Here is a 112668-nt window from a genome sequence, read left to right on the forward strand (position 1 = left end):
GGACAGGCCCGCGCCGACGAGGGCCAGGACGTCCTTCTCGCGCGGGGTGAGCAGGCCGACCTGGGCGCCGGGCCGGACCGGCGGCGCCCCTTCTCGGTAGGTGCTCAGCACCCGGCCGGTGATGGTGGGGTCGAGCCAGGCGCCGCCGTCGGCGAGGGTACGGACGGCGCGCTGCAGGTCCTCGGCGGGCGCCCCCTTGAGCAGGAACCCGGACGCTCCCGCCCGGATCGAGCCGGCGAGGATCTCCTCCTCGTCGAAGGTGGTCAGCACGAGCACCGGCGGGGCGTCCTCGGCGCGGGTGAGGGCGCGGGTGGCGGTCACCCCGTCCATGCCGGGCATCCGCACGTCCATCACGACGACGTCGGGCCGCACCCGGGCGGCGACGTCGAGGACGTCGGTGCCGTCGGCGAGCTCGCCGACGACGGCGAAGCCGTAGCGCTCGCGCAGGATGCCGCGCAGCCCGGTGCGGACCAGCTCCTGGTCGTCGACGACGAGCACGCGGACGAGCCGGCCGGTCATCCCGGGATCACCGCCTCGACCAGCCAGCCGCCGTCGTCCGGGCCGGCGGTGAGGTGCCCGCCGAGCGCACCGGCGCGTTCGCGCATCGCCACGACGCCCGTGCCGGGGACGCGGTGCGGACGTGCCGGGGCCGCGTTCCGGACGGTGATCCGGGCGCGGCCGCCGGCGACGTCGACGCGCACGCCGATCGGGCTCCCGTCCCCGTGCCGGACGGCGTTGGTGAGGGACTCCTGGACGATGCGGTACGCGGCGAGGCTCCGGTTCGGGCTGAGCGTGCCCAGGTCGCCGCGGACGTCGAGCTCGACCCGCGCCCCGGCCCGGCGGTACCGCTCGACGAGGGCGGCGATGTCGGTGGCGGTGGGCGCCGGGAGCGCGGCCGGCGGGCCGGCGGCGCGCATCAGGCCGACGGCGGCGCGGACGTCGTCCAGGCTGTCCCGGGCCGCGCGCTCGGCCTCGGTGAGGGAGGCCCGGGCGGCGTCGCGGTCGTCGTCGAGGGCGAGGCGGGCGCTGCCCAGGTGCAGCAGGGTCACGGTCAGGCTGTGCCCGACGAGGTCGTGCATCTCCCGGGCGATCCGGTGCCGCTCGTCGGTGCGGGCGCGCTGCGCGAGCTCGCTGTGCGCGGCGTGCAGCCGCTCGACGAGATCGCGCTGGCGGCGGGCGAAGGCGCAGGCGCCGACGGTGAACGTGGTCCCGGCGATCCAGGTCAGCCACCCCGGCTCCCGGCTCACCGTGACCAGCTGGACCACGAACACGGCCGCCGTCGCCGCGCCGGCGAGCACGGCCGGGCGCGGCGGGGCCGCCAGCGCCGCCCACCCGACGACCACGCAGACGCCGAACCAGCCGAGGTTGCGCGGATCGCCCCAGCAGGCGGCGGCGACGCCGGCGGCCGGCACCGTCAGCGCGACCACCACCGGCCACCCGGCGGCCCGGCGCCGGGCGAGCACGGCGCTCGTCGCGAGCACCGCGACCCCGAGCCCGAGCGCGACGGGCAGCGACCGGCCGGCCTGGACCGCGCCGACGCCGGTGAGCACCGCCAGCGCGGCGGGCGCGGTGGGCCAGGGGACGCCGTCGCCGTCGGCCTCGGGACGGTTCACAGGCTGCTCCGGCGGACCGCGAGGACGGTGGCGACGACGGCGACGGCGGTGACGATCGCCAGCGGCACGGTCCCCTCCCCCAGCCCGAGCCACGGGTCGCGGATCGCCTGGTTGACCAGCGCGAGCGGGAGGTGCTCGGCCACTGCGCGCAGCCCGGGCGGCATGACGAAGGTCGGCGGGCCGCCGACGCCGAGCAGCAGCGACGGGAAGTACAGCAGCAGCCCGATCGCCTGCGCGGCCCGCGCGGAGGGCAGCAGGGTGCCCAGCAGCACCCCGATGCTCACGAAGGCGACGGCCCCGACGACCATCCCCGCCGCGACCCGGACCGGGTCCTGCACCGCCGGCACGCCGTAGACCGGGGCGGCGACGACCAGCAGGGCGAGCCCGGCGATCGCGATGGCGATCAGGCCGAGCGCCAGTTCGGCCAGCGCGAAGGACCAGCGCGGGAACCCGGCCGCGGCGAACCGGCGGAGCACCCCGCGCTCCCGGTAGGAGGCGATGTGCACGGGCAGCAGGACGAGCCCGGTGGCGCCGATCATCACCGTGAAGTAGGAGGCGATGTACCAGTGGGACGGGTTGAGCGGGAACCCGTGCGCGGGCTCGCTGCCGAACGCGCCGCCGACGACCAGCATCGCCACGATCGGGAACGCGAGGGTGAAGGCGAGCGTGAACGGGTCACGGGCGACCAGGCGGAGCTCGTGGGTGAGCAGCCGGCGCGTCACCGACCGGGCCCGCCCGGGCCGGTGGTCGCGCGCGGCGGACGTCGTGGCGGCGGTCATGGTGCTGCTCCTGTCGCTGGTCCTGCTGCCGCTCCCGTCGCCTCGTCCGGGCGGGTGAGGAGGGTCAGCAGGGCCGCCTCGAGGTCGGGGAGGTCGACGTCGAGGTCGGGCGGGACCGGGCCCGGCCGGGCGGCCAGCCATCCGCCAACGTGGGCGATGATGGCGCGGCCGCCGCGCACGGTGACGGTGCCGGCGGCGCGGGTCACCGACCGCACCTCGGGCAGCCGGTTCAGCTGCTGCAGGGCCTCGGCAGTCGCGGCGTCGTCGGCCCCCGGGAGGGTGAACCGGACGATCGCCTCGCCGGCGTGCCGGGCGACGAGCTCGGCGGGCGTCCCCTGGTCGAGCACCCGCCCGGCGCGCATCGCGACCACCCGGTCGCACAGCGCCTCGGCCTCGGCGAGCTCGTGGGTGACCAGCAGCACGGTGGTCCCGCTCCGGCGGAGCTGATCCACCGCCGCCCACACGCCGCGCCGGTCGGCCGGGTCCAGGCCCTGGGTCAGCTCGTCCAGGATGACCAGCCGCGGCCGGTTCAGCAGCGCGAGGACGAGGAACAGCCGCTGCCGCTCGCCGCCGCTGAGCACGGCGAACGGGGTCCGGGCGCGGTGGGCGATCCCGAACTGCTCCAGCAGCGCGGCCGGGTCGGCGGCGTCCGGGCCGGCGAACAGGTCGACCGCCTCGCGCACGCGCAGGCGGTCCGGCAGGCCGGAGTCCTGCAGCTGGCTGCCGACCTGCCGCCGCAGCCGCTCCGGCTCGTGCGCGGGGTCGAGGCCGAGCACGCGGATGCGGCCGGTGTCCGGGTGCCGGAGGCCCTGCAGGCACTCGACGGCGGTGGTCTTGCCGGCGCCGTTGGCGCCGATCAGCCCGACCACCTCCCCGGCCCGGACCTCCAGGTCGAGGCGGTCGACCACGCGCCGGCCGCCGTAGGCCTTCGACAGGCCGCGGACGCTCACTACGGGCTCGCCGGTCGGTGCCCGGGGGCCGGGCGCCGTCGCCGGCTCCGTCCGAGGCGGTGGTGCTGCTGCGTTCATGGTGCTCAGCGAACCGGTCCCAGCCGCCGCGGCGCGTCTGCGCGCGGGCGGAGATTCCTCTCTCCCCGGGGCCAGAGGCCCGGGGAGGAGGGCCAGGTGCGCGGGGCGAACTCGGGTGGCGCCCCCGCCCCGCCGTGCGAGCCCGGCGGCATCAGCGGGTCCCTCGCAGCGGGGCCAGGGAGGCCAGACCGGCGACCAGGGCGACGGCGGCGGCGAACCAGTAGCCCGGGGCGAAGGCGGCGAAGCCAGGGTCGAGCAGCGCCGCGGCGGCGACGCTGGAGACCGCCGAGACCCCGGTGGCCGCGCCGAACTCGTGGAACGTGCTGAGCGCACCGGAGCCGACGCCCGCCTCCTGCGGCTGGACCGCGGAGAACAGGCTCCCGGCGGCCGCGACGAACGCCGCGCCGATGCCGAACCCGGCCACGCTCGTGGCCAGGACAAGCACGGTCATGGAGAAGATCCCCGCGGCTGCCGCCAGGCCCGCCGCGGCCACCAGCAGGCCGGCGACCGAGACGGTGCGCACGCCCCAGCGCGGCAGGACCCGCCCGGCCAGGCTCGAGCCGAGGATGGTGCCGACGGCGACCGGCAGGAACGACAGCCCGGTCTCCAGGGCGGTGAACCCGTGCAGCTGCTGCAGGACGAAGGAGCCGAGGAAGAACACCGAGATCATCAGCGCCGTGGCCACGAAGATCAGGCCCAGGCCGCGCAGCACCGGGCGCCGTCGGAGCAGCGCCGGATCGACCAGCGGCGCGGCGGCGGCACGGATCCGCACCGCGAACAGGACGTAGCCGACCAGCCCGACGACGACGGCGACCAGGGTGTCCGCGCTGAGCCACCCGTGGTCGCCCGCCGCGACCAGGCCGTAGACCACCGCGCCGGTCGCGAGGGTGACCAGCGCGGCGCCGGGCACGTCGAGCCGGCCGCCCGAGCCCGGCAGCGGCCGCACCGACCGGATCAGCCCAATCAGCAGAACCGCGCCGACGGGGACGTTGACGTAGAACACCCACGGCCAGCCCGGGCCGGAGGTGAGCACGCCGCCGAGGAGCACCCCGACGGCGGCACCGGCGCCGCCGAGCGCCGACCAGACCCCGAGCGCGCGGCTCAGCTCGGCGCCGGTGAACGTCCGCGCGATCACCGACAGCGCCGCCGGGGACATCGCCGCCGCGCCCACGCCCTGCAGCGCCCGGGCGAGGAGCAGCATCGCGGCGCCCGTTGTCGCCAGCCCGGCCAGCAGCGAGGCCGCGACGAACACGGTGAGCCCGGCCAGCACCACCCGGCGGGGGCCGAGGATGTCCGCCGTCTTGCCGCCCAGCAGCATCAGCCCGCCGAACACCAGTGCGTAGCTGCTCGCCACCCAGGTGAGGCCGGCGCGGTCGAGGCCGAGGTCGGCGCCCATGTCGGGCAGCGCGATGGCGACCACCGTGACGTCGACGATCAGCATCAGCTGCGCCACGCCCAGCAGCGCCAGGGTGCGCCAGCGACGGGGGTCGGGTGCCGCGGCCGCCTCCGCGGCGGCCTGGTCGGGAGCGTGCATCGCAACCATCCTCTCGTCAACCTGAACAGCGATGTACGACAAAGTAAGCCGAACACGGATGTACGACAAGAGGTTTTCGAGGGGAGGATGCCCGCTCCTGGGGGCGGAAGCCCCAGCGAGGTGGGCCGAGCGCGCACGGGCACTTCAGGTGGGTCGAGTGCGTACGGGCGGGTCAGGTCGGCCGAGCGCGCCCAGGCCCGTCAGGGAGAGGGCGCGGCGGCCCGCCCAGAGGTCGTCGGGTCAGGCGGCCAGCGCGGCGAGCACGGTGTCGCGGACGAGCGACGGCGCGTCGTCGGCGGTGATCTCGCCCCGGTGCACCGCTGCCGACGCGCCGTGCAGGATCGCCTGGATCACGCTGATCTGCCAGTCGATCGGCACGTCGGCCCGGAGCTCCCCGGCCTCGCGGCCGCGCTCGAGGAGGGCCCGGACGCGGGCGGCTGGCTCGTCGTGGGCACGGCGCATCTGCTCGGGCGGCAGGGCCTGCGAAGCGGCGACGACGACGGCCCCGAATCGGTGGGTCAGGTGCCAGGTGGCCTCCAGCAGGCGACCGAGCACCTCGCGCGGGTCGCCGTCGAGGTCCAGCTGCCCCAGCGCCTCGTCGGTCCGCGCGATGGCCCGATCGACGACCGCGCGGACGAGCGTCGCCCGGGAGTCGAAGTGGCCATAGAGCGTCACCCTGCCGACGTCCGCGGCCTTGGCGATCTCGTTGATGCTCGCGTCGGGGTCGACGGCGAGCAGCCGGGTGGCGGCGTCGATGATCGCCTCGATGTTGCGGCGGGCGTCGGCACGCTTCGCCCGGACGGGAGAGGCGGCTCCCCCGCGAGCACCCGCTTCGGTCTCGGTCTCGGTCGCGACCATCGGACACCTCCAAGGACAAACAGTCATGTTCATGTTAGCCGGCGCACCTCGCCCCGGCGGCGCGCCGGCTACCGGCGAGGGCTGACGAACCGGTGACAGTCGACCGCCACCGACCCGCCGGGGACGGGCGCCTGGTGGACGAAGGGGCCGTCGTCGACCCAGCCCTGCCGCGCGTAGAACCGGCGGGCACCGGTGTTCCCGGTCGCCACCGCGAGCCAGGCGCGCCGGTGCCCCGCCGCGATCACGGTCCGCTCCGCCGCGTCGAGCAGCGCCGCCCCGATGCCCCCGCCGCGGGCGGCGCGGTCCAGGTACAGATGGTCCACCTGGTCCTCGTCGAGCATCACGAACCCGACGACGGCGCCATGCCGTTCCGCGACGATCGTGTCGACCACGCGGTCGCGGGCCCGCTCGGCGAACGAGGTCGGGGTCCGCGCAGCGACCAGTGCGGCGGGGACGTGACCGAGGTGGGCGTCGACCCACCCCTCCCCCCAGATGCGGGCGACGGCGGCGACGTCGCCCGGGCGTGCCGGGCGGAGGACGGCAGCCTCGGCCGGTGGCGAGGGAGCGTGCCCGCCCGCCGGCTCGTGCGGTGACGTTGGCATCTGCACCACCTTCCTCTAACTCGTACACCGCAGTACAGTATCAGGAAGCCGAACATGCAGGTTCGAGAAGAAGGGGCCGAGATGGACGTCCTGACGCAGGACCAGCGCAACGGCCGGGCCCAGCCGGGCCGCGTCGGCCCGGTGCGGCGGCGGGAGTGGCGACGCGCGTGGCCGGCAGCGCTCGGGGTGGTCGTCGCGGCCGGCACCGCCTACGGCCTGACCGATGGACGGGACATCGCGCCCGTCGTCGCGGCATCCGGCCTGGTGTACCTGGCAGCAGCGGCCACCGGCCGACGGCGGGCGGCATGGGTCGCGTTCGCCGTCACCTTCGCCCTGATCACGCTGGACAAGTTCGCCGGCCTCGACGCCACGCCGTGGCTGCTCGCGATCGCCGTGGTGCTGCTGGCGGTCGGGCTTGCTGGTCGCCGGACCGGGCCCTGGTGGTCGTTGCCGCTGCAGGCTTCCGCGATGCTCGTGCTCGGTGCGACCGCGCTGCTCGCCGTCCGCCTGGACGCGACCGCCGGCGGCCTGCTGGTCGCCGGGGGCACTCCTCGGCCATGCCGCCTGGGACGTCCACCACCACCGCACGGGACGCGTCGTGGACCGCTCGCTCGCGGAGTTCTGCTCGGTGCTCGACGTCCTCGTCGCGGCCTTCGTCGCCGTCGTCGCTCTCGCCTCCTGACCGTCGCCGCGGCGCAAGCGTCACGGCGGCCAGGCCCGGAAGGATCGAGGACACACGTCGTAGACCACGAGTCGTCGGTCCACCCCGCTGGCGACCTGCTCGATATGGGTCCGGTTCGAGGTGGCGACGGCATCGTTGCGGCGTAGCGCTCCCTCGGCAACAGCAAGGTCAACGGTGTCCGCCAGGCCCGACCGGGCAGCGAGCACTCCAACCGCTCGCGCTCGAGTTTCGGTCAGCGGTTCTATGACGCAGCCCTTGAGCAGTCGGGAGAGTTGCGGTTGGGGGCCGCCACGCCACGCCTCGCCAAGAGCCCCGGCGGGGACAGTTGGCGGCAGACCTCGTGCTAGCGCGGCGCGATGCAGCGACCACAGCAGGCGGTCGCTGCGTTCGGCGGCGATCAACGCGCCAGTCTCGTACGTCAGCCCAGCCATCAGCCGGGCAACGTCTCGCTCGGGCCGGACAGCAGCCGGTCCAGCAGGAGCTCACCAGCGGCACGCTCCTCTGCTGTCAGCGGTCCGGCCTCGGCCTCCCACTCGGCCACGCCGCGCAGACCCTCACGCAGCAGCAGCTGACGCTCGGCCGCGAGCGACAGCCACGCGGAGAAGGAGATCCCGTCCTCACGGGCGGCGTGGTCGACTCGCTCGGCCACCTGGTCGTCGAGCGAGACGGATCGCTTCGTGACCCTCATCCCCTGATGGTAATACCACCGGTGCTACCCCGGCTGCCTCGCGGGTCGGCCTTCTCGCCGGGCACAATCGGCGCGCTGTCTCGAGGACATGCAGCGTGAGCACGACGGGGGGTAGTCCTCGGCCTCGACGACGACCGAGAGGCCCTGCGCAGGACGTACGCATGACTGCCTCCGCCCGTCCGTCGGACGTCGTCGCGCGCTCGCCGCCTCGGGGGCTCGGTCACTCCGCCACTCCGCCCGGTAGCTGCCGTCCGCGGCTCGCACAGCGCCGACCGCGGCTCGGCCGCGATGTCGGTGGCCGGTCCTATCGTCGATGACATGGACGGGCAGGACCAGCACGACGCCGCCGACGGCGGCAGTGCGGCGGCGATGTCAGTGGTCGGTCCTACCGTCGGGGACATGGACGGGCAGCCCCAGCACAACGACACCGCCGCCGACGGCGGCCGGGCGGCGATGTCAGTGGTCGGTCCTACCGTCGGGGGTATGGACGGTGAGGGCGCGGAGGTGACCGGGGAGGGTTCGCCGGTCTCGGTCCGGGTGGTCAACGACGCCGCCGTGGGCATGTTCGTGGCGGTGACGGTGCTGTGGTCCGCGGTCGCCACCGCCGAGGCCCGGCTGGCGATGGAGATGGCCGAGGAGGTCGGCGCCGCGCTCGCCGCTGCCGGCGTGGCCGACCCCGCGGAAGCGCAGATCACCGCTGCCCCCGCCGGCGATGAGGTTCCGGCTCCCGCCAGCGATCAGGTTCCGTCCCCCACCCCCACCGGTGATGACGTCCCGGCCCCCGCCTCCGCCGGCGACGAGGCCGGTGGGCGAGAGCCGGCGGTGCAGGCCGCCCAGGCCGGCGAGGGACAGTACGCCCATACCGCCGCGGGGAAGAGCGCGCCGGCCGCCGGGCAGGACGACGCAGACGCAAACGCAAACGCCGACGGCGACGGCGCTGATGACGCTGACGGCGGCGACGGTGCTGGTGCCGGTGGTGCTGGGTCTTCGGTGCGGGGGGTGTTCTCGGCGGCGGCGGTGGCGTTGGAGCGGACCGTTCCCGGGCCTGGGCTGGCTCGGACGCTGGCCGGGGCGAGCCTGGCCGATGCGGATGACGCCACGGTGGTGGAGATGATCGCCGGGTGGGAGCGGCTGGCCGCCTGGGTGACCTCCCAGCAGGCAAGGGCGGTGGCCGAGCTGCACGCCCGCCGCAACCGGGGCCGGCCGGGCAGCAGCATCAGGCACCGGGGCGTGGTCTTCGAGGTGGAGGCCCGCCTGCACACCACCCAGTACGCCGCCGAGTCCAAGGTCGGCCTGGCCCTGACCCTGGAGAGCTTCCCGGCCGTGGCCGACGCCCTCACCCGCGGTGAGATCGACGCGCGCAAGGCCGAGGTGCTCTGCACCGCCGAGCCCGGCCTGCCCGACGCCGACCGCCGCCAGGTCCACCGCCGGGTGCTGCCCGGCGCCGGGGACATGACCGCCCCTCAGCTGCGTGAGGAGATCCGCCGGGCCGCGCTGGAGGCCGACGTCGCCGCCGCCGAGCGGCGGCACCAGGCGGCCTACGCCAAGCGCCGGGTGATGGTCGAGCCGGCCGATGACACCATGAGCTGGGTCAGCGCCTACCTGCGCGCGGACAACGCCGAGGTGGTCCGGGTGGCCCTGGACGCCCTCGCCGCGGCCGCCAAGGCCCCCGGGGAGACTCGCACCCTGGACCAGCGCCGCGCCGACGCCCTCACCGACGTCTTCACCGGCATTCTCAACACCGGCACCAGCCCCGCCGGCATCCCCCTGCCCACCCAGCACGGCCGCCGCCCACACCTGCAGGTCACCGTCGCCGCCGGCACCCTCCTCGGCCTGGACGACCAGGTCGCCGAGCTCGCCGGGTACGGGCCCATCCCGGCCGACCTGGCCCGGCAGATCGCCCAGGACGCCACCTGGCGGGCGCTGTTCACCGACGCCGCCACCGGGGAGTTCCTCGCCCTGGGCACCAAGACCTACCGGCCCGGGGCGGACCTGACCCGCACCATCATCGCCCGCGACGTGACCTGTACCTTCACCGGCTGCCGGATCCCGGCCGGGCGCTGCCAGATCGACCACATCATCGCCTTCAACCATGCGATGGCGGACCTGCTCGAGCAGACCACGAGGGAGAACCTCCACGCCGGTTGCACCGGCCACCACGAGGCCAAGACCTCCGGGGGGTGGTCCGTCTCCCGCGACCCCACCACCGGCGTCATCACCTGGACCGCCCCCACCGGCCACCGCTACCCCCGCCAGCCCGTCCGGCCCCCCGGCCCCTGGCGCAACCAGCCTCACTAGCCCGACCAGGGCGGCCCCGACCCCTACGGCCCCGACCAACCCATCCCCTTCTGAGCCGCACCAGGCTGGCCGACCGTCGCGACTTCGGCCGCCCTGTAGCGCCGCCGGCACCGCTCGACGGTCGATCGTGGACAGCCGTCCCCACGTCCGGCGAACCGGCACCCCCGAAGGGCCCACGATAGAACGGGTTGCGCCGCGGGCCTGGTCCCGCCGTGGGCCCTTCCGTCGGCTCCTGTTCACCCCGCTCCGGTCTCGGGGGTGACCGGTTGCCTGAGGATGGTGCGCCGTCTCTCGGGAGGAACCCGGCGAAAATCGCTGAGGTAGATCTCGTGGTGCTTGCCGACCATGCGCCACCCATGGCCGGGAATGAACTCCTGATGCAGCTTCGCGAGCAGGTTGGCTTCGTCGTCGAAGGAACCGACGTGCAGCGCCTGCACACAACGGCCCTCGGACAGGGGCGCCAGGCGGACGTCATCGAGACGCGCTGGCCGGCGCTGCGTCCCGGTTTCCTCCACCGCGTCCGTGTACATGTCCCTGCCCAGCCAGCCCGGCACCATGAGCATCAGCGTCCAGTCCCACCGCGACTTGTCCCGCGCCGCCGTGAAGGAGTCCATGTCCTTCGCCCACCACAGGCCTTCCAGGGGCGGGACGACGTAGTCGCGCCCGAGCTCTCGCTTGCTGGCGAACTTGAGCGTGAAGGCAACCGGGTAGAGTGTCTCGACCGCCTCGGCGAAGGCCGGCGAGGTGTTGGGATCGCCGTGGCCGTCGATCATCAGGTACTGCATGTCGGGCACGTCCAGGACGCGGAACCGGTCCCGTTGCGCCTGGTAGGCATCGAGAGTCTTCTTGAAGTCGGTCTTGCCGGTCATCGGGCTGGTCATCGGGCACCTGGACTCGACTGGCGAGCAGACGGGGGAAGCGCCGACGCTAGGCCAGTCCCAGGGGTTCGGGCAAGGTCGACCGGCGAGCGCAGTCAGCCGCAGCCGGGGCAGGTAGGCAGCGCGGGCGCTGCGGCCACTGCCCGGCGGTCCAGCAGGGCAGTGGCCGCGGGCGAGGGCACCGAAGCCGATCAAGGTCGGACACCCTCGGAGTCGGAGTCGGAGTCGGAGTCGGTGCACTGCACCGTGGTCGCAGTGCCGGCGATGCACCGGTCGATCGACGGCGACCACGAGCCGCGTGAGCACCTCTCACCGTTCAGACAGCGCAGGACGGTCCAGCTCGGTGGTCTGTCCTGCGGAACGACGAAGGCCCTCCTTGAGCCCGAACCAGCCCACGCAGACGACGAGCGCGACCTGCAACAGGTAGCTCGCGATCACCGCCCAGCGGCCGAGCGCGTCGACCGGAAGGCCGACGAACACGACGATGTAGACGACTCCGACGACCACGACCCACCGGGGCAGCGCTCGCGAGAGGAACGCGCACACGAGTGCGGCCAGCATCGCGACGGCGATGGCGAGCTGGGTGGCGATGATGGTCGGCACCAGTACGTGGATGCCCTCGTTCAGCATGTCGAACCGAGCGCGGGCGTCCGGTTCGGGGTCGGTCAGCGCGAGGGCGAACGGCAGGGCCTCGGCGGTGACCACGAGCGCGAACAGGATGCCGGCGGTGCCCGCGAGGAACCCAGCCGCGACGGTCACCGGGGCGGTCCGACCGCGCGCGAGCAGCACGAGGAAGATTGCGGTCGCGACCCACGACACCGCGTAGCCCGGTCCGTTCAGGTACAGGTTCAGCGGCCAGTAGGTCTCGCCGAGCAGCTGCACGTCGTCGTAGGAGAGCGAGCCGTCGAACGGCGGTTCGAGGGTCGTTGCGATCGTGCGTGCCGTCAGCGCGACGAGCAGGACGACGAACAGAGCGATCAGCGCAGCGCGCATCGCGTGGTGCGAGGTGCCGACCGCGACGCGGGCGGGGGCAAGGCGAGACATGGGTACCTCCGGGGATCCGTGGGTGCCACGTGGCACCGGAGGCCAACGTTTGCCCCGTCACCGTCCTCGCCGCATCGGTGTTTTCACCTATCTGGCGTCGCGGCTCACGTGCTGCGGGGTCCGTCGGCGACGGCGACACGGTCCAGCCAGATCCTGGCGGCGCGCACACGGCGATTGGCTGCCGAGTCACGCTCGAGCCCGAGCTTGGTGAAGATCGACCTCAGGTGCGCGTCGACCGTGCGCTCCGACACCACGAGCGCCGCCGCGATGCCCGCGTTGCTCGCTCCCTCGGCGAGCAGCGCCAGCACCTCGTTCTCCCGGGGGGTCAGCGCGGTCAGCGCGACCTCTGCGCGGTCCTTGTTGTTCCCTGAGGTCGGCGCAGCGGCGGGCGCCGGCCTGACAGGTACCTCGGACGGACCGCCGCCGGTATCCGTCTCCGCGTGGTCGACCACCGCTCGGTCGGTCACCAGCGCACGCCCGAGCGACCCGGCACCAACCCACGCGGCGGCAGCCGCGGCGAGCGTCAGTGCGGCGATCAGGAGCGCGACCGCCGTCGGCGCGAGGTGGAGGGAGGGCGCCGCGATCAGCGTCCCCCCGGCGGCGACGACAAGCGCACCGGCCGCGAGCACGACCCCCCGGACGACGGCGGCCGTTCGCCGCGTGCTCACTGCGCCGCGCGCCGCGAGCACGGCGCACGCCGAGGACATCGCGGTTCCCGCGCCCAGCGCGACGAGGAACGCGACGGAGCCGAGTGCCGGGTCCACCGCCCCCGGTTCGCGGGCGACGGCGAGCAGCAGGCAGAAGGCGATGACGAGCGGGGCTGCCGTCGCACCCGCCGCGGCGACGCCGAGGTGGGCGCGGGCGCTGCCGCGCGACGTCAGAGCGGCCCGCCACAGTGCGATGGGGATCAGCAGGGTCGCGCCCGCGCCGGCGATGGTCGCAGCATCCCCGAGCCCGGAGAGTCGCGTGCGCCAGGCCTCGGGGGCGATCGTGGGAAGGCCGGCGAACGGGTCACCAGGGACGCTGAGCAGGAGATTCGCCAGGGCACTGACGCACACCACGCTGACGAGCACGACGTGCGTCCAGGGCGTGCCCGGGCCACGCACCGCCGCCGAGGCCGTCAGCTGCATGAGCGCTACCGGGGGAATCCACGCGGTGTTCCAGACTGCTACGGCAGCTGTCGCGGCTGGACTCGCCGTCGCAGACAGGAGGACCGCCGCCACGGCGCAGGCGAGGTAGGCCACGAGCGACCACGCCAGCCAGCCGCTCGCTCTCGCCGCAACCGGCGAGAGGTCGGTGAGCCGGGCATGCGCGACGGCGGCGAGGATGGCGCCCGCCGCGAGCGCGCAGGCTCCCACCGGATCGGTCGCGAAGCCCTGGTCCCCCGCCATCGGCAGCCCGATGAGTACGACGGCGCAGGCCGTGCCCGCGACCGCGCCGACCTGCGGGCCCGACCACCGGGGCCGCGGCAGCGGCGCCCGCGTGGCCATTTCGTTCACGACAGTTCCGCCCGCTCGTGGGCTTGCACGACGTTCGACGTACCGTCGAATGATGGATCCGTGCCCCTGGGCTCCGCCACACGAGCATGCTGCGGACGGCAGGACTCGAACCGGCGATGTCGCGGGCTTGGACAACGACCTCCTGGTGGGCCCGGCCGGTCTCGAACCGACGACCTCCGCGGTGTAAGCGCGGCGCTCTACCCAGCTGAGCTACAGGCCCGTGCGCCGCGGCGCGCGGGACAGCCTAGTGCGTCGACGCTCGCGGCCGGCCGTCTGACGAGCAGGATCGCGCGGCGAGGCACCCGCACCGACGTCATCGCGGCGGCGAGGCACCGCATCGACGTCATCGCGCGCCGATGCATCGGCGACCAACGCCATCGCGCGGCGATGCACCCGCAACAACGCCGTCGCGGCGTTGCGACGGCGACCAGCATCGTCGGGACGGCGCCAGCCGCGACGAGCGGGCCGGATGGGGGCACCGGCGACGACGCCGCCGGCGCCGCCGGCCGTCACCGCTGCCGGCTGCGGGCGGCGATCCGGATCCCGGACCACCCGGGGGCGGCGGCCACCACCGAGGTGGCGTGCATGCCGGCCGTGCGGGCGGCCTCCTCGATGTCGGCCGGGCGCACGTGCCCCGGCCGGCCCGGCTTGGGGGTCAGCACCCAGATCAGGCCGCCGTCGTCGAGGTTCGCCTGGGCGTCGACGAGGAGGTCGGTGAGGTCCTCCTCCGCCGCGTCGTCCTCCCGCCACCAGATGAGCGTGCCGTCGCAGACGTCGCCGTAGTCCTCGCCCACGAGCGGCGCGCCGGTGGCCTCGGCCACCGCTTCGCGCACCGCCGGGTCGACGTCGTCGTCGTACCCGAACTCCTGGATCACCTGGCCGGTGGTGAAGCCAAAACCGCTCGCCACCGTGCCCGCGCTGCCTGCCACGTCACTCCTGCCTCTCCTGGGGCACGCCCCGTCCGTGACCGGCCGGGGGCTCCCGGGTCCGGCACTGTGCGCTTACCCCACCGCACCGGCGCCCCCGGGTGCAAGCCCGGCCCCCTCGCCGTCGGTGGGCGGGTACGTTGTCGGGAGAGTCACAAGCCACCGGCCGGTCCGTGCTCGCGTCGGGGATGGTCAAGGGATGACAATGGTCCCGCCCGACGAAGGTACGGCACCGCCAGCGTCGTCACCGTCGACGCCTGATTGCGAGAAGAGGGAAGCGTGAGTTCACGAGACAGCTCCACGCCGCTGATCAACGGCCTGCTCAGCCAGGTCGGCGACATCGACGCCGAGGAGACCCAGGAGTGGCTGGACTCCTTCGACGGGCTCATCGAGGAGCGGGGCGGCCCGCGGGCCCGGTACATCATGCTCAACCTGCTCAAGCGGGCCCGGGAGCGCAGCATCGCCATCCCCACCAGCCTGAACACGCCGTACGTGAACACGATCGGCGTGCACGAGGAGCCCTACTTCCCGGGTGACGAGGCCGCGGAGCGCAAGTACCGCGGCTGGATCCGGTGGAACGCCGCCGTGATGGTCACCCGGGCGCAGCGGCCCGGGGTCAGCGTCGGCGGCCACATCTCCACCTACGCCTCGGTGGCCACGCTGTACGAGGTGGGCATGAACCACTTCTTCCGGGGCAAGGACCACCCGGGCGGCGGGGACCAGGTGTTCTTCCAGGGCCACGCCGCGCCCGGCAACTACGCCCGCGCCTACCTCGAGGGCCGCCTGAGCGAGGAGGACCTCGACGGCTTCCGCCAGGAGTACTCCTCCCCGCACGGCATTCCCTCCTACCCCCACCCCCGGCGCATGCCGGAGTTCTGGGAGTTCCCCACCGTCTCCATGGGCCTGGGCCCGGCGCAGGCGATCTACCAGGCCTGGGTGAACAAGTACCTGCACGAGCGGGGGATCAAGGACACCTCCGAGCAGCACGTGTGGGCCTTCCTCGGCGACGGCGAGATGGACGAGCCGGAGTCGCGCGGGATGCTGCAGCACGCCGTGCAGCAGAACCTGGACAACCTCACCTTCGTCGTCAACTGCAACCTGCAGCGGCTGGACGGCCCGGTGCGCGGCAACGGCAAGATCATCCAGGAGCTGGAGGCGTTCTTCCGGGGCGCCGGCTGGAACGTCATCAAGGTCATCTGGGGCCGGGAGTGGGACCCGCTGCTCAACGCGGACAAGGACCGCGCCCTGGTCAACCTGATGAACAACACCCCGGACGGGGACTACCAGACGTACAAGGCGAACGACGGCGCCTACGTGCGTGAGCACTTCTTCGGCCGCGACCCGCGGACCAAGGAGCTCGTCCGGAACATGAGCGACGACGAGATCTGGGCGCTCAAGCGCGGCGGGCACGACTACCGCAAGCTCTACGCCGCCTACAAGGCGGCCCAGGAGCACACCGGCCAGCCGACGGTCGTGCTCGCGCACACCGTCAAGGGCTACGGCCTGGGCCCGAGCTTCGCGGGGCGCAACGCCACGCACCAGATGAAGAAGATGAAGACCACGGACCTGAAGATGCTGCGGGACTCCCTGCGCATCCCGATCCCGGACGAGCGGCTCGAGGACCCCTACAGCGCCCCGTACTACCGCCCCGACGACTCCGACGAGACGCTGCAGTACATGCTGGAGCGGCGCCGGGCCCTCGGCGGCTTCCTGCCCGAGCGGCGGGACCCGCACAAGACCCTGACCCTGCCGGACGACAAGCCGTACCAGATCCTCGCCAAGGGCTCCGGGCACCAGGAGGTCGCCACCACCATGGCGTTCGTCCGGCTGCTCAAGGAGCTGATGAAGGACAAGGAGATCGGCCGGCGGATCGTGCCGATCATCCCCGACGAGGCGCGCACGTTCGGCCTGGACGCCATCTTCCCCACCGCGAAGATCTTCAACGTCAAGGGCCAGAACTACACCTCGGTCGACCACGACCTGATGCTCAGCTACAAGGAGTCCGAGCAGGGGCAGATCCTGCACACCGGCATCAACGAGGCCGGCTCGGCGGCCGCGATGCAGGTCGTCGGCACGAGCTACGCCGTCCACGGCGAGCCGATGATCCCGGTCTACATCTTCTACTCGATGTTCGGGTTCCAGCGCACCGGCGACCAGCTCTGGGCCGCCGGCGACCAGCTCGCCCGCGGGTTCATCATCGGCGCCACGGCCGGGCGCACCACGCTGGCCGGGGAGGGCACTCAGCACATGGACGGGCACTCCCCCGTGCTCGCCTCCACCAACCCGGCGGTCGTGCACTACGACCCGGCCTACGCCTACGAGATCCGGCACATCGTCCGGGACGGCCTGCAGCGGATGTACGGGGAGGACTCACGGGACCCCAACGTCATGTACTACCTCACGGTGTACAACGAGCCGATGCCGCAGCCGGCCGAGCCGGCCGACCTCGACGTCGACGGCGTCCTGCGGGGCATCTACCGCCTCGCCGCACCGGAGGGCGACGGGCCGCGGGCCCAGCTGCTCGCCTCGGGCGTCGGCGTGCCGTGGGCGCTGCACGCCCGGGAGCTGCTCGCCGAGGACTGGGGCGTTCGTGCCGGCGTCTGGTCGGTGACGAGCTGGTACGAGCTGCGCAAGGACGGCCTGGAGGCCGACCGGCACAACTTCCTCCACCCCGAGCAGGAGCACCGCGAGGCGTACCTGACCACCAAGCTCCGGGACGCTGGCGGCCCGTTCGTGGCCACCAGCGACTACGAGCACCAGGTCCAGGACTCCATCCGGTCCTGGGTCCCGGGGGACTACTACACCCTCGGCGCGGACGGGTTCGGCTACTCCGACACCCGCGCCGCCGCGCGGCGCCAGCTGTTCATCGACGCCCACTCCATGGTGGTCCGCACCCTCCAGGCGCTGGCCGACCGCGGCGAGATCGACGCGGACGTCCCGCGCCAGGCGATCGAGCGGTACGACCTGTTCAACGTCCTCGCCGGACAGTCCGGCACCGCCGGCGGCGAGTCCTGACCCTCCTGCCGCTCGGGCAGCGCTGACGGGCCCCACCCGACGGGTGGGGCCCGTCAGCGCTTGTGGCCGCGACGTCGGGCGCCGTCAGGTCGCGCCGACGACGCGGACGTGTCGGCCACCACCTGCCGGGGCATGGCCGCGGCGGTAGGCGCGCGAACGAAGCGGAAGGGTCCGAAGGGAACGTCGCGGACGCCGGGGCAAGGCGTTGGCGGGCGGGCGCCCAGGGCCAGGTCCTCCGCGGGCAGTCCGCCCAGGGCCAGGTCCCCGGCGCGCAGTCAGCCAGGGGCCACTCTTCCGCGGACAGGTTCCGCGGGCTCAGCCCTGCGGGTGCGCGGCCTCCGCCTCACCCACCACGCGCTCGAGCTCGACGGCGACGGCGGCCGCGCCGGCCTGGTCGCTGGACTGCCGGAGCTCCTCCAGGTGCCGGCGAGCCTCCAGCGGACGACCGGCCTCCACGCACGCCAGGACGAGCTGCCTTCCGGCCTCGACCACGTGCTCCTTGGGGTTCCAGTGCCCCACCCCGAGGCCGATGGCCTCCCCCGGCTGCCCGGCCTCGCGCAGCATCCGGATGCTCTCGGCCACGGCCTGGCCGGTGCTGTCCCGCTCGCAGGCTCCGTTCAGGCGCCGCATCGCGCCGTCGTGGTCGTCCGCCAGGGACAGCCGGGCGAGCTCGATGAGGGCGTACCAGGCGCGGGGGTTGCCCGCGATCTCCTCGGCCAGGGCCCAGACGGCCAGGTTCTCCGCGCGCTCGCGGTCCGCCGGCTCCGGGTCACCCGTGAGCGGGTCCGCCGGCCCCACCCCGGCCGCGCGGCGGCGCACCACCTCGGCGAGCGCGCGGAAGGCCGCGATGTCGTTGGGATCGTCCACCAGCCGGCCGCGGAGGGCGTCCTCGCGCGGGGCGTCGGGAGTGCGCGGCACCGCTGAGGGTCGCCGCAGTCCCACCCGCGTTGCCGGTCGTCGGCGAGCGAGGAGGGAGCGCAGTCGGTCCAGCAGAGCCATGACGATGACAGTAGCCGCAACCACCCCCAGCCGCCGGACTCTGGCTCCGCCGCAGCGCCAAGAACCGCACCACCACGCGGTTTTTCGCGTGTCCGACACGGGGCGCCAGGGGCTCGCTGGCCGTGGTCCCGCTGCCCGCGCAGGCCCGGCGGGCCGCGGTCCCGCAGCCCCCGCAGGCCGGCAGGCCACGGTCCCGCAGCCCCCGCAGGCCGGGTCAGCCGAAGGTGCCGTGCGGCAGGCGTGCGCCGGCCATCCCGGGGCCCGCACCCCACCGCGCCCACCCCCGGCCAGGCCACCCGCAGGCCGTCCTATGCTCCCCCTCATGGGAGCCGGTGAGCGGTCGGGGCGCAACGAGGGGAGCTCCGAGGTCGTCCGGCGGCTGCGCGGCGGCTCGGACATGCTCACCGCCGCGGCCCTGAAGCGTCTCGACGCCGAGGTGGACTGGTACCGGGACCTCGCGGCGGAGGACCGGTCCTGGATCGGGATGGTGGCCCAGGCCGGCATCGCCGCCTTCATCTCCTGGTACGAGCAGCCGTCCGCCGCCTCCTACAACGCCCAGGAGATCTTCCGGGCCGCCCCGCCCGAGCTCACCCGCTCGATCTCCCTCCAGCACACCCTCCAGCTCGTCCGCATCGTGGTGGAGGTGGTGGAGGACAACGCCGTCCAGCTCGCCGAGCCCGGCCACCAGCGCGACCTGCGCGACGCCGTGCTGCTCTACTCCCGGGAGGTCGCCTTTTCCGCGGCGGAGGTCTACGCCCGGGCCGCGGAGACCCGCGGCGCCTGGGACGCGCGGCTGGAGGCCCTGGTGGTGGACTCCCTCGTCCGCGGCGTCGCCGACGAGTCCCTCCGCTCGCGGGTCTCCGCCCTGGGCTGGTCCGGGCGCGGCCGCACGCTCGTCGTCGCCGCCCAGGCCGCCTCGCCGATGGACGAGCGGCGTACCGCCGACCTGCGCCGCGCCTGCCGCCGCGCCGCCCTGGACGCGCTGGTGGGCATCCAGGGCGACCGGATCATCGCCGTCCTCGGCGGCGAGGGCGACCTGCGCGCGGCCGCCGAGGCCCTCCTCCCCCGGCTCGGTCCCGGGCCGGTGGTGCTCGGCCCCCAGGTGCACGGCATCGCCGACGCCGGCCGCTCGGCCCGCGCCGCCGTCGCCGCGCTCCTCGCCGTGCCGGCCTGGCCCCGGGCGCCCCGGCCGGTCCTCGCCGACGAGCTGCTGCCCGAGCGGATGCTCAACGGCGACCCCCTCGCCCGGCGGACCCTGGTGGAGGACCTCTACAAACCGCTCCTGGCCGGCGGCGCGCCGCTGGTGCAGACGCTCGAGGAGTACCTCGCCCAGGGCCGCTCCCTGGAGGGCGCCGCCCGCGCGCTGTACGTCCACCCCAACACCGTGCGGTACCGGCTCCGGCGGATCGGCCAGCTCGTCGGCTGGGACCCCACCGACCCCCGCGAGGGCTTCGTGCTGCAGGTCGCGCTCGCCGTCGGCCGGCTCGCCCAGACGGCCGCACCGCACACCGGCCTCTGACCAACCGCACACCGGTCGCTAGCCAACCGTGCGGGACCCGGTACGCCACCGCGCCGCCCGCTCCCGGCGGCCCGTCCGCCCGCCCCCGGCCGGCCTGGACGAGCGTCTGCCCGCTCCTCGGCGGCCTACGCGCGTCCGACCGCCCCGGCGCGCCCGGCCGAGCCGCCGGACGACCACAGAGGTGACCCACCTCACCGCTTTGTGAGGTCCGCACAACCGGACCCCCGCCGGTTGGTAGGCGTCGGAGGCGGGCCGGGACCGGCCTCCTTGGCAAGGTAGACGGGTGCTCGCCGTCCTGTGCCCTGGTCAGGGTGCCCAGAAGCCCGGCATGCTCACCCCCTGGCTGGCCGACCCGGCGGCGCGGGACCGGCTGGACGGCTACGCCGAGACGGTCGGGCTGGACCTGGTCGCGCTGGGCACCACCGCCGACGCGGAGACCATCCGGGACACCCGGGTCGCGCAGCCGCTGCTGGTGGCCGCGTCCCTGCTCAGCTTCCACGCCCTGGTCGACGGCGGGACCGCGGCCGGCGACGACGTCTCCGGGAGCGCCGGCGGTGGGGTTTCCGACGGCGGCCGCGCACCCGCCGTCGTGCCCGGGCCCGACGTTGTCGCCGGCCACTCCGTCGGCGAGCTCGCCGCCGCCGCGGTCGCCGGGGTGCTCAGCGACGACGACGCCCTCACCCTCGTCCGCGAGCGGGGGGCGGCCATGGCCGACGCCGCCGCCGCCCGCCCCACCGGCATGGCCGCCGTCGTCGGCGGGCAGCCCGCGCAGGTCACCGAGGCCCTCGACCGGCACGGCCTGACCGCCGCCAACGTCAACGGCGGCGGCCAGGTGGTCGCGGCCGGCACGGCCGAGCAGCTCGCCGCCCTGCAGGCCGACCCGCCCCAGCGCGCCCGGGTCGTGCCGCTGCCGGTGGCCGGGGCGTTCCACACCGCGCACATGGCCCCGGCCGTGGACCGGGTCCGGGCCGCCGCCGCCGCGCTGCACCCGGCCGAGCCCGCCGTCACCCTGCTGTCCAACGCCGACGGCGAACCCGTCACCTCCGGCACCGCCGCCCTGGACCGGCTGGTCGCCCAGGTCGCGAGCCCGGTGCGGTGGGACCTGTGCTGCGCGCAGATGCTCGCGCTCGGCGTCACCGGCGCGGTGGAGCTCTGCCCCGGCGGGGTGCTCACCGGGCTGGCCCGCCGTACCCTGCCGGGGGTAGAGACCGTGGCCCTGACGGGGCCGGCGGACCTGCCCGCCGCCCGCGACCTGATGACCCGCCACGGAGGAACCCGATGACCCGACCCGCCCTGCGCGCCCCCGAGCCGGTCCGCCACGCCCGGATCCTCGGCATCGGCGGGGTCCGCGGGGAGCGGGTCGTGCCCAACGCCGAGATCGTCGAGCCGATCAGCTCCTCGGACGAGTGGATCCAGCAGCGCACCGGCATCGTCACCCGCCGGTACGCCGCCCAGGGGACCACGGTCGCCGACCTCGCCGAGGGAGGTGCCCGCGAGGCGCTGGCCGCGGCCGGCGTCGACGGCGCCGACCTGGACGCCGTCATCGTCTCCACCGTCACCCACTTCGAGCAGACCCCCTCGCTGGCCGCGATCCTGGCGGACCGGCTCGGAGCCACCCCGGCGCCCGCCTACGACATCTCCGCCGCCTGCGCCGGGTACGCCTACGGCATCGCCCAGGCCGACGCGCTGGTCCGGGCCGGGACCGCCAGCCACGTGCTCGTCGTCGGCGTGGAGAAGATGTCGGACTTCATCGACCCCACCGACCGGTCGATCAGCTTCCTCCTCGGCGACGGCGCCGGGGCCGCCGTCGTCGGCCCCTCGGACACCCCGGGCATCGGCCGCACCGTCTGGGGCGCCGACGGCTCCGGCGCCGGCCTGATCGACCAGACGCACTCCTGGCTGGACTACCGCGACGCCGACGGCACCGAGGTGCCCTGGCCCACGCTGCGCCAGGAGGGGCCGAGCGTGTACAAGTGGGCCGTCTTCCAGATGACGCCGGTGGCGGAGGCGGCGATCACCGCCGCCGGGCTGGTGCCCGCCGACATCGACGTGTTCGTCCCGCACCAGGCGAACATGCGGATTATCGACCACATGGTCAAGAAGCTCGGGCTGCGCGAGGACGTCGTCGTCGCCCGGGACATCGCCGAGACCGGCAACACCTCGGCCGCCTCCATCCCGCTGGCCACCGAGCGGCTGCTGCGCGAGGGCCAGGCCAAGAGCGGGGACATCGCCCTGCAGATCGGCTTCGGCGCCGGGCTGGTCTACGCCGCCCAGGTGGTCGTCCTGCCCTGACCGTCCGGCGCGCCGCCTGGTGCGCCCGGCCCCGTGCCCACCACACTGTCCCCCGACCACCCCAAAGACCAACGAGAGCGGAGCGACCATGGCGTACAGCGAGCAGGAGATCCTCACCGGCCTGGCGGAGATCGTCAACGAGGAGACCGGCCTGCCGGTGGAGCAGGTGACGCCGGAGAAGTCCTTCACCGACGACCTGGACGTGGACTCCCTGTCCATGATGACCATCGCCACCCTCGCCGAGGAGAAGTTCGAGGTCCGGATCCCGGACGAGGAGGTCGGCAACCTCAAGACCGTGCAGGACGCCGTCAGCTACATCAACGGCGCCCAGGGCTGAACCGCGGCCGGGGGCGCACCGGGTGCGCCCCCGGGTCCCGGCCCGGCAACGAGCGCCGGACCCCCCAACCACGCGCCGCCCGCGGCGCCCGACCCCTGGAGCAGCACATGGCAGGGACCACCGTGGTCGTCACCGGCCTGGGCACCACCAACCCGCTCGGCGGGGACGTGGCGTCCACCTGGTCGGCGGCCCTGGCCGGGAAGTCCGGCGTGCACACGCTGGAGAACGACTGGGCCGAGCGGTACGGGCTGCCGGTGGACTTCGCCGCCGAGGTGGCGGTCAAGCCCGCCGACGTCCTGCCCCGGCCCGAGCTGCGCAAGATGGACCCCTCGGCGCAGTATGCGGTCATCGCCGCCCAGGAGGCCTGGGCCGACGCCGGCAGCCCGGAGGTACCCGGCGAGCGGCTCGGCGCCGTCGTCGCCACCGGCATCGGCGGGGTCTGGACCATCCTGGACGCCTGGGACGTCGTGAAGGAAAAGGGCGCGCGGCGGGTCATGCCGCTGACCGTGCCGATGCTCATGGCCAACTCCTCGGTCGCGAACGTCTCGGTGCGGTTCGGCGCCAAGGCCGGGGCGCACGCCCCCGTCTCCGCCTGCGCCTCCGGCGCCGAGGCGGTGGCCTACGGGGTGGAGATGATCCGCAGCGGCCGGGCCGACGTCGTCATCGCCGGCGGCACCGAGGCCGCGATCCACCCCATGCCGCTGGCCTCCTTCGCCAAGATGCAGGCCCTGTCCACCCGGACCGAGGACCCGGAGGGCGCCTCCCGGCCCTACGACGTCGCCCGCGACGGCTTCGTCATGGGCGAGGGCGCCGGGGTGGTCGTCCTGGAGTCCGCCGAGCACGCCGCGGCGCGCGGCGCCCGGGTGCACGCCACGCTCGCCGGGGTGGGCCTGTCCGCCGACGCCTACGACATCGCCCCGCCGGACCCCACCGGCGGCGGGCAGGAGCGGGCCATGCGAGCCGCGCTGACGGACTCCGGCTTGGCCGCCGACGACGTCGTCCACGTCAACGCGCACGCCACCTCCACGCCCGCCGGGGACGGGGTGGAGGCCGACGCCATCGCCCGCGTGCTCGGCGAGAGCGCGGCCGTCTCGGCGACGAAGTCCATGACCGGGCACCTGCTCGGCGGGGCCGGGGCGCTGGAGCTCGTCCTGACCGTGCTCGCCGTCCGGGAGCGGACCGCGCCGCCGACGATCAACGTCACCGACCCCGAGCCGGGGCTGCGCATCGACCTGGTCCGGGACGCCCCGCGCGACCTGCCCGCCGGGCCGGTCGCCGCGCTGAACAACGCGTTCGGGTTCGGCGGGCACAACGTCGCCCTGCTGGTCACCTCCGCCTGACGCGCCGCCGGCGCCGGACCGCCCCCGCCTGACGGCCCGCGCCTGACGGCCCGCGCGCGGACGCCGGCCCGCGCGCGACGGCGGTCCTTCACACTTCCTGCACGCGGCGCCGACGCCCGCGGCACGCGGCCGCTCCTAGGCTGAGGAGCATGTCCGAGCAGGCCGCGGCGCCCCCGACGATCCTCGTCGTCGAGGACGACCCGACGATCAACCAGGCGCTGGCCGACCGGCTGACCGCGGAGGGCTTCGCCGTCGTCCGGGCCCACGACGGCCCCGGCGCCGTCGCCGCCTTCGGCGCCGCCGCCGTCGACCTCGCCGTCCTGGACCTCATGCTCCCCGGCTTCGACGGCCTGGAGGTGTGCCGGCGCATCCAGGCCACCCGCCCGGTCCCCGTCCTCATGCTCACCGCCCGGGACGAGGAGACCGACGTGCTGGTCGGGCTGGGCGTCGGCGCCGACGACTACGTCACCAAGCCGTTCCGGATGCGCGAGGTCGTCGCCCGGGTCCGCGCGCTGCTGCGACGGGTGGCGCGGGCCGAGCAGCTGGCCCTCGCCGGGGACGGCCGGCTCGCCGTCGGCGACCTGCTCCTCGACCCGGCCGGCCGTCGGGTCACCGTGGCCGGCAGCGAGGTCCACCTCACCCCGCTCGAGTTCGACCTGCTGCACATGCTCGCCGCCCGCCCCGGCACCGTCCGCAGCCGCGAGGACCTCATGCGCGAGGTGTGGGGCTGGGCCGACGCCCGCGGCACACGGACGCTGGACAGCCACGTCCGCACGCTGCGGGCGAAGATCGGCGCCGCGCGGGTGCGCACGGTTCACGGCGTCGGCTACGCCCTGGAGGGCTGAGCGGTGCCGGCTCCGGACCGCCCGCTGGACCCGGTCGGCTCGATCAAGACCAAGATCGGCCTGCTCGTCGGGCTGAGCGTGCTCGCCGCCGTCCTCGTCCTGCAGACCGGCCAGCGCGCCGGGGTGCCGGCCTGGCTGACGGTCCCGGCCACGCTCGCCGCGGCGCTCGGCGTCACCGCGTGGCTGGCCCGCGGGATGACCGCCCCGCTGCGGCAGATGACCGCCGCCGCCGGGCAGATGGCCGCCGGGGACTACTCGGTGCGGGTCGCCACCGGCTCGGCCGACGAGGTGGGCCGCCTCGCGCGGGCGTTCAACACGATGGCGGCGGACATCGCGACGGCGGACGCCCAGCGCCGTCAACTCGTCGCCACCGTCTCGCACGAGCTGCGCACCCCGCTCGCCGCGCAGCGAGCGCTGCTGGAGAACCTCGTCGACGGCGTCCGCACCCCCGACGCCGCCACCCTCGCCGCCGCACTGGCCCAGGCCGAGCGCCTCAGCGACCTCGTCGAGGACCTCCTTGACCTCGCCCGCGTCGACGGCGGTGCGGCGGTGCTCGACCTCGGGCCGGTCCGCGTGGCGGACCTGCTCAGCGCCGCCGTCGCCGAGGCCCGGGTCGGCGGGCGCGACGTCGCGCTGCGCACCGTCGTCGAGCCGCCCAACCTCACCGTCCGGGCCGACGGCGCCCGGCTCGCCCAGGTCGCGGCCAACCTGCTGGACAACGCCGCCCGGCACTCCCCTGCCGGCGGCACGATCACCGTCCGGGCGGCCGGCGAGGACGGGTGGTGGTCGCTGGAGGTGTGCGACGAGGGCCCGGGCATCCCGCCCGGGCAGGAGCAGGCCGTGTTCACCAGGTTCGGCACGGCGGACCCGGCCGGCGGCGGCACCGGGCTGGGCCTGTCGATCGCCGCCTGGGTGTGCGAGCTGCACGGCGGGTCCATCGCCGCCGTCCCGTCGGCCTCCGGTGCCCGCATCCGGGCCGTGCTGCCCCGCGACCCCGAGGCCACCGGTCCCGTCAGGCCTGGGTCCGTCGATCCGGCCTTGGCCGGCCCTGCCCCGGCCCCCGCACCTGCTGGTTCCGACGGGTCCGCCAGCCCCGCGCCTCATCCTGTGTGGTACTTGAAGCGCTTTCCGGGCCCGGCTAAAGCGCTTCAAGTACCACACAGGATGAATCCTGCCGCCGGTCTGGGCCGGCCCGTCGCCCCGGAGGACGGCCCGGGGACAACCGCCCCCACGCCCGCGCCGGCGCTGCCCGCCCGGCCGGGCGCCGTCGGCGCGCTCACGACCGAGCTGTGGCCCGAGCGCGGCCTCACCACGGCGCCGCGCCCGCTGCTCGCCTCCCTCGCCATCGGCGCCCTCGCCGCCGTCGTCCTGCCCGACCGGGAGGTCGGCCTGGGCGCCTTGCTCGTCCTGCTCCTCAGCGGCGCCCTGGTGCTGATGACCGCCCGGTATCGGACCCGGCCGTGGACCCATCTCTCGGCCTACCTGAGCCTGGCCCTCGGCGCCCTGCTCGTGCTGCGGGCGGCCGGGTGGCTCGCGGTGCTGGCCCTCCTCGTCGTCGCCGTCCTGGTCACGACCGCCCTGACCGGCGCCCACCGGCTCCCCGCCATGCTCGCCGGCGCCGCAGCGTGGCCGTTGTCCGCGCTGCGGGGCCTGCCGCTGCTCGGCCGCACCCTGACGGCGATGTCCAGCCGCACGCTGCTGTGGCCGGTGCTGCGCACGGCCGCCGTCTCGCTCGTCGCCCTCGTCGTCTTCGGCGGGCTTTTCGCCTCCGGCGACGCGATCTTCGGGTCCTGGGTCGCCCACCTCGTCCCGGACCTGGCCTGGGACGGGCTGATCCTGCGCACCTTCGTCCTCGTCGTCGTCGCCGGGACCGTCCTCGCCGCCTGCTACCTGGCCCTCAACCCGCCGCGGGTGGACCGGCTCGCCCTGCCCGCCGCCCGGCCGGTGGCGCGGGCGTGGGAATGGCTGGTCCCGGTCGGCCTCGTCCTGGCCGTCTTCGTCGGCTTCGTCGCCGCCCAGGCCTCGGCGATGTGGGGCGGGCACGACTACGTCCGCCGGGTCACCGGGCTGAGCTACGCCGACTACGTCCACCAGGGCTTCGGCCAGCTCACCGTCGCGACCGCGCTGACGCTGGCCACGGTCGCGATCGCGGTGCGCCGCGCACCGCGGGCCACCGCCCGGGACCGGCTGCTGCTGCGGGCGGCCCTGGGCCCGCTGTGCGCGCTCACCCTCGTCGTCGTCGCCTCGGCGCTGTTCCGGATGGCCGTCTACCAGCAGGCGTACGGGTACACCGTGCTGCGCGTCCTCGTCGACGCGTTCGAGCTGTGGCTCGGCCTCGTCGTCGTCCTGGTGCTGGTCGCCGGGGTGCGCTGGTCCGCGGCCTGGCTGCCGCGCGCCGCGCTGGTCTCCGGCGCGGTGTTCCTCCTCGCCCTCGGCCTGGCCAACCCGGAGGGCTGGGTGGCCCGGCAGAACATCGAGCGGTACGCGGACACGGGAAAGATCGACACCTCCTACCTCGCCACCCTTGGCCCGGACGCCGTACCGGCGATCGTCGAGGGGCTCCCGGCCGACCTCGCGCGGTGCGCGCTCCCCGACCCCGCCGACGGCGGCTGGGGCCGTGCCGGGGACGGGGACGTGCTCGAGTGGAACCTCGGCCGGTCCCAGGCGGCCGCGGCCGTCGGGGCGCTGCCCGGTGCGGGGACCAGCACGGACCGCAGCCGCTGCCCCTGACCCGCCGACGGCGCCGCTGGCCTTTCCTGGTCAGGAGCCGCCGCCCCCGGCCGGGTCGGGTCACCCTTCCCTGATCGGGATGCACCGTCCCGGGCCGGGTCGGCGCCGCCGTCGTCGCCCGGGCCGACGACGCCCGGGTCAGCCGATCGTCAGCCCACCCGGTGCAGCCAGCGCACCGGCGCGCCGGCGCCGGCGTACCGGAACGGCTCGAGCTCGTCGTCCCAGGCCTGGCCCAGCGCGAGGTCCAGCTCGTGGCGCAGCCGGACCGGGTCGCCGGCGTGCTCGAGGGCGGCGCGCACCCGGTCCTCCGGCACGACGACGTTGCCGTGCGCGTCCGTCTGCGCGTGGAAGATCCCGAGCTCGGGCGTGTGCGACCAGCGCCCGCCGTCGCAGCCCGGGCTGGCGTCCTCGGTGATCTCGTAGCGCAGGTGGGTCCAGCCGCGCAGCGCCGAGGCCAGCCGCGCCCCGGTGCCCACCGGGCCGACCCAGGAGTGCTCGGCACGCCACAGGCCGTCGGCGGCCGGCTGCACCGTCCACTCCAGCGCGACGCGCACGCCGAGGACGGTGCCGGCCGCCCACTCCACGTGGGGGCACAGCGCCCTGGGCGCAGAGTGCACGAAAATGACGCCGCGGGTGAAGGCACCATTCATGTCGACTCCTCCTGGTCGTTGTCCGAGGTGCGTCTTCCCCTACGACCTCGTGCCTGACCAGGCGTCACATGTACGCGGCGGAACAGGGGCCATCATGCCCGAAACTCCGGCGGCCCGCCACGTCCGCGGCGGCGGGCTCCTCAGAGCTGCTCGCGCACCGCCTTCATGGCCTGCTTCCGCACGCTCGGCTCGAGCCGGTCCAGGTACAGCAGCCCGTCCAGGTGGTCCACCTCGTGCTGGATGCAGCGGGCCATGAGCTCCTCCCCCTCGACCACCACCGGCTTGCCGTCCAGGTTGATGCCCTCGGCTCGCGCGAACCAGGAGCGCCGGGTGGGGAACCACAGCCCGGGGACGGACAGGCACCCCTCGTCCCCGTCCTGGTACTCGTCCTCCGACAGCGCCACGATCCGTGGGTTGAGGATGTACCCGACCTCGTCCTCGATGTTCCAGGAGAACGCCCGCAGGCCGACGCCGATCTGGTTCGCGGCCAGCCCGGCCCGGCCCTCGTCGTCGACGGTCTCCAGCAGGTCCTCCACGAGGGACCGGACACGGGCATCGATGTCGACGATCTCCGCGCACGGGGTGCGCAGGACGGGATCGCCGACGACACGGATCTCACGCATGGCCATGACGCCATCGTTCCACGCCGGCGGACGGGCCCGGACCGGCGCTCGACGCGGCCGGCCGGACGGCCGTCGGCGGTGGTCCCGGTGGGGCGACGTCGGCAGTAACCTCCTGCCCAGGCCGACGGCAGGGCTCCCGTGCCTACGACACCCGCGACCCGGACAGCTCCAGGACTGCCTCGCGGACCGCGGCACCGATCACCGCGGCGCCCTCCGTGGTGGGGTGGACGCCGTCGCTGGCCATGCCCGGTGCGAACCGGTCCCCCGCCCGCAGCCCGGCCGGCGCGTCCACCCAGGTCCAGCCCGCCTTGCCGGCCAGCTCGGCGAGCTGGTCGTTCAGGCGCTCGGCGAGCTCGGGGGCATTGTCGATCGGCGGGACGGCGCAGAGCACCACCTCCGGCGCCCCCACCGTGGCCGCGACCTGCCGGAGGTTGTCCGCCGTCTCGGCGAACGGCACCCCGCTCGTCACGTCGTTGGTCCCGGCGAGGACGACGAGCACGTCGGCCGGCACGGGCTCCACGCCGGCCGCCATCTGCGCGGTCGTCGCGCCCCACTCCGCCCAGCCGCCGGCGAAGGCGACGTCCTCCCCGACGGCGTGGCTCACCCAGGAGGCCGGGCCGAGGTCGCCCCGGGCGAAGTCGGGGCTGTCGGCCTCGGTGATCGAGTCCCCGACGGCGGCCAGGGCCACCGGTCCCGGCGGCGCCTCGTCTGGGCGCGCCGCCGTCGGCTCCTTCGGCGCAGTGGGCGCAGTCGGCACCGGAGCAGTTCCGGAGCAGCCACCGAGCAGGACCACGAGCACGACGGCGACGGCGGGCGCGGCCGCCGGGCGGCGGGGCCCACGACCGGTGCGGACGGCTCGCACGGCACCCCTCCCCGGCGGTGGCAGGACGTCTTGGCGAGTCTGGCACGTTGCCGAGACCCGGGACGAAGGCCGGCTCCCCGTTCCGGCAAACGGCCAGGACCCCGATGGCGGGGGCCAGCACCGTCCTGCCGCTGCATGCCCACCAGCTCCCACCGCAGCGCGTGCTGGCACCGCCACCCGCAAGACGGAAAAGCAGCGAAACACCTGATGAGTCGGCGCGCCGGAGGCAGGCCCGCGAACCGGTCCACGCCCGCCAGGGCGTCCTCGCTGACCCGGGTCAGGATCGCCCCGACCGTGCGCCAGGCGACCCGCAGCAGCTGGGCGACGGTGGACCTGCAGGTGCGTACCGTCAACCAGGCCACGGTGTCGTCGAAGGCCAGCGTGTGCCTTGCGTCGTGCCTCGCCCAGGGCACCGAGGCGACCACGACACCATGCTCCCGGCACCTCACCCGCGGGGCATCGGCCTCGACGAACGTCTTGACCGTGCCCAGGTCCAGCGCCCGCCCCCGGCGCCGATGCCCGGCGTCGTAGCCCGGGCACCTACGCCGGCAGATCCCGCACCGGCCCCGACGCCGGCGGGACACGCGCGCATGGACGACCACGCACTCCTCACCGCCGGACTCATCGAGCTCGACCCGCTCGATGACCACGCCCTGCTCGACCCCGATCAGGGCAGGCCATACCCTGGTGCTCACGCCGTTCTCCGCTCTTCGGTGACTGACCTTGACAGCCAGAAACCTCTAGGCAGAGAGCGGCGTGCCTCGTCAATGCCACGCCAGATCACCCATAGATGGGTCAGGAGAGCCCTTGACAGCGTGTGACGTGCCACGCAGGCTGAGTCTACGGGACTAGCACAGGGTCCTGTGCGGTCACGCACCACCCGTCGCCTACTTACACGGAGATCACCATGCCTACACCATCAGGGTCGTTGTAGCGTCTGAGACCAGGAATATTATCACCGCATTTCCCGAAGGAGTGTAGATGCCGGAGTCGGGGCTGCACGATCGGCTCGTCCGGATGCTCGGGCCTGATAACAGTGCGTACGTGGACGGTCACGGCGATATTGTCCTGACACGGTGGAACGGGACCGACCTCGTCTACCCCGTCGCGCTCTCCCTACCCGCAGGCACGCTGAGCCGTACTGTCGATCAGTATCGGCAGGATGCCGCTACCCTCTGGCCAGATCGCGACCCCGTCGACGCAGTGCTAGCTCTGCTCGCTGTCCATATTGACGAGGCTCTCGCGACGACACCCAACGGCGCTGGGCGAACGTTGGAAGTCCGAGACGGTGGCGTCTGGTTCACCTCGGAGTAACACCGAGCCACGCCAGCTCCTTCGCAATGCTTCTGTCGCTACGCGTCTCAGTTCACACACGGCGAAACAAGCGCCATCGACGTATCGCGGTTGTGGCCGCCGCTCAATGCGTGAACAGGCCGCTTGACGAGCTCGGCACGCAGCTGGGCGGTCTTCGGCGGCGCGAGCTCGGGCAGGCCCCTGACGGGGACCCCGCTGCGACGGCCGGCGGTGTGAGGAGCGGACCTGCAGCCTCCGCACACCTACGAGGTACGGCACCGGGAGTGGTGGGGGAGGAGAGGGTCGTCCGGGCAATCTCGCCGTTCGAGTACGTGCCGATACTCGTCAGCGTCCTGTTGGTGCTAGGAGCGTCGAGCGGGTTCGACGACTGGGTCAGATACGGCTCGAGGCAGGTGGCCGTGCTGTCGGTCGCGCTAACCGTCGCCGCCATGATGTCCGGCGTGCTCGTGTTCTTCGCCGGCCTGGCACTCTACCCTGCGGACGGCGAGCCAAGGCCCGCCGAGCTGCTGCCCATTCTCAACAACGTCGCGGCTGCCGGCCTGCTTGCAGTGGTTCTCGTCGCTCCGCTCGGACGAGCGCTAGGAACTTTGGCGTTCGGCGCAGCGCTCTGGTCGAACTACCAACTGCAGGCGCGTGCACACCCGATCGCCGAGTGATTACCCTTGACGTGGTACTACCATGCAGATTTTACCTTCGACCGCTCCATCCGCTGGGCCTGGCGCGCGGCGTTGTTCATCCTGGCACTGGTTGTCTCCTGGCGAGGGAGATATGCCCGCGTGCCCTTGCTCACCCAACGATGATGCCGAGAATGACAAGACCCAGACCACAACACCTGACCCGGCTTATGGTGATGACTTCTGGTGCCTGTCGGGGTTATTGTTAGGGTCGCGATTCGGTGACCGGTGATGGACGCCGCGGAGACTAGTACATCCCACCTGCTGCTACTGCCCGTCGACCGGCGGCTGAGGTAGCGTTGGCTGTACCTGAGGCGCTCATTCGGTGCCCCCGGCGGGACTTGAACCCGCGACCGACGAATTATGAGTTCGCTGCTCTGACCAGCTGAGCTACAGGGGCTAGTTGGGAAAGCTGCCGTTGGTGTAGCCAACGGTGCAGCCAACGCTAGCCGGGCCACCCAGTCGCCCGGGCGGCCGTGGCCAGCGTACCGGCCGCCGCGACGGCTACCGTGGCTGCCATGATCCGGCGCCGCGCCCCCCGTCTCCCCGCCGACCTCGCCGCGCACCTACCGCACGGGACGCGGACCCTGGCCGTCGCGGAGCTCCTCGACGGGAGCTGGGCGGTCACGGCCCAGGACGCCCTGACCGTGCTCGGTGCCGACGGCGTCCGCACCCGGGCCTCCTGGGACGAGGTGGAGAGCGCGCGGTGGGACGGGGAGACCCGCCAGCTCACCGTCTTCTGGGTCGAGGGCGCGCGCGGCCCGCTCGTGCTCACCACCGCCGACGACGGCGTCGAGCGCTTCACGTCCACCCTGCGCGAGCGCGTGCAGTCCTCGGTCGTGCACAGCGAGACGACGGAGCTCCCCAGCGGTGCCCTGGTGACCGCGAACGTGCGCCGCGGACCCGGCGGCGAGCTGCTCTCGCAGGTCACGGCTCGTGGGCCGCTGGCCGGCGACCGGGCCGAGCAGGACGTCATCGACGAGCTCGAGCGCCGGGTGCGCGACGCTGTGGGTCTTCCCACATGACCGACCTCGCCGGCACCCCCGGCCCGTCGGGAGTGGTTTGCTAGAGTCGCCTCGCGCGATCCCGCGTAGCTCAACGGCAGAGCATCCGACTGTTAATCGGACGGTTGTTGGTTCGAATCCAACCGCGGGAGCTCTGCAACTGGAGCGACGGCGACGGGCCCGCTGCGATGCAGCAGCACCCGGGCATCGACCGCGGAGTCGGCAGCACACAGCCAACCGTCGAAGAATGGGCCAGACGCGGCACCCGTCGACAGCCCCGGGACCGGCGCCGACGGCGCTCGCCGCCCGGTCGCCGTCGACCTCCGCCCCGGCTGCGAGCCCGGCCCGCCTGCCGAGCCAACGGCAGCCGATGGCGCACCATGGGGCCATGGACGAGGAACGCGCCGCCTACCTGGACCTGGTGCTCGTGGGTGGCCGTGAGCCCACCACGATCGTGCAGGTCCCCTACGACCCGCGGTGGCCGCTGCGCTTCCACGACCTGGCCGCCCGGGTCCACCGCGCCCTGGGCCCGGCCGCCCTCGCCGTCGAGCACATCGGCTCCACCGCAGTGGCCGGCCTGCCCGCCAAGCCGATCGTGGACATGCTGCTCCTGGTCGCCGACGTGGGCGACGAGCCGGCGTACGTCCCCGCGCTCGAGGCGTCCGGGTTCGCGCTGCGGGTGCGGGAGGAGCGGCACCGCATGCTCCGCACGGCCGCCCGAGACGTCCACCTGCACGTCTACGAGCCCGGTCAGCCCGACGTCCGGGACTACCTGGACCTGCGGGACTGGCTGCGCGCCAGCGCGGCGGACCGCGACCTGTACGCCGCCACCAAGGCCCGGCTCGCCCGGCAGGCGTGGGTGGACATGAACGAGTACGCCGACGCGAAGACCGACACGGTGCGCCAGATCCTCGGCCGGGCCCGGGCGTGGCGCTGCGGTCCTGGCTGAGCGGCCGAGTCCTGGCTGAGCGGCCAAGTCCCGGCTGAGCGGACCCGTCAGGGCTGAGCCGGTTCAGTCCTGGCTGAGCGAGCGCCGCTGGGCCTCCAGCGCCATGAGCTCGCCGAAGACGTCGCCGTAGGCCGGGTCGGTGGGCTCGGTGCGCTGCAGGCGGCCTTTGACGTCGGCGATCTGGCGGGTCAGGCCCATCCGCAGGAGCGCGGCGAGCACCCCGCGGGCGTAGCCGGCCAGCGCGTCGGGGCGGTCCTCGGGCAGCGGCGCGACGGCGAGCTCGGTGAGCACCCCGGCCACCGGGCCGACGGCGTTCTCCCGGACCTGCTCGGCCCACCAGCCGGCGGCACGGCGGGCGGCCTCGCCGGTGCTCCCCTGCGCGGCGAGCCGCTCCACCTGCTGGCCGTACGCCGTCGTCCCGCCGGCGGCGCGGATGGCGTCGTGCACCCCGCGGTAGGCCGGCACCGTGAAGGTGTCCGGCGCCAGGGAGTCGAACCCGGCGCCGAGAGCGTGCTGGGGCAGCTGCAGGACCACCTCCAGCACCTGCCGCTCGAGCCGTGCGACCGGGTCCTCCCGCCCGGGGCGGGCGGTGCGCGGCCCGCCGACCGGCCCGCCGTCACCCCGCCCGTCCGGCCCACCGCCCCGGTAGCCGGCGTACGCCCCCGCCGGGGCGCCGTCGGGCGCGCCGCCGCCCTGTCCATCAGGCCCGCCCCGGCCACCAGAGCCACCCCGCGGGCCGGGAGCGCCGTCACCGCGCGCAGCCGACCGGCCGCGCTGGCGCTCGGCGGCCTGGACGGCCCGGCGCACCGACGGCTCGTCCATGCCCAGCCAGCCGGCGAGCTCACGGGCGTACTCGGCCCGCAGGGCGCGGTCGCGGATCCCGGCGACCACCGGCGCCCCGGCCCGCAGCGCGGCCACCCGGCCCTCCGGCGTCGTCAGGTCCAGCTGGCGCAGCACCGACCGGATCGCGAAGGCGAACAGCGGCTGGCGGCCGTTGACCAGGTCGCGGACCGCGCCGTCGCCGCGCTGGAGCCGCAGGTCGCACGGGTCCAGCCCGTCCGGGCCGACGGCGACGAAGGTCTGGGCGGCGAAGCGCTGGTCCTCCTCGAACGCGCGCAGCGCGGCCTTCTGCCCGGCGGCGTCGGCGTCGAAGGTGAAGATCACCTCCCCGCCGTGGGTGGCGCCGGAGGAGAAGATGACCCCCGAGGCCGGGTCGGCGGAGTCCCCGAGCAGGCGGCGGACGATGCGGATGTGGTCGGCGCCGAAGGCGGTGCCGCAGGTGGCCACGGCCGTGCCGACCCCGGCCAGGTGCGCGGCCATGACGTCGGTGTAGCCCTCCACGACGACGACCCGGCGCTCCTTGGCGATGGCCCGCTTGGCCAGGTCCAGCCCGTAGAGCACCTGGGACTTCTTGTACAGGGCGGTCTCGGGGGTGTTCAGGTACTTCGGGCCCTGGTCCTCCTCCAGCAGCCGGCGGGCGCCGAAGCCCACGGTCTCGCCGGTGACGTCCCGGATCGGCCAGACGAGCCGGCCGCGGAAGCGGTCGTAGACCCCGCGGCTGCCCTGGGCGACGAGCCCGGCGGCGGTGAGCTCGGCGTCGTGGAAGCCACGGCCGCGCAGGTGCCGCAGCAGGTGGTCCCAGCCCTGCGGGGCGTACCCGACGCCGAAGGCGGCGGCCGCCGCCCGGTCGAAGCCGCGCTCGGCGAGGAACCGGCGGCCCGGCTCGGCGGCGGGGGCGTCGAGCTGCGCGGCGTAGAACTCCTCGGCCACCCGGTGGGCCTCGAGCAGGCGCTGGCGCCGGCCGGGCTCTTCCCGGGGACGGGTGCTGCCGCCGTCCTCGTAGCGCAGCTGGACCCCGACCCTGCCGGCGAGGTGCTCCACCGCCTCGCCGAAGGGCAGGTGGTCGATCTTCTGGACGAAGGAGATGACGTCCCCGCCCTCGTCGCAGCCGAAGCAGTGCCACAGCCCGAGCTGGGGCCGGACGTGGAAGGACGGGGTGCGCTCGTCGTGGAACGGGCACAGGCCCTTCATCGAGCCCACCCCGGCGGGCTTGAGGGTGACGTAGGCGCCGACGACCTCGTCGATGCGGGCCCGCTCACGCACGGCGGCGATGTCCTCGCGCCGGATGAGCCCTGCCATGGGCGTCAGTCTAGGTCGGGGCGGAGCGCGGCCGACGGCGGCTGCACAGGGGGCAGCACCGGGCCGGGCGGGCGTGGGCGGGCCGGGCGTTCGGGGGGCGGGGCCGTCGGCGGCCCGCCCGTCAGTAGACCTCCGACAGCATCCCGCACAGCCGGGCGTGCCACTGCTGGGCGGAGGTGTCGGTGAGCGAGGCGACCTGGTCGATGACCACCCGCAGCCGGGCGCCGTCGTCCGCGGCGGCCCGGTAGTCCGCCGCGAACGGCGGCTCGAGGTGGGCCGGCCCGGTGGAAGCCAGCGCGTCGACCAGGTCGAACAGGATCGTGCGCTGGGCCAGGTAGAGCGGCTCGTGCTCGCGCGGGGCCATGACGTACAGCGCGGCGACGCCCTTGAGCACGAGGATCTCCGCCGCCGTCGCCGCCGGGACCACCAGGTCCGCGGCGTAGCGGGTGAGCGGCCCGGGGCCGTAGGCCTCCCGGGTGGCGGCCTCCGCCGCCCCGCAGAACCGGCCGATGAGCTGGCTGGTCATGTCCTTGAGCCGGGCCAGGTCGCGGCGGGACCCGTCGTAGGAGCGCACCCAGATCGGGTTCGCCAGCAGCCGCTCGAGGGCCGCACCGAGCTCGTCGTCGCTGACGGCCGGGTCGTACCAGGCCCGCACCTGGGCGACCACGCGCTCCTGCTCCGCCGCCCGGCCCAGCGCCATCAGGTCCACCCGGCCGCCGACCACGGCGTCCTCCACGTCGTGCACGGAGTAGGAGACGTCGTCGGAGAGGTCCATCACCTGCGCCTCCAGGCAGCGCCGCCGCTCCGGGGCGCCGCGCCGCAGCCAGGCGAAGGCGGCGGCGTCGTCGGCGTAGACGCCGAACTTCCGGGTGCTGGTGCCGTCGGCGGCGCGCGGCCCGCCGCCGGCCGGCCAGGGGTACTTGGTGGCGGCGTCCAGGCTGGCCCGGGTGAGGTTGAGGCCGACCGGCTCGCCGGTGGCGGTGAAGACCTTGGGCTCCAGGCGGACCAGCAGCCGCAGCGTCTGGGCGTTGCCCTCGAACCCGCCGACGGCGGCCGCGACCTCGTCCAGCGCCCGCTCCCCGTTGTGCCCGAACGGGGGGTGGCCGAGGTCGTGCGCCAGGCAGGCGGTGTCCACCACGTCCGGGTCGCAGCCCAGGGCCTTGCCGAGCTCGCGGCCGACCTGGGCCACCTCCAGGGAGTGGGTCAGCCGGGTCCGGACGAAGTCGTCGCTGGCCGGCCCGAGGACCTGGGTCTTGGCGCCCAGGCGCCGCAGCGCCGAGGAGTGCAGCACCCGGGCCCGGTCCCGCTCGAACGGCGTGCGCCGCGGGTTCTTGCCCTCCTCGGGCCACCACCGCTCCTGGTCCCGGGCGGTGTAGGGCCGCAGCTCCCGGGCGCCGGCCGCGGCCGGCGCCCGGCCGGTGGCGGGGCGGGCGGGCACGTCGCGAGCCTACCGAGCCGGCCGCCGTCGGCGCCGGCATGGGCGACAATGTGGGGATGACGGACGCGCGGGTACCGCAACCCCCGGCCGAGGCCGTCCCGACGGCGGCCGACGAAGCCCCGGCGGAGACCGCCCCGCCGGGCCCGGACCAGACCGCCCCGGCCGTCGCCCCCGGCGAGACCGCGGAGCCCGGCGCCCCGGACGAGACCGCGCCGGCCGGCCCGGCCCTCACCGGCGTGCTGACCACCACCCTGGTCCACCGCCGCTCCCCCAGCCCGGCTCCGTGGTGGCACAGCGCGGTCGTGACCGAGGTCCCCGGCCTCGCCGACGTCCCCGGCCTCGCCGCGCTCGCCGCCGACATGACCCACCTGTCCCGGCTCGGTGTGGACGCCCTGCAGGTGTGGTGCCCCGGCCTGGACCCGGCCGCCGAGCCGGCCCGCGCGGCCGTGACCGAGCTCGTCCGCCGGGCCCACCAGCGCGGGCTGCGCGTCATCGTCGCGCTCGACGCCGCGCCGCCGGAGGACCTCCTCGGGGCGGCCGGGGCGTGGCTGGACCACGGCGTCGACGGCATCGACCTGCGCGGCGCCGACGGGCTGCCGATCGGCGCGCTGCAGGCGCTGGTGGCCGGCCGGTCCGAGGAGGGCGTCCTCACCGGCGCCGCGTCCGGCCGGGACCGGGAGCACCTGCTCGCCCGGCTGCGGGAGGAGTGGCTGCACATCACCCGCGACGACCGGCTCGCCCTGGCCCCGTGGGACGCCGGCGCGCTCCGCGAGGCGGTCACCGACGCCTTCACCCACCGCGACGCCGTCGGGACGACGGGCGGCTGGCAGCTCCACCGGCTCGGGCCGGAGGCGGGCCCGCCTGCGTGGGCGGTCCCGGCCGAGACCCGCGAGCGGCGAGCGGCGGCGATGACCTTGCTCATGCTCGCCCTGCCCGGTGCGGTCTACCTGCGCCAGGGGGACGGCCCCGGCGTCGACCCGGGCCCCGGGCCGGTCGCGGCGGCGGTCGCCCGGGTCAGCGCCGCGGCGCAGGAGCAGCGCGGGGTCCCGGGCAGCCGGTACGAGGTGGTCCGGCGCGCGCTCGGGCTGCGGCACGAGCTGCGGCTGGGCACCGGCCCGCTGGCCTGGGTGGACGACGCCACCGGCCCGGACACGCTCGTCCTGCTCAGCGGCGACCTCATCGCCGTCGTCAACCTCACCGGCGCCAGAGTCTCGGTCGCCACCTCCCGGGAGCTGATCCACGCCAGCGGCCCGGTGCCGCTGGCCGACGGCGACCGGGTGGTCGTGCCGGCCGAGACCACCGTCTGGCTGGCGCCGCGCTGACCCCAGCCGGTCGGCGCTGACCGGGCGGGGGCCGACCGGAGCGGGCCCGGAGCCGGCCGCACCGCCACCAGGCGCCCGGCCGGGATGTGCGCCCCTGTACCGCGTTGCCGTAAGTTGCAGGCAGCAGTTCCACGGGCCGGCAGCAGCGCCGACGAGGGAGCGGCAGGGCCCGGGGAGAAGAAGGTCGGAATGCACGGACGCACGAGGCTGGCCGACGTCGCCGAGCAGGCAGGCGTGAGCACCGCCACCGTCTCCCGGGTGCTCAACGGCAAGGCCGGCGTCGCCGGGCAGACCCGCCAGGCCGTGCTGGCCGCCCTGGACCTGCTCGGCTACGAGCGGCCGGAGAAGCTGCGGTCACGGTCCGCCGGGCTCGTCGGGCTGGTCCTGCCCGAGCTGGACAACCCGGTCTTCCCCGCGTTCGCCCAGGCCACCGAGACCACCCTCGCCACCGCCGGGTACACCCCGCTGCTCTGCACCCAGTCCCCCGGCGGCATCACCGAGGACCAGTACGTCGAGATGCTGCTCGAGCACGGCGTCGACGGCATCATCTTCGTCTCCGGCCTGCACGCCGACACCCAGGCCGACCCGGCCCGCTACCGCCGGCTGCGCGAGCGGGAGGTCCCGTTCGTCCTGGTGAACGGGCACAACCCGGCGGTCGAGGCGCCGAGCTTCTCCACCGACGACCGGGGCGCGATGGACATCGCGGTGCGGCACCTGGCGTCCCAGGGGCACCGCGCCATCGGGCTGGCCGTCGGGCCCTCGCGGTTCGTGCCGTCCCAGGGCAAGCGGGATGGGTTCCGCACGGCGATGGCCAGCTACCTGGAGGAGACCGACCCGCCGGTGGTCACCGCCCTGTTCACCGTCGAGGGCGGCACGAGCGCCGCCGGGCAGCTGCTCGACGCCGGCTGCACCGCCATCATCTGCGGCTCGGACCTGATGGCCCTGGGCGCGGTCCGGGCGGCCCGCAGCCGCGGGCTCGCGGTGCCCGCGGACCGGTCCGTCGTCGGCTACGACGACTCCCGGCTGATCGCCTTCACCGACCCGCCGCTGACCACCGTCCGGCAACCCGTGGAGGCCATCTGCCAGGCCGCCGTCGCTACACTTGTCGCCCAGATCAGGGGGCGGGAGGTCCCGTGCACGGACCTGCTGTTCGTACCCGAGCTCATCGTCCGCGGGTCCACCGGCGCCGCGCCCGGCGTCCGGCACGCCTCGATGTACTGACGGGCGGGTACGCCGGGGGCCGCGGCAGCCGGCACGGACGGCGTCCCGGGACCGGGCACCGGCCTCGCGGCCGGCACCGGGGTCGGGGCGGCCACTGTCCCGGGACGGGCACCAACCTGAAGCGGGCCGCCGGTCGGTCCGCCGGTAGCCTGCCGCGCACTCCCAGCCCGTCCAGCCCGTCCGAGCCGCCTACCCCCAACCGTCCGACGCACCTCAGCCAGCCCCCGGCCGACGACCCCGACCAGCACCAACCCGAGAAGGAGCACCGTGCCCCACGCCACCACCGAGCTGATCACCGCCGCCCCGGACGCCGACGCCGCCGACCGGTGGTGGCGCCACGCCGTCATCTACCAGGTCTACCCCCGCTCCTTCGCCGACTCCGACGGCGACGGCATGGGCGACCTGCCGGGGATCACCGCCCGGCTGGACCACCTGGCCGCGCTTGGCGTGGACGCCCTGTGGCTCTCCCCGTTCTACCGCTCCCCGCAGGCCGACGGCGGGTACGACGTCGCCGACTACCGCGACGTCGACCCCCGCTTCGGCACGCTGGCCGACGTCGACGCGCTCCTCGCCCGGGCCCACGAGCTGGGCCTGCGGGTCATCGTCGACCTCGTCCCGAATCACACCTCGGACGAGCACGCCTGGTTCCGGGCGGCCCTCGCGGCCGGCCCGGGCAGCCCCGAGCGCGACCGCTACATCTTCCGCGAGGGCCAGGGCGAGACCGGCGAGGAGCCGCCGAACAACTGGCAGTCGGTCTTCGGCAGCGGCGCCTGGACCCGGGTGCGGGACCGCGCCGACGCCCCGGGGAGCCCGTGGGCCGAGGACGGGCAGTGGTACCTGCACATGTTCGACACCAAGCAGCCGGACCTGAACTGGGACAACCCCGAGGTGCGGGCCGAGCTGATCTCGGTGCTGCGGTTCTGGCTGGACCGCGGCGTGGACGGCTTCCGGGTCGACGTCGCCCACGGCCTGGTCAAGGCCCCCGGCCTGCCGGACTGGTCCGGCGAGGTGGAGATGGTCGAGGGCGCGGAGGAGCCCGCGGGCGTCACGGCCGACGGCTCGCCCGGCCACGCCCGGCCGCCCATGTTCGACCAGGACGGCGTGCACGAGATCTACCGCGACTGGCGCCGGGTCCTGGCCGAGTACGACGGCGACCGGATCCTGGTGGCCGAGGCGTGGGTGGCCCCCATCGAGCGGCTCGCCCGGTACGTCCGCCCCGACGAGATGCACCAGGCCTTCAACTTCGCCTTCCTGATCGCGCACTGGTCGGCCGAGGAGCTGCGCGGGTGCATCACCCGCTCCTACCGGGCCAACGACGCCGTCGGGGCACCGACGACCTGGGTGCTGTCCAACCACGACGTCGTCCGGCCCGCCTCGCGTCTGGGGCTGCCGGTGACCGGCAAGGGCCCCAACGGCATCGGCGCCGAGGACGTCCAGCCCGACCGCGCGCTCGGGCTGCGCCGCGCCCGCGCGGCGAGCCTGCTCATGCTGGCCCTGCCCGGCTCGGCCTACCTCTACCAGGGCGAGGAGCTCGGGCTGCCCGAGCACACCGCGCTGCCCGACGCCGTCCGGCAGGACCCGGCCTTCGCCCGCACCGGCGGGGCGGAGAAGGGCCGCGACGGCTGCCGCGTCCCGCTGCCCTGGGCGGCCACCGAGCCCGGGTACGGCTTCTCCCCCACCGGGGCGACCTGGCTGCCGCAGCCGGCCGACTGGGCCGGCTACGCGGTCGACGCCCAGACCGGCCGGGCCGGGTCCACGCTGGAGCTGTACCGCTCGGCGCTGGCCCGCCGCCGCGAGCTCGGCCTCGGCGCCGGCACGCTGTCCTGGCTGCCCGAGCACCGCACCGACGACGTGGTGGCCCTGGTCAACGCCCCGGCCGGCGGGCCTGAGCGTCCCGACGTCCTGGTGCTCGCCAACCTCGGGGAGCAGCCCGTCGCGCTGCCGGCCGGGGCCCGGCTGCTGCTGGCGAGCGAGGCCCTGCAGGAGGACGGCGACGGCTGGCTGGTCCCGGCGGACACCACGGCCTGGGCGGTCGTCGACCGGTAGCCGGACGGGCCGCCTGACGTCCGCGTGACCGCCGGATGCTCTCGAGCAAGAGAAGCAAGCAGCGACCCAACAACCAGCGGAGCTGATGGCATGGGAATCTGTATCGGTTCCCGGCCGTCAGCCTCTCTGCCGCTCACAACGTCTCGATGCCACCGGCCTAGATCAGAACGACTTATCGAATGGTGGACCCGTGCGTCGGCTTCCGCCAGCTATACGAAGCCAGTAGGCACACCCCGTCCAGTGCACAAACACCATCCACCAAACTATAAGCCAACCGAAACTCACCCTAGAGCTTTTTCAGTTGGTCCGGTAGACTGGGCGACGAGACCCGAGAGAGGGGAGACCCGAGGTGGCCGCCGAGTTCGACATCGAGGGCAGCTGGCCCGAGCTGTTCGCCCCGCTGAGCGACGCGGAGCGTCGCGAGGTGGTGAGCAACTTCGCCAGCAGCTGGCACGAGGGCTGGGTCCCCAACCGGACTGACGTTGAGGACCTGATCGCGTGGAAGCGTGGCGTCATCGATGACGCCGAGTACGACCGGCGCACCGAGGCCGCGATCGCTCGGGGCAGGGCGCAGGCGATCGCCGGCTGATGGCTGGCCGGTTCGCCAGCTGGGACTCATACTTCTGGGAGCCGGGCGGCACCGTCCTGCGCAATCTCTACGGAGAGCGGGATGCTGGTGTCCTAGCGCGTCGGGAGTACCGCGAGACTGCGCGGCGCTGGGACGAGCTGGTCACCGGACGGGTGCGGGTCCCCAGGACTTATGACGCCGAGCACCTGCGCGCGATCCACCGGCACCTGTTCGGCAACGTGTACGAGTGGGCGGGGGAATACCGGACCGTCGGGATGGCCAAGGGGTGGAGCAACTTTGCCGAACCCTCGCAGATCGACCAGTACCTAGCCGACGCGGCGCGCGTGATCCACCTGACCGACTGGGCAAACCTCGACCGCAGGGAATTCGCCGCCGCGGCGGCAAGGACGTTCGCCTACGTCAATACTGCGCATCCGTTCCGGGAGGGCAACGGCCGCGCCTCGAAGTTGTTCATGCAGCACGTTGCGGAGCTGAGCCGGTGGAGGATCGACTACAGCCCGAAGGTGTCCGGGGTGAGCGCGGAGATCTGGAACCAAGCCTCGATGCTGTCGAGCCCGGACCTGGGCAGCTACGACCCGGTGCCCGGCTCCTTGGTTCCGGTGTTCTACGCGATGACGCAGCCCAGGGAGCGGCCGCCGGCCCCGGCGGACGGGTCGGATGCCGGCGACGGGTCGGATGCCGGCCATGCCGCCGGGCCCGCGTCCTACCCGCGCGGTGCCGGGGAGGCGACAGGCCAGAACCCCGGCAGCTGAGCCCTGCAGAAGAACACCACGACGACGCTGCCGTTGAGCATGCCGTAACAGCTAGGTAGTGCTCGCCATCGGGCCCCGCCGTCGGCGCTGGGCCGGCCGGTACGTGACGGCGGCGATCAGCCGCCCGAGACCGCCAGCTCGGCCTCGGTGAGGACGCCGCGGACCGCCTCGTCCACGTCCTGGCTGGTCAGCCAGCCGTCGGGGAGGTGCGGCTGCCGCGGGCTGCCCGCCCGGCCGCGCGGGCCCTCGGCCGCGGCGCCGGGGTAGGGCTGGTCCAGGTCCAGGGCGGCCAGGCGCTCGTCGAGCTCGGCGCGGGAGGACACCAGGCCCAGGTCGTGCCGGGCCTGGCCGCCGGCGACGTAGCCCTTGAGGTACCAGGCCATGTGCTTGCGCATCTCCCGCAGCGCCCGCCCCTCCTCGCCGAAGTGCGCCACCATGAGCTCGGCGTGCCGGCGGACGACGGCGGCGACCTCGCCGAGCCCCGGCGTGACCCGCCGGGCGGCGCCGTGGCTGGCGGCGACGAGGTCGGTGAACAGCCAGGGCCGGCCCTGGCAGCCGCGGCCGACGACCACGCCGTCGCACCCGGTGACCCGCATCATCTCCAGGGCGTCCTCGGCGGACCAGACGTCCCCGTTGCCGAGCACCGGGACGCTGCGGACCGCCTCCTTCAGCCGGGCCACCGCCGCCCACCGGGCCTGGCCGGAGTAGTGCTGGGCCGCGGTGCGGGCGTGCAGGGCGACGGCGGCCACGCCGGCCCGCTCGGCCAGGCGCCCGGCGTCGAGGTAGGTGAGGTGGTCCTCGTCGATGCCCATCCGCATCTTCACCGTGACGGGGACCTCGTGGTCCCGCCCGGCGGACGCCGCCCGGGCCGCCCCGACGGCGGCGGTGACGATGGCCGCGAAGAGGTCCCGCTTCCACGGCAGCGCCGCTCCCCCGCCCTTGCGGGTGACCTTGGGCACCGGGCAGCCGAAGTTGAGGTCGACGTGGTCGGCCCGGTCCTCCTCGACCAGGATGCGCACGGCGGCCGCGACGGTGGCCGGGTCGACGCCGTAGAGCTGGACGGAGCGGACCGGCTCGTCCGGGTCGGCGGCGATCAGCCGCATCGTCTCCGGGGTGCGCTCGACGAGCGCACGGGAGGTGACCATCTCCGTGACGTACAGCCCGGCGGGCGCGTGCGACCCCGGCACGGCCGGCGCGGCACCGACCGGCAGGCCCTCGACGCCGGCCTCGCGGCACAGCTTCCGGAAGGGCGGGTTCGTCACGCCGGCCATGGGGGCCAGGACCACGGGGCTCCCCACGCTCACCGGTCCGACCTGCAGAACGCTCACCGCGCCATTGTCGCTGCTCTCGGCCCCCGGGACAGCCGACGGCCGGCGGAGCCGTGCCGCATCCGGTGGCGGTCAGCAGGACCCGGCGGCGGTCAGCGGGACCCGGCGGCGGTCACCGCGACCCGGCGGGGACGTCGCGCGCCGCTGCCTCGGCAGGGGCGTCGCCGTCGTCGGCCCGACCCGGCCGGCTGGCGCGGACCAGGGCGGCGGCGATCCCCGTCGTCACCGGGATCGCCAGGACCAGGCCGACCGAGGACACGAGCGTGCGGACGACCTCCTCCGCGATCTCCCCGGCCATCAGGGTGTCGAGGGCGGTGCGGTCCATGAGCGCGGCCGCCATGAGCACCGGCAGCGCGGTGCCCACGTAGGCGAACGCCAAGGTGTAGACCGTCGACGCGATGTGGTCGGCCGATGCGCATGCCGCGCGCGAAGAGGCGCCGGCGGGTCAGGGCGGGGTTCGCGGCGTGCAGCTCCCATACCGCTGAGGCCTGCGTGATCGTGACGTCGTTGAGCGCGCCGAGGCCGGCGATGACCATGCCGCACAGCAGCACGTCGGTCAGCGACAGGTGCGGGAAGGTAGCCAGCAGGATCAGGGACTGCTCCGAGCTGGTACCGGTGAGGTTGGCGGACCGCGTGCCCCACGCCGCCAGGGCCACGGTGAGGCCGAGGCCGACGAACGTCCCGAGCAGCGCCGTCGTCGTCCGGATGGAGACGCCGTGGGCGAGGTACACGGACAGGAACATCATCGCCGCCGAACCGACCAGGGCGACCAGCAGCGGCGGCTGCCCGAGCATGATCGCCGGGATGACGAAGACCACGATGACGCCGAGCGAGCCGGCGAGCCCGACCATCGCGGCGAGCCCGCGCCAGCGCGCGACCGCGAGAACGACCACCGCGTACAGCGCCGCCAACCATGCCACCGGGGCGCCGCGCTCGAAGTCCCAGAAGACGTAGGGGCTGCCGGTCCCCATGGCGGAGGGGCTGAACAGCAGGCGCACCCGGTCGCCGGCCTCCATGCCGTTGGCCATGATCTCCGGCGGCACCTGCACCGGCACCACCTGGCCCGCCTGCTCCCCGGTCGCCAGCTCGGCCCGCACCTGACCGTCCGCGGTGGCCCCGGGCTCCCCGGAGCCGACGACCTCGACGACCGTGCCCGTCTCGATCGTCATCCCGGTGCCGGCCAGCGGGACGGACCCCATCGGGGTTTCGCCGCGCGGCCACATCGCCACCAGCGCGACGACGGTCGCCAGGAGCAGCGGGACAACGAGCGCGGCCAGGATGCGGCGCGCGCGGCGTGCCTCGGCGGGGGCGAGGGTGGCGGCCGCACCGGCGCGCAGGTGGTGGTGTGAGCGGGGCACGCCCCATGCTCGCCGCCGGCCGCCCCGCAGACCGGGAGGACGCGCCGCGCGTCGGGCCCGAGACGGCACACACGGTGGATCAGGGGCAGGAAGCCCTGTGGCCGCGGCGCCAGCGCTCGCCGCGGTCAAGCAGCGGCAGCAGGCGCGGTCAGGCGGGGACTTCGCCGTGGCCGCGTGCCCGCCGTCGGCCGGGTCGGGCTCAGCAGCCGGGCAGGCGCTCGGCCAGGTACCCCCGGACCTGGTCCAGCCCGACCCGGGCCTGGACCATCGTGTCCCGCTCGCGGACCGTGACCGCCTGGTCCTGCAAGGAGTCGAAGTCCACGGTGACGCAGTACGGCGTGCCGACCTCGTCCTGGCGGCGGTAGCGCCGGCCGACGGCGCCGGCGTCGTCGAAGTCGACGGTCCAGTACTGGCGCAGCTCGGCGGCCAGGTCCCGGGCCACCGGGGAGAGCTGCTCGTTGCGGGACAACGGCAGGACGGCCGCCTTGGTCGGGGCCAGCCGCGGGTCGAGCCGGAGCACCGTGCGCTTGTCCACCCCGCCCTTGGTGTTGGGGGCCTCGTCCTCGGTGTAGGCGTCGACGAGGAAGGCCATCAGGGACCGGGTCAGCCCGGCGGCGGGCTCGATGACGTAGGGCACCCAGCGCTCGTTCTTGCCCTGGTCGAAGTAGCTCAGGTCCTGCCCGGAGTGCTTGGTGTGGGTGGACAGGTCGAAGTCGGTGCGGTTGGCGATGCCCTCGAGCTCCCCCCACTCGCTGCCGGCGAAGCCGAACCGGTACTCGATGTCCACCGTCCGCTTGGAGTAGTGGGAGAGCTTCTCCGCAGGGTGCTCGTAGTGGCGCAGGTTCTCCCGGGAGATGCCCAGGTCGGTGTACCACCGGGTGCGGGTGTCGATCCAGTACTGGTGCCATTCCTCGTCGGTGCCGGGCTCGACGAAGTACTCCATCTCCATCTGCTCGAACTCCCGGGTGCGGAAGATGAAGTTGCCCGGGGTGATCTCGTTGCGGAAGGACTTGCCGATCTGCCCGATGCCGAACGGCGGCTTCTTCCGGGCCGAGGTCATGACGTTGGCGAAGTTGACGAAGATGCCCTGCGCGGTCTCCGGCCGCAGGTAGTGCAGCCCGGCCTCGTCCTCGACCGGGCCGAGGTAGGTCTTGAGCATCATGTTGAAGTCGCGCGGCTCGGTCCACTGCCCCCGGGTGCCGCAGTTCGGGCAGACGATGTCGGCCAGCCCGTGCTCGGCCGGGCGGCCCTTCTTCTCCTCGTACTCCTCGAGCATCTGGTCGGCGCGGAAGCGCTTGTGGCAGACCTGACACTCGGTGAGCGGGTCGGTGAACACCCCGACGTGGCCGGAGGCGACCCAGACCTCCCGCGGCAGGATGATCGCGGAGTCCAGCCCGACGACGTCGTCCCGGGAGGTCACCACCGCGCGCCACCACTGGCGCTTGATGTTCTCCTTCAGCTCCACGCCCAGCGGCCCGTAGTCCCAGGCGGACCGGGTGCCGCCGTAGATCTCCCCCGAGGGGTAGACGAAGCCGCGCCGCTTGGCGAGGTTGATGACGTTGTCCAGGCGGGAGGCTGCAGCCACTGATCACTCCGGTCTCGTGCTGACCCGCACCTGGCGGGTGCGGGAGGTCTGGGCAAACCTACCGGGCCGCGGGGAAGGTTCGGTGCGGCAGCCGGACGGCGGGCGCCCGGGACTACCCCGACGACGACGGTGTCCGCGCCTACCCCGCCCGACGGCGGGTGCCCCCGTAGACCCCGCCGACGGCGGGTACACCCGTACACCCCGCCGACGGTGGGTGCTCGGTTCTCCCTTGCCGGCAGCCGTGCCGGCGTTCGGGCCGACGGCGGCCGGTATCTGTCCCCGGTGCCGGCGCTCACCGCCGACGACCGCCGCCGCCAGGCGGCGCACGCGTCTCCGGGACGCCTTGACGCCCCCAGCAAGCAGTGCCACCGTCTGGCCCAGAAACATCATCACCGCGACGAAGGGGCCAATCATGAGGATCACATACGACAGAGACGCGGACGCGGCCTACATCTCGCTCGTGCAGAAGGTCGAGCCGGGAGAGGCGACCCGCCAGGTCCCCTTCATCGAGACGCCGAACAACGAGTCCCAGGTGACTCTTGATTTCGATGTCGAGGGCCATCTTCTGGGCATCGAAGTGCTCGTAGCGTCGCGGGCGCTCACGGCGGAATTGCTGGCTGAAGGTTCACCGGGATGAGATTTTCGGGCTCTTCGCAGTCGTGAACGTAGGCGGCCCCGGAACCCGCCGGCCTCGAGCAGGATCGGGCGATGTCGTGGGTGAGGTTGCGGAAGCCCAGGGCGGAGCGGCGCAGTTCGCGTCGCCCGTCGACCGTCTCGGTCGGGCCGTTGCTTATCCCTGCGCGGCCGACGCGGGCCGGGGTGCCGGTGGCCCGCTCGTGCAGAAGCCGGCACGACGTGCGCACGTCGGTCAAGGCGACGGGCCCACCGGTGCTGGCGCCGTCCGCGGTCACGAGCCGCTCGTGGTGGTTCTCGGATCGCCGCACCGGTGGGCAAGCGGCGACCAGCCCGATCCCGGTGCCGCGGTGACGATGCTCACCCTGACTGGGTTGACACCGATTCTCACCAAACTTGAGAATGTCTCTCATGAAGCGCCGTCTGTTGAGCGGGGCCGTGGCCCTCGCCGTCGCCCTGCCCCTGGCCGCCTGCAGCGCCGACGCGGCGCCGGACAGGAGCCCCGACGGCAAGCTCGAGGTCCTGGCGGCGTTCTACCCGCTGCAGTACCTCGCGCAGGAGGTCGGCGGGGAGCACGTGGAGGTCTCCTCGCTCACCCCGGCCGGCGCGGAGCCCCACGACCTGGAGCTCTCGCCGAACGACGTCACCCGGCTCTCCGGCGCCGGGGCGGTGCTCTACCTCTCCGGCTTCCAGCCCGCCGTCGACGACGCGGTCGCCCAGACCGAGCCGGAGCACGCGCTCGACGTCGCCGGCAGCGCGGACCTGCACGCGGCGGAGGACGGCGAGGACGACCACGCGGCCGAGGAGGACCACACAGCCGAGGACCACGCCGGCCACGACCACGGCAACCTCGACCCGCACTTCTGGCTGGACCCGGCCCGCCTCGCCCGGGTCGCCGAGGCCGTCGGCGAGGAGCTGGGCGCCGCCGACCCCGACAACGCCGACGCCTACGCCGCCGGCGCCGCCGACGTGCGCGAGCGCCTCCTCGGCCTCGACGCCGCCTACCGCGAGGGCCTCGCCCAGTGCCAGACCCGCACGATCGTCGTCGCCCACGAGGCCTACGGCTACCTCGCCGAGGCCTACGACCTCACCCAGGTCGGCCTGGCCGGCCTCGACCCGGAGACCGAGCCCTCCCCCGCCCGGCTGCGCGAGGTGGCCGAGGTGGCCCGCGAGGCCGGCACCACCACCATCTTCACCGAGTCCCTGGTCAACCCCGAGGTCGCCCAGACCCTGGCCGACGACCTGGGCCTGGCCACCGCGGTCCTGGACCCGGTCGAGGCGCAGGCGGACCCGGACGCCGACTACGCCGACGTGATGACCAGCAACCTCACCACCCTGCGCAGCGCGCTGGAGTGCGCATGAGCGCCGCCCCGCCGGTCCGGGCCCGCGACCTCGCCGTCGTCCTCGGCGGCCGCACCGTGCTGCGCGGGATCGACCTGACCGTCGGCACCGGCGAGATGGTCGCCCTGCTCGGCGCGAACGGCTCGGGCAAGTCCACCCTCGTCCGGGCGGTCCTCGGCACGCTGCCGGCGGCCCGCGGCACGGTCGAGCTGTTCGGTGCGGACGTGCGCCACCGCCGGCAGGTGCCCTGGCAGCGGGTGGGCTACGCCCCGCAGCGGGTCACCGCCACCGCCGGCGTCCCGGCGACGGCGCTGGAGGTCGTCGCCGCCGGCCTGCTGGACCACCGGCGGCTGCGCCCCGGCGCCGGCTGGCGGGACCGGGCCCGGGAGGCGCTGGACGAGGTCGGGCTGGCCGACCGCGCCGGGGAGAGCGTGCAGACCTTCTCCGGCGGGCAGCAGCAGCGCGTCCTGATCGCCCGCGCGCTGGTGCGCCGCCCGGACCTGCTCGTCCTGGACGAGCCGCTCGCCGGCATCGACCGCGGCTCGGCCGAGGCCCTCGCCGCCACCCTCACCGGGCTGCGCGAGCGGGGCACCACCCTGCTCGTCGTGCTGCACGAGCTCGGCGAGCTCGCCGGCCTGGTCCAGCGCGCCGTCGTCCTCCGGCACGGCCGCGTGGTGCACGACGGCGCCCCGCCCGCCCCCGCCGCCGGCCACGCCCACCCCGACCACGACCACGTCCACCCGCACACCTCCGCCGTGGACCTCGCGCACGTGGCCCCCGACCTGTCCGTGGAGTGGTGATGTCCACCCTCGCCCTCATGCTCAGCACCCCGCTCATGCAGCGGGCCCTGCTGGTCGCCCTGCTGGTCGGCCTGGCCGCCCCGGTGATCGGCACCTACCTCGTCCAGCGCCGCCTGGCCCTGCTCGGCGACGGCATCGGGCACATGGCCCTGACCGGGGTGGCCGCCGGCTGGCTGGTCGGCAACGCCGCCGCCCTCACCCCGCACGACGCGCTCGCCGTCCCCGGCGCCGCGGTGGCCGCCGTCGTGGGCGCGGTGCTGGTGGAGACCGTCCGGGCCCGCGGCAGGACCAGCGGGGACGTGGCCCTGGCCCTGATCTTCTACGGCGGGATCGCCGGCGGCGTGCTGCTCATCGGCGTCGCCGGGGGCACCTCGGCCAACCTCACCGGCTACCTCTTCGGGTCCGTCTCCACCGTGACGACGGCGGACCTGTGGCTGACCGTCGGGCTCGCCGTCGTCATCCTCGCGGTGGGCCTGGGGCTGCGGCCGGCGCTGTTCGCGCTGTGCCACGACGAGGAGTTCGCCCGGGCCAGCGGGCTGCCGGTGCGGGCCCTGAACCTGACCGTCGCGGTGCTCGCGGCGCTGACCGTGTCGGTGGCCATGCGGGTGGTCGGGGTCCTGCTGGTCTCGGCGCTGATGATCGTGCCGGTGGCCCTGGCCCAGCTCCTGGTCCGCTCCTTCCGGGCCACCATGGCGCTGGCGATGGTGGTCGGGGTGGTGGTGAGCGTGGTGGGGCTGTCGGTCACCTACTACGTGCCGCTCGCGCCGGGCGCCACGATCGTCCTGCTGGCCATCGCCGGCTACGCCGTAGCATCGGTGGTACGGCCGTTGCTCGGCCGTCCGGGGACCGGGCAGGACCCGCACCTGGACGTGGCCGACGACGTCGAGGTTGAGGAGGTCCGGTAGATGGTGCGGATGACGCGGCAGCGCTCGGCGGTCAGCGAGCTCCTCGGGCAGACCGCCGACTTCCGCTCGGCCCAGCAGCTGCACGAGTCGCTGCGGGCGGCCGGGGAGTCCGTCGGCCTGGCCACGGTGTACCGCACGCTGCAGGCCCTGGCCGACGCCGGCGAGGTGGACGTGCTGCGGGCGGACGACGGCGAGAGCCTGTACCGCCGCTGCGCCCGGCGCGAGCACCACCACCACCTGGTCTGCCGGGAGTGCGGGCGGACCGAGGAGGTGGCCGGGGAGGACCTCGAGCGGTGGGCCGCCCGCACCGCCGTCGAGCACGGGTTCGTGGACGTGGACCACACCGCGGAGATCTTCGGCACCTGCGCCGCGTGCGCGGCGCGGGCGCACCGCGAGGCGGCCCGTGCCTGACTTCCTCGCCTCCTGGCCCTTCTGGCTGGTGTTCGCCTTCATGTACTCCGGCGCCACCCTGCGGGGCCAGGCCACCTACTGGGTGGGGCGGGTGGTCACCGAGCAGACCCTCGCCCGGGTGCGGCCGCGGAGCGGGTGGGCGCTCCGGGCGCACCGGTGGCTGGCCGGGGAGGGCACCGAGCGCGGGATCGCCGCGATCCGCCGGTGGGGACTGGTCGTGGTGCCGCTGTCCTACCTCACGGTGGGCTTCCAGACCATGGTCAACGCCGGCGCCGGGGTGCTGCGGATCGGCTGGGGCCGGTACAGCCTCGCCCAGGTCCCCGGGGCGCTGGCCTGGGCGCTGATCTACTCCACGGTCGGCTGGGCGGTGTGGACGGCGGCCCTGGCCGCGGCGGCCGGCTCGCCGGCCGGGCTGGCGGTGATCCTCGCCGCCGCGGTGGTCGTCGCGGCCGTCGTGGTGCGCCGACGGCGACGGCGGCGGGCCGGCGACGACGCGCCGGTGCTGCTCGCGGACGCCGCGGAGCGGCCGGCGGGCGGCGGGCCCGGGGGCCGGTAGGCGGGCCTGACCCGCGCCGTCGTACCCGCGCTCACCCCGCCGTCGCCGGCCGGTCCACGGCGGCGCCGTAGCGGCGGTCCCGGCGGGCGTAGGTCTCCACCGCCCGCCACAGGGTGCGCCGGTCCACGTCCGGCCAGGCTTCCTCGACGAAGACCAGCTCGGCGTAGGCGGACTGCCAGAGCAGGAAGTTGGAGGTGCGCTGCTCCCCGCCGGTGCGCAGGAACATGTCCACGTCGGGCAGGTCCGGCTCGTCCAGGTGGCGTGCCACGGTCCGCTCGGTCACCCGGTCCGGGTCCAGCCGGCCCGCGGCCGCCTCCCGCGCGATGGCCCGGGCGGCGTCGGCGATCTCGGCGCGCCCGCCGTAGTTCACGCACATGGTCAGCGTGCACACGGTGTTCGCCCGGGTCTGCTCCTCGGCGCGCTCGAGCTCGGCGATCACCGAGCGCCACAGCCGGGGCCGGCGCCCGGCCCACCGCACCCGCACCCCCCAGGCGTCCATCTGGTCCCGCCGCCGGTGCAGCACGTCCCGGTTGAACCCCATCAGGAAGCGGACCTCCTCCGGCGAGCGCTTCCAGTTCTCCGTGGAGAAGGCGTAGGCGGAGACGTGGCTGATGCCAAGCTCGATCGCGCCGGCGACGACGTCCAGCAGCGCCGCCTCGCCGGCCTTGTGGCCCTCGGTCCGCGGCAGCCCGTGGGCGTTGGCCCACCGGCCGTTGCCGTCCATGACGACGGCGACGTGCCGGGGCACGAACCGGGCGTCGATCACCGGCGGGCGGGCGCCGGAGGGGTGCGGCGGCGGCGGGACGGGCGCCGTCATGCGCGTTCCACCAGCCGCAGGGACCGCAGCTGGCGCTCCAGGTGCCACTGGAGGTAGGCGGCCACCAGCCCGGAGACCTCCTTGCGGTGCCGGGGCGCGGCGGCGTCGGCCTCGGCCCAGTCCCCCGAGAGCAGGGCGCCGAGGAGGGACATCGTCTCCGGGGCGGGCGCCGCGGAGCCCGGCGGGCGGCACCGGTCGCACACCGCGCCGCCGACGGCGACCGCCCAGGCCCGGTGCGGGCCGGGCGCCCCGCACCGGGCGCAGTCGTAGCAGCTCGGCGCCCACCCGGCGACGGCGAGGGCGCGCAGCAGGTAGGAGTCCAGCACCAGGGTGGCGGCGTGCCGGCGGGTGGCCAGGGCGTGCAGCGCCCCGACCAGGAGGAGGTACTGCTGGGGGGCGGGCTCGCGCTCGACCTCGGTGAGCCGGACGGCCGTCTCGACCATCGCCGTCGCCGTGGTGTACAGGCCGTAGTCGGTGCCGAGGGAGCGGCCGTACGGGGCGATGGTGTCCACCTGGGTGACCGTGTCGAGGCTGCGGCCGGTGTGGAGCTGGACGTCGACGACCCCGAACGGCTCGAGCCGGGCGCCGAACTTGCTGGTGGTGCGGCGCACGCCCTTGGCGACGGCGCGGACCTGGCCGTGCTCGCGGGTGAGCAGGGTGAGGATGCGGTCGGCCTCGCCGAGCTTGTGGGTCCGCAGCACCACCGCCTCGTCCCGGTAGAGCTTCACCGGGCCATCATCTCAGGCCCGGCGCGGGGCACCCGCCGCCGCGCCGGGCCGGCGCAAGGGTCGCGATCGCCGTCGGGCAGCACGGCACCGGCCGCCGTCGGGCAGCACGGTCCGGCCGCCGTCGGCGTCAGCGCTGGGCGCGGTTGACCGCCGAGACGATGGCCTTGAAGGAGGCGGTGATGGTGGACGGGTCGATGCCCACGCCCCACAGCACCTGTCCGCCGACCTCGCACTCCAGGTAGGCCGCGGCGGTGGCGTCCCCGCCGGCGGAGAGGGCGTGCTCGGCGTAGTCCAGCACCTGCACGTCCACGCCCACCTCGTGCAGCGCCTTCAGGAAGGCGTCGATGGGCCCGTTGCCGGCGGCGGCCACCACCCGCTCGACCCCGCCGTCGACGAGGGTGACGGTGAGCACCGCGTCCTCGCCCTCCCCGGCCGTCGTGACGGTGGTGCCCTTGAGCTCGAACCGGCCCCACGGGCGCAGGCCCATCGCCGCGGTGTGCGGCAGGTACTCGTCGGCGAAGATCGACCACAGCTGCTCGGCGTCGATCTCCCCGCCGTAGGCGTCGGTGTGCCTCTGCACGATGCCGGACAGCTCGATCTGCAGCCGGCGGGGCAGGTCCAGGTGCCGGGTGGAGGAGAGCAGGTAGGCCACCCCGCCCTTGCCGGACTGGGAGTTGACCCGGACCACCGCCTCGTAGCTGCGGCCGACGTCCTTGGGGTCGATGGGCAGGTAGGGCAGCTCCCAGACGACGGTGTCCTCGTCCCCGCCGGCCGCGGCCACCTTCTCGGCCCGGGCCGAGAAGCCCTTCTTGATGGCGTCCTGGTGGGAGCCGGAGAAGGAGGTGTAGACCAGGTCCCCGCCGTAGGGGTGGCGGGGGTGGACGTCCATCTGGGTGCACGCCTCGACGGTGCGGCGCACCTCGTCGATGTCGGAGAAGTCGATCATCGGGTCCACGCCCTGGCTGAACAGGTTCAGCCCCAGGGTGACCAGGTCCACGTTCCCGGTCCGCTCGCCCTGCCCGAACAGGCACCCCTCCACCCGGTCCGCGCCGGCGAGCAGGCCCAGCTCGGCGGCGGCGACGCCGGTGCCGCGGTCGTTGTGCGGGTGCAGGGACAGGGCGACGTGCTGCCGGCGGGACAGGTGCCGGCTCATCCACTCGATCTGGTCGGCGTAGACGTTGGGGGTGGCCCGCTCGACGGTGGCCGGCAGGTTGAGGATGATCTCCCGCCCGGCATCCGGCTGCCACACGTCCATGACGGCCTCGCAGATCTCCAGCGCGAAGTCCAGCTCGGTGTCGACAAAGACCTCCGGGGAGTACTGGTACCCGAAGACGGTGTCCGCCTCGAGCACCTTCTCGGCGTGGGCGATCACCTCGCGGGTGCCGGCGACGGCGAGCTCGCGGGTGGCCTCCCGGCCGTTGCGGAAGACGAGGTCCCGGAAGACCGGCGCGGTGGCGTTGTACAGGTGCACGGTGGCCCGCGGGAAGCCGACCAGGGCGTCGACGGTGCGGTGGATGAGCTCGGGACGGGCCTGGGTGAGCACGGAGACCGTGACGTCCTCGGGGACCGCGTCGGTCTCGGCGAGGGAGCGGACGAAGTCGAAGTCGGTCTGCGAGGCGGCCGGGAAGCCGATCTCGATCTCCTTGTAGCCCATCCGCACGAGCAGGTCGAACATGCGCCGCTTGCGGGCGGCGTCCATCGGCTCGATGAGGGCCTGGTTGCCGTCCCGCAGGTCGGTGGACAGCCAGCGGGGGGCGCGGGTGGTGCGGCGGGTGGGCCAGGTGCGGTCGGGCAGGTCCACCGGGTTGGTGGCGACGAACGGGCGGTACTTGGCCACCGGCATGGTGGAGGGGCGCTGGGCGGTGATCTGGGCTGCGGTCTTCATCGGTCTTCCTCGTCGCGGGCGGATCTTGGCCGGGCACGACGAGCGCCGCGACGAGGAGCCGGCCTCAGGTGGCCTCGTCGCGGCGGCGAAGGAGCAGCCAGGGCTGCCGGGTGCGCACGGCAGGAGGTTAGCGCGCCGGCGGCGGGCCGTCACATGCCGCCCGCCGTGCGGCCGCCCACCGTACGGCCGCCGTCGGGCGGCAGCCGCCGGGCGGTCACCGTCGGGCGGTCGACGTCGGGCGGGCACCGTGCGGAGCTGACGGCGGTCGGCGTCGGTCCGCTCGCCGCACGTCTCCGTGCGGATGCCCCGCAGCACCGCGGTGACTAGGGTCACGACCATGGGGATTCAGGACAGCTCTGACCGCGGACCGGCCGAGCGGGTCGCGGACGCGGCGTCGTCGGTCGCGAAGACCGCCAAGAACGCGGCGAAGGAGGTGGCCGAGACCGTCCAGGACGCCGTCGGGAAGATCACGATCCCAGGCGCTCCCGGCAGCGAGCCGCCCACCGTCCAAGAACCCACCGAGCCGCGTGCGCCGCTGCCGGCGAAGCCCGACCAGCGGGCGCCGCGGCCGGTGTCGCCCACCGGCAAGGACGACCCCTCGGCGCCGGACGCCCGCGCCCAGGCGAGCACCTACCTGACGACGGCGCAGGGGCTGCGGCTGTACGACACCGACCACTCGCTCAAGGCGGGCCCGCGAGGACCGGTGCTGCTGCAGGACCACCACCTGCGCGAGAAGATCATGCACTTCGACCACGAGCGGATTCCCGAGCGCGTGGTCCACGCTCGCGGCACGGGAGCGCACGGCGTCTTCCGCTCGTACGGCAGCGCCGCCAGCATCAGCCGGGCAGCGTTCCTCGCCGAGGGGGTGGAGACACCCGTCTTCGTGCGTTTCTCCACGGTCGTCGGGTTCCGTGGCTCGGCGGACACGGTGCGCGACACCCACGGCTTCGCGGTGAAGTTCTACACCTCCGAGGGGAACTTCGACCTCGTCGGCAACAACATCCCGGTGTTCTTCATCCAGGACGCCATCAAGTTCCCGGACGTCGTCCACGCGGTGAAGCCCGAACCGGCCCGGGAGATCCCGCAGGCACAGAGCGCGCACGACACCTTCTGGGACTTCGTCTCGCTGCACACCGAAGCGCAGCACCACGTGATCTGGCAGATGTCCGGCCGCGGGATCCCGCACACCTTCCGGACGATGGAGGGATTCGGGATCCACACCTTCCGCATGGTCGCCGCAGACGGGCGCACCACGCTCGTGAAGTTCTTCTGGAAACCCAAGCTCGGCGCCCACTCGCTGGTGTGGGAGGAGGCGCAGCTCATCAACGGCGCCGATCCGGACTTCCACCGCCGGGACCTGTACGACGCGATCGAGTCCGGCGCCCTGCCCGAGTGGGAGCTGGGGGTCCAGACGTTCCCGGACACCGAGGACCAGACGTTCGAGGGGATCGACCTGCTCGACCCCACCAAGATCGTCCCCGAAGAGCTGGCCCCGGTGCAGCCGATCGGCCTGCTCACCCTGAACGCCGCCCCCACCAACTTCTTCGCCGAGGTCGAGCAGGTGGCCTTCCACCCCGGCCACCTGGTGCCCGGCATCGACGTCACGAACGACCCGCTGCTGCAGGGCCGCCTCTTCTCCTACCTGGACACCCAGCTGATCCGGCTCGGCGGCCCGAACTTCTCGCAGATCCCGGTCAACCGTCCGCACGTACCGGTCAACGACATGTTCCGCGACGGCTACCACCAGCACGCCGTCCACGCCGGCAACGCCCCGTACCGCCCGAACAGCATCGACGGCGGCTGCCCGTTCGTCATCGGCGCCGAGGGCGGCGGCTACGTCGAGGTGCCCGAAGCGGTGCAGGGCGTCAAGGAGCGGAGGTCGCCCGAGTCCTTCGCGGACCACTTCAGCCAGCCACGGATGTTCTGGCTGAGCATGAGCCCGGTGGAGCAGGAGCAGATCGTCGGCGCCTACGCCTTCGAGCTCGGCAAGTGCTACGAGCAGGCAGTCAAGGAGCGTCAGCTGATCGCGCTCGCCAGCATCGACCCGGTGCTGTGCCGACGGGTTGCCGAGCGGCTCGGTCTGCCCGCGCCCGAGCCGGCCGTGCCGCCGGCCGACGACGTGCGGCTCAGCCCCGCACTGTCCCAGGTGGGCAGGACATGGCCGACCGACGGGCGGCGGGTCGGCATCATCGCCGACGAGCGCTCCGACCTGGACGGCGTGCGCGAGGTTCGCCGGGCGGTGCACGCCGCCGGCATGACGCCGCTGGTCGTCGGCCCCCACGGCGGGATGCTGGCGGAGGACTCCCGCGACCCCTTCCCCGTCCAGCGCTCCTTCCTGACCGCCCGGTCGGTGGAGTTCGACGCGGTGCTGGTGACCGGTGCTCCGGCGCCCGCCGCGGACGCGTCGCCGGCGTCCGACGCGAAGGCCGCCGGGGTCGGGAGCCACGCCGATCCCTCGGCCGCCGCGCTCGACCCGCGCGTCACCATGCTCGTCGCCGAGGCCTTCCGGCACGCCAAGCCCATCGGCGCCTGGGGGGACGGCGGGTCCGTGCTCGCTCAGGCCGGCGCCACCGGTGCCGGCGTGGTGGTCCGCGAATCCGCGACCGCGACGCTCGAGCAGGTCCTGGAGCTCCTGAGGATGCACCGGGTCTGGGACCGGTTCCCCGTGTGAGCCACCCCACACCACGACGGCGATGCCGGCGCTCCTCCCACGGCTCACCCGGGCGCGCCGGGCGGCGATCACCGACCAGACCGGGCTCGGGGCGCACCAGCGCGGTGGGCATGGGTCCTCAGGGCGAGGACTGCGGCGGCACAGGCGGCGGCCTCGGGAACCCCCTCGGCGGCTGATCCGGCGGCAGTCGCTGAGCAGTGCCCTGCTGTGCCAGCCGAGGCCGGTGGCGGTCCCGTCACATGGCGCCCACCGTGCGGCCGCTGCGGGCGGTCGCCGTCCGAGCCGGTCACGGCTCGGGACGGTGGAGTCGTCGTAGCACCAGGGCCAGCTGGAGGCGCAGCCGTCCATGGGCCTCGGTGATCGGCCAGCCCAGGTATCGCTCGGCCCTGGCCAGGCGCTCCTGCAGGGAGGAGTGGTGGATCACCAGCCGCGCGGCGGCCGCCCGCCGGCTGGTCGTGGACGCGACGGCCTCCAGGGTGGCCAGCATCCACGGTGCGGCCGTGGCGGCCTGGTGCAGGGCGGTCTCGTCCGGGGTCAGCGGCGTGTCCGGGCCGACGTGCTGGGCCAGCAGGGCCAGCCCGCCCATCTGCTCGGCGTGCACGATCCGCGGGCCGGGATCGGCGGGGGTACCTGCGGCGGTGAGCCGCAGCGCCAGCCGTGCCCGGGCCCAGGAGGCGGGCAGGTCGAGCACCGGCACGGCCGGACCGATCCCGGCCCGGCCCGCCGGGGACGCGTCGGCAGACCCGTCCGTCGCCGCCTGGATGCGCACACCGGACCCCGGCAGGGCGACGGCCCGGGCCAGGCCGGTGAGCGGCAGCCGCAGCTGGTGCGCGGCGTGGCGCCGGATCCGCTCCGAGGCGCCGGCGTCGACGAGGACCTCGGCCCATTCGGTCTCGTCCGTCTCGCGGCGGTCCCGGCCGTGGGTACGGTCGAGGACCTCGAGGGTCAGGGCGGCGGCGCGCTCGAGCACGACCGCGTCGATGGTGCGCGCCGGCGGCATTCGTTCCAGCCAGAGCAGCGCCCCGTCCTCCCCGACCGTGGCGCTCAGCCAGCGGGGGTCCGGAGGGGTGGCGTCGTGGCGCGCCTGGCCGCGCTCGTCCACGCGCAGGCCAGTCCGGTGGTGGGGGTCCAGGAACCCGGCTGCCGCTCCGGTCAGGGTCACAGCACCGCGCACGACGGCCGGGAGGCCCGGGCGGGCGGCGGCGAGGGCGTCGAAGTAGGTGATCGCCCGCAGGGCCGCCCCTGCCTCCGGGTCCAGGGCGGAGAGCCGCAGGATGAGGTCCTTCACCGCTTCATCCTCTTCTCCCTGGTGCCCGCGCCACCAGGGTGGCCCACCACCGGGGGTGGGGGGCCACCCTGGCGGTGGGCTCCGGCTGGCCGTCAGGCGTCGAGCAGCCGCCGCAACCAGGCCAGGCGGGCCGCCTGCGTCTGCACGGAGATCGGTGCGGTCGGGACGAAGCCGTCGTACCCGTGGCACCCGCCGGGCCACACGTGCAGCTCGGCCACCCCGCCGGCGGCCCAGATGCGGGAGGCGTAGGCGACATCCTCGTCGCGGAACGTCTCGGCCGAGCCGACGTCGATGAGCGCCGGGGGCAGCCCGGACAGGTCGGTCGCCCGAGCCGGGGCCGCATAGGGAGAGACGTCCGGACCGCCGGCTGCCTGGCCCAGCAGGGCCGTCCACCCGGTCTCGTTGGAGGTCCGGTCCCAGATGCCCAGTCCGGCCATCTGATGCGCGGAGACCGTGTCGTTGCGGTCATCGAGCATCGGGCACATGAGCAGCTGGCCGAGCAGCGCCGGCCCGCCGCGGTCCCGGGCGAGCAGCGCGACCGCCGCGGCCAGGCCGCCTCCGGCGCTCGCGCCGGCGATGACGATCCGCCGGGGGTCCACCCCGAGCTCCTCGGCGTTCTCCGCCAGCCAGACCAGCCCGGCGTAGCAGTCCTCCACCGGTCCGGGGTGCGGGGTCTCCGGCGCGAGCCGGTAGTCCACCGACACCACTGCCAGGTTCAGCTCCTCGGCCCAGTCCAGGACCCCTGGCAGGCCCGTGCGGGCATCGCCGATCACCATGCCTCCGCCGTGGGTGTGGTAGATCGCGGCGACAGCCCCGGTCGCCGCGCTGGGGCGGCAGATGAGCACCGGCACCTCGGGCGCACCTGCGGGGCCGGGCACCCGCCGTTCCTGGACCTCGAAGGCCCCGCCGCGAGCCAGGTCCTCGTCCGAGGGCGGCTCCACCGTCAGGCCGCCCTGCCGCAGCGCCGGGAGGCTCTCGAGCGTGAAGGCATCCGGCGGGAGGGCCTGATGAATCAGTGGCAGAGCGGCGGCGACCTCCGGATCGAACGGTACGGGCGGGCCGATCTCTGCTGTGGAGACCGAGGTTGGTGGCAACGCCTTCGTCATGGAACACCCCTAGATCGACACTCCAGCGTCCGAGGTGACGCCGGTCACCCGACCATGGTGTCTCGGCTGCCCGGCGGCAAGCCGTCAGGCGGCGGGAAATGTCCGCCAGACGGCGGGGTGGATATTCCTGGAGCGTCCGTCGGATCGACGCTCAGCCTCGTTCTGCCGCGCTCTGACCCACGGCCACGGTATGAGGCGTATGCACGACAGCCATTGCTGACCGCGGAGCCCGCGACTTCTTCGGGATGCTCCTGGTGAGCACCACAAGATGCGGACCTCATCGGCGTTCGGGCCCTGCACGTTGCGATTGTTCGCCTGCTCAGGCCCATGCAGCAACAGGCCCGGGTCAGGAGGCCGTCGCGGTGCCCAGCGACGTGGCGCCGGAGAGGTCGCCGGCGGAGGCGAGCCCACCGGTCGTCTCGGCGTCGACGGTGCCGCCGACGAAGACCTCGTAGGTCTGGCCGGGCTCGAGGTCCGGGGAGGAGAAGACGAAGGAGGAGAAGTCCTTGGTGGATTCGAAGACGGCGACCGTGGTGCCGTCGTCGGCGACGATCTGCAGCACCGCTCCGGCCGGCTCGGTGCCGCCGAGCCGGAGCCCGAGCACCGCCTGGTCGCCGTCGGCGGGGGCCTGCGCCATGCCCGCGCTGCCGGCGGCGGCGAGCGTCCCGCCGCTGATGTCGAAGGTGCCCTGGACGTCGATCGCACCGTTCATCTCCTCGGTGGGGCCGCTGACGACGACGGTGCCGCCGCTCATCGTGGCGGTGCCGTTGGAGTCGACGCCGTCGCCGTCGGCGTCCATCACCACGGTGCCGCCGGTGATCGTCAGGCTGTAGTCGCCGACGGCGAACTCGTCCTGGCCACCGCCGCCGGGACCGCCCGCGCCTGGCTGGCCCGCGCCGGGCTGGCCCGCTGGGTCCTGCTGGCCAGAGCCGTCGTTGCCGCCGGCGACGTTGATGCCGTCGTCCGTGGTGGTGAGGGTGACGGAGCCGCCGCTGATGGTCATGTTCGCCGCCTCGAGCCCTTCGTACGCGCCGGGGATCGTCGTCGTGCCGCCGCTGACGGTCCTCGACGAGCGCCGTCATCCGCGCGGTCTCCGAGCGCACCTGGGCCATGGCCTGCCCGGCGCCCTCGGGCAGCCCGCCGGGCAGGCCCTGGACCAGTTCGGCGTAGCCGGCGATCGAGGCCAGCGGGGTCCGCAGCTCGTGGCTGGCGTCGGCGACGAACTGGCGCAACCCTGACCCTGACCCTGACCTCCGCCGACGACGCCGTCCACGCCGACGCCGACCTGACCTGCTCCTGCTGGCTCGGCTCGACTCCGGTCGGCCCCTCGACCACGCCCCGGTCGACCTGGCGCGGCTCGTCGTGGACGCGGTCGCCGACGCGCACGCCGCCGGACCGGAGCACACCTGGCTCCTCGACCTGCCCGACCTCGACGACGCGGGTGCCGCCGGCGGGGGCTGCGCGGGCAGCGCGGGCACCGCGGGCGCGGGCGCGGGCGGGACGGTCGTCGTCGGCGACGAGGACCGCCTGCGCCAGGTGCTCGCCAACCTCCTCGCCAACGCCCGGGTGCACACCCCCGCCGGGACCACCGCGACCACGACGGTGCGGCGGGCGGACGACCGCGTCGTCGTCTCGGTGCGCGACGACGGCCCCGGCATCCCCGCCGAGCTGCGCCCGACTGTTCCGGCGCTTCGCCCGTGGGGACACCACCGGCGCGTCCACGGGCGGGTCCACCGGCCCCGGCCTGGCGATCGTCGAGGCAGTGGTCCGCGCCCACGACGGCCGGGTCGACGTGGACGGCACGCCCGGGGCGACCACCTTCACCATCACGCCGCCGGGCGCGCCGCCGGTACCGGACGCCGGGGGCGGGGGCCGCGCCGGACGGGACGCCGGGGGTCCGGCCGGGCCGGGTCGTGCGGCGGGAGGCGGTTGAGGCCTCACCTCAGCTCCGTCGTGCTGTACCGCTCGAAGAGCCCTCTCGCGGAGGAGGAGAGGGGTAGCGTAGTACTCTGTAGTGCGTGAACGTACGAGTCGACTGGAGCAAGCGTGTCGACTACATCCGTGACCGGCACGGGGTCGAGCCACGCTGGGCCGACGAAGCCGTCAACGATGCGCACGCTGTATGGCTCGTTCCAGATCCCGCAAGCCGATCCCGCCGCTCGGTCCGGGTGATCGGCTACTCGGTCAGCGCGGGAACGCTGCTCACGGTCATTCTCGTCCAGGCTGCGGCCGACCCTGATGAGCCACCGGACGGTGACTGGTGGGGCACCAACGCTTGGCCAGCAAACCCGCGTGACCAAAGGGTCTATGGAGATGAGGAGTGATGAGCAAGATCGACGACCTGCTCGCCGAGGAGGGTGCGGCGGCAGAACAGGACGAGATCTCCGAGGAGCTCATGCAGGTCAATGCGACGCGACCGAATGCCGGGCGCGGCACTGTTGTATCGGTACGGCTGTCCGACGAGGAGCACGGGCGGCTGCAGCGGGCCGCACGCAAGGCCAACCTGCCGGTATCCACACTCATCCGCCTCTGGGCGCTCGACCGCCTGCACGCCGAGGAGCAAGAAGTGGGCGGGACCGTTGCGCAACGGCTCGAGCGGCTCGAGCGAGCGGTGTTCCAGCAACCTGCCTGACGGCACCTCGGCCAGCCGGGTCTGCCTCCGGGCCTCCGGGCACGGCCCGTCGTTACGGTGAGTGCCTGGGTGGCCGGCTGGCGGTGACCCGCTGCAGCAGCGAGGGGCGGCAATGGCCGACGTGGTTGTGATGGGCGTGGTCGGCCGCGACCTGGTGGTCGCGGTGGACCAGCTCCCGGCAGCCGGGGGTTCGGTCCCGGTGACGCAGCGCCTCGAGATGCTCGGCGGCGCCGCCAACCAGGCCGTCGCCTGCCGCCAGCTGGGCTGCTCGGCGGCGCTCCTCGGCGTCGTCGGCGCCGACGACGCCGGTGCGGCGGTCCTGCACCAGGCGCAGCGCGACGGGTTGGACGTCTCCGCCGTCGCACGGCGGGAGGGGGCGGACACCGCGCTGATGGTCGACGTCGTCACGGCCGACGGCGTCCGCCGGCTCTTCGAGCACGTCCCGCCCGCCGTGCTGACCAGGGCCGAGGACGTCCGCGCTGCGGCTCCGCTGCTGCGCTCCGCCCGGGCCGTGCTCGTCCAGCTCCAGCAGCCCCGTGAGGCCGTCCTGGAGACGGTCCGCACCGCGTCCGCCGCGGGCGCCCTCGTCGCCGCGGACGGCTCCCTGGAGGAGGACCGCTCGGAGGTGCTGGGGGTGGCCACGGTCGTCCGAGCCGACGAGACCGAGTCCGCCCGGCTCGTCGGGCGGTCCCTGGACGACGTCACCGACGTCGTGCGGGCAGCGCGGGAGCTGCTCGGCGCCGGGCCCGCCGTCGTCGCCCTCTCGGCAGGGAAGGCCGGCAACGTCCTGGCCTGGCGGGGCGGGCACGTCCTCCTGCCGCACCTCGGCGGCCCCCCGGTGGACCCGACCGGTGCCGGGGACGCGTTCCTCGCCGCCCTCGTCGTGGCGCTGCTGCGCGGGCACAATCCCGAGACCGCCGGGTGGTGGGCGTCGGCCGCCGCCGCGGCGACCGTGGCCCGGCTGGGCGGCCGCCCCGACCTCGATGCAGCGGCGGTGTCCCAGGTCGCGACGGAGAGCCGGACGGCGCGCGCCGGCGGCTGACGGTGCGCGAGCAGGCACGCCCGCCGGCTGTGGCCGATGGCCAGGAGCCAGTCACGCGAGCCCGTCGAGCGCCGTCACTTGTTGCCCGGTTCGTTCCGGCGGCTCCCGAACTCCGAGTGCCCGTTGGGGCACTTCGGGATCTTGTCGCCCTGGGTGACGTGGACCTTTGCGTCGCACTTCGAGCAGTAGAAGTCACCAGTCTTCTGCGCGGTCTCGCCGGCATGCGCGGCCATCGTCGCCTCCTCCTCACGCCTCCCCCAGTGCACCCCCGGGGCGCTGCCTCGCGCAAGGCGTGGCGATGGGCGGGATTCGGCGCACCGCCGGAACCGGACCCTCCCGCTGTGGCGGCGCAGCTCCTTGCGGCTGGTCGGGTCAGGCGGGTTCGTGAGTCCTTCCAGCCGGAGGGCCGAGGGCGCCCGGGCCGTCCGCGGTCGCGACGAGGTGGCGGCGGTGGCCGGTCCACCGTGCGCGCAGCCACCGGTCGTGCGAGGCGACGAGCACCGCGCCCGGGTAGTCGCCGATCGCGTCCTCGAGGGCGGTGACCAGCAGCAGCGACAGGTGGTTGGTGGGCTCGTCGAGCAGCAGGACGTCGGGCGGGTCGGCCAGGACGATCGCCAGGGCGAGCCGGCGCTGCTGGCCGAGGCTCAGCGCGCCGAGCGCCCGGTTCTCGTCCCGGCCGGCGATGAGCCCGAAGGCGGACAGCGGGACGCGGGCTGCGCGCTCGGTCCCGACGGCGTCGGCGTAGGCCTGCCGCACCGTGCGGGCGGGGCCGCGCCGGTGCGGGTCGGGGATGTCGATGCCCTGGGTGAGCAGACCGACCCGGGCCCCGGGCCGGGTGCTGACCTGCCCGCCGGTGGGCCGCAGCCGGCCGGCGAGCAGGTGGAGCAGGGTCGACTTCTCCACCTGGTGCATCTGACGCACCTACCAAGTGGAGGTGATCGGCATGAACGCCGAACTGAGGAAGCAGGAAGAGGAGCACGTCGTGGTCTACGTACGGGTCGCCAGGGCTCGCTCAGGAGACGACATTCGAGCCGAGCGACAGCGAGGACATTGCCTGGCGCTGTGCGGTCGGCTGGGGTACGAGCCCGACGAGATCGATGTGTACCAGGACGTCAATGCCGCGGCTCGTTCGGGGCGGACGCTCCCGGGGTTCGACGAGCTCCTGGCGCGAGTGCAGCCCCAGGGAGCCACCCAGATCCTGGCGTGGCACATCGACAGGCTCTGTCGAACCCCTGGGGCGTTGGCGAGCCTGGTCGCTCTGGCGAAGACACGGCCTGTGCGTGTCGAGACCGTTGCAGGCGCCCGGTTCGAACTCGGCACGTCCAAGGGTCGGCCGGAGGCCGGGCGACTGGTCGCGATCGCATCGACCGGTGCCAGGCCGATAGTCGGCATGACGGGCTCGCAGCGCACGCCTGGGGGCGATCGACATGGCCTCTAGGAACGGGCTCACGGGACAGACATCACTCCAGGAACAGGTGCTCGTCTACCTGCGCATTAGCGAGGATCGGACGGGCGAGGAGGCGGGCGTCGAGCGACAGCGCCATGACTGCCTTGCACTGTGCGAGCGACTCGGGCTCTTGGTGACGGTGGCCGACGTGTTCATGGACAACGACACCTCGGCCTACTTGAACAAGAAGCGTCCTGAGTTCGACAAGATGCTCGCGCGCATCAGGACTGGCCCGTCACGAGTGGTCGTGTGGCACGTCGACCGCCTCTATCGCCGCCCGCGGGAGCTGGAGGACTTGATCGACCTGGTGGAGTCACACCCGATTCGGATTGAAGCTGTCATGGGCGGGGCGTTCGATCTCAACACGCACGAGGGGCGACTCATGGCGCGCCAGCTGGTCGCGATGGCTGCGTACGAGTCCGGGCACAAGGCCGATCGCATTCGCCGAGCGAACCAGCAGAAGGCCGAGCGCGGAGACTGGCACGGAGGCCCCAAGTTCGGGTACGGGATCGGTGGCGTTCTGATTCCGGAGGAAGCTGCGATCGTGCGAGAGATGGCTGACCGGTTCCTCGCCGGCCAGTCGTTGCGATCCATCACCAAGTGGCTCAACGACGACTCCGGTGTCCCCTCCCCCAGGGCCGGCAAGGGAACTCTGGGCGTGTGGCACGCCACGACCGTGAAGTCGATCCTCGTGTCGGCACGAATCTCCGGGCAGCGCGCCTATGACCCGGGACGCAAGAATGGCGATGCCCCGAACGGCAGGGACATCCTCGGACCAGGCAACTGGACGGCGATCATCACACCCGAGGAGACATCCCGTATCCGCGCGATGCTCGGCAGCCCAGACCGGCGTGTAGGGGCATCCTCAGTCACACTCCTGTCCACGATCGCCAGATGCGGGAAGTGCGGCGCAGGTCTTGTCTCTGGCCGACACCGGCGAGGATCAGGGGGCACGGGACCGGCGAAGCGGTTCTACTACCGGTGCATGCCGGTTCCGGCATATCCCGAGCGCGGCGGGCTCACCGTATCGGGACCGGGACTCGAAGAGCTGGTCACGGAAGCGGTGATCGCGCGACTCGCGGTCACCAAGCTCCCTGCCCCGTCGGCGACTGCAGGTGGTGTGGTCGAGGAAGCGATGAACCGTATCGTGGCTGCCCGCAGTCGGATGGAGGATCTCGCGCGCGACTACGGAGCGGGCATTCTCAGTCGTGCCGAGTACTCCGCCGCTCGCGTAGCGGCGCAGGGCGCGGTGCATGATGCCGAGCTCACCATCGGGAGGGTGAACACGGGCAGCGCTCTCAAGGGTCTTCCGATCGGTGACGAGACGGCGCTGCGACGGGCGTGGGCGCACGAGTGGTCGGTGCCGCAGAAGCGAGCGATCTTGACCTCGCTGATCGACGAGCTCGTGGTTCACCCCGATCCGAACTGCGGATCTCGGTTCCGACCGGAGCGAGTCGCTCTCACCTTCAAGGCCTGAGCCCACGCAAGAAGGCCCGCCGCAGTCTGTTGACTGCGGCGGGCTTCGTTTCGCCTGCGCCCGCCTCATCCCGGATGTTCGGACAGCTCCCGCAGCCGGGACAGGACGAGGACATCCTCGACCGCAAACGGAACGCCCGACGCCTCACAGGCGGCCTGGGTCCACGCCTTCACATCGAAGTCAGGCGGAAGCCAACGTCCAGTTCCCGGGTCGCTGTCGGTCGTCGCAGCGCCGTCAGGCATCGTCGGCCCCCAGCTCATCGATGTACCGGGTCTGCTCGGCCCGCCGTGACGCCGCCTCCTGCCGTACGAACACGAGGAAGTCCTCGGTCCGTTCCCGCACAGGTTGATCAGCGGCCTCGGGCTCCGTCCAGTCCTCGGCTTCGCCGCCTGGCCACGGAGTGATGCGGGTGGGCCGATCGCGGTCGAGCCTCGTGCCGGAGATAGTCACCCAGTCGCGCAGGCGTTCCCGCGCGATGGCGAAGTCGTGGTGCCAGGCGAGCGCCTGGTTGCCCTTGGCTTGCGGGTCGAAGCAGAACAGCCAGTGCTGGCGGAGCGCGGAGAGTTCCCAGAGCAGCTCGGGGTGGCGGTGCCACATGGGCGGGATGATCTGCGCGGGCAGGCCGTACTCATGCCGGAGCCAGTCGACCCACGCGTTGAGCTCGAGCAGCTCATGCTCGAGGTCTTCGGGGGGCAGGGTTCGCCAGTTGATCGGCCGAGGCACCTCGCCGAGAACGTCGTTGATGTGCTGGGCGTACTGCTGCTCGACGATCCGGCGCACCTCGTCGCCGGCGTCGTCTGGAAGCGGAGCCTCCGGGTCAGTCACGTCGGGCATGTCAATCCTTCACGTCCACAGAGCGGAAACGAAGGGTGCCGCCGGCGGGTGGCTGCGGGGCCGCCGGCGGCACCCGGCTCATCGGGCCACCGCTGCGCGATCGGCCTGGACAGTGCCGCTGGTGGCGGTCGTCTCGGGCTGGAGGGCCTGCTCGCGCTGTGCGAGCGCGACAGCAGCCGGGTCTCGTTCCCCGGCCGCCCGCTCCGGCGCCTCGCGGTCCGCCCCGGCGCGCTCCTGGCGGGAACGGTCGACGGTGTAGGTGGTGCGGTTGTTGTCGTGGCCGATGCGGGACGCGATGAACTGCTCGCGCTGCTCGCCCTGGTACTCGTGGACGTTGCTGCGGCCCTCGGCGATGAAGTTGTCACCCTTCTGGAACTTCTCGTGCGCGCGTTCGGCGGCCCGGTCGAACATGACGAGGTTGGTGAACTCGCTCTCCAGCTGCGTGAACGAGCCGTCCTCGTTGCGCTGGAACTGCTCGATGCCGACGCGAGCGTAGAACCGGTGCCCGCCGTTGCTGGTCTCGGTCAGCTGCGGGTCGGTGGCGATGAACCCCGACAGGGCCTCGCGGGTGGGAATGGCCATGAACCCTCCTTCAGGGTCTAGATCGGTTCGCCCGCTCACTGGTCTACCTTCCTTGTGTCGGTGCCCTTCGATGGGGTGCTGATGCACCCGAGGTGCCACCGGGCCATCGCCCTGCTCGCTTGACGCGGTCGATGTCCAGCATGAGATCTGCGAGGTCTGGTGGTGACCCGGGACGTGCGGACCGTCGACAGGGCTGAGCGCCTCCGAGCGCCGATCAGTGAGCGAACCGGCAGCAACGTCTCGGCACCAGCACACGAGGGTGCCTCCCCACTGGAGCTAGCAGCGAGGAGGCTGACGTGAAGTCTGCCAGCAACACCCTGCCCGAGATACCCCCCAACGACGTCACCGCCGGGATCGACTGGGCCCGTGATGACCACGCGGTGTGCATCGTCGACGCCCGCGGCCGGGAGGTCGCCCGCGCGCTCGTGGAGCACACCGCGGCCGGCCTGCGCGACCTGATCACCTTCCTGCGCCGGCACGGCGCCGGGGAGGTCGCGATCGAACGGCCCGACGGCCCGGTCATCGACACCCTCCTCGGCGCCGAGCTGACCGTGGTGGTCATCAGCCCCAACCAGGTCAAGAACCTGCGCGGGCGCTACGGCTCGGCGGGCAACAAGGACGACCGGTTCGACGCGTTCGTGCTGGCCGACACCCTGCGCACCGACCGGGCCCGGCTGCGCCGCCTCGAGCCCGACACCGCCGAGACCGTGGCGCTGCGCCGGGCCTGCCGGGCCCGCAAGGACCTCGTCACCCACCGGGTCGCCCTGGGCAACCAGCTGCGCGCCCACCTGCGCAACGTCTTCCCCGGCGCGGTCGGCCTGTTCGCCGACATCGACTCCGGCATCAGCCTGGCCTTCCTGACCCGCTTCACCACCCAGGACCAGGCCGACTGGCTCACCCCCAAGCGGCTGGGCGAGTGGCTGGCCAGGACCGGCTACCCCGGGCGCACCAGCCCCGAGGTCCTGCACACCCGCCTCAGGGCCGCCCCGCGCGGCGTGACCGGCCCTGACGCGGACACCCAGGCCAACATCACCAAGGCCCTGGTCGCGGTCCTGGCCACCTTGGTCGAGCAGATCAAGACCCTCACCGCCCAGATCGGCCGCCAGCTCCAGGACCACGCCGACCAGCACATCTTCACCAGCCTGCCCCGGTCCGGCACCGTGCGAGCCGCCCGCCTGCTCGCCGAGATCGGTGACTGCCGGGCCAAGTTCCCCACCCCGGACTCCCTGGCCTGCCTCGCCGGCGTGGCGCCCTCCACCCGGCAGTCCGGCAAGCTCCGCGCCGTCGGCTTCCGCTGGGCCTGCGACAAGCAGCTCCGCGACGCCGTCACCGACTTCGCCGGCGACTCCCGGCACGCCAACCCCTGGGCCGCCGACCTCTACGACCGGGCCATAGCCCGCGGGCACGACCACCCCCACGCCGTCCGGGTCCTCGCCCGCGCCTGGCTCTACGTCATCTGGCACTGCTGGCAGGACCACACCGCCTACGACCAAGCCCGCCACCACGCCCTCCAACGCGTCCTCGCCGAGGCCGGCAACCCCCCGCACCGGCAGGCGGCTTGACACAGGGCTTCTCATGCGGGGTCACAGGTCAGGTACGGCCCGCGACCTGCAGGTCACGGGCCCGGTCGCAGGAGGCGTTCGACGTGGGCGCGGTCCTCGCGCAGCTGGGTGGCGTCGGCGCGCTTCGGCCAGGGACGCAGGGTGGTGATGATCGGGCGGGCGGTGCGCAGCATGACGACGCCGGTGCCGAACGGCAGAGTGCGCAGCACGTCGGGTGGGAGGATCGGGACCCGCCGCACGGAGCGTTGGGTGGAGTGGGAGCCGTAGGCGTCGGTGGTGACGCTGTCGGTGGTCTCGTCGCGGTCGCCGATGAGCGTGGACAGGTCCTGCAGGTCGCGGCTGTTGGATGCGCCGCCGAGGATGACTTTCACGATGGAGGCGTCCCAGATCGCGTTGGCGTTGTTCTCGCCCCACTTCTCCCGCGCCTGAGCGAGCGATTGGAGCACGGGCAAGGTGGTGATGCCGGTGCCGCCGCCTTCGGCCATCAGCGTGGGAAGCGACGGCAACGGCGAGAGGTTCCCGATCTCGTCCAAGGCGAGCAGCAGCGGCGGGTCCATCCGCGCGCCGGGTGAGCGTGCCGCGATCTTCCGCGCTGCCTCGACGAGGTCTTCGATGAACGCCGCCACGAGCGCAGCCGACGCCCCGGCTCCCGCACCCGTGGCGAGCAGGTACAGCGTGCCGCCGTCGCGTAGGAACGACTCCGGGTCGAACTCCTCACCGACCGCTGGGGACACGGCGTCGAGTACGCGCGGGTCCGCGAGCGCGGCCAGGGCGAGGGACACGCCTTGCCAGATCGAGTCGCGGGTGCGGGGGTCGGCTTGCACCATCGCGTCGAGGGAGTCGGCCCACCCGTCGGCCGCACCGGGATGGGTGGACAGGATGCGGACGGCATCACCGGCGAGGGTCGGGTTCAGCGCCCACTGGTAGAGGGTTCTCGCGTCGCGGCCGTCGAGCGCGGCGGCGTGGAGCAGCGCCTGGATGGCGGAGGTGGTCTTGCCTTCCCAGAACCCGGCTTCCTGCACCCCACCGAACCCCGTGGCCGTCGCGAGCCCCTTGGCGCGGATCATCGCCGTGAGCGGGTCCTGGCAGCCACGCACCGGCGACCATCGCATCCCGGCGGACAGGCCGGGAGCGAGCTGCTGCGGGTCGAAAACCGCGACAGGCCCCTTGCGTTCGCGGGCGCGGAGGGTGGCGGTGAGGTTGTCGGGGCGGGTGGAAGTGGTGATCACCGCGCCGGGCGCGTCGAGCACGCTGTTGATGACGACGTGCAGGCCCTTGCCGGAGCGGGGCGGTCCGATCAGGAGGATGCTGTCCTCGACGGTCGCCCACACCTGACCGCCCTTGCTCGTCCCGAGCAGGTAGCCGACATCGCCCGGCTCGGGCTTGCCGGTCAGGGACGGGCGGAGCGTGCCGGCCCGCTTGACGAGCGCCTTCGGGGACGCGACGCGGGCGACCTCGGCGCCGCTGGCGGTGCCGGCAAGGTGGTGCGGGTTCGTCGCGGCGCGTGCTCGGCTGATCGCCCGCCACACGAACACCCCCGCGGCCGCGAGGATCCCCAGCAGCAGGACCACGACCGCCCAGTAAGCGAACGGGTTCAACCCCGCAGTTCCCAAGGCGGTGCCGGGGTCGGCGGGCCTCGCGAGCACGCCGAGACCGTCGGTGATTCCGGCGGTGGGTTGCGGATGGCCGGTGAGGAACGCGGCGATACTGCCGGCCAGACCGAGCACGCCGCCGAAGGCGACGACGGCGACCAGGCCGCCGAGTGCGATGTTCAAGAAGGCGTCGTTCGCGGGCCTGGGGTGAGCGGAGGGCATGGGCGGGTCCTTCCTGAACTCGCCGCGTGTCGGCGAGGTCAGGAGGCAGGTGCGGAGTTCAGTCGATGCGGCGCACCATGGTGGTCCCGGAAATCCGGCCCAGCAGGATCAGCTCCCCGGTCGCGGTCGCGTGTTCGGCACGGTCCAGCAACGCCCGGGCAGTGCCGTTGCCTGCGGCGGAGGTATGGCGCAGCACGAGCGCGATCGCCACGTCCTCACCGGGCACGAACCCGTCCGCGGTGAACTCCACCAGCTCCGGCCGCGGCCGCTCCGGAGACTCGTCGAGCGGTGCCGCGCCGTCGGGTTCGGGGGTCAGGATGTCGGCGTAGACGCTGCCGTCGAGCTCGCGGACCTCGACCCGAGTCGGGCTGGCAAACCGGGCAATGAGCTCGGCGATCGCCGGCCCGAGCTCGGCGCGGCGGGTCGGCGTCGCGGGCAGCCGTTTGCCGTTCACGGTGAGCACGACGTGCTCCGCTGAGACGACCTCGGCGATGATCTGCGGCAGCACCGGCGGCACCGACCCGGGCGACTCGACCCGTCGCCCGCGGCCGATCACAGAGACTCTCCCGCGCCGTCACCGCGGGCTCGCCCGGCGGTGGGATCGAGCATCCGAGACCGAGTATCGAAGGCCTGCAACTCAGCAGGATGCAACTGATGTTGCACGACGTACGAGGATTCTTTGATCCGCCAGAGCCCTTGTCCGGTGCCCAGGGCGGGCAGCAGCTTCCGCTCCGTGCCGGTCAGCCCGAGCGCCTGCGCGGTGGCGCCAAGCTGGTCGGATTCTTGCCGGTAGATGATCCTGGTCTCCGCGTTCGCGAGCAGCGACGACGCCAGCGCGCGCATCGCCGACCCCTGATCTCCCACGTTCTCGAGGTCGCTGAGCTTGTGGAAGATGAGCAGGTTCGCCAGCCCGTAATGTCTCGCGAGGCGCCAGTGGGCGTCCATGCGACGCAACAATGACGGGTGCGACATCAGCCGCCACGCCTCGTCGTACACGACCCACCGCTGTCCACCGTTCGGGTCCAGCAGTGCAGACTCCATCCACGCCGACGAGCACGTCATCAGCACCGAGATCAGAGTGCTGTTCTCCACGACGCGGGACAGGTCCAGGGAGAGCATCGGCAGCGACGGGTCGAACCGAACCGTAGATGGACCGTCGAACAAGCCCTGCAGGTCCCCAGCGACCAGGCGCCGCAGCGCGTGCCCGACCAGTCGCCCGTCCTCGGCCAGCCTCCCGTCGGTGTCCTCGGCGCGGTCGGGGGCGAGGATACGGTCGACCACCATCGGCAGGATCGGCACCGAGCTCTGCGAGACCGTGGCACGCAAGGCGACGTCGATCGCGGTGTGCTCCAACGGCGTCAACGACCGCTCCAGCACGGTCTCCGCGAGCGCGCCGATCAGATCCCGCCGGCGGGCGGCGACGGTGGTGGCCCACTCGTCGTCGGCGACCCCGGCCGGGCGGTAGCCCTCATCGAGCGGGTTCAGGCGGGCACCCAGCCCGTGGCCGAGGATGATCGCCTTCCCACCGACGGCCTGCGCGACCGGGGTGTGCTCGCCCTTCGGGTCACCGGGCACGTACACGCGGCGACCGAAGGCGATCGACCGGGTGTAGAGCGACTTCGCCAGGCTGGACTTGCCGCTGCCGACGATCCCGGCCAGCACCAGGTTGGGGGCGGTGATGATGCCCCGCTGGTAGAGCACCCACGGGTCGTAGACGAACGATCCGGAGCTGTAGAGGTCCTGGCCGACGAACACCCCGTTCGAGCCGAGCCCGCCCTCGGCGAGGAACGGGTACGCGCCCTGCAACGCCGCGGACGTGTCCTGGTGTGCCGGGACCCGGAACCGTCTCGGGGAGCGCAGCGCCGCCGGCCCCGGCTCACCGCCACGCGGCAGGTATGTGGTCGCGCGGGCCTCGGCCCGTTCCGCCTCGTATCGCGCCTTGGCTTCGGCGCGTGTCGTGGCCTGGTCCTGCGCGAGGACCTGACGTGCGGCGCGCTGCCGCTGCCGCCTGGCCTTCCGGTCGCCCTTGCCGGTCTCGACCAGGACGGTCGAGTACAGCTTCCTGCGTGTGTCGTCCGCGCCCATCGCGCACCCCGTTCCCTTCGCCTGTGATTTCCGGTGGTCAGGTGCGGGTCACAGGCCGCGGCCCAGCGGCAGAGCTGCGGCGACGAACGCCTGCGCCTGCTGCCCGACCAGCAGGCGGGTCTCGCAGGAGGCCTGGATTGCGGCCTGCTCGATCGCGGCGACCGCGGCGTCGAGCTCGTCGATGCTCGAGGCGGAGATGGCGATCAGCCCGGTGTAGCGCAGCACGCCGTGCCCGGCGGTGAGGTCCGCCTCCTGCTGGAGCACGTCGGCGTACTCGGCGGACTGGGAGGCGTCCTCGATCTGCCCGATCCGCTGCCGCTGACTCTGGTCGCTGATGTACTCGGTCTTTTTCTTGCGGATGTCGCGGGCGGCCTGGTCGGAGCGCACCGGGTCGTACAGCAGTGTCACGGCCCGGCGGATGCCGCTGGAGAGCAGGATCGGGGCGAGGAACCCCGGGTAGACCTGGGAGCGGGGCCACTGCGACACCCACAGAACCGCGTGGTGGGCGGAGTCGGACCGGAGCCGGCTCCAGGTCTCCTCGACCGCGACGGGGCCCGCGGTGGCGAGGTCGCGGCCGATGTCACCGGCCCGGTCGAGGGTGGCGGCGATCTGCGGGTCGTAGGCGGTGCGGAGCATCACCGCGAGATCCCCAGGGGTGTACCAGTCGGAGGGCTTCAGGTCCGCGGCGCGCAGTGCGGTGGTGAGGGTGTGCATCTCCTGCCGCAGCACTTCGGCGGCACCCTTGATCCCGCCTCCTGCGGAGCGGATCTGCCGGGAGGCGGCGCGCATGTCCAATGCGAGGGACAGGGTGGTGATGTGGCGTTCCCCGGCGGGCCCGGCGCGTTCGATGAGTTCGGCGTAGGTCTTCGCGACCCACGACCCGTCGTCGTGGCCGTGCTCGGTCCACCACTGCGACAGGCCGGAGCCGGAATCCGGGACGGTGCGCTCGAGGACCTGCACGCGGGCGATGCGCCCGGAGCGGCACACGGTGGACAGCACCCGGCCCCAGCCGTGCACGCGACGCTCCTGCTCACCGGGGTCCATCAGCACGAACGCGGAGTGGGTCACCTCCAGGATCGCGGTCAGGGTCTGCGCGTGCGGGTCGTGCACCATCACCGCCCCGGACTCGGGATCCTCGTACTGGCGCAGCGCGGCCGCGTCGCCGGGCAGGGCGAGGGTGCCTGCGGGGCGGAGCTTGACGATCCGGCGCCGGTACACGGTCTGGCGGGCGGCCTTGCGCCAGACCCAGTGCCCGGTGATCGGCACCCACTCGATGAGCTTGCGCCCGCCGACTCCGACGACCGCGAGCGCCGCCAGGGTCAGCCACACCGGGGCGGTGTAGAGCGCTGCGGGACCGCCGGAATACAGCGCGGCGATGAAGATGACCGCGCCGGTGGCGAGGGCGATCACCTGCGGCAGCGACAGGCCCAGGATGATGCCGCGGGTGGTGAGCCGGGAGAACTTCACCGGGCTCAGCTCGTAGTCGGTGGTGGCCATGACGCTCCTTCGGACGACGCATACGGGGTGGTCGTCTGCCAGGTACGCGCCGGGCACCGCCCGGACGCGCGGAAGCGGCGACGCTCCGTGGCTGGGTCAGGTCGCTACAGCTGACCCAGCCGGGTGCGCCGCCGCTTCCGGGGCGGGGCGAGTTCACCTCCTCTCGACGTGTGTGGTGGGTCGGTTACCGCTTGCCCGGATCCGTCGGGGGCGGCGCCGCTGGTGGTGGTGAGGTGCGTGGCTCCGCCGGGGCCTGCGGCGGCGGTGCCGACGTGGTCGGCTGGGAGGGGGAACTCGGCTGGGACCGTCGCTGCGCGGGCGGCTGGGACGCGGCGTTCGCCGGAGGCTGCCCGCCCTGCTCGCTGCTCGCCGGAGGCGTGGCCGGCTGGGCAGGGGCCCCGCTCTGCGATGGTGCGGGGCGCGGGGTGTCCGGACGCTGCTGCTGGGCACCGGCGGGAGGCGGGCTCTGGCCCTCCTGCGCCGCGGAGGCGTGTCCTTCGGCGCTGCGACCGATCGCACCGCCGAGCTTAGGCCCGGCTTCCGCCGCGCCCTTGGCGATCTTCGCGCCGGCCACCGCGGCGATCCCGATCGGCCCGGCCGCGGCGCCCGCGCCGGCACCCGCTGCGGCACCGCCACCGCTGGCAGCTGCACCACCGCCCGCGGCCGCACCACCGCCCCCGGCTGCACCGGCACTGCCTCCACCCGCTGCACCGCCGGCACCCGCACCAGCCCCCGCGCCCTGCCCGGCGGGGGCCGCCTGGCCGGCTCCGGGCGGTGGCGGCGGTCCGCCAGGCCCGCCACTGCCCCCTGCGCCGCCGGGTCCGTCGTCGCCGGCGCCGTCGAGGACCTGCTTGGGGGCGGGTCCGTCGGGCTTGCCAGACATCGGCAGCGGCCGGTTCATCGACTGCTTCGCCTCTTGTTCGGCGGACATCACGTGGTACATGTCGAAGCCGACGAACGAGATGAACTTGTACACCATGTACGGGGCGAATGCGGCGACGAACATGAGCACGATCCCCGCGACCGGGTCGGCGATCGAGGCGAGGTCGAAGTCGATCGGCGCGTTGGTCTGGTTGATCGCGACGAGGAACACCACGGCGATGACCAGCTTGGAGAAGATCAGCGCGAGCACGAAGCTTGCCCACTTCCCGAACCACCCCCGGGTGGCATCCCAGGACCCGCCTGACAGGGCGATTGGGGCGAGCACGACACCGACGAGGATGAGCGCTTTGCGGATCAGCAGGCTGAACCACACGATTGCCGCGGCGGTGAGCGCGAGGAACGACAGGAAGATCGTGATGATCGCCCCGGCCCCGGGGGCGGTCAGGTTGATCGCGGTGAGCCCGGCGACGAGGAGCCCGATCTTCGCGCCCATCTCCTCCAAGGTCGTGCCGGTGGCCTGGATGACCCCGATGGTGAGCTGATCGACGACTTCCAGCAGCGTGGTGGTGAGAGTGAGCACCAGGAACGAGCCGAGCACGCTGCGTGCGAGCCCGAGGGCGGTGCGGGACAACGCGGACGGGTCGCGGCGGATGAGGCCGGTGATCAGCTGCAGGCAGAAGAAGATCAGCATGATGAAGATCGCGATCCCGAACATCACGTTGTAGACGGTGATGTAGCCGGGTGCGGTCAGGTCGACCAGGGTGGTGGTGTCGAACAGCCACCACACGCCCTGGAACATCCAGGACGCGGCCTGCCCGACGGCCTGGGCGAGCCAGTCGAACGGGGCGCTGATCAGCGTCGCGGCGGTCTCGCCGGCGACGTCGCAGACGTGGCTGATGATGGGGACGTCACAGATCCCGTCCATACCGTTCCCCTCCTCTCATGAGTCGAAAGGGGGCGGGTCAGGAGACGGTCTGGCCGACGTTCCAGAAGAAGTTGATCAGCGTGACAGCAGCGCCGGTGATGATCGCGGCGCCGCAGGAGATCAGCACGCCGAGCTTCCCGCGGGAGGCGAGGTGCGGGTTGGAGCTGTTGGCGCCGAAGCCCCAGACGACGGCCGAGATGATCAGGGCGAGCACGGACAGGATGAGTCCGACGGTCATCACGGCGCCGACGATGGTGCGGAGAGCTGCGATGCCCGGAAGGCCGGAATCGTTGGGGTTGATGTCGATCTGCGCCGGCAGCACGGTCGCCGTCTGGGCGAGGGCGTCGAGGATGAGGGTCATGTGGGGCTCCTTCACGAATGTGTGAGCCCTGCCCGGTGCGGGGCTCATCGAGACAGGTGCGGACCCCGCGTTCCGGTTACAGACCCAGCCGCCGGGCGGCGGGCGAGGTGCGCGAGACGCCTGCCCGCAGGCCGCTCGCGCCGGCAGGGTCTGGGTCGAGCTCTGCGGCGCGTGCGGCGAGCTGTTCGGTGAGCCGGGTCGCCCTGTGTGAGGCGTGCACGGCATCACGGGCCAGTGCCCGTGCCGTCGGTTCGCCGCCGCCCCGGAGCACGGCTCGTTCGTCGGCGAGGTCGCGTTCGTTCTCGTCGTGGAAGGTGCTGATGACCGCACGCAGCTCGGTGATGGAGAGGACTTCGCTGAACGGTTCGACCTCCACCCAGTTCTGCTGACGGGTCGACCAGACCTCCATCACCCAGGTGTACCCGTCGATGGAGCCCATGAAGTTCGCGTCGTCCCAGAACGTCAGCCGTTGCCGTTCGGGGTACTCGAGCACGTTGCCGTAGTCGTTGTTCACGTAGGAGCGCCAGTGCGCGTGCGGGTAGCCGGCGGTGATGCGTTCGGCCAGCTCTTCGGCCAACGGGTAGGTGGTCAGCGGGAGGGGTTCGCCGATGTTCTCCTCGTCGATGAACGTCGCAGCGATCCCGATCATCTCCTCCGGCGTGGCCGCGGACCCGGCGCCGCCCGGGACGGGCCGGTAGGTCTCATCCCGTCCGTCCCACTCCTCGACGCCCCACACGTAGCCGGCCTCACCCGCCGCTGTGGTGATGCGCAGCAAGATCCGCTCGGGGAACACGATCGCCGCGCTAGGTGACCAGTCCGGGTCGGCGTGGTAGATCCACGCCCCGCCGGGACGGTGCTCCTCCTCGAGGATCTGGAGGAGCTGATGACTGGTGGGCTGGGGCTCCATATCGGCCATGGTGTCCTCAGAGGGTGGTGCCCACGCGCAGCAGGAAGTTCAGCCACGCCACTCCGGCACCGGCGAGCGCGGCCGCGCCGATGGAGACGAACACTCCGACCCGGCCGCGCGTGGCGGAGGTGGCGTTGCCGGTGGAGGACGACACGGCCCACACGATGGCGCAGATGATCAGCATCAGCACCGCGACGATGAGGGTGATCGTCAGCAGGGCGCCGACGATGCCGATCAGGGTCGAGCGGCCGCCGACGGCGTCGAAGTCCGGGTACACATCCACAGCGGTTCCTCTCCGTCACAGCACGCTGGTCACCGCACAGGTGCGCACCCGGCCCCGGTGGTGCGGTCCTAGAAGGCGCAGCCGGGGCCGCCGCTTGTCGGGGTGTCGAGCCCTTCGACACCGTGGTCGGCCAGCCATGGGATCGCATCGACCGGGGAGGCGCCGGCGCCGCCGGGGTGCAGCTGGAAATGCAGGTGCGGGCCGGTGGACCGGCCGGAGGAGCCGACGTCGCCGATGTGCTGCCCGGCGATGACCCGGTCGCCGGCTTGGACGTGGATGCCGTGCGCCCACATGTGGATGTAGACGGTCGCGATGCGTTCACCGTCGATGGTGTGCTCGATGGTGATCTGCCCGGACGTGCCGCCGACCATCCCGGCGTAGGTGACGACCCCGTCGGCGAGGGCGAAGATCGGGGTGCCGTCCGCGGCGGCCCAGTCGGTGCCGGCGTGGAAGCTCCGCTCGCCGGTGAACGGGTCGCTGCGCCACCCGAAGTCCGAGGTGTGCGTGTAGGTGCCGTTGGGCAGCGGGAACACCAGCGCCGTGGTCTCCGGGATGTCCGCGTCGCCGGGAACCCCCGACCCGCCGCCGCTGCTCCCGCCGGTCGTGAGGGCTTGCAGGATCGTCCGGGCGGTGGGCTCATAGTTGCGGTAGCGGTCCGGGTAGGCCGAGACCTCCACGGCCTGGGCGGCCTCGCCCTTGTCCATCTGCGGCCACCCGGGGATATCCAGCAGCCCCCGCGGCGACGGATAGTTCGGGCCATCCGGTCCGCCGTAGAACGCGCGCGCCTGGTAGCCGGTGTCCATCAGCTCGGCGACCGTGCCCCACCCGGATGCGGGGCGCATCTGGAACAGCCCGAGCGAGTCATGGTCTGACCCGTTGCCGTCATTGGGGTACTCGCCCGACTCGGGGTACGCGCCGGTGTTGGCGAGCTGCCGCAGCGTGGACTCGGTGAGGGCGGCCATCAGCGCGATGAGGATCCCGTCGCGTCCGACCCCGGGCGTGCGGGCGCCGGTCTCGATGATCGTGGCCGCGTGGGTGAGCTGCTGACGGTTCAGGGTGAACGTCGCCCCGTCCGCGGTGGAGACCTCCAGCTCGTCGGGGACGGGTCCGAGCACGACGCCGCTGGCGATGCACATCGCCTGGTTCGTCACCGCCGGGTTGACCAGCACCCCGACCCCGACCAGGGCCAGCATCGGTGCCAGCATCACCCACGCCACGAGGGCGACCAGGGCCTTCTTCATCACGCCGCCCCCTGCTTCAGCGCAGCGGGTTGTCCAGCTGCGACAGGCGCAGCAGGACGCACCGGTCGGTGGCCGGCGGGCAGGACAGGAACATCGTGAACGCCACCGGATGCTCCGAGGTGACCTGCTCGTCGAACCAGACGCCGCTGCGGTGCCGGGTGCCCTCGACCGTGTAGGCGACCAGGCCGTCGGCGAGCTGTCCGTCGGCGGCGGCGATGGCTTCGTACCACTGGTCGGGGACGTAGAGCCGGTCGATGTCGATCCACTGCGCCGTGCGGTACTCCTGCAGGTCCCGCCACGTCGCATCCGGCGGCAGGTAGCGGGACAGGTCGCTGATCAGTCCCGGCGTCTCCGCGCCGGACGGGTCCGCAGCCTCCAGCAGCACCGCCCGGTGATCGTCGGGCGTGAGGGTGGTGAACGTGTCCCACACGAACAGCGCCTCCGTCACGGCCTCGGCGAACCGTTCCGGGCTCCTCGTCTCCGGCAGCGCCTCCAGCTCTATCGGTCCAGGGGTCGGAGACGTCGGCGCGATGGTGCCTGGCGTCGACGATCCCGTGGGGTCGGCCGGTCCCGGGCGCGGGCTGGGCGGGCCTGCGACCAGGCCGTAGATCCCGACGCCGGTCAGTACGGCGAGGATGATGCCGGCGGCGGCGAGGGAGATGATCAGCCGAAGCCGGCGGGTGCGGGCGGGGTCGGTCATGACGGGGTGCCTCCTGTCCGAGTCGTCTGGCACCTCACAGGTGCGCACCCGCGCAGGTCACTCCAACCGGCGCCCCATGTCCTCACGCGCCTGCTCGGTTGCCGGGGCGTCCGCGTCGAGGGCGGCGGAACGCTCCTGAAGGGCCTGATCGAGCGGGCTGGGCTCGGGGTGCCAGGCGATCCGACCGTTCTCGCTCTGCGCGGTCATGACGAGCTGGACGACCTGGTCCAGCGACGCGGCGGCGATCGTCAGCCAGCCCGAAGCCTTGGCCGCCTGATCCTGGCCCGCGGCTCGGTCTCCATCATCGGTCGCCGCGAACGGGCTGTGCCGTTCGTGCCAGTCCGCCAGCTGCCGAAGGGACTGCTGCACGCTCGTGAGCGCGGAGTGCATCGAGCCCAGCACCCGGTAGGTGTCGTCCGGCACAGGGATGCGCCGGGTGGCGTAGGCCAGCCCGCGAGCGGCCTCACCGAGCTCGTCGGCGTCCTTTGCTGGGTCCTCAAACGTCGGCATCGGCTGTCTCCTCCCGCGCCGTGCGCGCTGCGTCCAGGAATGTCGCCGCCGCCGTGATGTAGGTGTCGACGAGGTCCCATTGGTCCGGTTCGGCATGGCGGCCGAAGTCGGTCGGGTCGAACCTGTCCCACCAGCCGTGCTCACGGCGCAGCAGATCGACGAGCTTTCGGATCTGGTGCTTCTCCCGCAGCAGCGGGTCGGCATCCTTCCACCCCACCCGCTCCACGCCAGCGGCGCTCTCGCGCAACTGGGTGAGGCGGGCCAGAGCCAGCCCGGACTCTTTGGCGACCTCGGCAGGTCGCTCCAGCTTCTCCAGGGTCTGCAGCTCCTGCCGCGCCGACGTACGCACCGTCTCGGGTGCGTCGGGGTCGTCAGTGGCACGGCGGATGCCGGCGAGGTTCTGCGCGGTCTTGACGGCGAGGTAGCGGCCGTTGACCTTCCCGTCGGTGTTCAGCTCGATCAGCGCTTCGGCCGCTTCCTGCCGCACGTACGGGTCCTCGGTGTCGTCGGCGGCGATGCGGCGCAGTTCGTTGATCTGCTCGAGCATGGTCCGCGAGTCCCGACCGGTGACCGCGCGGGCCGCTTGCGTTCGGGCTTTGCCGCCGCCGGACGGGGGTGCCGATTCGGCACCCCCGTCCCGTGCTTCGGCGACGCGGGCGTCACGGTCCGGGGACCCGAACCGGGTGGCGGCGTCGCGGCGCTGCGCGTCCTCCGCGTAGAGGGCCTTCAGCTCCTCGTACAGCTCTGCCTGCTCCAGCGGTTTCAGGGCCTTCTGCAGGGTCTGCTCGTCGCGGATCGCGAGGACGTAGGAGAGCTTGTCGGACACGTCCGGGACCACCCACACCGGGGTGACCCGCCACCCCAGGCGTTCCATCGCCGCCAGGCGCCGGTTCCCGGTGATCAGGACCGCGTCCTCGGTGATCGCCGGCGGGTTGAGGATCCCCACCCGCTCCAGCGACCCGCACAGCTCGTCGAGGTCCTCGTCCGGGTCGCGCCGGTACTGCGAGCCGCGACGGATCTGATCGATCGCCTGCTCCAGCACCAGGTGTCCCCGCGCCATTCCCGCTCACCGTCCTTCCCGCACGTCAGGTACGGGAGCCATCCGACGCACCACGTCGACCAGCGCCGTATCGGAGAGCAGGTCCGCGACGTCGTCTCCGAGCAGCACGCGCGCCAGCAACCCGTACCGCCCGGCCCGGCGGCGCCCGGCAGGGAGCCCCACGAGGAGGCGCACGAGCTCTGCCCACTCCTCCCGCCGGTACCCGAAGCGCACCGCGATGCTGAGGTCCTTCGAGACGATCTCCACCGCGGAACCGCCCGAGGACAGGGACGCGACGCGGTGGGCGATGTAGTCCACCGCTTGCTCGACCTGCCGGGCGGGCCACCCGGCGACGACGAGGAACACGCACACGGTGCGGATCACCGGGTCCGCGGAGCCGTCATCGTCACGGCCGGCGCCGCCGACCAGCTCGGTGGCGTGCGGGTGGACGTCGTAGAAGAACTCCTCGTAGTGCCCCGCACGTACCGGCTCCTCGTTCGGGCGCTTGGAGGGGCGGCGGGCCTTGTCCTGGCTGGTCATGTCCCGGTCGGCGTGCGCCTCGGCCGCGATCCCGAGCGCGACCGCGCGCGTCACGACCGCCCACGGGTCGTCGGCCTTCACCGTGGTGGACTGCCGCATAGCGATGAACGCCTCGTAGGCGGCGTCGGCCGGGTCGCGGTGCCAGGCGCGGGCGACCGGGGTGTACTTCGCGGTGGCGTAGACCATGAGCTCAGCGGCCACCGAGCTGGTCGCCCACGCGTTGTGCGTGTTCAGGTCGATGAGGACCTGACGCAGGCCCTCCGGGGTAGTGAAGTCCGGACTCGTCTGGTCCGGGACGGATGGATCATGCATAGCGACTCCCTGGGCGGATCTGGGTGTAAGCGAGGTATGAACCCGCATCCGCGAAAGACCAGCAGCGCCTTCTCCGGAGGCGTGTGCCTCCAGGCGGGGCGCTCGTTTCAGGCGTCACTGAGCCGCGCCGCGACGCACACGGTGCTGTCGCGGTGCACGGGGCCGCCGCGAAGTCGCGGCAGCGGGTGGTCGGTCAGGTGGTGGATGCGGGGCCGGGCGTCGGGTGGCTGCCCGGGCAGGCAGAGGTCACCGGCTCACCCCCTGCCTGCCCAGCACGGGCTGTGCGGGGCTGGTCGGTACATCAGGGACCAGATCCGCCTCGCGGTGCGACAACGCACGGCGGATACGGGCGGCGCCGTCGCGAGAGGCCTGGCGGACGAGCTCATGGACGTCCTGGTTCACGTCCGCGGTCTTCTCCATCACACGCGCGCCGGCGCGGGCGGCCATGTCGGTGGGACGCACCCACTCCACATGGGTCTCCGGGTGTCCGGCCGGTGCGGGCGTGCGGCCCACGCTCGGGTCGCCGTGGCGGGCGATCACGTGCGCGCCCTCCGTATCAGGGCGCTCCGTATCGGGACGCTCGGTGTCGGCACGCTCCGCACCTGGGCGCTCCGCGTCGGGCGGGTTCCCGCTGCCTGCGGGATCAGAGGGTGTGGGGTCGGTCATGACGGGTCTCCTTCCGTGTCCTCGTCAGGTACGGCCAGCCACCGGCCGATCGTGGTCGGGTGCTTGCCCAGCTGCGCTGCGATCTGCCGTTGCGAGATCCCGTCGGCTGCGAGCCGCGCTGCCTGCTCCCGTGTCTCCCGATCGCCGCGCGCTCGCTCCCGCCCCGCGGACACTGGGCGCGTCCGTTCGGCGCGCGGCTTGGCGCGCTCATCCTCACGAGCCGGCGGTGTCGCGTCGCTGCGGGTGGGGGCGGCGTTGCGGGTGAGCTCGACGGTGAGGTGTGTCATCGCCAGCAGCACCAGCGGTGGCACCGAGGCGACCAGTGCCGCGACCACCACGGGCACACGGGCGTCGGCGGCGACGATCGCGTGGGTGATGTTCGCCGCGACGGACACGCCGGCGCCAGAGGCCAGCAGCAGCCAGGCGTAGCGGCGCGCGGCCGGTGCTTGGTTGCGCAGCGCGACCACGGAGATAGTGGCCTCCAGGATCACGCCGTCCACGATCAGCGGCCACACCCACGCCTGCCCGGCAGGGATGCCGGCCATGATCGCCAGATCCTGCAGCGTGGTGAAGGACAGCCAGAACGCGCCCAGCGCGAGCACCAGGGTGCCGGTGACGCTGCTGGCGATCACCAGGCGCGGCACCCCGCTCCCTGGCCCGGCCACGCCTGCATCCGCCGGACGGGCGGTGCGGGGCGCGGCGGGCGTGCTCATCGCCGCACGGCTCCCCGGATCGCACTGGACGATCGGCCCCCGTCATCGGCCGCGGGTGTGAGCTGGATGGTGCGCCAGGCGGATCGGATGGTCGCCTCGATCTCCCGGGCACCCAGCCCGACGGCGAGCGCGGGCCGGTCGAGTAGATCGTGGATGCCCCGCTCGTCGAAGCCCTGCTCGGCCAGGCGGCACGATGCCCAGAACAGGCTGGCGTTCCGGTTGCCGTCGTCCGCGCCGAAGAGCCAGCGGGTCAGTTCTTCGCCGCCCCGCGACGCCGTGTCGCTTCGTGGTGTGGCGACGCGGGGGCGGATGGGGGTGAGCAGCTCGCGGATCCGGTCGCCGTCGACCGGGCGCGGTTCCGCGTTGAGCGTGAGGATCGTATAGCCCGTTCGCCTGCCCTGATCGATCACCGTCGAGGGCGGGGCGAGGACGTAGCCGCCGGTGCCTCGGAAGTCGACGTGCCGCGTGCCGCGGGACCAGGTCTGTTGTGGCCGGTCGGGATCGGAGGGGAAGTACAGATGCGTGCCGCCGGACGGTGTGCGCACCGCGGCGAGCGCTCCGGGGACCATGCCCGCGCGGTGGAGGCGTTCGAGGGTGCGGTAGCCGTCGCCGCCGGCGTGCACGTCGATGTCGAGCACGTCCAGGCCGTGTCCCGTGGCGATGCCGATGTTCGCCTCGGGCTTCCATGCCCACCATCCCCGGATGCGGCGTGCGCCGGTGGTCGCGTCCCGGTAGCCGTGCGTGGTCAGCGGCTGCTTGCCGCCCGGGACGCAGGGGAAGACCTCCAGGCCTGCGGCGGCGTACATCAGGGCGGCTTCCCGCAGGGTGCCGTCGTGCGCGCGGACGGCGCTCAGGGTCTCGTGCAGCATCTCGATCAATGTTCGCCTCCTCCCGCAGCTCAGGCGACGCGCGCCGAACTGCAAGAGTCAGGTGCGCGTCATCGGCCGGTAACCCGGAGCCGCTAGCCTGGCCTCGACGCAGGTCGTTGGCTGCCTCGAGCATGCAGGTGCGGCGTCTACCGATCGGACCTCGATCGTCAAGTTCCGTCCAGCGTTTCGCCTGACGATGCGTGTTTGAGCAATGAGAACGCGCGGCCCAGGCATGTTCGCGACGACTCTGGCGATCGTCCGTGCGCCGGCCTAGAGTGATCGGCCGGGCGCGTCCGATCTGCCGGACCCGGGATGCGGAGCGTCGTCGTCCACGTTGCGTTCGCGGCGAGCCAGCAGGTCTCCCAGGCTCGCTCGGTGCTCATGCGGTGCGTGCGCTACGCCCCGGCCGTGGACGTCGAACCCGGGACGTCCGGAGGACACCACGATCTGGCTGATCGCGTCGAGTGCGCGTAGTGCGGAGGCCCCCACCTCGAGGCGGTCCAGGACGGCGGAGATCTGGTTCATCGCCATAGCGTCCCTGTCCGCGCCCGCGTGTGCGAACGCGGCCGACGCCGTCAGTGTCTTGCCGCTTGGCGCGCTCCCGACAACGACCCACAACTGCCCCTGCCCGTCGGCGCCGGTGGCGTCGTAGACGCCGGCGGGGATCCAGTTGTGCGCGTCGGAGGCGGGGCCTTCGTAGATCGGTGGTTCCTCCGGCGCGTCGGGGTCGGGGACGATCACGTCGATGTCCGCGGCGTCGAGCATCTCGGCGAGCCGGGCGCGTTCTTCGGGAGCCAGCAGCGGGGACGCCGCATCGGACCGTTCCGGGTCGACCAGGGCGCGCAGCGTCTGCAGCGCCAGCAGGTCCGTGGGCAGCCACGGCCCCGGCGCGGCCGGCTTCCATCGGCGGATGCCCGGAACGTCGTCGTCGAACGGCTCCCCAAGAAGCCAGTCGCCATCGGCAAGCAGGTCCTGGTCGGGTGCGGCGAGGTCCTCGATCAGGGTCTCTCGCATGATGTAGGCGGCCTCGTCCGCGGAGCGGGCGACCACGTCGAACTCGATCACGACGCGGTGATGCTCCAGCGGGTCCGGCGTGTAGCCCAGGGGTGGCGTGTCGCCGGTGGCGTTCATGGGTTCGTCCCTCCTGCGATGCCCGGACGCGACCCTGCAGGTCCACCGGGGCGCTGACCAGTGCGCAGGGAAGGTGCGCGGGGCGACCGGCCGAGCCCCGCACCCCAGGTGACCTGCCGCACCGCACCGCGCCCGCCCGGGGACGCGCCGGGGACGCGCCGGGGACACCGCCGTTCGAAGCCAGATAGATTATGCCGGATATTTCTGGCTGACGGGAGCGTGGCGGGCTCGTCAGCGTAGAGGGATGCCCTCCTCCACTGCGCCTTCGTCCTGGGAGGAGTACGCCAAGAACCTCGGAATCGAACTGCAGCGTCGCCGGATCGCGCTCGATATCACGCAGGAGAACCTTGCCCACCGGGCCGGTCTCACCCGCACGCACTACCAGCAGCTCGAGCGCGGGTTCTGGAAGCCGGGGTCACCGGCCAACCCCTCGCTGAAGATGCTCGTGCGCCTGGCGCAGGCACTCCAGCTCGAGGTTGCCGAACTGCTCCCGTCCGGCCGCGACGTCCAGTGGCCCGACACGTAGCCGGGTCACCGGCCGGGCAGATCCGGGCGAAGTCCGCGGCGATCTGCCTCCGGGCCACCGGTGGCCTCGTGCCCGGTGAGCCGGTGACCGCGATCGCGCAGCAGGTCTGACAGCAGCGCTCCCCGCTCGAGGCGTGAGGAGGGCGACGGGGGTGTGTCGTGGTTCCCGAGGTGGCGCCAGCCGAGTACTCCGTGCACGTCACCATCTGCGAGAACACGTTGCCGCTGCTGCACGGCCGCGGGTGTTCCTGCGGGAGCGTCGCCGGTCAGGCCGTCGTCGACCAACGTGCGCGCTTCGTCTGCGGTGTGCGCGGAGACCTCGAACTCGACCGGAACGCGATAGGTCCACAGCTCCTTCGTCTCGGGTGGCTGGGTTTGCGCGGGTGAGGCGTCTACGGCCCGTGTGGTCGATCGAGCAGACCGCGCCGTCTCGTTCATCTCTGGTTCGGCTCTCTTGGCCTGCTGAGCTGGCGCCACGCGAGGGTTGGACTGTGAGGAGGTCGCGTTCACGGTGTCGGTGGCGAGGAGGTGGCGCAGCCGCTGCTCGCGGGCCCCAGCGATCCGGTTGAAGTCTGCCTGCCACTGCGTGTGGTCCCAGGCGTAACGGGCTCCTTCGATCTCACCCTCGTAGCCGGGTGCGATCGTGACCAGGTAGTCCTGGCGGCGCGGCTCCGCCGGCAACGGCTGCTCCTCGAGCAGCGCCGCGATGCCCTCGCGTAGCCGCTGGACCTCCTCGACGCGCTCGAGGAGGTAGGTGGGACGCCGCGGGTACATGGCGATATCCAGTGCCTGCTCGGTGAACTCGTCGAACGCCGCCCCATACGCGTTCTCGTCCACCACACCGTGCTCATCACGGAACGCATCCGGGTCCGGCTCCTCGGGGAAGATCTCGGCGAGCATGTCGAACACCGGAGTCTCCGCATAGGTGTCGGCGAACGCGTGCGGTTCTCGCAGCCGCAGGTCGGCGTGGCTGTTCCCGTCGATGTGCTTCAGCCCGGCCTCGGGGAACCACCGATCCTCCAGCGGGTAGAAGACGTCGCCGAGCTCGCGCAGGGGTGCAGCGTCGGTCAACAAGCGGTCCGCTCGGGACAGCAGCGCATGCAGCACCTGTGCCGCCCGCTCCCGCGTCGTCCCGGCGACCTCGAAGACGACCGGGATGGTGAACTTCCGCTCTGCGTCGGTCATGGTGTGCTCCTCGTCCTGCCGTGGGTGCTGAGGGTCAGGTAGGTCACAGCTCGCGTGCCGGCCCGGCGCCCGATCGGGACGGCGCTGCCTCTCCCGCGGCGAGCTGCGAGGCACGGCGGGCGAGCGCGTAGGACAGGTCCCGCTCGTACTGTCCACCGGGGCCTGTCAGATCGGCGACGGGCAGCTGGGTGATGGTCGCCCGCGGCATCGGGGTCTCCTCGGCGAGAGCCTCGAGCCACCGATCGACATCCTCGGCGGTGTTCCACTGCTGGATCGGTGTGTGCTTCTCGATGAACTCGCGGCCACCGACGAAGGCGTCGGACTCTGCGAGCTCCTCGTACAGCTGGGTCGCGACGCGGCGGGCGAGATCGGTGCTGCGGGAGCCGATGAGGATCGAGGGCTCGACGTCGGGGTCGTCGGACCACGTGATCACCCCGACCGTGACGAACTGCGACCGCGTTCTCGCCGCGCGGTTGGCGAGCAGCTCCCGGGAGTCCAGGCCGTCGTGGCCGGCGGCCCGCACCAGGTGGGAGATCTGCTCCAGTGCGGCGGACGGGTGCTGGGTGCGGTCGTAGTCCTGCAGCGCCTCGGCGATCTGGGCCAAGGCACGGGAGTCCACGTTGCCCACCGGCAGGGTTGCGGCCGTGCGCCCGAGCGGGCTCAGGCGGGACGGGCCCACGGCGAGTCGGACCGGCCGCCCGCTGAAGTCCTTGCCCTCGTACAACCCGTCGGGCAACTCGGGTGCCGCCTCGCTGGCGTGGCCGGCGAACAGCGGATCGGATTCGGGGTACTCCGGGTTCGGGATCTCCACGTACCGGTCCGCCGCCGCCAGAGTGATGCGCAGCTGCTGCAGCTCCGCGTCGGTCAGCACGCGCAGCGTGCCCGGCTCCTGCGCCTCGGTTTCCACAAGGGTGCGGAGCACCTCGATCGTTGTCAGGTCCGCGAGGAAGGTCTGCTGCGTGGACGCCGACGTGTTCACCCCCGGGTAGGAGTCCTCCTGATGCGACCAGCCGCGGATGCCTTCGCGTCCCTCGGGCGCGGCGAGCGCTCCGATAGACCGTGAGGTGAGCGCCTGATCGACGATCCCGCGAGCCTGCGCCCATGAGCGTGCGGCGATCTCGAACACGACCGGTACACGCACACGCCACAGCTCTCCGCGGTCACCGTCGTCGGGAAGCTCCGCCATGATGGTCCCTCCTACCTCTCTGGTGCGCACGCCTCGCGCACATCACAGAGGTAGGCGCCGCTCACGAGCGTTCGATGGTCGCTTCCTTCCGCGGTCTTCTCAACCCACTCCGGGTGTTCGCCCGGCCGGCGGGTCAGGGGTCGGTGTGCCGCATCGCGACGCGGTCGATGCGTGAGGCGATCAGCGGGACGAAGCTGGGGTCCTTCTCGATCGCGACCACCCGCATCCCTTCCTCCAGCGCCGCCTCCACCGTCGCGCCCGAGCCGGCGAACGGCTCCAGCACAAGGCCGCCGTGCGGGGTGAGCAGGCGCACCAGCCACCGCATCAACGACAGCGGCTTGACCGTCGAGTGCGAGACCCCGAACGCGCGGGGCCGCTCCGTTCCCGGCGCCTTGTGCTCGTAACGGAAGATCGGGAACCGGCTCGAGGCCGGAGTTCCTCGCCAAGAGCCGGTCAGCAGATCCAGCGTCTCGGCCTGCGCGCCATCCAGCGCCACGTTGGCTGGCCAGCGGCCCTCGCCGAACCGTGCCGCGTCGATGTGCAACGCCCCGGTGCCATGCGTCAGCACGCTGCCGACCACCGTGCCCGGGACGGGCTTGCGGGCGATGATGATCGGCTCGAACGACGGCCGCAGCCCCGTGCCCCACCCCGCCCATTGCTTGGCGTCCTCGCTGACCGGTGCGCCCTGCTGCACCACCCGACGTGTCGCCCCGAGCACTCCCTCCCGCTCTGACTCCTGCACCACCCGGTCTGGGCGCAGTACCCCGTTGCGCTTGTCCAGTGCATACGCGAGGTCCATGCTCTTGGGCATCCCCGAGGAGTACAGCCACGCGATCTGATCGCGCACCTCGAACCCCGCGTCTTCGATCCCGCGCACCATGCGGTGCCACGTGCGGGTGCCGCCGAACGCCGCCAGGTGCGCGCCCGGCTTCAACGCGTGCAATGCGCCGCGTGCCCACGCCGCGCACCATGCCTCGAACACCTCGGGCGCGGTCATTGTCGAGAGGTCGATGTCCGGCAGCGATTCCGCGAACCCCGCGGCTCCGTCCCACGCGTGCCCGTTGAACTCCAGGCCATAGGGTGGATCGGTCACCAGCGCATCCGCCACTCCGGCGGCCAGTCGGGGAAGGACCGCGACCGAGTCCCCACCCAGGATGACCGCTCCGTCCCGGTCGATCTCGACAGGAAGATCGCCGGCTCCGTAGGCATGCGGAACCTCGTGCGGCATGGAGTACCTGCTCTCAGAGCATGTTCGCCGCCGTTGCCCGACGAAGCCCGTGCCAGCCAGGTACGCCCACCCGGACGCCCGCCGATCACCCATGCCGCCGCGTCCCGGGCACCCCTTCGGTCGTCGACCAGCGGACGCCCGGGCCTCACTCCAAGTGCTCCACACGATCGGCAATCGACGTCGAAAGCAAGGCACATCGCAGCAGATACCCATGACGCTTGGCGTGATCGACGTCTCCCTCAGTCGCTGCCTAGGACCGTCGGGGCGAGATTCAATCGCTGCCGTGCCGCACCTTCACTTGCGGCAGCAGGGATCCACTTGCGACAGCAGGGATCCCCGGTCCACTAGCCACGTCCTTCGCTGGCGACCATCGCCGACAACACTGAACGGGAATGGATGATGACCAGAAGCTCCGCCGGCTCCGGTGCGCCTGATGAGCGCCATCACTCTCCAGAGGAAGTTCATGCGGTCCCTGTCGCCGCAGAGGACTCACATCGGACGGGCTACGCGACCGAGATCGAGAGGCTGGATCGGCTCATCGAGGATGCCACTCTCCACCGCCAGCTCCTCGTCCTCCGCGCTGGGACGCAGCTGCTGACGCAGGTGCACTCCGACCTTGCGAGCTTCTCGGTGGTGCACGATCGAGACGTTTGGAAGGTGGTCGCAGCGGCTGATCAGCACGGGCAGCCGATCGCCGTCAGTGAGGCGACCTTCGCCACGCTGAACGACTTCTTCGCAGAGCGAGGGCTCGTCGACGCCGACTCGCATGCGGGTCCAGTCGCGCTGCAGGTGGACGTTCACCGTGAGACAGATGCAGCTCGCCCTGAACGCAGATTCATCGACGTCGCGGCGCTCGACGAAACCGACTTCGATGCGGTCATCGAGTCTGCACACGATCGGTTGGACTTGACTGAGCCTGGTCGCACTCGCCGAGACTTCACTGTCCAGATCCGGGACGGGTTCACCTTCCAAGGCGGCCTCACAGACGACGAGGTCCAGCAGGCGACCGAACTCGCGATCCGGTACTACCGGCGAATCATCTCTGCGGGCGGCGGTGCGGTCGACGTCGAAGCAGAGAGCTTCCACGAGGCCATCGGGATCGCGGCGCGAGAGCTCCTGCTGGAAGACGACGCAGACGATCACCACCGGGAACCTCTCTCCGGCCGATCCCGTCCTCTTGAGTGACCGCGATCGACGAGAGACACGCGTAGGCGGCGCAACGAGGCTCCCAACGCTTGATCCCTCGCCCTGATTCCAGCCGTGGGGCCACGTGCGGCGAGGCAGAGCGGACCAGGGGGTGCGAACGTCGGCGTCACGGAGTAGCATCACTAATCGAACATCTGTTCGATTCGATCGGAGTAGGTCATGCTGGTTGCAGCCACAGAGCAGCAGGCTGTCGTCCGCTACGAGCAGGGCCGCCCGGAAGAGCTGCGGTGGCGGGACGAGAGCTGGCGTGTGCTCGATGTCCCCACCCGGATCGGAGTTCATGACGATGCCGCTTACTCCCCGCTCGTCACGCATCTACCCTCGCCGTGGCCCGGATGGAGATTCACCGCCAGGTCCGACGACGGGACGTCGTATGTGTTTGATATCCGCGAGCTGAGCGACGGGCGGTGCGAGGTGCTGCGTGTATACGAGTGACCAGTCACCACCGCTGCCCGCTGGCGTCGAACTCCGCCCGCTACCGCCGAGCTCGCGGAGGATCCGAAACCATTCCCCGGAGTGGGATGTCTGGATCGACGGCCATCGCAGTGGCCACATCGAGTCATGGACGGTCGCAAGCGCCGCGGCGACGTTCTACCGCGCGACCGCCATCCACCCCGAGACAGGTCAGCCGATCCCGCTGGAGTCGGACACGAGTCTCGCCGACCGCGTCGAGAAGGTCATCGCCGCCAGACGCGACCCGGACAAGTACGTTCATAAGGCGTCCTGGGAGTAGTCAGGCACGTGCGGGCATAAGGGACCTGGGGCTCCGGATCGGCTCCCTGGTCGCGCACGCGGCTCCGCCTAGTCTCCGAGCGGTGCGTCCTCCGCGCCTCTGCATCTGCGGACGGAGTTGCCGAGCACGGCTGGGGCTAGGAGTCCACAAGCAGGCTCGACAGCGAAGTCGTCGGCCTAGCCCCCTCTTCGGCGTTGGCCTGCCCGGGTCCCAGATGCCTGATTCGAGAACTGTACTCGCGCGGACCGACGCCGAACCGCCGTTTGAACGCGCGGCTCGCGGCAGACTGGCTCGCCCAGCCTGCCTGGCGGAAGGCCTCGGTAGCTGTCAGCGGCGTGGTCGCCAACAGTTCCGCGACGCGATCAGTTCGCATCTGCCACAGTAGGGCGCCGGGACTGATCCCCAACTCGTTGCGGAACAGCCTGGTCAGCTGCGATTCGGAGAGCGATACGCGCGTCGCGAGAGCGCGTAGCGTCCAGGGGTGGCGCAGGTCTGCGCGAAGCGCACGCACGGCCTGTGCGACCTCTCGTCTTGGAATCAGAGCGGGAGGAGCGTCGTGCGCTGCATCGTGGGTCGATCCAGCGATCCGGGCGATGTCGTCAAGCAGGCTCGACACCAGGGTCAGCACGGTGAACTCTTGACCCTGTTGCTGGCCGACCGACGCGAGGCTCAAGAGCTTGGGAGCCAAAGTGCGCATCTGCGTCTTGCCGATACTCAGGGCGCCCAGCGCCTGTCCCTCGGTTGCGGCCGAACGGAGATGATGCGTGAGGGGGTGCGCTGGCGGCATCCATCGCAGCTGAGTACTCACGTAGTCGCTCTGCGTGTACAGGGTCACCGTCTCGACCCCGCCAACCGGATCAGCCGAACACCAGACGCCAGCGGGGAACGCAACGATGCTGCCAGCCTCGACGTCCATGGGCCCGAGTCCTGAGTTGAGCCGTGCCCAGCCTGATGTGACGAAGACGATCTTCATGCCGTCGACGACGATCCGATTCGAAGGGTTGAGACGAGTCAGGGCGTGTGCGGTGATCGGGAGCGACGAGTGCGGAAAGAGGTCGCTCTCGCTGAGCCGGGTCGTACTCGGCCCCGAGTACGCGTCACTCTCACGGGGCCATCTCGCCGCTACCTCAGCCGCATCCACGGTCTACGGGAGGCGATACGGAAGAACGCTCGAAGTCCTCGGCAGCCTCCCGCGCGGCGGCTCGTCGGTCCAGCTCACCGAGGAGACTGAGTGGCCGCGCTGCGTAGATGGACCTCATCTTTCGACGCTAGGCGTGCAAGTTCGCCCCAGTCCAACAACAAACTTCTATGGATACCCGCCTGTCGCTCGTTGACGAGTCGGCTCGATGTCGGCTCGTTAGATCTCACGTCGCGCTTCGGTAATCGCTCCATGCGGCATAAGCATGGCTGCGAAAGCCCGCGCGAGCGCTCCGGCTCGCGACCCGACCCGCAGGCGAATCTGCCACTCCACCGCGCCTCGCTCGAACCCCACTACAGCGAGTCCCTTTGCCTCCGGCTTCGCCGCGACGGACTCGGGCACAACCGCGACTCCGAAGCCTCGGGCGACCAAGTTGAGCAGCATGTGGGCGTCCGCCACAGTCACCGATGTCTCGCGCCTCACGCCGCGACGCCGTCCGTCGGCGTCCAGCACCTGCCGCGCCGCCCACGTGGGAGCGAACTCGACGAAGCGTTCGCCCGCGAGGTCCGTCCACGCGGACCATGCGCGGCTCGCGAGACGGTGGTTTGGCGGGAGAAGAAGAACGAAACTCTCCCGCCGCAGCACGGTCTCACCTGAGACACCCCCAGGACGGTCCTCCTCGTCCGGCCCCGCGACGACCGCAAGGTCAAGATCGCCGGTGCCGATGAGGGCGTTGAGGTCGGCAGTGGTGCCATGTTCGAACGTGATCTCCGCCGCTGGGTGGTGCTGCGTGAACGCCTCCAGCAGATCCGGCATGTCGAGCAGATCTCCGAGGCATTGTTCAGCTCCGATCCGCACTGAGGTCGGGCTGAATCCCGGGGTGTGCGTGAGGTCGAGTTGCGCGGCGCGCGCATCGGTGAGCATCCTCAGCGCACGGGGCAGAAACGCCTGACCGGCGCCGGTGAGGGCTGCGCCGTTGCGTCCTCGGTTGAAGAGTCGAGCGCCTACTTCTCGCTCCAGCGCCTGAATCGACGCGGACAAACCAGGCTGACTGACAAAGGACCGTTCGGCAGCGCGCGTGAAGTTTCTCTCCTCAGCCACCGCGACGAAGAACTCGAGCTGCCGAACATCCATGCCTTCCTCCTCTTCGAGTCTGACCGGGATACATCGGGGGCGCTGTCGCGTGCTGTGACTGCGGTGCCCGCGCCGATCGCTTCTCTGTGCCGGCGCCGCTCAGGCACGTTCGAGTGCGGGATAGAGGGCCTCCAGCGGCGCCGACAGGCCCGCCTTCAGGTTGCGGCTGGTCTGATCGGCGAGGACTTCGAAGTCGCCTGCCTCGAGGCCGTCGAAGATCGCAGCCACGATGACAGCCGGGTCTTCCTTCGGGACGTCGAGCCCGGCGGTCATGGGCGTGTCGGTGTAGCCGAGGTGGGCTCCGACCAGATGGGTGCCCTGCCCCAGCAGCTCCACCCGCAGCGCGTTGCTCAGAGACCACAGCGCGGCCTTCGTTGCCGCGTACGGACCAGTGCCCAGCCAGCTCAGGGCCGAGTGGATGTTCACCACGGCGCCTCCGCCGTTTCCCGCGAGAACCGGGGCGAACGCCTGGGTCACGGCGAGCTGAGCGAACACGTTGGTCTCGAACACCCGCCGGACGTCGTCGAGCGACACCGTCAGCGCCGGCTGGCCGCTGTCGGAGATTCCGGCGTTGTTGATCAGGATCGTTGTGTCTGACGCCTGGGAGGCGGCAGCCTCGATCGAGCCGCTCGAGTCGATGTCGAGCCGAAGCGCGACGATCCGGGGGTCTGTCCACTCGCGCGGGGAGCGCGCGGTCGCGTACACCTTGGCGGCACCGCGATCGAGGGCCTGGTGGACGAACTCTCGACCGAGTCCTCCGTTCGCGCCGGTGATGAGGACGGTGGCGTCGGTGAGTGAGTTCTTGCCTGGAGTCGTCATGAGGACGTGGTTGCCTTTCGTCGTGGATCGCCGTGACGGCGTCGCAGTGGTACCAGATGGAGGACGACAGCGGCGGCGACGGCGATCATGACCACTGCGACGCTGCCGGCGAGCAGCCCGGCCAAGAGGCCGTTCGCGGTGGCGACCGCTCCAAGGGTGAGGGCGATGATCGCCTGGATCAGATAGCCGGCGAGGTACGCACTCGAGGTCACGCTCGCTCGCCGCTCGGGTCTTGCGCTCGCGGTGATGAGGTTGATGCCGCCGGAGAAGATCAACGCGTATCCGGCGCCGCCGACGATGGATGACACGATAAGCAGCGGCAGTACGTGCGAGACACCGGCTGTGGCCATCAGGATCTGCCCGAGCGCGATGCTCACGGCCCCCAGCGGCAGCGACAGGGGTGGGGCGAGCCTTCCGGCCACCAATGCGACCGTGCCGATCGAGGCGGCGGAGACCGCCAGGACGAGCCCGTTGACGAGCGCGTCATCCGACCCCACCGCGTCCTTGGCGAACTGTGCGCCGATGCCGAGGAAGACGGCACCGAGGCTGTAGGCGGCGGCGATCGCCAGCGTACCCGCGACGAACGGCCGCGGTCGTTGGGGCAGCGCCAACGGCTGGGGTCGCCAACGCTGTCTGGCGGCGGGCGCATCCCGCGGCAGGAGAAGCGCGAGCAGCACGGCGCCCGCGATGGTGACAAGCAGCACGATGAATCCGGAGCGGAGCGGATCTGGGCCGTGCTCGACGGATGCTCCGCCGATCGTGAGCGCGCCGATCAGGCCCACGGAGGTCGCGACGGTAGTGATCCGCCCTGTTCCGGCCGACGCCCCGTCTCTCGCCGATGCAGCGATGACCGCGGTCGCCGGTCCCAGGCCGACGCCGACGCCGAACCCCATCGACGCGCGTCCCACCAGAAGGAGAGGCAGCTCCGACGCGGCAAGGAATGCGCCCGCACCGAGGGCGAGAAGGAGCAGCCCGACGAGGATCGCACGGCGCGCGCCGACCACCTCCGACAGATTCCCGAGCAGCAGTAGGGCCAGGATCATCGCCGCCGGATAGACCGCGAACACCGTGGTAGTCCCCAACGTCGTCAGCTGCCACTGGCTCACGTACTCGGGATAGACGAGCGTCGGTGCTGCAGATGCCCACAGCGCGAGCATGACCACAGCCGCCCCGGCCAGTCGGCTGCCTCGCGGGCCAAGCGCACGCACCATTCACCCGCCTCTCTCAGTAGGAGATTCCAACTTAGTTATCTGAATAGTAGATCACAACTCAGGCCACTACGATGGCACCATGACCGCACCGACTGAACGCAACGCCCGGTGTTCCGTGGCCCGCAGCCTCGAAGTGCTCGGTGAGAAGTGGACGCTGCTGGTCGTACGAGAGGCGCTGTGGGGCATCACTCGGTTCCGCGACTTCCGGGAGCGGCTCGGCGTCGCCCCGGACATCTTGGCCGCGCGATTGGACACCCTTGTGCGCGGCGGGGTCTTGGAGCGCCATCCCTACCGCGAGGCCGGACAGCGACAGCGCGATGAGTACGTGTTGACCGAGGCTGGCCAGCAGCTCAAGACGGTGCTCGCCGCGTTCGTCGCCTGGGGGGACGCGCACCGCCCGTCCGAGTACGGCCCTGCCAGCGTGTACGTCGAACGTGCCACGCAGGAACCCGTCCGGCTCGCGTTCCTGCGCGCGGACGGCATGGAGCTGGATTCGCAGGACGTGATGTCGGTTCCCGGCCCGGGGGCGCTGGCCGCCGCAGGCTGAGGCCTGACGTCGCCGCCTCAGTGTCGCGCGCGGTCACCCAACGACTCGAGGCTCGAGTCCAGCGAGGCGGCCAGATGGTCGGCGCGGCCCGTCGCGAGCAGGATCACGACTCCTCCGTAGATCCCCGCGACGATCGCTTCCGCCCGAGGGCCGGGCGTCACCTCGCCGGCGATCAGGCCCTGCTCCCGCATCCGATCGATGCCGTCCGCGATCTTCTTCGTCCACGTCGCCAGCAGCTCCTGCACAATTCGGTCCCGCACCGCATCGGTATCGAGCTGCGCGGTGAGGACGGCGAGCGGGCATCGTCTGCCCAGGAGCCGGTAGCGCTCGACGACCAGGTCGCGCCACGCGAGGCCCTCGAGTCCGGTGTCGGCATCGAACGGCTACTGGACGTCGATCCCGACGTGCTCTTCGTCGCCACGGACGGCCCGGGGACGGTGTTCGAGACCTGGCAGACCAACTCCGCCTGGGCATCCATGGCCGCAGCCGCCGACGGGGCGATCTTCGAGGTCGACCGCAACCAGTGGGCTCGCTTCCGTGGTCTGCAGACGGCGGAGCTGATCGCCGAGGAGATCGTGCAGAACGTGGTCGGTGAGCGCTGACCTTCAGGCACCGGTTGTGCCGCGGACGGTTCACGACCGTCCGCGGCACGTCGGTGCCGTTGCGGTCATCGTCGGCGGCGCGCTCGCGTCGGTCGTGGTCGGTCTGCTCAGCCTCGGTGTCGGACCGACGGGCATCAGCTGGTCAGACTCCCTGGCAGCGCTGCTCTCCGACGAGCCATCCCGGCTGCGCAGCCTGGTCTTCGACGTGCGACTGCCGCGCGCCGTGCTCGCAGCCCTCGTGGGAGCCAGCCTCGCCGTCGCCGGCTTGCTCGCGCAGGCCCTTACGCGTAACCCTCTAGCCTCGCCCCAGACCTTCGGGATCAACGCCGGCGCCGCCGTCGCCATCGTCCTCGCGACGATCGCGTTTCCGAGCCTGGGCGCACTCGGCACCGTCGCCGCACTGATCGGTGCCGGCACCGTCGGCGCACTCATGTGGTTCCTGTCCACCACGGGCGCCGTCACCGTGGTAGGCCTCGCGCTGGCCGGCATGACCGTGCAGATCGTGCTCTCCGCTCTGGTCCAGGCGATTCTGATCATGAACAACTCCACCCAGGACATCGTCTTCTGGCTCGCCGGTTCCGTCACCGGTGCCGACTGGTCCGACGTCGCCCTGCTCGCACCCGCGACCGCTGCGGGGTGCGCGGTGGCAACTCTCGGAGCGCGCTCGTTCGCGCTGCTCACCCTGGACGCCTCCACCGCAGCCAGTCTCGGCCAGCATCCCGCCCGCGTCGCAGGAGGAGCCGCCGTCATCGTCGTCGTGCTCGCCGGCGCAGCCGTGGCCGTCGCGGGCCCGATCGGCTTCATCGGCCTGATCGTGCCTCATATCGCCCGTCGTCTGGTCGGCGCCCGATTCCTCACCCAGCTGCTCGCCTGCATCGCCCTCGGCCCTCTGCTGCTGCTCGCCGCCGACGTCCTGGCCCGCCTCGTCGCGTTCCCCACCGAGACACCGGCAGGTATCGTCACGGCGCTGCTCGGCGCCCCGGTCTTCTTGATTCTGGCCATCCGTGCGAGGCGCGCATGAGCACGACAGCACCCGCCACCCCGACCCCTGTGGCCATCACCGAGCCGGTCCGCAGCGAACGATCCAACGGCGCCACGCGCCGCGCCGTGGTGATCGCCTTGCTCGTCGTGGCGCTTGTCGGCCTCACTCTCGCCAGTGCGGGCTTCGGTGCGGTCGCGTTGAGCCCCACGACTGTGCTCGGCGGGCTCCTGGGTGGCGAGCAGTCGTTCATCGTGCAGCAGTACCGGATGCCGCGCATCGGCGTCGCCGTCCTCGCCGGGGCAATGCTCGCCCTCGCCGGTGTCTTCCTGCAGTCCGCCGTACGCAACGTCCTTGCCTCTCCTGACGTCGTCGGGGTGACCAAGGGAGCGGGCCTCGGGGCCATGGTCGCAACCGTCCTGACGCCCCCTGCCGTGCTGTGGCTCGCCGTGCCGCTCGGCGTCGTCGCGGGAGCTGCCCTGGTCACCGTCCTCCTGCTGGGCATCGCCCGGCTCGTCGGGAGCCGGGGTGCCACCCTTGCCCTCGTCGGTATCGCCATCGCCGCGCTCGCCGGAGCGGCCATCCAGTACCTCATGGTGGTCTTCCCCAGCTACGCGGATCAGGCGATGGTGTGGCTCGCGGGGAGCGTCTACGGCAGCACGCCGAACGATGTGGTCTTCCTCGCGATCTGGGCGACCTGCTGTGTTCCGCTGATCATCGTGTGCGCCTCCAGGCTCGACCTGGCCGCGTTCGACGACGACACACAAGGCAGTCTGGGCGTCGCGCCCGCCAGCAACCGTGCGCTGTTCGTCGTCACCGCCGTCGTGCTCTCCGCCGGCGCTGTGGTCGCCGTGGGCGGCATCGGCTTCCTGGGACTGCTCGCCCCGCATTTGGCCCGGCTCCTCGTCGGTGCACGAGCGAGGTGGCTCGTCCCTGCCGCCGCGCTGCTGGGAGCTGCGCTGCTCGTGCTCGCCGACCTCACGGGCCGAATCATCGCTCTTCCCAACGAGATTCCCGCCGGCATCGTCGCAGCCATCGCGGGTGGACCCTACCTGCTCTTCCTTCTGCTCAGAGAGGCCAGACGACATGGATGACACGACGACTGCGCCCCTCATCGAAGCTCGCAGCCTCACAGTCGGATACCGCGCGAGCGCCGCGATCCTCGAAAACGTCGACTTGCAGATCCCTCCCGGGAAGATCACCGCGCTCATCGGCGCCAACGGAAGTGGCAAGTCCACCCTGCTTCGCACGCTCGGCAACGCGCTCGAGCCGCTGGGCGGGCAGGTGCTCCTCGACGGGACGGACCTGCGTCACGTCCCGCGACGCCGCATCGCGCGGGCCGTCTCCATGCTGCCGCAGCAGCCCGTCGCGCCCGAAGGGATCACGGTGCGGGGTCTCAGCGAGTTCGGCCGGCACCCGCACCGCGGCTTCCTGTCTCGCCAGACCAGTCAGGACCGCGACATCGTGGACCGCTCTCTGGCCGCCGCCGGCCTGCAGGAACTCGCCGACCGTCCCTTGGACACGCTCTCGGGCGGGCAACGCCAGCGAGCATGGATCTCCATGTCCCTGGCGCAGGACACCCCGGTCATGCTGCTGGACGAGCCAACCACCTACCTGGACATCGCGCACCAGCTCGAGGTTCTCGACCTGCTCGCCGACCTGAACACCAACCGGGGCACCACGGTGGTCATGGTCATCCACGACCTCAACCACGCTGCCCACTTCGCCCACCATGTCGTCGCCCTGCACGACGGACACGTGCATGCCGCGGGCAGTCCGCGAGACGTCCTCACCGAGCAGCTTGTCCAGGACGTGTTCGGCGTCGGATCGGTGGTGCTCGACCATCCCGTCACCGGCGCCCCGCTCTGCCTGCCGGTGCCGCGCACGGCGCACGCCGGCGCAGCATCCACCGGGGTCGTCGATACGCTGGCGGGCAGGGAGGTCAGCACACCATGAGCCAACTCGCCCACGGCAACGTCCTCGAGGAGCGGATGAGAACGCACGGCGCGAAGCTCCCGCGCGCCGAGCGCACGATCGCTGAGTACCTCCTCGGCGTCGCCTCGGAGGAGCTGCCGTTCCTCGGGGCGAGTCAGATCGCCGCGGCCACCGGCACGAGCGATGCGAGCGTCATCCGTACGGCACGGAGCCTGGGATTCTCCGGGCTCCCTGAGCTGAAACGAGTTGCGAGCCGTGCGCGGAAGCTCGAGACCTCACGCGCAGAGCGGCTGGACGCTCACCTGACGGCGCTCGGTGATGACCTGCACGGGGTCGCTGGTGCTTTCCACGACGCGATGCGCGAACTGCTCGACGACAACGAACAGCTCCTCGACCTCGCGGCTCTGGACCGTGCGAGAGCGGCAATCCGGGCGGCCCAGACCGTCTGGACAGTGGGCATCGGCACCTCGGGAGCTGCGGCACTGCATCTGGCCGACCAGCTCACCCGAGCCGGCCATCCGGCCAGGTGGACCCGAGCGACGGGTTTCGACCTCGCGAACGAACTGCTCGGGGTCCGCCCGGACGACGTCATCGTCCTGTTCCACGCCGCCCGCCCCATGCGCGAGTTCTCCGGGCTTATCTCGTGGGCCAAGGCCGCCGGCGTGCGGCTCATCCTCGTCACCGGCACCCAGCTGGCAGAACAGCACGCTCACGACGTCTTCGCCGTGCTCCGCTGCGTCGGCACCGCCTCTGAGCTCGCGCGGTGGACGATCGCAGCAGTCCAGCTCGCTGAGCTGCTTGCGGTGGTGGTCGCCGCGTCCGAGCCGCCGCGTAGTGCCGATGCGAGCCGCCGTCTCGCCGAGCTCCGGCGCAGCATCACCGACGAGTCCTCGAACTAGGCTCGGCCGGCACGCGGTCGACTCACCAGCCAGGTGACCGTCATCTCTGCCACGGTGACGCCGTGGGCATCGGTCATCACGACGGAGACCTCGAAGGCTGCCCGCCCCTCCGATGCGAGGCCGTCCCGTACTTCGCCTGACGGCTGGGCGAGCCGGGCGTCGGCACGGATCACGCCACGGGCCAACGCTCGATAGTTGATCCGCGCATCAGTAGTCAGCGGACGCAGACCCGACAGTTCCGTCCCGAAGATGCCGATCACCGCAGCACCGCTGGCAGCCTCACCGAGCGTGAACAGGGCGCCCGCGTGCTGGCTCCCGACGTGGTTCCTCGTCTCCGGCGAGTCACGGAGCACGGCCTCGGCATGATCCGTGGAGGTGTTCGTGAAGACGATCCCGACATGATCGGCGAACGGTACTCGCGAGCCGAGAGCCTCTGCGATCAAGGCCTCGGCTCCAGAGCCCTCTGACTGACTCGTCGGATCGTGCGTGGTCACTAGTGGGTACTCCAGCCACCGTCGATGACGAGCTCAGCAGCAGTCACGTACTTCGATTCGTCCGATGCCAAATACAGCATCCCATAGGCGATGTCGATCGGATCGCCGACGTGCGGTGGCAGAGGGATCTCCGTCGCGTACTGCTCACTGATCGACTCCTTCGTGTAGCCGAGTCCGGCGGCCATGCCGGTGTACACGGCACCCGGGTGGATCGAGTTCACGCGCACGTTGTCTTTCGCGAACCACTGAGCGGCGTGCTTGGTCAGCGACCGAACAGCACCCTTGGAAGCCGAGTATGCAGCGCCACCACCGTCGGCAAGGCCGCCGATGATCCCACCGATGGAGGACACGTTCACGATCGATCCGCCACCGTGCTGTTGGAAGTGCGGGAGGACGGCCTTCATGCCCAACCAGACCCCTGTGGTGTTCACGCCGAGCACCTTGTTCCAGTCGTCGAGCTCAGCCTCGAGCACTCCCTTGGCGATCTGGATCCCCGCGTTGTTGACGAGGACGTCTACTCCGCCGAAGGCTTTCAGCGTGTGGTCGAGCACGTTCAACCAGGATGCAGCATCGGCTACGTCAAGGAGGACGCTGGTTGCCTGCCCACCTGCGTCGACAATGGCCTCCGTCTCACGACTCAGCGCTTCAGCCGCCACGTCGGTGAGCACCACCGTTGCTCCCTCACTCGCGAAGAGTTGGGCGCCAGCCAGGCCCATGCCGCTCGCGGCGCCCGTGATGATCGCTACCTTCCCGCTCAACCTGCCCATGTCTGCTCTTCCTTTCCAAGGTGGACTTCACCTTCGTGCTGCGTTCGATCCGTGCTCTTGTTCGACGTCGTCGAGGCCCCACAGCGGCAGGAGCGCGCTCAGCCGTTCTGCCACTACTTCCGGCGACAAGGGCTGGGCCTGCCGAAGCCAGCTCGTCAGGGCCGAGATCGTTCCGCCCGCCAGAAAGTGGGCCAGGTCTTGGACATTCCGCTCGTCCGACTCAGGCGAGCGTGCGATCGCTGGCAGAAGCTGTTCGGCGAGAGCATCGACCACTGCCTCGTGGGCGCGGCCGCTCACGGGCCAGTCCAGAGAAGCTCGGTAGAAACTGCGCCGTGCATCGATGTGAGTCACGAGTTCTCCGATGGTGGCGCGCACCGAGGCCCTCGGCTGGACGCCGTGCATCTCTTGCAGCGACTCCGACAGCATCACCACCGTGAGCTCGTCCAGTCCTGAGAACTGGGCATAGAAGGTCGGGCGACTCACACCAGCATGACGCGCAATCGCAGCGACAGAGATCTCCTCGGATCCGGACTCGCTGAGCTCAGCAACAGCCCGGTAGATCGCTTGCCGCGTCCGGGCAGGCCGCGGGTCGACTGCCCTCGCGCCTTGCTGGCTCCGTTGCATCTCCAAAGCCTACGGTATTTTCCTAACACCTGTAAGGAACTGTTTGACCGGCTTCTGCCATGCAGGTCGCGCACCTGCTCGATGTGACGGTGTCCATCCGGGTGATGAGTGCGGGTCAGGGCTACCGGTACCTGCTGAACTCCGTTGTGGTCGGGGACGGTGACAGGGACGCGGCGTCCGCGCTCACGCGGTACTACACGGAGGCCGGGACGCCTCCTGGCTTCTGGGTCGGCACAGGGGTGACTGGACTGGAGACGCTGGCACAGGACGATCAGGTCTCCGAAGAGCAGCTGTGCCGGCTGATGGGCCGCGGCCAGCACCCCGACACCGGCGAGTTGCTCGGGCGTCCCTACCGGCAGTTCGCGACGGCTGACCAGCGGATCGAGCGACGAATCAACCGGCTCCCCAAGGACCTCGGGGACGCCGAGCGAGCGACGCACATCGCATCCATCACGGCGGAGGAAACCGCCAAGCCGACCGGCTCCCCAGTGGCGGGGTTCGATCTCACCTTCTCCGCACCCAAGTCCGTCTCCACCCTCTGGGCGATCAGCGACGCCGGCACGCAGGCGCTCATCGCCCAGGCCCACCACCAGGCGATGAAAGACGTCCTCGACCTCATCGAACGCGACGTCGCCATGACGAGGATCGGGACTGAGGGTCCGCGCGGCGCGGTCGCGCAGGTCGAGGTCCGCGGTGTCGTCGCCGCTGCGTACGACCACTACGACTCCCGGGCATCAGACCCTCAACTCCATACCCATGTCGTGGTCGCCAACCGGGTGCAGGGAGTGCACGACGGCAAGTGGCGCACCCTCGACTCTCGAGCCCTGCATGGCGCCGTCACGGGGCTGTCCGAGCACTACAACGCCGTCCTGTCCGATCACATCACCCGCCTCCTCGCTCTGTCCTGGGAGTCCCGCGACCGCGAGTCCGGACGGATGCCCCGGTGGGAGATCGCGGGCGTCCCGCAGGAACTGATGGACGAGTTCTCGTCGCGCACGAAGGACATTGAGCGGGTCAAGAACCGTCTGGTCGAGGAGTACACGGCCAAGCACGGGCGCCAGCCATCCCGGGCACAGCTGTGGCAGATCCGGCAGCAGGCGACGCTCGAGACGCGGCCACCGAAGGAGCTGTACTCGCTGCAGGAACTGACCCGGCAGTGGCGAAATCGCGCCGACCGGGTGCTCGGCACCGAAGCTGTGGCCTGGGGGCGCGATCTCGCCGAGACCGGTATCGGCGAGCCGCTTCTTCGTGCCGATGACCTCCCGCTCGAGCGTCTCGAGGAGCTCGGCGGTCAGGTCGTCGAGCAGGTCGCGCAGCGGCGGGCGACCTGGCGGCGGTGGAACCTCCATGCCGAGGCGGTGCGGCAGACGATGCCGTACCGGTTCGCATCCGCAGCAGACCGGGACGCGGTTGTCTCGCTGATCGTGGACGCGGCCGAGGCATCATCGCTGTGGCTGACCCCGCCCGAACTGGCAAGCAGTCCTCGGGAGTTCCAGCGCCACGACGGGTCGAGCGTCTTCCGCCCGAAGGCCTCGGTCATCTTCTCCTCCGAGAGCGTTCTCGCGGCAGAAGAACGTCTCCGCCTGGCAGGGCAACAGAGGAAGGCGCCCACGTTGGACCTGGGGCTGATCGCCCGTGCCGCACGTCCACGACGACCCGGGCGGCGCGCGCTCGGGGCCGATCAGCAGGACGCGATCGGGAAGGTCGCCGTGTCCGGACGGCTCCTCGACGTGCTCGTGGGACCCGCCGGGACAGGCAAGACCACCACGATGCGGGCACTGCGCCACGCATGGGAGACCCGGTACGGCAAAGGCTCGGTGATCGGCCTCGCCCCCTCCGCGGCCGCCGCCGCCATCCTGGGCGAGGAGCTCGATGTGCAGACCGAGAACACCGCCAAGTGGCTGCACGAGCATGCTCGAGGACGGTGGGATCTGCGCGCCGGGCAACTGGTCATCATCGACGAGGCATCCCTGGCAGGCACGTTCGCGCTCGACCGCATCACCGCCCATGCCGGGGAGGTCGGTGCCAAGGTGCTCCTCGTCGGCGACTTCGCCCAGCTCCAGGCCGTGGATGCCGGCGGCGCGTTCGGAATGCTCGTGCGCGACCGGGACGACGCCCCGGAGCTGCTGGACGTGCGGCGCTTCCGCAACGATTGGGAGAAGCGCGCTTCCTTGCAGCTGCGGCTGGGCGACGCTGACGCCATCGACGCGTACATGGAGCACGACCGCGTCACAGGCGGTGAACACGACCACGTGCTCGACGCCGCCTACCACGCCTGGTCTCAAGACCTGCAGCTCGGAAAGGCGTCGGTGCTGATCGCAGAGACGATCGAGACCGTGACCGACCTGAACGAGCGAGCCCGCTCGGACCGCATCCTCGCCGGGACCGTCGCTGACGGCGGAGTCCCTCTGCATGACGGGACTCACGCATCGACCGGCGACGTGGTCATCACTCGCCGGAACGATCGCCGTCTCGCCCTCGGCCGGGGGTGGGTGAAGAACAACGACCGATGGATCGTCACCGACACAGCCGACGACGGCTCCCTCACCGTTCGGCGAGAGAGCTCCCGGTGGCGCAGCACCATCACTCTTCCCGCCGGGTACGTCGCCGAGCACGTCGATCTCGGTTACGCGATCACGGCGCACCGCGCACAAGGCGCCACCGTCGACACCGCGCACGCCGTCGTCTCCAGCCCCGAGATGACCCGCGAAGCGCTCTACGTCGCCCTCACCCGGGGCCGAGAAGCAAACAGTGCCTACGTCGTGACCGACCAGCACCACGTCGAGCAGCACCAGCACCGTGACGACTTGCAGAACACCGCACGATCCATCCTCTACGGGATCCTCCAGCACACCGGCGCCGAACTGTCCGCCCACGAAACGATCACCGCTGAGCAGGACGAGTGGGCATCGATCCGCCAGCTCGCGGCCGAGTACGACACCATCGCACAGTCCGCGCAGCACGACCGATGGCTGGGGCTCTTGCGCACCGGCGGTCTCGACGACGCCCGCATCGACGCGCTCGTCACCACCGACGCCTACGGTGTGCTCTCGACCGAGCTGCGCCGTCTCGACGCCGAAGGGCACGACGTCGACACCCTGCTGCCGCAGGTGGTCCAGGCCGGCAACCTCGACGACGTCGACGACCTGGGCTCGATCCTTCGATTCCGGATGCAGCGCGCCGCCAGTCGCTTCACCCCGTCGGCCCGGCGCCGCCAGCTCATCGCCGGCATCGTCCCCAAGGCCACCGGGTCGATGGACCCCGAGATGCGCCGCGCGCTCGCCGAACGCGAGCAGCTCATCACCGACCGAGCGCAAACCCTCGCACGTGGAGCCGCTGCCGACAGCGGCTCCTGGGCAGCGGCCCTGATCGCCACTGTGCCAGCGAAACAGCTCGGAGAGCGCGAGATCCAGCTGCTGGCCATCGTCGCCGCCTATCGGGACCGCTACGCGATCACCGCGCACAGCCCTCTGGGCACCATCCCCGACGCGGACGCTCAGCGCATCGACTACCAGCGCGCCCTTAACGCGCTCGACGCACTCCACAGTTCGGATGACCGCCCGGACACCTCTGGGACGCTGACGCAAGCGCCCGTGCGGCGCACGCTCTGACACCCTCTACCGGATGTCCGGCCTCCGGCGTATCCTGCTGGTAGCGGCAGGACAATAGTTGGCCGAGTTCGACCCCAGTGGTCGGGCGACGCAGACCCCGCCAGGGGACCTCACCATGCACAGGACCAGGCCGCACCGACCGTTGGTTGTGCTGGAATCGAGGACCCTGATGCTGTTCCGCAATCTCTGGGCGCTGAGCGTCCGTACACGCGCGTTCCTTCGCCGCCGGATGCCCACCAACATCCTGCTCGCCAAGCTCCGCACCCGCCGCGGACTCAAGTGGGGCGTGCCCGCGATGGGCCTCGCCCTCGTCTACCTCTTCGCCGCCGCGACCTGCGTCACGCTCGTCGAGCGCGGCTGGTCGCCCTGGCTCTACCTGGTCTTCGCCATCTGCCTGTGGAACGCACTCAAGTTCCTGCTCTTCGGCCCCATCAGCGCCATCCTCCTGATCCGCGCCCGGATCACCGAGCGACGTGCACGTCGCCGGGACCTGCGCGCCGAGCGACTCTCCGGCGCTGTGGCGGTCTCTCGGCCCTGAGCGAGCACCGGCGGAGCACTGCTCGGATGCCGACACCCTGCCCTGGTCGTGCATTCACGTAGGCGATTTGTCCAGGGATCGCGTAGGTCTGGCCGTTTCCGCCGGAGACCTGTCGAACTAGCGTCGATAGCACTCCGGGGGCACCCGGCTCCCGGGATCATCTAGGGAGCATTGATGCTACATACTAAGGAGAACGTAAGTAAGTCGACTCCGGTCCGTTATGCGGTGATGTAGCGGAGATCTGGATCGGCGAAGAACCCGCGTACCAGGTGCGGTAGTTTCTGGAGGCGGTGGAGCGCGGCGATGACGTTGCTCTTGAACTCCTCGGCGGTGCGTGGGGCGGTGCGCCCGACGCGGTCGTGCTTGACGTTCTTCCAGACCCACTCGTCGGGGTTGAGCTGTGGTGAGTAGGCGGGCAGGATGAACACCTTCAGCCGGCCGTCGGTGGAGGCGATGAACTCCTTGACCTTCTTGGCCTTGTGGGTGGAGTGACCGTCGACGACCAGGTACACCCCGCCGCCGCCGTCGCGGCCGGTGTCGGCGAGCAGCTTCTTGCAGAAGCTGATGAACTGGTCGGCGGTGAAGGAGCCGGTGTAGGTGGCGAACCGCAGCTTTCCGGCGGGGGTGAGCGCGGAGATCATGTTCAGGGAGTGCCGGGCCCCGGTGGCCTTGACCACCGGGGTGCGCCCGACCGGGGCCCAGGTGGTCCCGGCGTGGTAGTCCGAGCGGATGCCGGCCTCGTCCGCGAAGTACACCGTCGCGCCCTCGGCCTTGGCCGCCGCCCGGATCGCGGGGAACTCCTCCGCCTTCCACCGCTCCACCGCCTCGGGGTCGGCCTGCCAGGCCCGCCACAGCGGGCGCTGGGGCGACAGGCCGAGCTTCCTGAGCAACCGGCCCACGGACACCTCCGACAGGTGCACCCCGAACTCGCGCCGGATCACCTCACGCACCATCGCCCGGGTCCACAGCTCGAAGTCGAACTGGAGCTGGCGCGGGTTGGTCCCGACGATCAGTGTGTAAAGCCGGCGCAGCTGGCTTCCGTCCAGCTTTGGTGGCCGACCCGGGACCGGTTTGGCCTTCAACGCATCCCGGCCACCCTCACGCGCTCTGGCCAACCACCCGTACACCGTTTTCGCGTGCATCCCCAGCATCTTCGCGACATCTTCCGGGTGGGCCCCGGCCTCTACCGCGTCCACCGCGCGGAACCGCATCTGCTCCAAGGTGGCGTGGTCCAGCTTCCGGCCGTCGTTGTCGCGCATAGAACCATTATGGCAGAAAAGGCCGCCGGAGTCGACCTACTTACGACCGCCTTAGTAGATCGGGACGACGCGGTCCCATCGCCATCGCCGCGGTATTCGGCGTTCTCCTCGCCGGGCTGAGCGCAGCACCTGCGCAGGCTCTGACCACTCGCACTGTGACCTCTCCGGACGGCCAGGTCGAGCTCACGATCACTGAGCAGGCCGATGGGTCGCTGACGTACGCCGTCACCGCCGGCACGACGACGATCTTCGAAGAGTCTCCTCTCGGCATCGCCACCACCACGGCGGACTTCACCGACGGCCTGTCGTTCGTCGGCTCGTCCAGCAGCACGATCGACGACACGTACACGCTGCCCGCGGGCACCGACCCGAGCTACCGTGACCACGCCAACGAGCTGGTCCTGGAGTACGCCAAGGGCGGTGCGACGCTGGAGCTGATCTTGCGTGCCTACGATGACGGCGTCGCCTACCGCTACCGGCTCCCCGGCACCGGCGAAGCGACGATCACGGACGAGATCAGTGGCTTCCGGCTTCCGGCGGGCACGGGCGGCTGGGCGGCACCGTGGAACGGGAACTACGAGCAGGACTACATCTACCGCGACGCGGCCGCGCTCGACAGCGGCGACGACTTCACGATGCCGCTGCTCGCCTCCATCGACAACAACGCGTACTTCACTCTCATCACCGAGGCGAACGTCTACAACGCGAACGCGAGCTACGCCCCGGCGATGCTCGAGGGCGACGGGACGGGCACCGGGCTGCTGAACGTGACCCGTACTCCCGACCAAGCTTTCCCGATCAGCGCCGAGTATCCCTTCCAGACCCCGTGGCGGACGGCGATCGTCGCCGAGGACCTGGACGTGCTGTACAACTCCGACCTCGTGCAGAACCTCAACCCTCCCGCCGCGGAGACGCCGGAGTGGGTGCAGCCGGGCCGTGCGGGATGGACCTGGTACACCGACGAGGACAGCGCCGCCGACATGGACAAGCAGAAGCGCATGGTCGACTTCGCCGCCTCCATGGGCTGGGAGTACGTCACGGTGGACTGCTGCTACACCCCGGAGGTCGACCTGCCCGAGATCTCCGAGTACGCCGCCCAGCGCGGGGTGAAGATCTTCGCGTGGGTCACCGCGGAGCCCTTCGCCACACCTGAGCTGGCGGGCCCCCTGACCGCCGAGCACAAGGCGTACGGGGTCGCCGGGCTCAAGGTCGACTTCTTCCTGAACGACTCGCAGGAGGTGCAGGAGTGGTATCAGTCCATTGGTGACGCCGCCGGCGAGAACGAGCTCATGCTCAACCTGCACGGCAGCACCAAGCCGGGAGGTGAGAACCGCACCTGGCCGTGGCTGGTGACCAGCGAGGCGGTCGCCGGGACCGAGCACTACAAGTACCCGCCGCCCACGACCGCGCGCCTGGACACCACGCTGCCCTTCACGCGCGGGCCGCTGGGGAGCATGGATTACACGCCGACGATGATCTCGCAGAATGACGCGATCCTCACCCAGGGGCACACACTCGCACAGTCGATCGTGTTCACCTCCGCGATGATCAACTACGCCGACTCCGCGGCGGCCTACGAGCAGTTCGCCGGACGGCATCTGATGCGCGCAGTCCCGACGGTCTGGGACGAGTCGCATGTGGTCGAGGGTTTCCCGGGAGATCACATCACGGTCGCGCGTCGCAGCGGTGAGGACTGGTTCATCGGCGCGATGACCGACCCGGCGCGCACTGCGTCGGTCCCGCTGGACTTCCTCGACACCGGCACGTACACGGCGACGATCTTCTCCGATGACGCGGACGGACGCGTGGAGCTGTCCACGCAGCAGGTCACGAGCGCGACGACCCTGGCGTTGCCCATGATCGCCACCGGCGGCAGCTCGGTGCACATCTCCAAGACCCCGCTGGAGTTGATCGGGCACGACGATGTCCGCTACGAGGCCGAGGACACCGGCAACGTCCTCAGCGGTGGCGCCTCGGTGGACAACTGCCACGGATGCTCGAACGGGCAGAAGGTCGGGTTCCTCGGCCAGGGTGGCGCGGTGGAGTTCACCGACGTGCACGCGCCGGAGGCGGGCACCTACCGGCTCGCGTTCAGCTACACCTCCGGTGATCCCCGGGACATCCGCGTGAGCGTGAACGGGACGGCGCAGCCGGTCCTCGAACTTCCCGACTCGGGCGGCTGGGAGTACCTGCACTCGTGGTCGATCGATGTCCCGCTGCAGGCCGGTTCCAACTCCGTCACGTTCGACAACCCGGCCGAGTTCGGTCCGGACATCGACGCCCTCACCGTCTCGCGCGCTACCGAGGCGGAGGCCCCCGGGAATGTGCTGACCGGCACGGCGAACACGACCTCCTGCACCGAGTGCGCAGGAGGTCAGGCCGTCGACGGCCTCGATGCGGGCGCGCTGGAGATCGTGAACCAGTCCGTCACCGCACCGGGAAACCACACGGTCCGGATCGACTACGCCAGCCCGGTCGACGCCACCGTCGATGTGTCCATCGACGGTGGCCCGGCTCGCACGATCACGCTCCATGCGACCGGCTCGGCGGACGCGGTGTCGTCTGTCACGATCGGGCTGCCCTTCGGGGCCAGCCCTGGCACGATCCGGTTCGCGGACGCCACGTCCGCGGACATCGGCATCGACCGGGTCGACGTGACCAGCTGAGCGTCCAGGTGGGGGCTGTCGGTGACACACGTCTCCCGACAGCCCTCACCGTTTCCCCAGGCATCGCACCGGATCCGCGCCACCTCGCCATCGATCGTCGGATCGTCCAGGGGATACGCGGCGATCGGCCATGTCCAGTGTCTGTGTCCGCCGGTAGCGTCGAGGGTAGGCACAAGGCGTGCCGAGACGTTCAGGAACCTCTGACGGAGACATAGTGGTCACCACTGCACCCCCCGCGACGACGCAGACCGGGCCGACGACACGGCTGCGATTCGACGACCGCCGCGCTGTCCTCGACATCCTGGTCGGTGAGCGCCCGATCATCCAGGGCATCGGCGTCGGGATCCGTGTGGGCGGGCAGGACCTCGGCACCGACGACGATCTGATCCGCTCGCAGGATACGACCGCGTCCGGCGCATGGAACGCCCTGAGTGGCAAGGCGACCGGCCCGCACGCGTACGCACACCAGCACACCGTCCACCGCCTCCGGCACGCCTCGGGAACGGAATGGCAGCTCCACATCCGCGAGACCCATGACGGGATCGCGCTGCGCTATGTCATGGACGAGCTGCAGGGTCACGCCCGGCTCGAGTCCGACCTGACGACCGTGCCCCTGGAGGGGTTCGACCGGGCGTGGGTGCTGGACTACCAGACCTGGTACGAGACGCCCCGTTACGGCATCGACCTGCCCACCGCCGACCTGGAGACCGGGTTCCCCGTGCTCCTGCGGGAAGCGGGGGAAGACGCCGAGCGTCGTTACGTGCTCCTCAGCGAGTCCGGGATCGACGGGCGGTTCACCGGGGCGCACCTCCACCTCGACGCGAGCGATG

Annotated in this window: 103 protein-coding genes, 3 tRNA genes and 5 pseudogenes (2 of these 111 running past the window's edge); 47 read left to right on the forward strand and 64 right to left on the reverse strand. The window is 72.3% G+C overall.

Annotation, left to right across the window (positions count from 1 at the left end):
• The 7 genes from MF406_RS10825 to MF406_RS10855 all read right to left on the reverse strand — a co-directional run.
• On the reverse strand, positions 1–519 hold the 5' portion of the coding sequence (locus MF406_RS10825) for a response regulator transcription factor (protein WP_242893147.1). The gene continues 165 nt to the left of window position 1, outside the view; the window shows 519 of its 684 coding nt (coding positions 1–519); the start codon lies at positions 517–519; its stop codon lies off the left edge, out of view.
• Positions 516–1613: a sensor histidine kinase gene (locus tag MF406_RS10830; RefSeq protein ID WP_242893149.1), complete on the reverse strand. Its 1098-nt coding sequence runs from the start codon at positions 1611–1613 to the stop codon at positions 516–518. Before MF406_RS10830 ends, MF406_RS10825 begins: the two co-directional genes overlap by 4 nt.
• On the reverse strand, positions 1610–2392 hold the full coding sequence (locus tag MF406_RS10835) for an ABC transporter permease (RefSeq protein ID WP_242893151.1): 783 nt from the start codon (positions 2390–2392) through the stop codon (positions 1610–1612). Before MF406_RS10835 ends, MF406_RS10830 begins: the two co-directional genes overlap by 4 nt.
• On the reverse strand, positions 2389–3342 hold the full coding sequence (locus MF406_RS10840) for an ABC transporter ATP-binding protein (protein WP_242893153.1): 954 nt from the start codon (positions 3340–3342) through the stop codon (positions 2389–2391). The genes MF406_RS10835 and MF406_RS10840 overlap by 4 nt, the downstream gene beginning before the upstream one ends.
• A 229-nt stretch (positions 3343–3571) precedes the next feature.
• A complete protein-coding gene (locus MF406_RS10845) occupies positions 3572–4954 on the reverse strand; it encodes an MFS transporter (protein ID WP_242893155.1) in 1383 nt (460 codons plus the stop codon).
• Positions 4955–5194: 240 nt separating this feature from the next.
• The gene (locus MF406_RS10850) at positions 5195–5812 is read right to left on the reverse strand and encodes a TetR/AcrR family transcriptional regulator (RefSeq protein WP_242893157.1); all 618 of its coding nucleotides are present in this window, start codon (positions 5810–5812) and stop codon (positions 5195–5197) included.
• A 68-nt stretch (positions 5813–5880) separates the two neighbouring features.
• Positions 5881–6414 carry a GNAT family N-acetyltransferase gene (locus tag MF406_RS10855; protein ID WP_242893159.1) on the reverse strand — a complete coding sequence of 178 codons (534 nt, stop codon included), beginning with the start codon at positions 6412–6414 and terminating at the stop codon, positions 5881–5883.
• 81 nt (positions 6415–6495) lie between these two features.
• Between MF406_RS10855 and MF406_RS10860 the strand changes: the two genes are divergently transcribed.
• Positions 6496–7242 carry a hypothetical protein gene (locus tag MF406_RS10860; protein ID WP_242893160.1) on the forward strand — a complete coding sequence of 249 codons (747 nt, stop codon included), beginning with the start codon at positions 6496–6498 and terminating at the stop codon, positions 7240–7242.
• Positions 7243–7526: 284 nt separating this feature from the next.
• On the opposite strand, the gene MF406_RS10865 is transcribed toward MF406_RS10860, so the two are convergent.
• Positions 7527–7784 carry a hypothetical protein gene (locus MF406_RS10865; RefSeq protein ID WP_242893161.1) on the reverse strand — a complete coding sequence of 86 codons (258 nt, stop codon included), beginning with the start codon at positions 7782–7784 and terminating at the stop codon, positions 7527–7529.
• 318 nt (positions 7785–8102) lie between these two features.
• Here MF406_RS10865 and MF406_RS10870 point away from each other — a divergent pair, with 318 nt between their 5' ends.
• A complete protein-coding gene (locus MF406_RS10870; protein ID WP_242893164.1) occupies positions 8103–10082 on the forward strand; it encodes a DUF222 domain-containing protein in 1980 nt (659 codons plus the stop codon).
• 236 nt (positions 10083–10318) lie between these two features.
• Here MF406_RS10870 and MF406_RS10875 read toward each other — a convergent pair whose 3' ends face one another.
• From MF406_RS10875 to MF406_RS10895, 5 genes are all read right to left on the reverse strand, one after another.
• Entirely contained in the window at positions 10319–10963 is a 645-nt protein-coding gene (locus tag MF406_RS10875) for a GyrI-like domain-containing protein (protein WP_242893179.1), read from the reverse strand.
• Between the two features lie 306 nt (positions 10964–11269).
• The gene (locus MF406_RS10880) at positions 11270–12004 is read right to left on the reverse strand and encodes a hypothetical protein (RefSeq protein WP_242893182.1); all 735 of its coding nucleotides are present in this window, start codon (positions 12002–12004) and stop codon (positions 11270–11272) included.
• Positions 12005–12108: 104 nt separating this feature from the next.
• Positions 12109–13638, reverse strand: coding sequence for a helix-turn-helix transcriptional regulator (locus tag MF406_RS10885; protein ID WP_242893185.1), 1530 nt, complete (start codon positions 13636–13638; stop codon positions 12109–12111).
• A gap of 8 nt (positions 13639–13646) precedes the next feature.
• A tRNA-Val gene (locus MF406_RS10890) sits at positions 13647–13723 on the reverse strand.
• A gap of 289 nt (positions 13724–14012) precedes the next feature.
• The gene (locus MF406_RS10895) at positions 14013–14432 is read right to left on the reverse strand and encodes a DUF3052 domain-containing protein (protein ID WP_242893201.1); all 420 of its coding nucleotides are present in this window, start codon (positions 14430–14432) and stop codon (positions 14013–14015) included.
• A gap of 276 nt (positions 14433–14708) precedes the next feature.
• On the opposite strand from MF406_RS10895, the gene aceE reads away from it, so the two are divergent.
• Positions 14709–17444, forward strand: coding sequence for a pyruvate dehydrogenase (acetyl-transferring), homodimeric type (gene aceE / locus MF406_RS10900; RefSeq protein WP_242893204.1), 2736 nt, complete (start codon positions 14709–14711; stop codon positions 17442–17444).
• A gap of 315 nt (positions 17445–17759) precedes the next feature.
• On the opposite strand, the gene MF406_RS10905 is transcribed toward aceE, so the two are convergent.
• On the reverse strand, positions 17760–18362 hold the full coding sequence (locus MF406_RS10905; RefSeq protein ID WP_242893206.1) for a hypothetical protein: 603 nt from the start codon (positions 18360–18362) through the stop codon (positions 17760–17762).
• A gap of 403 nt (positions 18363–18765) precedes the next feature.
• Between MF406_RS10905 and MF406_RS10910 the strand changes: the two genes are divergently transcribed.
• The 7 genes from MF406_RS10910 (at position 18766) to MF406_RS10940 (ending at position 27506) form a co-directional block, all read left to right on the forward strand.
• Positions 18766–19962: a CdaR family transcriptional regulator gene (locus MF406_RS10910; protein WP_242893209.1), complete on the forward strand. Its 1197-nt coding sequence runs from the start codon at positions 18766–18768 to the stop codon at positions 19960–19962.
• Between the two features lie 283 nt (positions 19963–20245).
• Positions 20246–21244, forward strand: coding sequence for an ACP S-malonyltransferase (locus MF406_RS10915; protein WP_242893212.1), 999 nt, complete (start codon positions 20246–20248; stop codon positions 21242–21244).
• Complete coding sequence (locus MF406_RS10920; RefSeq protein WP_242893215.1) at positions 21241–22254, forward strand: beta-ketoacyl-ACP synthase III; 1014 nt, start codon at positions 21241–21243, stop codon at positions 22252–22254. The genes MF406_RS10915 and MF406_RS10920 overlap by 4 nt, the downstream gene beginning before the upstream one ends.
• A gap of 88 nt (positions 22255–22342) precedes the next feature.
• A complete protein-coding gene (locus MF406_RS10925) occupies positions 22343–22591 on the forward strand; it encodes an acyl carrier protein (RefSeq protein ID WP_242893218.1) in 249 nt (82 codons plus the stop codon).
• Between the two features lie 107 nt (positions 22592–22698).
• Entirely contained in the window at positions 22699–23931 is a 1233-nt protein-coding gene (locus MF406_RS10930) for a beta-ketoacyl synthase (protein ID WP_242893221.1), read from the forward strand.
• Between the two features lie 149 nt (positions 23932–24080).
• Entirely contained in the window at positions 24081–24776 is a 696-nt protein-coding gene (locus tag MF406_RS10935; RefSeq protein WP_242893223.1) for a response regulator transcription factor, read from the forward strand.
• Between the two features lie 3 nt (positions 24777–24779).
• Positions 24780–27506 carry a DUF4153 domain-containing protein gene (locus tag MF406_RS10940; RefSeq protein ID WP_242893226.1) on the forward strand — a complete coding sequence of 909 codons (2727 nt, stop codon included), beginning with the start codon at positions 24780–24782 and terminating at the stop codon, positions 27504–27506.
• Positions 27507–27655: 149 nt separating this feature from the next.
• On the opposite strand, the gene MF406_RS10945 is transcribed toward MF406_RS10940, so the two are convergent.
• The 4 genes and pseudogenes from MF406_RS10945 to MF406_RS10960 all read right to left on the reverse strand — a co-directional run.
• Positions 27656–28156, reverse strand: coding sequence for a DUF3145 domain-containing protein (locus MF406_RS10945; RefSeq protein WP_242893228.1), 501 nt, complete (start codon positions 28154–28156; stop codon positions 27656–27658).
• Between the two features lie 140 nt (positions 28157–28296).
• Positions 28297–28785 (reverse strand): peptide deformylase, encoded by a 489-nt coding sequence (def, locus tag MF406_RS10950; RefSeq protein WP_242893243.1) that lies wholly within the window; start codon positions 28783–28785, stop codon positions 28297–28299.
• A gap of 136 nt (positions 28786–28921) precedes the next feature.
• Positions 28922–29641 carry an SGNH/GDSL hydrolase family protein gene (locus MF406_RS10955; protein WP_242893246.1) on the reverse strand — a complete coding sequence of 240 codons (720 nt, stop codon included), beginning with the start codon at positions 29639–29641 and terminating at the stop codon, positions 28922–28924.
• 227 nt (positions 29642–29868) lie between these two features.
• Positions 29869–30336, reverse strand: a pseudogene (locus MF406_RS10960) (helix-turn-helix domain-containing protein); the annotation flags it as partial.
• An 882-nt stretch (positions 30337–31218) separates the two neighbouring features.
• On the opposite strand from MF406_RS10960, the gene MF406_RS10965 reads away from it, so the two are divergent.
• Complete coding sequence (locus MF406_RS10965; RefSeq protein ID WP_242893248.1) at positions 31219–31611, forward strand: hypothetical protein; 393 nt, start codon at positions 31219–31221, stop codon at positions 31609–31611.
• Between the two features lie 344 nt (positions 31612–31955).
• On the opposite strand, the gene MF406_RS10970 is transcribed toward MF406_RS10965, so the two are convergent.
• A tRNA-Ile gene (locus MF406_RS10970) sits at positions 31956–32029 on the reverse strand.
• A 118-nt stretch (positions 32030–32147) separates the two neighbouring features.
• Here MF406_RS10970 and MF406_RS10975 point away from each other — a divergent pair.
• The 3 genes from MF406_RS10975 to MF406_RS10985 all read left to right on the forward strand — a co-directional run bounded on the left by MF406_RS10975 (position 32148) and on the right by MF406_RS10985 (position 33582).
• Positions 32148–32654 (forward strand): hypothetical protein, encoded by a 507-nt coding sequence (locus MF406_RS10975; protein ID WP_242893251.1) that lies wholly within the window; start codon positions 32148–32150, stop codon positions 32652–32654.
• A 59-nt stretch (positions 32655–32713) separates the two neighbouring features.
• Positions 32714–32785 (forward strand) — tRNA-Asn (locus MF406_RS10980).
• 236 nt (positions 32786–33021) lie between these two features.
• Complete coding sequence (locus MF406_RS10985; protein ID WP_242893253.1) at positions 33022–33582, forward strand: GrpB family protein; 561 nt, start codon at positions 33022–33024, stop codon at positions 33580–33582.
• Between the two features lie 63 nt (positions 33583–33645).
• Here MF406_RS10985 and dnaG read toward each other — a convergent pair whose 3' ends face one another.
• Positions 33646–35721, reverse strand: coding sequence for a DNA primase (gene dnaG / locus MF406_RS10990; protein ID WP_242893256.1), 2076 nt, complete (start codon positions 35719–35721; stop codon positions 33646–33648).
• 121 nt (positions 35722–35842) lie between these two features.
• Entirely contained in the window at positions 35843–37105 is a 1263-nt protein-coding gene (locus MF406_RS10995; RefSeq protein WP_371744660.1) for a deoxyguanosinetriphosphate triphosphohydrolase, read from the reverse strand.
• Positions 37106–37215: 110 nt separating this feature from the next.
• Here MF406_RS10995 and MF406_RS11000 point away from each other — a divergent pair, with 110 nt between their 5' ends.
• The 5 genes from MF406_RS11000 to MF406_RS11020 all read left to right on the forward strand — a co-directional run bounded on the left by MF406_RS11000 (position 37216) and on the right by MF406_RS11020 (position 43089).
• The gene (locus MF406_RS11000; protein ID WP_242893262.1) at positions 37216–38481 is read left to right on the forward strand and encodes a hypothetical protein; all 1266 of its coding nucleotides are present in this window, start codon (positions 37216–37218) and stop codon (positions 38479–38481) included.
• 189 nt (positions 38482–38670) lie between these two features.
• Positions 38671–39702, forward strand: coding sequence for a LacI family DNA-binding transcriptional regulator (locus MF406_RS11005; protein WP_242893264.1), 1032 nt, complete (start codon positions 38671–38673; stop codon positions 39700–39702).
• A gap of 267 nt (positions 39703–39969) precedes the next feature.
• Positions 39970–41748, forward strand: a complete 1779-nt coding sequence (locus tag MF406_RS11010; RefSeq protein WP_242893267.1) for an alpha-amylase family glycosyl hydrolase — start codon at positions 39970–39972, stop codon at positions 41746–41748.
• 349 nt (positions 41749–42097) lie between these two features.
• Positions 42098–42337, forward strand: coding sequence for a hypothetical protein (locus MF406_RS11015; RefSeq protein ID WP_242893269.1), 240 nt, complete (start codon positions 42098–42100; stop codon positions 42335–42337).
• Positions 42337–43089, forward strand: a complete 753-nt coding sequence (locus tag MF406_RS11020) for a Fic family protein (RefSeq protein WP_242893272.1) — start codon at positions 42337–42339, stop codon at positions 43087–43089. Before MF406_RS11015 ends, MF406_RS11020 begins: the two co-directional genes overlap by 1 nt.
• A gap of 116 nt (positions 43090–43205) precedes the next feature.
• Here MF406_RS11020 and dusB read toward each other — a convergent pair whose 3' ends face one another.
• The 3 genes and pseudogenes from dusB to MF406_RS11040 form a co-directional block, all read right to left on the reverse strand.
• The gene (gene dusB, locus MF406_RS11025; protein WP_305852953.1) at positions 43206–44417 is read right to left on the reverse strand and encodes a tRNA dihydrouridine synthase DusB; all 1212 of its coding nucleotides are present in this window, start codon (positions 44415–44417) and stop codon (positions 43206–43208) included.
• Between the two features lie 112 nt (positions 44418–44529).
• Positions 44530–45640 (reverse strand): annotated as a pseudogene (locus MF406_RS19110) (YibE/F family protein).
• A 334-nt stretch (positions 45641–45974) separates the two neighbouring features.
• Entirely contained in the window at positions 45975–47360 is a 1386-nt protein-coding gene (locus tag MF406_RS11040; protein WP_242893275.1) for a glycine--tRNA ligase, read from the reverse strand.
• A 412-nt stretch (positions 47361–47772) separates the two neighbouring features.
• On the opposite strand from MF406_RS11040, the gene MF406_RS11045 reads away from it, so the two are divergent.
• Complete coding sequence (locus tag MF406_RS11045; RefSeq protein WP_242893278.1) at positions 47773–47997, forward strand: DUF2283 domain-containing protein; 225 nt, start codon at positions 47773–47775, stop codon at positions 47995–47997.
• 17 nt (positions 47998–48014) lie between these two features.
• Here the strand turns inward: MF406_RS11045 and MF406_RS19115 are convergent.
• Positions 48015–48157 (reverse strand): annotated as a pseudogene (locus tag MF406_RS19115) (ISL3 family transposase); the annotation flags it as partial.
• 247 nt (positions 48158–48404) lie between these two features.
• Here MF406_RS19115 and MF406_RS11055 point away from each other — a divergent pair.
• Genes MF406_RS11055 through MF406_RS11075 form a run of 5 tightly spaced genes read left to right on the forward strand, consistent with a single transcriptional unit; the run spans position 48405 to position 52006 of the window.
• On the forward strand, positions 48405–49355 hold the full coding sequence (locus MF406_RS11055; RefSeq protein ID WP_242893280.1) for a metal ABC transporter substrate-binding protein: 951 nt from the start codon (positions 48405–48407) through the stop codon (positions 49353–49355).
• Positions 49352–50134, forward strand: a complete 783-nt coding sequence (locus tag MF406_RS11060) for a metal ABC transporter ATP-binding protein (protein WP_242893283.1) — start codon at positions 49352–49354, stop codon at positions 50132–50134. Before MF406_RS11055 ends, MF406_RS11060 begins: the two co-directional genes overlap by 4 nt.
• On the forward strand, positions 50134–51039 hold the full coding sequence (locus MF406_RS11065; protein WP_242893286.1) for a metal ABC transporter permease: 906 nt from the start codon (positions 50134–50136) through the stop codon (positions 51037–51039). Before MF406_RS11060 ends, MF406_RS11065 begins: the two co-directional genes overlap by 1 nt.
• Positions 51040–51450 (forward strand): Fur family transcriptional regulator, encoded by a 411-nt coding sequence (locus tag MF406_RS11070; RefSeq protein WP_242893289.1) that lies wholly within the window; start codon positions 51040–51042, stop codon positions 51448–51450.
• Positions 51443–52006: a DedA family protein gene (locus MF406_RS11075; protein WP_242893292.1), complete on the forward strand. Its 564-nt coding sequence runs from the start codon at positions 51443–51445 to the stop codon at positions 52004–52006. The genes MF406_RS11070 and MF406_RS11075 overlap by 8 nt, the downstream gene beginning before the upstream one ends.
• 31 nt (positions 52007–52037) lie before the next feature.
• Here the strand turns inward: MF406_RS11075 and MF406_RS11080 are convergent, their stop codons facing one another.
• From MF406_RS11080 to leuA, 3 genes are all read right to left on the reverse strand, one after another.
• Entirely contained in the window at positions 52038–52823 is a 786-nt protein-coding gene (locus MF406_RS11080; protein ID WP_242893295.1) for an isoprenyl transferase, read from the reverse strand.
• Complete coding sequence (recO, locus tag MF406_RS11085) at positions 52820–53551, reverse strand: DNA repair protein RecO (protein ID WP_242893296.1); 732 nt, start codon at positions 53549–53551, stop codon at positions 52820–52822. Before recO ends, MF406_RS11080 begins: the two co-directional genes overlap by 4 nt.
• A 127-nt stretch (positions 53552–53678) precedes the next feature.
• Entirely contained in the window at positions 53679–55436 is a 1758-nt protein-coding gene (leuA, locus tag MF406_RS11090) for a 2-isopropylmalate synthase (RefSeq protein WP_242893298.1), read from the reverse strand.
• Positions 55437–55773: 337 nt separating this feature from the next.
• On the opposite strand from leuA, the gene MF406_RS11095 reads away from it, so the two are divergent.
• Positions 55774–58107 (forward strand): catalase, encoded by a 2334-nt coding sequence (locus MF406_RS11095; RefSeq protein WP_242893300.1) that lies wholly within the window; start codon positions 55774–55776, stop codon positions 58105–58107.
• 286 nt (positions 58108–58393) lie between these two features.
• Here the strand turns inward: MF406_RS11095 and MF406_RS11100 are convergent, their stop codons facing one another.
• The 3 genes from MF406_RS11100 to MF406_RS11110 form a co-directional block, all read right to left on the reverse strand.
• Positions 58394–59395 carry a helix-turn-helix domain-containing protein gene (locus MF406_RS11100; RefSeq protein ID WP_242893303.1) on the reverse strand — a complete coding sequence of 334 codons (1002 nt, stop codon included), beginning with the start codon at positions 59393–59395 and terminating at the stop codon, positions 58394–58396.
• 92 nt (positions 59396–59487) lie between these two features.
• Positions 59488–60501, reverse strand: coding sequence for an alpha/beta hydrolase (locus MF406_RS11105; protein ID WP_242893306.1), 1014 nt, complete (start codon positions 60499–60501; stop codon positions 59488–59490).
• Positions 60502–60847: 346 nt separating this feature from the next.
• Complete coding sequence (locus MF406_RS11110; RefSeq protein ID WP_242893309.1) at positions 60848–61504, reverse strand: carbohydrate-binding domain-containing protein; 657 nt, start codon at positions 61502–61504, stop codon at positions 60848–60850.
• On the opposite strand from MF406_RS11110, the gene MF406_RS11115 reads away from it, so the two are divergent.
• Complete coding sequence (locus MF406_RS11115; RefSeq protein ID WP_242893310.1) at positions 61497–61739, forward strand: hypothetical protein; 243 nt, start codon at positions 61497–61499, stop codon at positions 61737–61739. The two genes, MF406_RS11110 and MF406_RS11115, sit on opposite strands and share 8 nt — an antisense overlap.
• Here MF406_RS11115 and MF406_RS11120 read toward each other — a convergent pair.
• Positions 61623–61907 (reverse strand): annotated as a pseudogene (locus MF406_RS11120) (histidine kinase dimerization/phospho-acceptor domain-containing protein); the annotation flags it as partial. The gene MF406_RS11115 and the pseudogene MF406_RS11120 sit on opposite strands and share 117 nt — an antisense overlap.
• Here MF406_RS11120 and MF406_RS11125 point away from each other — a divergent pair.
• From MF406_RS11125 to MF406_RS11140, 4 genes and pseudogenes are all read left to right on the forward strand, one after another.
• Positions 61789–62434, forward strand: a pseudogene (locus MF406_RS11125) (sensor histidine kinase); the annotation flags it as partial. The pseudogenes MF406_RS11120 and MF406_RS11125 overlap by 119 nt on opposite strands.
• 85 nt (positions 62435–62519) lie before the next feature.
• Positions 62520–62825 carry a hypothetical protein gene (locus MF406_RS11130; protein WP_242893312.1) on the forward strand — a complete coding sequence of 102 codons (306 nt, stop codon included), beginning with the start codon at positions 62520–62522 and terminating at the stop codon, positions 62823–62825.
• The gene (locus MF406_RS11135; protein WP_242893315.1) at positions 62825–63133 is read left to right on the forward strand and encodes a hypothetical protein; all 309 of its coding nucleotides are present in this window, start codon (positions 62825–62827) and stop codon (positions 63131–63133) included. Before MF406_RS11130 ends, MF406_RS11135 begins: the two co-directional genes overlap by 1 nt.
• Before the next feature lie 112 nt (positions 63134–63245).
• Positions 63246–64175 carry a PfkB family carbohydrate kinase gene (locus tag MF406_RS11140; RefSeq protein WP_242893318.1) on the forward strand — a complete coding sequence of 310 codons (930 nt, stop codon included), beginning with the start codon at positions 63246–63248 and terminating at the stop codon, positions 64173–64175.
• Positions 64176–64249: 74 nt separating this feature from the next.
• On the opposite strand, the gene MF406_RS11145 is transcribed toward MF406_RS11140, so the two are convergent.
• Together MF406_RS11145 and MF406_RS11150 are read right to left on the reverse strand one after the other, a co-directional pair.
• On the reverse strand, positions 64250–64441 hold the full coding sequence (locus MF406_RS11145; protein ID WP_242893321.1) for a zinc ribbon-containing protein: 192 nt from the start codon (positions 64439–64441) through the stop codon (positions 64250–64252).
• A 106-nt stretch (positions 64442–64547) separates the two neighbouring features.
• The gene (locus MF406_RS11150; protein ID WP_371744661.1) at positions 64548–65087 is read right to left on the reverse strand and encodes an ATP-binding cassette domain-containing protein; all 540 of its coding nucleotides are present in this window, start codon (positions 65085–65087) and stop codon (positions 64548–64550) included.
• 31 nt (positions 65088–65118) lie between these two features.
• Here MF406_RS11150 and MF406_RS11155 point away from each other — a divergent pair, with 31 nt between their 5' ends.
• Positions 65119–65613 carry a recombinase family protein gene (locus tag MF406_RS11155; RefSeq protein ID WP_242893323.1) on the forward strand — a complete coding sequence of 165 codons (495 nt, stop codon included), beginning with the start codon at positions 65119–65121 and terminating at the stop codon, positions 65611–65613.
• Between the two features lie 37 nt (positions 65614–65650).
• Positions 65651–67099: a recombinase family protein gene (locus MF406_RS11160; RefSeq protein ID WP_242893325.1), complete on the forward strand. Its 1449-nt coding sequence runs from the start codon at positions 65651–65653 to the stop codon at positions 67097–67099.
• Positions 67100–67333: 234 nt separating this feature from the next.
• Here MF406_RS11160 and MF406_RS11165 read toward each other — a convergent pair whose 3' ends face one another.
• Together MF406_RS11165 and MF406_RS11170 are read right to left on the reverse strand one after the other, a co-directional pair.
• A complete protein-coding gene (locus MF406_RS11165) occupies positions 67334–67933 on the reverse strand; it encodes a hypothetical protein (protein WP_242893328.1) in 600 nt (199 codons plus the stop codon).
• Between the two features lie 78 nt (positions 67934–68011).
• Complete coding sequence (locus MF406_RS11170; protein ID WP_242893331.1) at positions 68012–68515, reverse strand: single-stranded DNA-binding protein; 504 nt, start codon at positions 68513–68515, stop codon at positions 68012–68014.
• Between the two features lie 296 nt (positions 68516–68811).
• Between MF406_RS11170 and MF406_RS11175 the strand changes: the two genes are divergently transcribed.
• The gene (locus tag MF406_RS11175; RefSeq protein ID WP_242893334.1) at positions 68812–70077 is read left to right on the forward strand and encodes an IS110 family transposase; all 1266 of its coding nucleotides are present in this window, start codon (positions 68812–68814) and stop codon (positions 70075–70077) included.
• A 53-nt stretch (positions 70078–70130) separates the two neighbouring features.
• On the opposite strand, the gene MF406_RS11180 is transcribed toward MF406_RS11175, so the two are convergent.
• From MF406_RS11180 to MF406_RS11260, 17 genes are all read right to left on the reverse strand, one after another.
• Positions 70131–71891, reverse strand: a complete 1761-nt coding sequence (locus tag MF406_RS11180) for a type IV secretory system conjugative DNA transfer family protein (protein WP_242893337.1) — start codon at positions 71889–71891, stop codon at positions 70131–70133.
• A gap of 58 nt (positions 71892–71949) precedes the next feature.
• Positions 71950–72399, reverse strand: a complete 450-nt coding sequence (locus MF406_RS11185) for a hypothetical protein (protein ID WP_242893340.1) — start codon at positions 72397–72399, stop codon at positions 71950–71952.
• Positions 72400–72443: 44 nt separating this feature from the next.
• Complete coding sequence (locus MF406_RS11190) at positions 72444–73976, reverse strand: ATP-binding protein (RefSeq protein ID WP_242893343.1); 1533 nt, start codon at positions 73974–73976, stop codon at positions 72444–72446.
• A gap of 48 nt (positions 73977–74024) precedes the next feature.
• Entirely contained in the window at positions 74025–75473 is a 1449-nt protein-coding gene (locus MF406_RS11195; protein ID WP_242893346.1) for an SCO6880 family protein, read from the reverse strand.
• A gap of 184 nt (positions 75474–75657) precedes the next feature.
• On the reverse strand, positions 75658–77280 hold the full coding sequence (locus MF406_RS11200; protein WP_242893348.1) for a conjugal transfer protein TrbL: 1623 nt from the start codon (positions 77278–77280) through the stop codon (positions 75658–75660).
• Positions 77281–77317: 37 nt separating this feature from the next.
• Positions 77318–77641: a DUF6112 family protein gene (locus MF406_RS11205; RefSeq protein ID WP_214390145.1), complete on the reverse strand. Its 324-nt coding sequence runs from the start codon at positions 77639–77641 to the stop codon at positions 77318–77320.
• A gap of 76 nt (positions 77642–77717) precedes the next feature.
• On the reverse strand, positions 77718–78548 hold the full coding sequence (locus MF406_RS11210) for a hypothetical protein (RefSeq protein ID WP_242893351.1): 831 nt from the start codon (positions 78546–78548) through the stop codon (positions 77718–77720).
• A gap of 16 nt (positions 78549–78564) precedes the next feature.
• Complete coding sequence (locus tag MF406_RS11215) at positions 78565–78831, reverse strand: DUF6112 family protein (RefSeq protein ID WP_242893354.1); 267 nt, start codon at positions 78829–78831, stop codon at positions 78565–78567.
• Positions 78832–78899: 68 nt separating this feature from the next.
• On the reverse strand, positions 78900–80072 hold the full coding sequence (locus MF406_RS11220; protein WP_242893357.1) for a M23 family metallopeptidase: 1173 nt from the start codon (positions 80070–80072) through the stop codon (positions 78900–78902).
• Between the two features lie 16 nt (positions 80073–80088).
• Complete coding sequence (locus tag MF406_RS11225) at positions 80089–80772, reverse strand: hypothetical protein (protein ID WP_242893360.1); 684 nt, start codon at positions 80770–80772, stop codon at positions 80089–80091.
• 57 nt (positions 80773–80829) lie between these two features.
• Positions 80830–81282: a hypothetical protein gene (locus tag MF406_RS11230; RefSeq protein WP_242893373.1), complete on the reverse strand. Its 453-nt coding sequence runs from the start codon at positions 81280–81282 to the stop codon at positions 80830–80832.
• Positions 81269–82324: a ParB N-terminal domain-containing protein gene (locus MF406_RS11235; protein ID WP_242893376.1), complete on the reverse strand. Its 1056-nt coding sequence runs from the start codon at positions 82322–82324 to the stop codon at positions 81269–81271. The genes MF406_RS11230 and MF406_RS11235 overlap by 14 nt, the downstream gene beginning before the upstream one ends.
• A 24-nt stretch (positions 82325–82348) precedes the next feature.
• Positions 82349–83173: a hypothetical protein gene (locus tag MF406_RS11240; RefSeq protein WP_242893378.1), complete on the reverse strand. Its 825-nt coding sequence runs from the start codon at positions 83171–83173 to the stop codon at positions 82349–82351.
• A gap of 246 nt (positions 83174–83419) precedes the next feature.
• Positions 83420–83839, reverse strand: a complete 420-nt coding sequence (locus tag MF406_RS11245) for a hypothetical protein (protein WP_242893380.1) — start codon at positions 83837–83839, stop codon at positions 83420–83422.
• Positions 83836–84552, reverse strand: coding sequence for a DUF2637 domain-containing protein (locus MF406_RS11250; protein ID WP_242893382.1), 717 nt, complete (start codon positions 84550–84552; stop codon positions 83836–83838). Before MF406_RS11250 ends, MF406_RS11245 begins: the two co-directional genes overlap by 4 nt.
• A complete protein-coding gene (locus tag MF406_RS11255; protein ID WP_242893384.1) occupies positions 84549–85475 on the reverse strand; it encodes a bifunctional DNA primase/polymerase in 927 nt (308 codons plus the stop codon). The genes MF406_RS11250 and MF406_RS11255 overlap by 4 nt, the downstream gene beginning before the upstream one ends.
• Positions 85476–85691: 216 nt before the next feature.
• Complete coding sequence (locus MF406_RS11260; RefSeq protein WP_242893387.1) at positions 85692–86552, reverse strand: hypothetical protein; 861 nt, start codon at positions 86550–86552, stop codon at positions 85692–85694.
• A gap of 244 nt (positions 86553–86796) precedes the next feature.
• Here MF406_RS11260 and MF406_RS11265 point away from each other — a divergent pair, with 244 nt between their 5' ends.
• Positions 86797–87078: a helix-turn-helix domain-containing protein gene (locus MF406_RS11265; RefSeq protein ID WP_242893389.1), complete on the forward strand. Its 282-nt coding sequence runs from the start codon at positions 86797–86799 to the stop codon at positions 87076–87078.
• 5 nt (positions 87079–87083) lie between these two features.
• Here the strand turns inward: MF406_RS11265 and MF406_RS11270 are convergent, their stop codons facing one another.
• From MF406_RS11270 to MF406_RS11280, 3 genes are all read right to left on the reverse strand, one after another.
• Positions 87084–88262 carry a hypothetical protein gene (locus MF406_RS11270; protein ID WP_242893392.1) on the reverse strand — a complete coding sequence of 393 codons (1179 nt, stop codon included), beginning with the start codon at positions 88260–88262 and terminating at the stop codon, positions 87084–87086.
• 43 nt (positions 88263–88305) lie between these two features.
• Positions 88306–89448: a hypothetical protein gene (locus tag MF406_RS11275; RefSeq protein WP_242893394.1), complete on the reverse strand. Its 1143-nt coding sequence runs from the start codon at positions 89446–89448 to the stop codon at positions 88306–88308.
• Positions 89449–89581: 133 nt separating this feature from the next.
• Positions 89582–90676, reverse strand: coding sequence for a site-specific DNA-methyltransferase (locus MF406_RS11280; protein ID WP_242893397.1), 1095 nt, complete (start codon positions 90674–90676; stop codon positions 89582–89584).
• A gap of 396 nt (positions 90677–91072) precedes the next feature.
• Here MF406_RS11280 and MF406_RS11285 point away from each other — a divergent pair, with 396 nt between their 5' ends.
• Entirely contained in the window at positions 91073–91861 is a 789-nt protein-coding gene (locus MF406_RS11285; RefSeq protein ID WP_242893399.1) for a hypothetical protein, read from the forward strand.
• A gap of 180 nt (positions 91862–92041) precedes the next feature.
• Positions 92042–92317 (forward strand): hypothetical protein, encoded by a 276-nt coding sequence (locus MF406_RS11290; RefSeq protein WP_242893402.1) that lies wholly within the window; start codon positions 92042–92044, stop codon positions 92315–92317.
• 434 nt (positions 92318–92751) lie between these two features.
• Here the strand turns inward: MF406_RS11290 and MF406_RS11295 are convergent, their stop codons facing one another.
• From MF406_RS11295 to MF406_RS11310, 4 genes are all read right to left on the reverse strand, one after another.
• Positions 92752–93588, reverse strand: a complete 837-nt coding sequence (locus MF406_RS11295; protein WP_242893405.1) for a helix-turn-helix transcriptional regulator — start codon at positions 93586–93588, stop codon at positions 92752–92754.
• Between the two features lie 384 nt (positions 93589–93972).
• Positions 93973–94887, reverse strand: coding sequence for a LysR family transcriptional regulator (locus MF406_RS11300; protein WP_242893407.1), 915 nt, complete (start codon positions 94885–94887; stop codon positions 93973–93975).
• Between the two features lie 99 nt (positions 94888–94986).
• On the reverse strand, positions 94987–95706 hold the full coding sequence (locus MF406_RS11305) for an SDR family oxidoreductase (RefSeq protein ID WP_242893410.1): 720 nt from the start codon (positions 95704–95706) through the stop codon (positions 94987–94989).
• Positions 95703–96863, reverse strand: coding sequence for an MFS transporter (locus tag MF406_RS11310; RefSeq protein ID WP_242893412.1), 1161 nt, complete (start codon positions 96861–96863; stop codon positions 95703–95705). Before MF406_RS11310 ends, MF406_RS11305 begins: the two co-directional genes overlap by 4 nt.
• A 133-nt stretch (positions 96864–96996) precedes the next feature.
• Here MF406_RS11310 and MF406_RS11315 point away from each other — a divergent pair, with 133 nt between their 5' ends.
• From MF406_RS11315 to MF406_RS11340, 6 genes are all read left to right on the forward strand, one after another.
• Positions 96997–97464, forward strand: coding sequence for a helix-turn-helix domain-containing protein (locus MF406_RS11315; protein WP_242893415.1), 468 nt, complete (start codon positions 96997–96999; stop codon positions 97462–97464).
• Between the two features lie 74 nt (positions 97465–97538).
• Complete coding sequence (locus MF406_RS11320; protein WP_242893417.1) at positions 97539–98066, forward strand: hypothetical protein; 528 nt, start codon at positions 97539–97541, stop codon at positions 98064–98066.
• Positions 98067–98160: 94 nt separating this feature from the next.
• Positions 98161–99087, forward strand: coding sequence for an iron ABC transporter permease (locus MF406_RS11325; protein ID WP_242893420.1), 927 nt, complete (start codon positions 98161–98163; stop codon positions 99085–99087).
• 29 nt (positions 99088–99116) lie between these two features.
• Positions 99117–100139: an iron ABC transporter permease gene (locus MF406_RS11330; protein WP_242893421.1), complete on the forward strand. Its 1023-nt coding sequence runs from the start codon at positions 99117–99119 to the stop codon at positions 100137–100139.
• Positions 100132–101001: an ABC transporter ATP-binding protein gene (locus MF406_RS11335; RefSeq protein ID WP_242893424.1), complete on the forward strand. Its 870-nt coding sequence runs from the start codon at positions 100132–100134 to the stop codon at positions 100999–101001. Before MF406_RS11330 ends, MF406_RS11335 begins: the two co-directional genes overlap by 8 nt.
• Entirely contained in the window at positions 100998–101879 is an 882-nt protein-coding gene (locus MF406_RS11340) for a MurR/RpiR family transcriptional regulator (RefSeq protein ID WP_242893426.1), read from the forward strand. The genes MF406_RS11335 and MF406_RS11340 overlap by 4 nt, the downstream gene beginning before the upstream one ends.
• On the opposite strand, the gene MF406_RS11345 is transcribed toward MF406_RS11340, so the two are convergent.
• The 3 genes from MF406_RS11345 to MF406_RS11355 are packed head-to-tail and all read right to left on the reverse strand — an operon-like array spanning position 101876 to position 103764.
• Positions 101876–102373, reverse strand: coding sequence for a DUF4442 domain-containing protein (locus MF406_RS11345; protein ID WP_242893429.1), 498 nt, complete (start codon positions 102371–102373; stop codon positions 101876–101878). The two genes, MF406_RS11340 and MF406_RS11345, sit on opposite strands and share 4 nt — an antisense overlap.
• Positions 102373–103140 (reverse strand): SDR family NAD(P)-dependent oxidoreductase, encoded by a 768-nt coding sequence (locus MF406_RS11350; RefSeq protein ID WP_242893432.1) that lies wholly within the window; start codon positions 103138–103140, stop codon positions 102373–102375. Before MF406_RS11350 ends, MF406_RS11345 begins: the two co-directional genes overlap by 1 nt.
• Positions 103141–103167: 27 nt before the next feature.
• Positions 103168–103764 carry a TetR/AcrR family transcriptional regulator gene (locus tag MF406_RS11355; RefSeq protein ID WP_256463888.1) on the reverse strand — a complete coding sequence of 199 codons (597 nt, stop codon included), beginning with the start codon at positions 103762–103764 and terminating at the stop codon, positions 103168–103170.
• A gap of 59 nt (positions 103765–103823) precedes the next feature.
• Between MF406_RS11355 and mobF the strand changes: the two genes are divergently transcribed.
• Positions 103824–107375, forward strand: a complete 3552-nt coding sequence (gene mobF / locus MF406_RS11360; protein WP_242893438.1) for a MobF family relaxase — start codon at positions 103824–103826, stop codon at positions 107373–107375.
• Positions 107376–107604: 229 nt separating this feature from the next.
• Positions 107605–107913: a sulfate permease gene (locus MF406_RS11365; protein ID WP_242893441.1), complete on the forward strand. Its 309-nt coding sequence runs from the start codon at positions 107605–107607 to the stop codon at positions 107911–107913.
• Positions 107914–108131: 218 nt separating this feature from the next.
• Here MF406_RS11365 and MF406_RS11370 read toward each other — a convergent pair whose 3' ends face one another.
• Positions 108132–109172, reverse strand: coding sequence for an IS630 family transposase (locus MF406_RS11370; RefSeq protein ID WP_242892089.1), 1041 nt, complete (start codon positions 109170–109172; stop codon positions 108132–108134).
• Between the two features lie 155 nt (positions 109173–109327).
• On the opposite strand from MF406_RS11370, the gene MF406_RS11375 reads away from it, so the two are divergent.
• Positions 109328–111838, forward strand: coding sequence for a glycoside hydrolase family 97 N-terminal domain-containing protein (locus MF406_RS11375; RefSeq protein ID WP_242893443.1), 2511 nt, complete (start codon positions 109328–109330; stop codon positions 111836–111838).
• Between the two features lie 214 nt (positions 111839–112052).
• Positions 112053–112668 carry the 5' portion of a glycoside hydrolase family 97 catalytic domain-containing protein gene (locus tag MF406_RS11380; RefSeq protein WP_242893446.1) on the forward strand. The gene runs 1880 nt beyond the window's last position, so only the first 616 of its 2496 coding nucleotides appear in the window; the start codon lies at positions 112053–112055; its stop codon lies beyond the right edge, outside the window.

This window comes from Georgenia sp. TF02-10 (assembly GCF_022759505.1).
Lineage (GTDB): Bacteria > Actinomycetota > Actinomycetes > Actinomycetales > Actinomycetaceae > TF02-10.

What these genes read in the sequence shown, in the direction of transcription:
- MF406_RS10835 (WP_242893151.1), bottom strand. Translation starts at nt 2,392, where the DNA reads ATGACCGCCGCCACGACGTCCGCCGCGCGCGACCACCGGCCCGGGCGG.
- MF406_RS10845 (WP_242893155.1), bottom strand. Translation starts at nt 4,954, where the DNA reads ATGCACGCTCCCGACCAGGCCGCCGCGGAGGCGGCCGCGGCACCCGAC.
- MF406_RS10850 (WP_242893157.1), bottom strand. Translation starts at nt 5,812, where the DNA reads ATGGTCGCGACCGAGACCGAGACCGAAGCGGGTGCTCGCGGGGGAGCC.
- MF406_RS10855 (WP_242893159.1), bottom strand. Translation starts at nt 6,414, where the DNA reads ATGCCAACGTCACCGCACGAGCCGGCGGGCGGGCACGCTCCCTCGCCA.
- MF406_RS10860 (WP_242893160.1), top strand. Translation starts at nt 6,496, where the DNA reads ATGGACGTCCTGACGCAGGACCAGCGCAACGGCCGGGCCCAGCCGGGC.
- MF406_RS10865 (WP_242893161.1), bottom strand. Translation starts at nt 7,784, where the DNA reads ATGAGGGTCACGAAGCGATCCGTCTCGCTCGACGACCAGGTGGCCGAG.
- MF406_RS10870 (WP_242893164.1), top strand. Translation starts at nt 8,103, where the DNA reads ATGGACGGGCAGGACCAGCACGACGCCGCCGACGGCGGCAGTGCGGCG.
- MF406_RS10875 (WP_242893179.1), bottom strand. Translation starts at nt 10,963, where the DNA reads ATGACCAGCCCGATGACCGGCAAGACCGACTTCAAGAAGACTCTCGAT.
- MF406_RS10880 (WP_242893182.1), bottom strand. Translation starts at nt 12,004, where the DNA reads ATGTCTCGCCTTGCCCCCGCCCGCGTCGCGGTCGGCACCTCGCACCAC.
- MF406_RS10910 (WP_242893209.1), top strand. Translation starts at nt 18,766, where the DNA reads ATGGGAGCCGGTGAGCGGTCGGGGCGCAACGAGGGGAGCTCCGAGGTC.
- MF406_RS10920 (WP_242893215.1), top strand. Translation starts at nt 21,241, where the DNA reads ATGACCCGACCCGCCCTGCGCGCCCCCGAGCCGGTCCGCCACGCCCGG.
- MF406_RS10925 (WP_242893218.1), top strand. Translation starts at nt 22,343, where the DNA reads ATGGCGTACAGCGAGCAGGAGATCCTCACCGGCCTGGCGGAGATCGTC.
- MF406_RS10930 (WP_242893221.1), top strand. Translation starts at nt 22,699, where the DNA reads ATGGCAGGGACCACCGTGGTCGTCACCGGCCTGGGCACCACCAACCCG.
- MF406_RS10935 (WP_242893223.1), top strand. Translation starts at nt 24,081, where the DNA reads ATGTCCGAGCAGGCCGCGGCGCCCCCGACGATCCTCGTCGTCGAGGAC.
- MF406_RS10945 (WP_242893228.1), bottom strand. Translation starts at nt 28,156, where the DNA reads ATGAATGGTGCCTTCACCCGCGGCGTCATTTTCGTGCACTCTGCGCCC.
- def (WP_242893243.1), bottom strand. Translation starts at nt 28,785, where the DNA reads ATGGCCATGCGTGAGATCCGTGTCGTCGGCGATCCCGTCCTGCGCACC.
- MF406_RS10975 (WP_242893251.1), top strand. Translation starts at nt 32,148, where the DNA reads ATGATCCGGCGCCGCGCCCCCCGTCTCCCCGCCGACCTCGCCGCGCAC.
- MF406_RS10985 (WP_242893253.1), top strand. Translation starts at nt 33,022, where the DNA reads ATGGACGAGGAACGCGCCGCCTACCTGGACCTGGTGCTCGTGGGTGGC.
- dnaG (WP_242893256.1), bottom strand. Translation starts at nt 35,721, where the DNA reads ATGGCAGGGCTCATCCGGCGCGAGGACATCGCCGCCGTGCGTGAGCGG.
- MF406_RS11000 (WP_242893262.1), top strand. Translation starts at nt 37,216, where the DNA reads ATGACGGACGCGCGGGTACCGCAACCCCCGGCCGAGGCCGTCCCGACG.
- MF406_RS11005 (WP_242893264.1), top strand. Translation starts at nt 38,671, where the DNA reads ATGCACGGACGCACGAGGCTGGCCGACGTCGCCGAGCAGGCAGGCGTG.
- MF406_RS11020 (WP_242893272.1), top strand. Translation starts at nt 42,337, where the DNA reads ATGGCTGGCCGGTTCGCCAGCTGGGACTCATACTTCTGGGAGCCGGGC.
- MF406_RS11045 (WP_242893278.1), top strand. Translation starts at nt 47,773, where the DNA reads ATGAGGATCACATACGACAGAGACGCGGACGCGGCCTACATCTCGCTC.
- MF406_RS11055 (WP_242893280.1), top strand. Translation starts at nt 48,405, where the DNA reads ATGAAGCGCCGTCTGTTGAGCGGGGCCGTGGCCCTCGCCGTCGCCCTG.
- MF406_RS11060 (WP_242893283.1), top strand. Translation starts at nt 49,352, where the DNA reads ATGAGCGCCGCCCCGCCGGTCCGGGCCCGCGACCTCGCCGTCGTCCTC.
- MF406_RS11065 (WP_242893286.1), top strand. Translation starts at nt 50,134, where the DNA reads ATGTCCACCCTCGCCCTCATGCTCAGCACCCCGCTCATGCAGCGGGCC.
- MF406_RS11070 (WP_242893289.1), top strand. Translation starts at nt 51,040, where the DNA reads ATGGTGCGGATGACGCGGCAGCGCTCGGCGGTCAGCGAGCTCCTCGGG.
- MF406_RS11080 (WP_242893295.1), bottom strand. Translation starts at nt 52,823, where the DNA reads ATGACGGCGCCCGTCCCGCCGCCGCCGCACCCCTCCGGCGCCCGCCCG.
- leuA (WP_242893298.1), bottom strand. Translation starts at nt 55,436, where the DNA reads ATGAAGACCGCAGCCCAGATCACCGCCCAGCGCCCCTCCACCATGCCG.
- MF406_RS11095 (WP_242893300.1), top strand. Translation starts at nt 55,774, where the DNA reads ATGGGGATTCAGGACAGCTCTGACCGCGGACCGGCCGAGCGGGTCGCG.
- MF406_RS11105 (WP_242893306.1), bottom strand. Translation starts at nt 60,501, where the DNA reads ATGACGAAGGCGTTGCCACCAACCTCGGTCTCCACAGCAGAGATCGGC.
- MF406_RS11115 (WP_242893310.1), top strand. Translation starts at nt 61,497, where the DNA reads ATGGTCATGTTCGCCGCCTCGAGCCCTTCGTACGCGCCGGGGATCGTC.
- MF406_RS11110 (WP_242893309.1), bottom strand. Translation starts at nt 61,504, where the DNA reads ATGACCATCAGCGGCGGCTCCGTCACCCTCACCACCACGGACGACGGC.
- MF406_RS11135 (WP_242893315.1), top strand. Translation starts at nt 62,825, where the DNA reads ATGAGCAAGATCGACGACCTGCTCGCCGAGGAGGGTGCGGCGGCAGAA.
- MF406_RS11140 (WP_242893318.1), top strand. Translation starts at nt 63,246, where the DNA reads ATGGCCGACGTGGTTGTGATGGGCGTGGTCGGCCGCGACCTGGTGGTC.
- MF406_RS11150 (WP_371744661.1), bottom strand. Translation starts at nt 65,087, where the DNA reads ATGCACCAGGTGGAGAAGTCGACCCTGCTCCACCTGCTCGCCGGCCGG.
- MF406_RS11155 (WP_242893323.1), top strand. Translation starts at nt 65,119, where the DNA reads ATGAACGCCGAACTGAGGAAGCAGGAAGAGGAGCACGTCGTGGTCTAC.
- MF406_RS11165 (WP_242893328.1), bottom strand. Translation starts at nt 67,933, where the DNA reads ATGCCCGACGTGACTGACCCGGAGGCTCCGCTTCCAGACGACGCCGGC.
- MF406_RS11170 (WP_242893331.1), bottom strand. Translation starts at nt 68,515, where the DNA reads ATGGCCATTCCCACCCGCGAGGCCCTGTCGGGGTTCATCGCCACCGAC.
- MF406_RS11180 (WP_242893337.1), bottom strand. Translation starts at nt 71,891, where the DNA reads ATGCCCTCCGCTCACCCCAGGCCCGCGAACGACGCCTTCTTGAACATC.
- MF406_RS11190 (WP_242893343.1), bottom strand. Translation starts at nt 73,976, where the DNA reads ATGGGCGCGGACGACACACGCAGGAAGCTGTACTCGACCGTCCTGGTC.
- MF406_RS11195 (WP_242893346.1), bottom strand. Translation starts at nt 75,473, where the DNA reads ATGGCCACCACCGACTACGAGCTGAGCCCGGTGAAGTTCTCCCGGCTC.
- MF406_RS11200 (WP_242893348.1), bottom strand. Translation starts at nt 77,280, where the DNA reads ATGGACGGGATCTGTGACGTCCCCATCATCAGCCACGTCTGCGACGTC.
- MF406_RS11205 (WP_214390145.1), bottom strand. Translation starts at nt 77,641, where the DNA reads ATGACCCTCATCCTCGACGCCCTCGCCCAGACGGCGACCGTGCTGCCG.
- MF406_RS11210 (WP_242893351.1), bottom strand. Translation starts at nt 78,548, where the DNA reads ATGGAGCCCCAGCCCACCAGTCATCAGCTCCTCCAGATCCTCGAGGAG.
- MF406_RS11220 (WP_242893357.1), bottom strand. Translation starts at nt 80,072, where the DNA reads ATGAAGAAGGCCCTGGTCGCCCTCGTGGCGTGGGTGATGCTGGCACCG.
- MF406_RS11225 (WP_242893360.1), bottom strand. Translation starts at nt 80,772, where the DNA reads ATGACCGACCCCGCCCGCACCCGCCGGCTTCGGCTGATCATCTCCCTC.
- MF406_RS11230 (WP_242893373.1), bottom strand. Translation starts at nt 81,282, where the DNA reads ATGCCGACGTTTGAGGACCCAGCAAAGGACGCCGACGAGCTCGGTGAG.
- MF406_RS11240 (WP_242893378.1), bottom strand. Translation starts at nt 83,173, where the DNA reads ATGCATGATCCATCCGTCCCGGACCAGACGAGTCCGGACTTCACTACC.
- MF406_RS11245 (WP_242893380.1), bottom strand. Translation starts at nt 83,839, where the DNA reads ATGACCGACCCCACACCCTCTGATCCCGCAGGCAGCGGGAACCCGCCC.
- MF406_RS11250 (WP_242893382.1), bottom strand. Translation starts at nt 84,552, where the DNA reads ATGAGCACGCCCGCCGCGCCCCGCACCGCCCGTCCGGCGGATGCAGGC.
- MF406_RS11260 (WP_242893387.1), bottom strand. Translation starts at nt 86,552, where the DNA reads ATGAACGCCACCGGCGACACGCCACCCCTGGGCTACACGCCGGACCCG.
- MF406_RS11265 (WP_242893389.1), top strand. Translation starts at nt 86,797, where the DNA reads ATGCCCTCCTCCACTGCGCCTTCGTCCTGGGAGGAGTACGCCAAGAAC.
- MF406_RS11270 (WP_242893392.1), bottom strand. Translation starts at nt 88,262, where the DNA reads ATGACCGACGCAGAGCGGAAGTTCACCATCCCGGTCGTCTTCGAGGTC.
- MF406_RS11275 (WP_242893394.1), bottom strand. Translation starts at nt 89,448, where the DNA reads ATGGCGGAGCTTCCCGACGACGGTGACCGCGGAGAGCTGTGGCGTGTG.
- MF406_RS11280 (WP_242893397.1), bottom strand. Translation starts at nt 90,676, where the DNA reads ATGCCGCACGAGGTTCCGCATGCCTACGGAGCCGGCGATCTTCCTGTC.
- MF406_RS11285 (WP_242893399.1), top strand. Translation starts at nt 91,073, where the DNA reads ATGATGACCAGAAGCTCCGCCGGCTCCGGTGCGCCTGATGAGCGCCAT.
- MF406_RS11290 (WP_242893402.1), top strand. Translation starts at nt 92,042, where the DNA reads ATGCTGGTTGCAGCCACAGAGCAGCAGGCTGTCGTCCGCTACGAGCAG.
- MF406_RS11295 (WP_242893405.1), bottom strand. Translation starts at nt 93,588, where the DNA reads ATGAAGATCGTCTTCGTCACATCAGGCTGGGCACGGCTCAACTCAGGA.
- MF406_RS11300 (WP_242893407.1), bottom strand. Translation starts at nt 94,887, where the DNA reads ATGGATGTTCGGCAGCTCGAGTTCTTCGTCGCGGTGGCTGAGGAGAGA.
- MF406_RS11305 (WP_242893410.1), bottom strand. Translation starts at nt 95,706, where the DNA reads ATGACGACTCCAGGCAAGAACTCACTCACCGACGCCACCGTCCTCATC.
- MF406_RS11310 (WP_242893412.1), bottom strand. Translation starts at nt 96,863, where the DNA reads ATGCTCGCGCTGTGGGCATCTGCAGCACCGACGCTCGTCTATCCCGAG.
- MF406_RS11315 (WP_242893415.1), top strand. Translation starts at nt 96,997, where the DNA reads ATGACCGCACCGACTGAACGCAACGCCCGGTGTTCCGTGGCCCGCAGC.
- MF406_RS11320 (WP_242893417.1), top strand. Translation starts at nt 97,539, where the DNA reads ATGGTCGGCGCGGCCCGTCGCGAGCAGGATCACGACTCCTCCGTAGAT.
- MF406_RS11335 (WP_242893424.1), top strand. Translation starts at nt 100,132, where the DNA reads ATGGATGACACGACGACTGCGCCCCTCATCGAAGCTCGCAGCCTCACA.
- MF406_RS11340 (WP_242893426.1), top strand. Translation starts at nt 100,998, where the DNA reads ATGAGCCAACTCGCCCACGGCAACGTCCTCGAGGAGCGGATGAGAACG.
- MF406_RS11350 (WP_242893432.1), bottom strand. Translation starts at nt 103,140, where the DNA reads ATGGGCAGGTTGAGCGGGAAGGTAGCGATCATCACGGGCGCCGCGAGC.
- MF406_RS11355 (WP_256463888.1), bottom strand. Translation starts at nt 103,764, where the DNA reads ATGCAACGGAGCCAGCAAGGCGCGAGGGCAGTCGACCCGCGGCCTGCC.
- mobF (WP_242893438.1), top strand. Translation starts at nt 103,824, where the DNA reads ATGCAGGTCGCGCACCTGCTCGATGTGACGGTGTCCATCCGGGTGATG.
- MF406_RS11365 (WP_242893441.1), top strand. Translation starts at nt 107,605, where the DNA reads ATGCCCACCAACATCCTGCTCGCCAAGCTCCGCACCCGCCGCGGACTC.
- MF406_RS11370 (WP_242892089.1), bottom strand. Translation starts at nt 109,172, where the DNA reads ATGCGCGACAACGACGGCCGGAAGCTGGACCACGCCACCTTGGAGCAG.